The following is a 96,966-nucleotide window of genomic DNA, read 5'->3' on the forward strand; positions in this document are numbered from 1 at the left end:
GCATCCGCCCGGAGCCATGCAACAACTCTTTAACTAGCCAATAACCCGCCAGCGAGCGGGCTATTCGGCATGCTTGACATACTCCACGTGTTCATCACGCTCGCCAGCAAAGACGAAACCGTTGACCTCCGCGACGTGGCGCGAGGCAGCATTGTCTGGCAGCGCACGAATAATCAGCAGGGGAGCCCCCTCGGCGAAAGCGTGATCGGTCACCAGGCGCACGGCACGAGTCATCAGGCCACGCCCGCGCGCCCACGGGGCAGTGTTGTAACCAAAATCGGCACCACCGGAATCGTCGAGGCGCAGCTCGATGCTGCCGCAGTACCGGTCATCGACGACAAGCGCCCACCGTGCACACCCGTCACCTGAGTCGCCGAGGAACGCCTCGGCCATCTCGACGGTGTACGGCGATGGCACCGTGGTCCACTCAACCATCCGTGGGTCAACCGACGCGGCGAACAGGTCGTCGTGCACGCCCGGAACGGTTTTCACGCGCGACCACGGCAGGAGCGTCAACTCGCCGTCGGTGAGAGTGTCGTTGGCGGGTGGGAACCAGGGGTTAGTTGGCATGGAGGGCTTCGTTGAGTTCGATGCCCTTTGCGGGGACGGCTTCGACGGAGCCGGTGACGGAGTTGCGACGGAATTGCAGGCCGTTGGCACCGGAGAGTTCGAGGGCCTTCACCTCGGTGCCGGCGTCCTTGCCCAGGGCTTCGGCGACGGGTGCGGTGAGGACGACCTTTGTGCCGGCGGTGACGTAGAGGCCGGCTTCGACGATGCAGTCGTCGCCAAGCGAGATGCCTACGCCGGCGTTGGCGCCGAGGAGGCAGCGTTCGCCAAGCGAGATGATTTCTTTGCCGCCGCCGGACAGGGTGCCCATGATGGAGGCGCCGCCGCCGATGTCGGTTCCGTCGCCGACGACAACACCTGCGGAGATGCGGCCTTCGACCATGGATGCGCCGAGGGTGCCGGCGTTGAAGTTCACAAAGCCTTCGTGCATCACGGTGGTGCCTTCGGCGAGGTGGGCGCCGAGGCGGATGCGGTCGGCGTCGCCGATGCGCACGCCGCTCGGCACAACGTAGTCGACCATGCGTGGGAATTTGTCCACGGAGAAAACGACGACTGGGCCGTTTTCGGCGAGGCGCGCGCGGGTCATTTGGAAGTCGGCGACGGCGCAGGGGCCGTAGTTGGTCCAGACGACGTTGGACAGGAGGCCGAAGATGCCGTCCATGTTGGCGCCGTGTGGGCGGATGAGGCGGTGGGACAGTAGGTGGAGGCGCAGGTAGACGTCGTATGCGTCGATGGCCGGTGCGCTTAAGTCGGGGATGGTGGTTTCGACTGCGACGCGTGCGACGCCGCGTGCCTCGTCGGGGCCGACGAGGTTGGTGAAGCGGGCGTCGGGCTCTTCTAATCGACGAGTGCCTGTTTCCGTCACCGCCTCGTCAACCTTGGGGGCGGGGTACCAGACGTCGAGAACGGTGCCGTCGTGGGTGATGGTCGCGATTCCGCGTGCAATTGCAGTCGTGGGGGTAGTCATGGCGACTACCTTACGACACCGCGTTTCTTGGTCAGTAGCGACAAGCCGACCAGGGCGAGGGAGAGGATGGTGACGGAGATGACTTGGGAGCGGGCGGCGTCGTCGAAAAGCATGAGCACTGTCAGGCCGACGAGGGCGACGAGCGTGACCCATGGCACCCAGGTTGCGCCGTGGACGCGGACGGCGGATTCGCGGATGCGTGGGTGGAGTTTGATGAAGCTTAAGGTGATCATGATCCAGGTGACGATGAGGCAGCCGCCGGTTGCGGACATGATGAAGTCGATCATTCCGGGCGGGTTCCACCATTGCAGGCCGACGGCGAGAAACGCGAAGACTACGGAGACGAGCACGGAGTTCATGGGCACGTTGTTGGCGTTGGTTTTTGCCATCCATTTTGGTGCGTCGCCTTCGAGCGCTTGTTGGTAGCCGAGGCGGGAGGTGCCGTAGAGCTGTGCGTTGAATGCGGAGAGTAGCGCGAGCACGATGACGACTTCCATGAAGGCTGCGGCGCCTGGGATGTTTGCCATTTCGAGCACGGCGGTGAAGGGGGAGTCGGCGGCGGAGTCGGCGCCGTCGATGGTGGCGTACGGCAGTAGCAGTGTGATGACGGCGACGGAGCCGAGGTAGAAGATCGCGATGCGCCAGATGATGGAGTTGACGGCGCGTTTGACGTTGTCGGCGGGGTCTTCGGATTCGGCGGCTGCGATGGTGACCACTTCGATGCCGCCGAATGCGAATGCCACGGCGAGGAGGCCTGCGGCGATGCCGGCGACACCGTTGGGGGCGAAGCCGGATTCGCGCACGTTGTCGAAGCCGACGAAGTCGCTGGCGGGCAGCACGCCCAGCCAGAGGAGAACGCCGATGATGAGGAAGCCGACGATGACGGCGATTTTGATCATGGCGAACCAGTACTCGAACTCGCCGAAGCCTTTGACCTGTGCGAGGTTTACGGCGGTGAGTACGACGACGACGATGAGCCCGGGCACCCATTGGGGGACGTCGAACCAGGAGGCCATCATGGCGGAGGCGCCGGTGAGTTCGGCACCACACGCCATGATCAGCAGGAAGTAATACAGCCAGCCGAGGAGGAATCCTGCCCAGTGGCCGTACGCCATGCGTCCGTAGGTTGCGAATGAGCCGGACGACGGGTGGGCGGCGGCCATTTCGCCGAGCATGCGCATCACGGCGATGACGATGAGTCCGGCGATGGCGTATGCGACCAGAATCGCGGGGCCGGCGGCACGAATGCCGACGCCGACGCCGAGGAACAGGCCTGCACCCACGGCGGTGCCGAGCCCCATGAGTGTCAGGTGGCGGGACTTCAGCCCGGTGCCGAGCTCGCTATTGCTTGTCGACGACCCCATTACCGCACCTCCTCAATCTCTGCCACGTTCTTCTTCGCCGGTTGCTTTCCTGTCGCGCGGGTCCACAAAATTCCCGCGAGGGAAACGACACCGACAACGACGGCGACGGCGAACATTTGGAATCGCCCGTCGGGGTCGGCGAGCATGAGCAGGATGACTCCGCCGGCGAGCGCGATCATGACCCAGGGAAGGACGTTGGGGGCCCACATACGTACGTCGGTGATTTCGCCGCTTGCTTCGAGCTTCGGGTGCAGGCGGACGAACGACAGGGCGACGACGATCCACAGCACGATCAGGCAGCCACCGACTGCGTTGAGGAGGAAGGCGAGCAGCCCGGGCGGGTTCCAGTACTGCAGGGCAACGGCGACGAAGCCGAAGAACACGGACACGATCACGGCACGGACGGGCACGCCGCGGGGGTCGGTTTTAGCGAAGATCTCGGGGGCGTCGCCACGCACTGCAAGGTTTTGCATGAAGCGCGACGAACCGTAGATCTGCGTGTTGCAGGCGGACAGCAGGGCGACGACGATGACGGCCTCCATGATGCCGACGGCGCCCGGGATGTTTGCCATTTCGAGCACTGCGGTGAACGGGGAGTCGGCTGCGGAGTCCGCGCCGCCGATTTCGTCGAAAGGCAACAGCAAGACGATCAGCAGCACGGAGCCGATGTAGAAGATGGAGATGCGCCAGATGATGGAGCGGATCGCGGAGTGGACGCCGGCTTCGGGGTTTTCGGATTCGGCGGCGGCGACGGTGACCAGTTCAATGCCGCCGAACGCGAAGGCGACCGCGAGCAACGCGGTGGCAACGCCAGCCCAGCCGTTGGGCATGAAGCCGACCTCGCTGATATTCGACAGGCCTACGAACCCGCCGGTGGGCAGCACACCGAGCCACAGGGCCACACCGATGCACAGGAACGCCACGATCACAACGACCTTGATCAGGGCGAACCAGAATTCGAACTCGCCGAAGTTTTTCACCGCGGCGAAATTGATCACGGTGAAAAAACCAATGGCGATCAGCGCCGGGATCCAGGGGGAAATGGCGAACCATTGGGCGACGATCGCGGACGCGCCGGTGATTTCGACGGCCATGATCATGATCATCATGAACCAGTACAGCCAGCCGATGGCGAAGCCGGCCCAGCGGCCGAAGGCTTGCTCGGCGTAGGTGGAGAACGTGCCCGACGACGGGCGCGCGGCGACCATTTCCGCGAGCATCTGCATGAAGCACACGGTGATGAAGCCTGCGACGACGTAGGCGAGGATGACGGCGGGGCCTGCGGCTGCGATGCCAACGCCGGTGCCGAGGAAGAGTCCGGCACCGATGGCTGAGCCGAGGCCCATCATGGTGAGGTGGCGCGTTTTCAGGCCGCGTGCGAGCGCGGTGGAATCGGCGACGGGGGAAACGGGGGTTGACATGTCGAACACCTTAAACCTCGACATGCAGTGAAGTGCATTCTTTTCCGGTTTATATGCGTGTGTTACGTGCGCGTGGTTTCTGCGGGGCGCAGCACGGGGGCGGTGGTGTAGGGCTCGTGTTGGATGCGCAGGTTGTTGCGGCCGGCGAGTTTTCCCGCGGGAAAATCTTCTCCGGTGGCGGGGTCGAAGATTCGGGTGTGGGGTTCGAGGGTGATGCCGGCGCCGATGTCGCAGTTGTTGCCGAGGGTGATGCCGTTGATGTTTGCGGTGGGGTGGAGGTGGCAGTTGGCGCCGATGCGCATGGGTTGGCGGGCGAGGGCGTTGTTGTTGGTGGGGGTGGCGATGAGGGCGGTGCTGCGGGCGAGGGTGGTGTTGGCGCCGACGGCGACTGCGGAGGAGATGGTGCCTTCGATGCGTGCGGGGCCGAGGGTGCCGGCGTTGTAGGAGATGTAGCCTTCGCGGACGACGGTGGTGCCTTTGGCGAGGTGGGCGCCGAGGCGGACGCGTTCGGCTTGGGTGATGGTGACGTCGGTGGGGACGACGTAGTCGACCATGCGGGGGAGTCGGTCGATGCCGTAGACGTGGATGGGGCCGCGGGCGCGGAGGTTGGTGCGTACGGTTTCGAAGTTGTTGGGGAGGCAGGGGCCTTTGTTGGTCCAGGCGACGGGGGTGAGGTGGTTGAGGGCGCCGTCGAGGTTGATGGTGAGTGGTTCGACGAGGCGGTGGGACAGCAGGTGGAGGCGAAGGTAGACGTCGTGGGCGTCGATGGGTGGGGCGTCGAGGTCGGCGATGGTGGTGCGGACGGGCACGGTTTCGACGAGGCGGTCGCGGTCGGCGCCGATGAGGCGCAGGAACTCCGGGGAGAGGTTGTGGGCGGAGGTGCGTTGGGTGGTGGTGGGGTGGTCGTCGTTAAGTGTGAGCTTGGGGTTGGGGTACCAGGTGTCGAGCACTGTGCCGTCTATGGCGATGTTGGCGATTCCGAGGCCGTGTGCTCCCAAAGACATGGCCGTCATTGTAAACGTAGGATCGCGGTGTGACTTCCTTAGATCCTTTTGCGGACCCTGTTGTTTTGTCGGCTGCGTTGGTGGATATTGAGTCGCCGTCGCACCATGAGGAGGCGATCGCGGACGCCGTTGAGGCTGCGTTGCGTGGCCTTGAGCATGCGGAGGTGCAGCGCTTCGGTAATACCGTGGTGGCGCGTACGAGTTTCGGGTTGGATTCGCGGGTCGTGTTGGCGGGCCATATTGATACGGTGCCGCTGGCTGATAACACGCCGCATCGGCTGACGAGTTCGCCGTCGGGTGAGATCCTGCATGGTTGTGGCTCGGTGGATATGAAGTCGGGTTTGGCTTGCTACCTGGGTGCCTTCGCACGCTTGGCGCAGCCGGGGAAGGCGGCGCATGATTTGACGCTGATCGCTTATGAGGGCGAGGAGGTGGCGCAGGAGTTCAATGGCTTGTACCACCTTGAGCGTGATCATCCGGAGTTGCTGCAGGGTGATATTGCGTTGTTGGGTGAGCCGTCGGGTGCGATCATTGAGGCTGGTTGTCAGGGTACGATCCGCGTGTTTGTGGATGCGCATGGCACGCGTGCGCATTCGGCGCGCTCTTGGCTTGGCCATAATGCGGCGCATGATCTTGCGGGCGTGCTCACCCGTATCGCGGCGTATGAGCCGCGCGCTGTGCGTATCGACGACTGCGAGTACCGCGAGGGTTTAAACGTCGTCGGGCTGGAGGGCTTCGTGGCGACGAATACGATCCCGGATCACGCGCGACTGATCGTGAATTTCCGCTACGCGCCGGATCGCAGCGTCGAGGACGCGAAGGCGCACTTGGAAGAGACACTCGCGCTGGAAGAGGGCCTCGAGCTCATTTACGACGACGTCGCGCCGGGGGCGTTGCCTGGCCTGGGCGACCCGGTCGCGGCCGGGTTGGTCAAGGCAGTGGGCGGGAACTTCCGCGCCAAGTTTGGGTGGACGGATGTGGCGCGCTTTTCTAGCCTGGGTGTTCCTGCGGTGAACTTTGGGCCTGGCGATCCGGGGTTTGCCCATAAGAAGGACGAGCAGTGCCCGGTCGATGAGATTCGTCAGGTGGCGGCGCAGTTGCTCGATTACCTGAGTGCTGAAAGCGAGTAAGAGATATGGCTCCGTTGAATTTCCCCCGCCCGGACCGCGACCGGAAGTTGCGTGGGCCGATGGCGCTGCGCAATGAGGCTGAGCAGGCCACGACCTATGATCAGCGTTTGTTGGAGTCCATGGGGCAGTCTGATGGGTACTGGAAGCACCAGGATCCGTGGCGTGTGATGCGGATCCAGTCGGAGTTTGTGGCTGGGTTTGATGCGTTGTCGGAGTTGCCGAAGGCTGTGACGGTGTTTGGCTCCGCACGTCTTGGCGAGGGCACGCCTGAGTACCAGTTGTCCTACGAGGTCGGCCGCGCGCTGGTGGAGGCGGGCTACGCCGTGATCACCGGCGGTGGGCCGGGTTTGATGGAGGGGCCGAACCGGGGTGCTCACAACGCGGATGGTTTGTCGGTTGGTTTGGGTATCGAGTTGCCGTTTGAGCAGGGCCTGAACGACTGGGTGGATCTGGGTCTGAATTTCCGGTACTTCTTCGCTCGCAAGACTATGTTTTTGAAGTACTCGCAGGCGTTTATTTCGCTGCCCGGCGGTTTCGGCACGATGGACGAGGTCTTCGAGGTGCTATGCATGGTGCAGACCGGCAAGGTGACCAACTTCCCGATTGTGCTCATGGGCACGGAGTTCTGGTCTGGGCTGGTTGAGTGGATCGAGCAGCAGTTGCTTGGCCGTGGTTTGATTTCGCCGGGGGATGAGAAGTTGTACCTGGTTACCGATTCCGTGGAGGAGGCCGTGGCGCACATTGTGGAGGCCCACAAGGTGATGACGGACGAGCGCCTGCGCGATGAGTGAGGTCATGGCGATCGTGAACCGCACGCCCGACTCGTTTTATGACAAGGGTGCGACGTTCGCGATTGAGAAGGCGCTTTTGCGTGTCGACGACGCCGTTTCCGCCGGGGCCAGCATCATCGACATCGGCGGCGTGAAGGCAGGCCCGGGCGACGACGTGTCCGTTGCCGAGGAGATTGACCGTGTCGTGCCGCTTATTGCCGGGGTGCGTGAGCACCACCCGGACGTGACGGTGAGCGTGGACACCTGGCGCGCCGCGGTGGCCGAGGAGGCGATCGCAGCCGGCGCGGACCTGATTAACGACACGTGGGCAGGCTTCGACCCCGAGTTGGTTGAGGTGGCAGGCGCCCACCGCGTGGGGTACGTGTGCTCGCACACCGGCGGGGTCACGCCGCGCACGCGCCCGCACCGGGTGCACTACGACGACGTGGTCGCCGACGTGATTGCGGAAACCACCGCCTTGGCCGAGCGCGCCGTCTCGCTAGGCGTGCCGGAGGAAGCGGTGTTCATCGACCCCACGCACGACTTTGGCAAGAACACCTACCACGGGCTGGAGATCCTGCGGCGTATCGACGAAATCGTCGCCACCGGCTGGCCCGTCCTCATGGCCCTGTCCAACAAGGATTTCGTGGGCGAGACCGTCGGGCGTGGCCTCAACGGTGCCGACATCACCCAGCGCGTGCCCGGCACCCTCGCAGCAACCGCGTGGGCGGCCGCGCGCGGGGTGGCGGCGTTTCGCGTCCATGAGGTCGAGGCGACGATCGACGTCATCCGCATGATCGAGGCGATCCAGGGCACCGCGGCACCGCTGGCAACCGTGCGGGGGCTCGCGTGAGTGCCGACACGCTCGCCGGCATGCGCACCGATGTACGAATCAGTGTGGTGATTCCTGCGCTGGATGAGGAGGCGACGGTGGGTGGGGTCGTCGAAAAGTGTGTGGCTTCGTCAGCGGACGAAGTCATCGTCATCGACTCAGACTCCACCGACCGCACCGCCGAGCGCGCCGCCGCAGCCGGGGCAACCGTGGTGAACTGGCGCGACGTCGACCCACGCACACCCTGGCCCGGCAAGGGCGAGGCGCTGTGGCGCGGCGTGAAGGCCGCATGCGGCGACGTGGTGGTCTTCGTCGACGCCGACGTGACCTCACTCGAACCCTGGTGGGTCGACGCGCTCGCCGAGCCATTTATCGACGACACCGTCCACCTCGTCAAAGCCTCCTACACCCGCGAAGGCGCCGGCGGTCGCGTGACCGAACTGACCGCGAAACCCCTCCTGCGCGCCCTCTTCCCGGAGATCGCCGTGGACCAGCCGCTCGCCGGCGAATACGCCATCCGACGCTCAACCGCGCTTTCGCTGCCATTCGTCGCCGGCTACGGGGTGGAAGCGGGCTTGCTCATCGACGTCGCCCGCGCCCACGACCCAAAAGCCATCCAGCAAGCGCAACTGAGCCCCCGCACCCACCGCAATAGGCCGCTGTATGAACTTGCTGGGATGGCTGATGTCGTCGCAAAGACGATTCTCGCGCGCGCGGGAAAATTCCCCGTCGAGGTCAGCGAGCGCCCCGCCTGGGCCGACAGCTAAACTAACCCGCATGCTTTCCTGGATCATCCTCATCCTGGTGCTCGCACTGCTGAGCATCATTGGCCTGAAACTGTTCGCCACCGTCTTCGGCCGCGGCGAGGCCCTGCCGCCCATGCCACCAACAGAAGAGGTGAAGGAAGCCAACCGCCGCGCCGTGGAGGAAGGTAACTTCGGCGATATTCAGCTCGAGGTTGTGCACCGCGGTTACCGCATGGATCAGGTCGATGCGCTCATCGAACAGTTGGCGGGCGGCAACCTTGCGCCGGAAACACGGGTAGAATCTCCGGAAGAACACGTTTCGGAAACAAAGCAATAAGGAGTGTTGACGATGGCAGCAATGAAGCCGCGTACCGGTAGTGGCCCGATGGAAGCGGTGGAGGAGTCGCGCAAGATCGTCATGCGTATCCCGTCTGACGGTGGCGGACGCCTCGTCATTGAACTGAGCAAGGAAGAGGCTGGCGAACTTGGCCGCTTGCTCACGGAGGCTGCTGGAGAGTAGTTCCGGCCAAACGCGGTAGTATCACCACATGCTCAACGAGATCGTGGATGTACTCGCGGACCCGGTAGACCTGACCCCGCTTCGGGGCGAGGACGATTTTGGTCGTCTCGTCTCCGAATCGGGGCATTCTTATGACGTAGCCAAGCAGGGTTATGTCACGCTCGCGTCGGGGCGCGGGCTGAATCATGAGGGCGATTCGCTGGAGATGATTAACTCTCGCGAAACGTTCCTGTCGAATGGCCATTTCGCGCCGTTTGTGGAGGCGGTGTCGGATCGTGTGGCGGATGTTGTGGAGCATGCCGCAGGCGATCATGATCCGGTAATTCTGGAGGCTGGCGCCGGAACCGGCTACTACCTTGCGCACACGCTGGACCTGATTGATGGCGCGCGTGGTGTGGGGTTGGATATTTCGGTGCCTGCTGCGAAGCATTTGGCTAAGGCGCATCCGCGTTTGGGTGCGATTGTGGCGGATGTGTGGGAGCAGCTGCCTATCCGCACGGGGGCGGTTGATGTGGTGACTGTGGTGTTCGCGCCGCGCAATCCTGCGGAGTTTGCGCGTGTGCTTAGCGACGACGGCGAGGCCGTCATCCTCGTCGCCGACCAAGGCCACCTGGACGAGCTCCGTGAGCCACTGGGTATCCTCGGCGTGGAGGACGGCAAGGTGGCGCGACTGATCGAGCAGTCGGCGCAGTGGCTGACCCCTGTGGCCGATCCGGAGTTGATTTCGTTCCCGATGACCCTGGGCCGTGACGCGATCGCCGCGCAGGTGGGTATGAGCCCGTCGGCGCGTCACCTGGATAAGGACGTGCTGCACGCGCGACTCGAGGACCTCCCGGAGCAGATGGAGGTCACCGCCCGCGCCCAGTTGATCCGCCTGCGCAAGAAGTAGCGCGCCGGCGCTTCGCTCACGACGCGCTAAAGAAACGGAGAAGGCCCGCGTGATGCGGGCCTTCTTGCTGTGCCTGGCTCATGTGCCGGCACACGCGCCGGCTGGCTTAGAAGCGGGCGGGGTATCCGCGGCGCCACTCGCCGCTGATGGATGCTTCGCCGGTGGCGCGGCTGCGGATGCCGTTGCAGCCGCCTTCGGGCCAGATGCGCGACGACATGACAACGCTGCCGCCGCCGGCGTAGACCTCGAGGGTGCAGCCGTCGACGATGACGGTGACGTTGTCTTCGTCGTCGTCGTGAAGCGGTGCGGTTGCGGGGGAGCCGTCGAGGCGGTCGAGTGTGAGCTGCTCGCCGTTATGAGTGATCACCGCAGCCGGTTCGTTGTTGCCGTCGAGCACCTCGAGGGTGACCTGGGAGCCGGCCGGGATTTCGCACAGGCCGGCCCACATGCGGGCGCGGTCGGTGGCGCTGACGGCGTCTGGCAGGCCTGGTGCGGGCACTTGGAAGAGGCGGCCACCTTGCAGGGTGGCGCGGCGCGGGAGGGTGAGGGCGTTGGCCCAGCCTTCGGCGGCCCAGTTGGGTTCGAGGGTGGGGTCACCGGCGCGGTCGGTGTTGGTCATGAACCCGAACAGGTAGGCGCGCTCGTAGCGGTTTTCCGCGGTGGTTTCGTCCAGCGGGTAGTTGGTGTTGCGTGGGCGGGTGAAGTCGTGGCCGTAGTCCAGGAGGGTGAACGGCGTGGTGATGTCGAAGACGTTGCCTCGCAACCTGCCGACGGCGTAGACGGCGGTGTCTTTGCCGTCGCGTTCCAGGGTGATGAAGAGGACGTCGCGGATTTCGCCGTCGACTTCGTCGCGCAGGCGCACGATGCGTGGGGCAACGAGGGAGGCATCGAGGGTGATGCCCGTCTCGCCATTGAACTCGAGCGGGCCTTGCAGCTCCCAGTCTCGGCCGTCGGGGGAGGTGAGGACGACCGGCTTGGGGTCGGTGACAGGCCCGGTCACGGCGAGCATAAGCCAGCCGTCGTGGCCTTGGTCGCGGTCGGCTTCCGTGTCCCAGGCGGGTACGACGCAAGGCGAGCGGAAGTTGGTGTCGCCGGCGGTGTCGTCGACTGCGGTGCCGGTGCGCTCGGCGGCATCGGAGACGTCAGTGTCGTCAGCGTCAGCGTCTTCGGCGTCGAGGTCGTCGTAAAGCCTGTCCACGTGCGCAACGTGGGCGATCTGGATGGTGTTTCCTGCCGGGGTTTCGGAGGAGAAGTACAGGTTGACGCCGTCGCCCGCGGAGGTGACGGACCCTGCACGGATGTTGGTTTCGTCGCCGGAGGGGACGATGACGTCGTTGCAGTCGAGCCAGTTGAATGCGTCGTCTTCGCTGACTTCGTGGCCCCAGCGGCTCGGGGCGTCGGGGGTTGGGCGGTACTGGTAGAACATGTGCCACAGGCGGTTCTCGCGGCTGCCGATGCGGAATACGCCAGCTGGGCCTTCGAGAATGCCGCGTTCTGCGGTGACGTGTAGTTCGGGACGGTAGACCGTCATCAGATCAACCCCTTGTAGATGTCTACGGTTTGTTTCGCGATTGTGCGCCAGGAGAAGGATTCTTTGGCTCGGGTGAGTCCGGCGCTGCCCATGGTGGCCGCGCGGTCTTTGTCGCCGGCGACGGCGTTGACCGCCTCGGCGAGGCGTTGTTCGAAGCCGGTGGTGTCGTCGGGCGTGTAGTCCACAAGCACGCCAGTTTCGCCGTCGACGACGACTTCGGGGATGCCGCCGACGCGCGAGGCCACCACCGCGGTGCCGCACGCCATGGCCTCCAGGTTCACGATGCCCAGCGGTTCGTAGACGGATGGGCAGACGAAGACGTCGGCGATGGTGTAGACCTGTCGTACTTTTTCGGCGGGCAGCATGTCTTGAACCCAGAACACGCCGTCACGCTGCGCTTGTAGCTTTTCGACGAGCCCACGCGTCTCAGTAGCAATCTCCTCGGTGTCGGGGGCGCCGGCGCAGAGGATGAGCTGGACGTCGTCGTCGAAAAGCTGTGCTGCTTTGAGCAGGTGGGCGACACCTTTTTGGCGGGTGATGCGCCCGACAAACGCGACGACCGGCCGCGAGGTGTCTACTCCGAGTTCTTCGGCGATGGTGCCGGTGTCCGGGTACCAGTTGGCGGGGTCGATGCCGTTGAGGACGACGTGGACGCGGGAGTCGTCGATACGCGGGTAGGCGCGCAAAATGGCATCTTTCATTCCGGCAGATACGGCGATGACCGCGTCGGCGTTTTCCATCGCGTTTTTCTCCGACCAGGACGACACGTTGTAGCCGCCGCCGAGCTGCTCGCGCTTCCACGGGCGGTCCGGCTCCAGCGAGTGGGCGGTGACCACGTGGGGGATCTCGTGGAGCAGCCCGGCGAGGTGGCCGCCGAGGCCCGCGTACCACGTGTGCGAGTGCACCACGTCGAGCCCGGCTGCGGCATCGGCCATGCGCAGGCCTGTGGACAGGGTTTTGATCGCGCTATTGGCCCCCTCGAGTGCGGGGTCGACGCCGTGGACGTATACACCTGCGGCGTCGCGTGGGGCGCCCATGCAGTGGACGTCGACGTCGGCGAATTCGCGCATGAACCGCGTGAGTTCTGTGACGTGCACCCCGGCGCCGCCGTAGACCTCCGGCGGGTATTCGCGCGTGAGCATTCCTACCTTCATGTCCGCCGAGCCTACTGACGTTGCGGAATCCCTGCACGAGCCTTGAATTGGCATTAGCCTTGCGGTTATGAAAAGCCAGCCTCGAGTTCTCGCCATTGTCCTGGCCGGCGGGGAAGGCAAGCGCCTGTTTCCCCTGACGGCTGACCGTGCCAAACCCGCCGTTCCGTTCGGCGGCAACTACCGTTTGATCGATTTTGTGTTGTCGAATTTGGTCAACGCCGGCTACATGCGTATTGCGGTGTTGACGCAGTACAAGTCGCACTCTCTGGACCGCCATGTGGCTACGGCGTGGAACATTTCTGGGCCAACGCAGCAGTACATTGCGTCGGTTCCGGCGCAGCAGCGTCGCGGGAAGCGTTGGTACAACGGGTCGGCGGATGCGATTGTGCAGTCGCTGAATCTCATTTACGACGACATGCCTGACTACGTCTTGGTCTTTGGCGCGGACCACGTCTACCGGATGGATCCGTCGCAGATGGTCGAAGATCACATTGCGTCGGGCAAGGCCGCCACCGTGGCAGGCATTCGCGTGCCGCGTGCGGAGGCGAGCGCGTTCGGTTGCATCCAGGCCGACGATGACGGCACGATCACCGAGTTTTTGGAAAAGCCGGCCGACCCACCGGGTACCCCGGACGATCCGGAGATGACGTTCGCATCGATGGGCAACTATTGCTTCTCTACCGAGGCGCTAATCCAGGCGCTGCTGGAGGACGAGCAGAACGAGGATTCCAGCCACGACATGGGCGGCGACATCATCCCGTACTTCGTCGCGCAGGGCGAGGCGAATGTGTACGACTTTTCCAACAACGGGGTGCCGGGCGCAACCGATCGTGACCGCGGCTACTGGCGCGATGTGGGCACGATTGATTCGTTCTACGAGGCCCACATGGATCTGATTTCCTCGCACCCGGTGTTCAACCTGTACAACAAGGCGTGGCCGATCCACGCGACTGACGACGACAACCTGCCCCCGGCAAAGTTCGTCCTCGGTGGTATTGCGCAGGAGTCCATTGTGGCGTCCGGCTCGATCATTTCCGGTGCGACGGTGCGTAACTCGGTGCTGTCCACCGACGTGCGCATCGAAGAAGGCGCGACGGTGGAGGGCTCTGTGCTCATGCCGGGTGTGCGCGTGGGCAAGGGCGCGGTGGTGCGCCACTGCATCCTGGACAAGAACGTTTACGTCTCCGATGGGGAGACGGTCGGTGTGAATACGGAGCGCGACCGCGAGCGGTTCACGGTGTCCGACGGCGGCGTTGTGGTCGTCGGTAAGAGCGAAGTTGTTTAGCCGATTTTGGTGATCAGCGTCAGGCCGCCGTCAAGCGGCAGACGCGCCACCGCGGCGCCGCGCTCGGCTGTCAGCGTATCGACGAACTCATCCGCCTCACGGGCGGCCTCTGTTTCGCGGTCGCGGCGGGTGGGGTCGGCCACGGTGCCGTCGAGAAGCGAACCTGCAAGCACCAACGTGCCGCCCGGGGCCAGCAACGGCCAGGCGGCCTCGATGAGCGGGCGCAGTTCGACGGGGGAGACGTCTGCGTAGACGATCTGGTAGGCGTCGTTAGCCAAGCGCCCCATTACTTCGAGGGGACGTGCGGTGAGGAAACGCACACGCGATGGGCTAAACCCTGCGTTGCGCACCGCTTCCTTCGCGCCGGCCTGCAGTGCGGCTTCCGGCTCGATGCAGGTCATGGTGGCCTTCTCCGGCAGGCCTGCGAGCAGGTGCAAGCCCACAACACCGGCGGCCGGGGTCACCGCAACCGCACCCTGGGATGCGTTCGGGGTTGCCGCCGCGAGCACCGTCAACAGGTCGCCGACCACCGGGCTGGGTGCCGGGGTGCCGTTTTCGGCAGCGTCCTCGCGCGCTGCGCGCAAAGCTTCCGCAACCTGGTCGGAAAGGTGGCCGCCTTCGGTGGAACGGGCGGCGAGGTACGAGTTCATCTGGGTAAATGCGGTCTCACTCACACGCCACATCATAGCCGTGTTGCGTTCACAGGATTCTGTTAACTGGTTGGCTGGCTTTGGGGCAGTGAGTCTGCGAAACTATTGCGCATGAGCACTGACGTTCCACTCACCGGTACCGCAGCGTTTGACGCAGGCCAGGCAGCAATGCCGACCTGGTCTGAACTGGTGAAAGAACATGCCGACAGTGTCTACCGCCTGGCGTTTCGCCTCTCCGGTAATCAGCACGACGCGGAAGATCTCACGCAAGAGACGTTTATGCGTGTGTTCCGCAACGTGAAGCAGTACCAGCCCGGAACGTTCGAGGGTTGGCTGCACCGCATCACCACGAACCTGTTTTTGGACATGGTGCGTCGCCGCGCGAAGATCCGCATGGAGGCCCTGCCCGAGGATTACGAGCGCGTGCCCGGCACCGACATGACCCCGGAAGATGCGTACTCCGTGACCAACCTGGACCCTGCGTTGCAGAAGGCGTTGGACGATTTGAAGGCGGAGTTCCGCGTGGCCGTGGTCCTGTGTGATGTGGTGGGGATGAGCTACGAGGAGATCGCTGAAACCCTCGGAGTGAAGATGGGTACTGTACGATCGCGTATCCACCGCGGTCGCGCGCAGATGCGTGAGTCGTTGGAGAAACAAGCCCTCCACAGCGCCGCCGCGAAGGAACTCATCCGCGCCCGGTAGTAGGGAAGGAGTCGGCGCCGTGACTAGGTTTAACTCCACCGATCATCTCAATCCGGAGGCGATTGCCGCCTATGTGGACGGCGAGTTGTCCAAGGCTGCCACCGTGCGCGCCGAGCGGCACCTGCGGTTGTGTGGGGAGTGTTGTGAGGAAGTTCAGGCGCAGCGGGGGACGTCGCAGCGTCTGCAGGTGTGTAATTCCTCCGACATGCACGCCCCGGCGTCGCTTGTGGAGCGACTGGCGATGCTTTGCGACGAAGACGTGACCGACACCCCCGAAACCCCCAAGGGGATCCGGAGCCGAGTGGAGTCTGCGATTCGCTCGCTGACGCACCGTGAGTAAGGTGAGTTAGGTGTTTTCTAGCATCGGTTGGGGCGAGATTTTCTTCATCCTGATCATCGGGTTGATCGTGATCGGGCCCGAACGCCTGCCTTCTGTCGTCGAGGATGTGCGCGCCGCGATCTATGCGGCCAAGAAAGCGATCAACAACGCCAAGGCGGAACTCAATGGTGAACTGGGGGAGTTCGAGGAGTTTAAGAAGCCGATCGATACTGTCTCGCGCTATGCGGCGATGGGGCCGAAGCGTGCGATGGCGAAGGTGTTGTTCGAAGACGACGACCCCAGCGAGCCTCCAGCGCCGAAGACACCACCACAGGCGCCGCCGCAACAACAAATGCGCCCCGAGCCGCGGGATTCGCAGCCGGAGCGCAAAGGCTTTTCCTGGGAGGACGTTATTTAACCTGCGGGTTCAGGCTCTTGCCTGCCAGTGAGTTCGGGCGCACCTTTAGCTTGTCGACGATCTCAAGCACCGCCTTGGCCGCCGGCGACTCCGGGTCGGAGATGACAACCGGGGTGCCGGTATCGCCGTGCTCGCGAAGCTTCGGGTCCAGGGGTACGGAGCCGAGCAGCTTCACATCCGAGTCGGTCAGCTGGGTCAGGCGCTCGGCGACGTGCTCGCCGCCGCCCTCGCCGAAGATGTTGAGTACCGTGCCGTCCGGCATGGTCATGCCCGACATGTTTTCGATCACGCCGGCGATCTTCTGATCAGTCTGCTGCGCGATCGTGCCGGCGCGCTCCGCGACTTCGGCTGCCGCAGCCTGAGGGGTGGTGATGATCAGCAGCTCCGCGTTTGGCACCAACTGTGCGACGGTGATCGCCACATCACCCGTTCCCGGCGGCAAATCCATAAACAGCACGTCCAGGTCGCCCCAGTACACGTCACCCAAGAACTGCTGGATCGCACGGGTGAGCATCGGACCACGCCACACGATAGGGGCGTTGCCTTCTACGAACTGTCCCACCGAGATGTGACGGACGCCGTGGGCGATAGGGGGCATGATCATTTCGTCGACAAGCGTGGGGCCCTGCTCCTCAGAACCCATCAAGCCTGGCACGGAGTGGCCGTAGATATCAGCATCCACAATGCCCACCGTCAGGCCCTGGGCTGCCATCGCGGTAGCCAGGTTGACCGTCATCGACGACTTACCCACGCCACCCTTGCCGGAAGCCACCGCGATAACGCGCGTGCGCGTATCCGGATCCGCGAACGGGATAGCCGGGCCGGTCTGCTCGCCACGAAGTTTCTGGGCAAGCGCTCGGCGCTGCTCGTCGCTCATCGTGTGCAGCGTGACGCTCACGTCGCCCACACCGTCGAGCTCCTCGACCACTGCGCGCACATTCGACTCAATGGTGTCGCGCATCGGGCAGCCCGCGATCGTGAGATAAATACCGACCGCAACATCGTTGCCGTCGATGGTGACCGATTCCACCATGTCGAGCTCCGTGATCGGTTTGCCGATCTCCGGATCCTCAACGCGCGAAAGCGCCTCGTGGACATCGCTTTCTAAAATCTGATGTTCAGTAGCCATTGCCACCGAATTATACGGCCGTTCCTGGGTGATTTTGGAATCCCGATAGACTACCCAGCATGACTGAACCTATGAACCCATCGTTGAATAAGCGTTTTGGTGTCACAGAGGTGCCCACCGGCTGGCCCGTGGGCAGCTTTTCCACCTATGCGGAGGCGCAACGCGCCGTGGACAACCTGTCCGACAGGGAGTTTCCTGTAGAGAAGCTTTCCATCGTTGGTGTGGACTTGATGCAGGTGGAAAAGATTACCGGCCGGCTTACATGGCCGAAGGTGCTGGGCACCGGCGCGCTGTCGGGTTTGTGGATGGGCCTGTTTTTCGGCCTGCTGCTTTCCCTCATCTCGGTTCCGGGTGCTGGCCTGACCATGTTCGTGTGGGCGGTTGTTATCGGTGCGATCTTCGGCACGGTGGCCTCCGCTGTGGCCTACGCGTTCACCGGCGGCAAGCGCGACTTCGCGTCTGCAACCACGATCGTGGCTGGACGCTACGACGTGCTGTGCGAGCCGGATGCTGCACCGCAGGCCCGCGACATGATCGCACAAGCAGGTGGCCGCACTCCCGCCTCTGAAAACGTCATCGGCGAGTAAACCACCATGAAGGCACACCACCACACTGCCGTAGCCGCCGTTTTGGGCTCGGCTGCGCTCGTATTGTCCGGGTGCGCGTCGGAGGACAACATCTACACTCAGGCGCGGCCGGAGAAGGCCGATATCGCCATCGCCATCGACGGCGCCTCCAACGAACAAGTCGTGCTTGGGGAGATCTACAGCCGTGTACTTAAGGGCCAAGGCCGGCCGACGAGCGTGACCTCAGTGACGGGGCTGGATGACGCGCCGACGCTTGAGGTGTTGCGTGAGCAGCCGATTGACTTCGTCGTCACGTGCACTGGGCGTCTGCTCGAAGAGTCGGACCCTAAGGCCGCCAAGGAGCTAGCGGGCGGCGATGTTACCGATGGCGCATATACTGACGAGGTCTATGGGGCCGCTGTCGCCGCCATGCCGGGGGATATGCGCACCGTCGACCCGTCACCCGCCCAAGCGTGCGGAGAGAGCGAACTGTCGCAAAACGTCATCCCGGTGTTCCATAAAGGCACCTTCGACCGCGGTGAGATCAACCGCCTGAACTTCATCACCCGCGTGCTGTCCACTGACCGTCTCGAGGAGATGGCGGAAGAAGTGGACAAGGGTGCCACGGTGGAGGATGCGATTGCGGAGTGGATGATCGAATACGCCCAAATCGACGTCCACCACGACACCCCGGCAGACCCAGAGGATGTGATCGACCCGGACTCTGCGTCCAAATAACCGAATAACAAAAACTCCGGCCCGGCTTTTCACAAGCCGGGCCGGAGTTTTTAGGTGTGCAGGTTAGTCAGCGAATGCTTCCTCAAGCAGCTGCTTTTCTTCCTGCTGGTGCACCTTGGCCACACCGGTTGCGGTGGTGGACTGTGCACGACGGGACACGCGGACCATCTCCGGCATGTCCGGGATCAGGGTGCGCAGGTGCTCGTTGTAGAACGGCCATGCGCCCTGGTTTGCCGGCTCGTCCTGGACCCAGCGGATCTCCTTGGCGTTCGGGTAGTTCTTGAACGCATCGGACAGGCGGTTGAACGGGATCGGGTGGAGCATTTCCACGCGGATGATCGCAACGTCGTCGCGGCCGTCCTTCTGACGCTTCTTATCCAGCTCCCAGTAGATCTTGCCGGAGCACAGCATGATGGTCTTCACCTTGTCGGTGTCGCCGATCTTCTTGTTGCCGCGCTCGACGAAGTTCGGGTCGTCGATGACGGACTGGAAGCGGTTGACCTCGGTGAAATCAGACGGCTGGGACACTGCAGCCTTGTTGCGCAGCATGGACTTCGGGGTGAAGACGACCAGCGGACGCTTCATCTCGCCGAGAGCCTGACGGCGCAGCAGGTGGAAGTGGTTCGCCGGGGTGGACGGCTGCGCGATGGTCATGGAGCCTTCCGCGACGAGCTGCAGGTAGCGCTCGATGCGTGCCGACGAGTGGTCCGGACCCTGACCCTCGTAGCCGTGCGGCAGCAGGGAGATCAGGGAGGACACTTCGCCCCACTTGGTCTCGGAGGAGGACAGGTACTCGTCGATAATCGTCTGGGCGCCGTTGGCAAAGTCGCCGAACTGTGCTTCCCAAGCGACAACCGCGTCCTTGTTGCCAAGGGTGTAGCCGTACTCGAAGCCCATGCCTGCGTACTCGGTCAGTGCGGAGTTGTAGACCTGGAACTGGCCGCCGTTGCCGGCTTCCTGCGCGTTGTGGTCGAGCGGGTTGAACGGCTCGGCGTTGTCCGGGTTGTACAGCACAGCGTGACGCTGGGTGAAGGTACCGCGCTGGCAGTCCTCACCGGCGAGGCGGACAAACTTGCCCTGCTCAGCCAGGGAACCGAAGGCGAGCAGTTCGCCCCAGCCCCAGTCGATGTCGCCGTCGGTGAACGAGCCGCCGCGCTTGGACAGGACGGACTTCAGACGCTTGTTCGGGGTGAAGTCCTCCGGCAGGTTGGCGTACGCGTCTGCGAGGCGCTTGAACTGCTCTTCGGAGATGTTCGTGTCCAGGCCGCGGGTGAGCTTCTGGGAATCGGTGATACCGGTCTGCTCGCTCGGCTTGCCCTTCTCGGACTTCACGTCGGTGAAGACAGCGTCGAGCTGGTCGTGGAAGTCCTGTGCGGCCTTCTCTGCGTCTTCCTGGGTGATGTCGCCACGGCCGATGAGGTCCTGGGTGTAGCGGGTACGCACCGACGGGTGGTTGTTGATGCGCTCGTACATGACCGGCTGGGTCACGGTCGGGTCATCAGCCTCGTTGTGTCCGCGTAGGCGGTAGCAGATGAGGTCGATGAAGACGTCCTTGCCAAACTCGCGGCGGTACTCGGTAGCGAGCTGAGCAACCCATGCGGCTGCCTCCGGGTCGTCGCCGTTGACGTGGAACACCGGGCAGTCGAAGCCCTTGGCCAGGTCGGTGGCGTAGTAGGAGGAACGGCCGGAATCCGGGGTGGTGGTGAAGCCGATCTGGTTGTTCACCACGATGTGGATGGTGCCGCCGACGGTGTAGCCCGGCAGGCGGGACAGGTTCAGGGTCTCCTGGACGATGCCCAGACCGGTGAACGATGCGTCGCCGTGGAGCATAAGCGGAACGACCGGGTGGTCTTCGCGGCCCTTGGTGGCCTTGATCTGGTCTTCCTTGGCGCGCGCCATACCGACGAGCACCGGGTCGACTGCCTCAAGGTGGGACGGGTTCGCAGCCAGGGAGACCTTGATCTCGCCGTCGCCGAACATCTGGATGTGCTCGCCCTCGAAGCCGAGGTGGCACTTCACGTCGCCGGAGCCACCCTGCTGGGCTGCGCGCATGTTGCCTTCGAACTCGTTGAAAATCGTTGCAACTGGCTTGCCCACGATGTTGAACAGGACGTTCAGGCGGCCACGGTGCGGCATGCCGATGACAACCTCTTCCAGGCCCTGGCCTGCAGCGGTGTCGATGATGGCGTCCATCAGCGGGATGAGGGTCTCTGCGCCCTCGAGGGAGAAGCGCTTCTGGCCGAGGTACTTCGTCTGCAGGAAGTTCTCAAAGGCCTCAGCGGCGTTGAGCTTCTGCAGGATGTACTTCTGCTCTGCACCGGTCGGCTTGGGCATGCCAGCTTCGACGCGGTCGCGCAGCCATTCGCGCTCGTCGCGGTCCAGGATGTGGGAGTACTCGGAGCCGACCTTGAGGGTGTAGGCGGAGCGCAAGCGCGACATGACCTCGCGCAGGGTCATCTGCTCCTTGCCGCCAAATCCACCGACGTGGAAGGTGCGGTCCAGATCCCACAGGGTCAGGCCGTGGGTTTCCATGAGCAGGTCACGGGAATCCGGCTTCGCCAGACCAGGCTGGTGCCAATGCAGCGGGTTGGTGTCTGCGATGAGGTGGCCGCGGGAGCGGTATGCCTCGATGAGCTGCATGACACGGGTGTCCTTGTTAATGCCCGTGTTCGGAAGATCCTGTGCCCAGCGAAGCGGGGAGTACGGGATCTGCATGGACTGGAAGATTTCGTCCCAGAACTTGTCGTCGATAAGCAGCTGCGAAATGTCGCGCAGGAACTCGCCGGACTCTGCACCCTGGATGACGCGGTGGTCGTAGGTGGAGGTCAGCGTGACCAGCTTGCCAACGCCGAGCTCAGCGAGGCGGTCCTCGGACGCGCCGGCGAACTCTGCCGGGTAGTCCATAGCGCCAACGCCGACGATGGTGCCCTGGCCCTTGGTCAGGCGCGGGATGGAGTGGCGGGTGCCGATGCCGCCTGGGTTGGTGAGCTGGATGGTGACACCGGAGAAGTCATCCATGGTCAGCTTGCCGTCGCGTGCACGAGCGACGATGTCCTCGTATGCGTCAACGAACTCGGAGAAGGACTTCTTCTCGCACTCCTTGATCGCAGCGACGACGAGGGAGCGGGAACCGTTCTTGCCCGGAAGGTCGATAGCCAGGCCGAGGTTGACGTTCTCTGGCTGGATGGCGAAGGACTTGTTGCCGTCCTCCTTGTAGTTCTTGTTCATGTCCGGGTGCAGCTTCGTCGCCAGGACGATGGCGTAGCCCAGGATGTGGGTGAAGGAGACCTTGCCGCCACGGGTGCGCTTGAGATGGTCGTTAATCAGCGCGCGGTTCTCAAACATGAGCTTGACCGGCATGTCTCGCACGGTCGTCGCCGTCGGCACCTCGAGCGACTCGTTCATGTTCTTCGCAATCGCACGGAATGCGCCCTTGAGCTGGAACTCGCCCGGCTCGACCTCGACCTGTGCGATCTTGTCCAGCGGGGAGGCCTTCGGCTTCGGCAGGGTGCGCTGCGGGCGGTTAGAGACCTTTGCTGCGGCCTCGTCGACCTTGGTCTCGCGACCATCCTGCGAAGGTGCGCCGGTGGAACGGGCAACCTTCGGGTCGGTCTTCGCCTGGCTTGCACCTGCCTGCGAAGGGGTGACGTTGGACGTGCCATTAGCGGTCTTCGGTGCACCCTTTTTCTCAAACAGTTCACGCCATTCGGCGTCGACCGAGTTCGGGTCGTCCTTGTACTGCTGGAACATCTCGTCAACCAGCCAGCTGTTCTGGCCGAACGTGTTTTCGCTGCTCACGGCAGGTTCTCGCCTTCCTTCTGTTTCGATTTCGCGGAACGTTTCTTTGACTGTAATCGTCCGCGCTGATATGGCGCGAACTTGGGTTGTTCCTGTCCACGGGGTTTCCGTCTTTCACCCCCGTTAGCGGTTGGCAGCCCACATTTGGGCATACCTACCGCCGGCGGTGAGGAGGTCCTCGTGGCAACCGTCCTCAATGATACGTCCTTCGTCGATGACGAGTATTCGGTCGGCCCTCGCAGCGGTTGCGAGGCGGTGTGCGACGACCACTGACGTGCGCCCCGAGGTTGCGCGGTCGGCGGCGTCGAGTACCGCGCGTTCGGTTGCGGGATCAAGGGTGGCGGTGGCTTCGTCGAGAAGCAGCACGGCAGGGGAGAGCATCTCCGCGCGTGCGAGCGCGATGATCTGGCGCTGCCCGGAACTCAAGCCTCGGCCGCGTTCACCGACGCGCGCGTTGAAGCCGCCGGGGATCGTATCGACGACACCAAGCGCGCCAATGCGGTTCACCGCCGCCTCGATCTCCTCTGGGGTCGCGCCCGGCGCGCCGTAGGCGATGTTGTCTGCGACGGTGCCAGGGAAGAGGTAGGACTCCTGTGGGACCTGGGCGAGTGCGCGGCGCCAGTCTGCAAGCGGGAACTCCGCGATGTTTGTGCCGGATGCGCGCACCTCACCGGAGGTGGGGTCGTAGAACCGGACGAGCAGTTTGACCACGGTGGATTTGCCTGCGCCGGTAGGGCCGACGAGTGCCACGGTGGTACCTGGCTCGATGGTCAGGTCCATGTGGTCGATCACGGGGGAGGCGTCTGTATCGGTGGAGGCGGAGTAGGAGAAGGTGGTGTCGTCGAAAAGCAATGGCCCACTTGCGGCGCTGTGAGCACCCGGGTTGGTGCCGGTATCGGGGACGGTGGTGCGTTGGGCAAGTAGAGCGCGGATGCGGTCGAAGCTGACGGTGGCTTGCTGCCAGGAGTCGAAGATTTGGCCAAGCTGCTGGATGGGGCCGTAGAGCTGGCCGAGGTACATGGTGAATGCGACGAGCACACCGACGGACAGCGATCCGTCGGCGATGCGTCCCGCACCAAAGCCGACGATGACGGCGGTCATGGTTTGGGAGATGAAGTGCATGCCTGGGAAGTACAGCGCGACCAGGGTGACGGAGCGCATGCGCAGGCGGCGGCATTCGTCGCTTAGGGCGGTGAAGTGCGCTTCGAAGTGGGGCTGCGCGCGGTGGGTTTGGGTGGTGCGGATGCCGCCGATGAGTTCCGCGAACTCGCCGTTGACCGTGGAGATCTGTTCGCGTGAGGCCTGGTAGTAGCGCTTGGAGAAGACTCTGAACGCCCAGGTAGCGGCGACAATCACCGGGACGGCGGTCAGCGCGATGAGGGTGAGTTCGCCGTCTGTGGCAACGAGCATAACGATCACGCCCACGAGAGAGCCGACGGCGACAATCGCCTGGGCAAGCCCGGTTTGTAGGAAGCTCGACAAGGTGTCGATGTCCGTGGTCATGCGCGTCATGATCTTGCCGGACAGTCGCGATTCGAAGTAACTCAACCCCAGTTGCTGCAGGTGCGCGTAGGAGCGCAGGCGCAGCCCGTAGAGGAGGCGTTCGCCGGAGCGCGACGACAAAACAGTCATGAGTGCATCCGAGGCCCAGGCGATCGCGACCACACCGAGCGCAATGAGCCCCGCGTTGATCAGGTTCTCCTGGTTACTTGGGGTAATGCCGCGGTCCACGGCGGCGCGCACGATGGTGGGGAAGGCCAAGTCCGCCAGCACGCCCACAATCAGCAGGGCGACGGTGCCAGCGATGAGCCAGCGCACGGCCTTGAACATGTCGCGGATGTGGAATTCGCTCGACGGGGTGCGCAGGCGGGTCAGTGTCTGCTCGGCCAGATCTGGCAGTTCGCGCGCTTCCGGGAGGCGCTCCACGCGTGCGAGCAGTTCCGGGGTGGCGTTGATGGTGGAGGCGCGCCCGCTCGTCGGCACGATCACGCGCTCCTGCGGTTCGGTGTCCACTTCGGGCCACAGGTCGCCAATCTCCTCGTACAGCGTCTCGGACTCGGGGTCCATGGAGGCGCGATACTCGTCGGTTGCCATGACCTCGTCGCGGGGCCCTTGCTTGACGACGACCCCATCGCGCACCACCGCTACCCGATCCGCATGATCCACTGTGGACTGGCGGTGGGCCACGGTCAGCACTGCGATGTCGCTGAGTGCTTCGCGCAGGTTGGCCAAGATGTGGGCTTCGTTGATGGAGTCGATGGCGCTGGTGGCGTCGTCAAGCACGAGCACCTTCGGTGTCGACATGAGGGCGCGGGCGAGCGCGATGCGCTGGCGCTGACCACCGGAAAGGGTGAGACCGCGCTCACCGACTTGGGTGTCGTAACCGTCGGGGAGGCGCTCGATGAACTCGTCTGCCAGGGCGAGACGTGCCGCCTCGCGCACCGCGGCATCAAGTTCGTCCGGCGACATGTTATCGGCAGCCCCCATGGCGATGTTGTCGCGCACGGAGGAAGAGAAAAGGAAGGCGTCGTCGAAAACACAGACCACATCGCCACCGGTGACCGTGCCCGTATCCGGGGCGTAGAACCCGCCAGCTAGCTGCACCGCCATGGTTTTGCCCGCGCCGGGCGGGCCGACCATTGCAACGGTCTCGCCCGGCGCGACCGAAAGGGTGAAGCCGTTTAAGACGTTGTGGCCGCCGGTGGAAAAGTGCACGTCGCTAAAGTGCAGGCCGGGTTCGGCAGGCAAGTTTTCGGTGGAATTCACGGTGGAGTTTGCGGTGGACTCTTCAGGTGCGAGTGCCAGCACATCCGCGAGCCTGTCGAAGGAGCTCATACCCATCTGCATACGGACGTACTGGTTGGTCAGCATGGAAAGGGTGGACGTCATCGTGGTCAGGTACGCGGTGAATGCGACGAACTGGCCGATGGAGATCCTTCCATGGATGGCGAGCATGCCGCCGGCGATGATGGTGACCACCAGCGCCACCTTGGGCAGTTGGGAGAGCATCGGCTGGAAGCGTGCGGTGAGTTTCGCCGCCCGCATTTTTACCGCGTAAAGGTGGCGGCCAAGGTTGTCGAGCTGGTCGATCTCTCGCTGTTCCTGCCCGAACGCCTTGACCACACGCACGCCGGAGACGGTTTGTTCGACGTGCTCTGCAAGTTCTGCGGTGGCGTGCTGGTTGACCCACGTTGCTGCGTAGAGCGTTTTGCGCGACCGGTTGGCCTCCCAAAGGAGCACAGGCAACAGTGCCAGCGACATCGCGGTCAGTGCGACGTCCATGCTCAGCATGACGATCAAGGTGGCTACCAGTTGCACGATGCGTGTGAGCATCATCGCCAGAGTGTCCAGCACCGTCTGGTACATGTTCAGATCCGAGATCGAGCGCGAGACAATCTGGCCCGTCACGATCTTGTCCTGTCCCGGCCCGTCCAGGCGGTGCAGTGTGCGCAGGATCTTGGTGCGCAACCAGTGTTGCGAGGTCGTTGCAAGGCGACCGGAGGTGGTGCGCCGGATGATGCTTAGGACGTAGGTGGCCGCTGCGACTGCCACCATCAGCCACGCCACGCGGGCAACGGAACCGTCCGCATTCCCGGTGGCAATATCAATCGCTTGGCCAGTAAGAGCGGGCTCGGCCACGCGGGTGAGCGCCGCCAAGATGGCAGCGGCGAACGCGACGGCGGCAGGCGCGCGGTTCGCCTTGAGCGATTGGGTAAGAAGTGGGCTAGTGGTCCTCATGTTCCTTGTCGTCGCTGTCCTTCCCGCTACTGTCCTTACCGTCGCGGAAGATCTTCAAAATCCACGCAGCGAATTCCTTCGGGTTGAAGCCACCTTTGATGCGACCGGTCTCGTCGGCCTTGTCTTCAGGCTCGAGCGGGGTAGCAAACTGCAGCGGCACCGGGCCGAGGGCCTGCTGAATGTTATCGATGATGTTGCCGGCCAGCTTGCGGTTCACCGTCGTACCGGCAATCGCACCCAGGCCGAGCGGCAGCATCTTGCCCAGCCAGGCGCGACGCATGGAACGACGCAGCGAACGCATAGCCATGCGCTGCAGCACGTTGTTGGTCTCATTGAGCGTCGGGCCAGAAAAGCGCGACAGGGTGGCCTTGCCAGGCAGCTTGCGGGAGTTTTCGCCGAGCAGCGTATCCACGATTGCTAGACCCTTCGTACCCATCAGCGTGGTCAGCACGATGGCGCGGCGGTGCTCGGGGTCGGAGATGTCGTCGCCACGCAAATATGCCGATGACATGGCGTAAAACGCCGCGAGATCCAGAAAGAGGGCGGACTCGCCGGCCACAGCAGCAGCACCTGTGAACAGGCCAACGCCTGGTACTGCCGCAGCGGCACCCACACCGGCACCGGTGCCCGTGACGGTGTTTTTCAGATGCTTATCCATAATCGCCTGGATCTGTGCCGGCGACTTATCCGGGTTGTCGCGGCGCAACCAATCTACATATCCGCGGATCACAGAGGTCTGCAGTCGCACGGCCTTGTCCACCGCGCCGATGAAAACACGACCGAGTTTGCCCGCGTCCTTTTCCAGCTGCGCTGAATTTTCCTGCAGCGCGACCTTGATTTCCTTGCGGAGCTCCGTCTCGTCGATCTGCGTTGATTTCTTCTTACCGAACACGTTTATCCTCCTGCCGTGAACTGGCGATGGGTAATTGGTACAGCATAGAACGACTTCATATCCCGGGAAGACCGGGCGGAAACGATCTAGGCTTGAACGCATGAATGCGCGCCGCCAACCAGTCGTACAGACAACGGTCGGAGCCGTGCGCGGTCAAGTCGACCCGCACACCGGAATGCGCACCTGGCGTGGCGTGCCATTCGGCGCCAACACCGCTGGTACTCACCGGTTCCGCGAACCGAAACCCGTCCAACCCTGGCCTGGGGTGCGCGACTGCACACGCTTCGGCCCACCCGCCATGCAAGGCACCTTCGGCATCCGTGGCACGGTGCTTGGTTCGGAGGACTGCCTCAACTTAGACATCGTCAGGCCCGACACTGATGAGGTCTTGCCTGTCGTTGTCTGTTTCCACGGCGGCACTTTTGTCACCGGCGCCAGCCACGAAAAAGTCCTCCAAGGTCATCGCCTCACCGCCGCGACGAACATTGTCTACGTCTCCTTAAACTTCCGCCTCGGCGTGCTCGGCTACCTCGATGTGCGATCGCTTGGCGACGACTGCGTGGCCAACCCCGCTATCCGCGACCAGATCCTCGCCCTGCGGTGGATCCGGGACAACATCGCAGCCTTCGGCGGCGACCCAGATGCTGTGACCATCATGGGCGAATCGGCAGGCGGTGCTGCCGTGCTGCATCTCATGTGCGCACCCGATGCCCGCGGCCTGTTCCACCGCGCAATCGCGCAGTCCCCGCCACCGGCCAGCGTCCACTCGAGGCGCCAAGCCGCCAGGTGGGTCCAAGCCCTCATCAGGAAACTCGGGCTCGCACCAGACACCACCCTTGACCAGCTGCGCGACATCCCCGCAGAAACCCTCGTGCGCGCCGGGCAATCACTGATGTTTAACAGCAAGGAAGCGCTGCAATTCAACATCAGCTTCATGCCCACCCTGGACAGTGCCAGCCTGCCCCAACACCCCATTGACACGTTCAACGCTGGCGAGCAAGCCCGCGTGCCACTGATCGTGGGAACCAACTCCGACGAAGCCAGTTTCACCAAAGCCATCTACCAAACCTCCCGCCAGCGCCAACGTGCTGCGCGCCGGGCGTTGAACGTGTTTGACCCGGACAATGCGCTGGATGTCATCGAGGCGTACGACGATGTCGGCGCACGCGGCGACTTTGCGGAGTTGATGGCAGACGCCGTGTTCTGGGCCCCGAGTGTCATCCTGGCCACCGCGCACCGCATGGTTGCGCCGACCTATATGTATCGGTTCGCCTACGCATCTGCCGCGATGCGCAAGTTGGGCCTCGGCGCGATTCATGCAGCTGACCTGGTTGCGGTCTATGGCGATCCCTTTGCCACAGTGACCTCCAAACTGGATCGCTTCGGGCCGCGGGACACGTTCCAAGAGGTCAGCCGGCTCATGCAGTACCACTGGGGCGAGTTCTTCCACACCGGCACACCTGGTACGGAGTGGCCCAGCTATGGGTTTAAGCGTGGCGACGACCCGGGGCGTGCGACTGCGGTGTTTGAGTACGGCATACGTGTGGAATACGACCCGAAAGCGGAGCAACGCACCGCGTGGGAGTCGTTTGACATGCGCGAGTGGGGAATTAGCCGGACGGATTTGTGACATCCGCGATGATAATTCCAGGCACGCGTCAGCGAACGTGGCTAGGCTGAAGCCAGTCTGAAGGTCAATGCGGAAGGAACCCACTGTCATGAGCTTTTTCGAGGACATCGCGGCCGCGTTGGACCGCGACGGTATTGAGTCGCGTGTAGGCGGGGACACGATGTTTGTCCCCATGTCTGCGGCGTTGGAATTGCAGTTTGTGGAAATTGATCCGCACCTGCCGGCAGCGAACGTATACATCGCCGCGGCTGACGTGGACGAGGACGACGAAGAGTTTGAGGCCGTCTTAGTCGCTGTGGTGTTCTCCGTGGAGGCAGCGGTGACTGCTGTTGCTGAGCACATGGCGACCGACCAGGTGGTAACAGTGCTGCGCGACCTGCTGGAAAGCACGGACGAGCGCATTGGGGATCTCGAGTTCTTCCAGGACCACGTCAACCCGCAGCAGGTGCGCGCAGAGGTTGGTGCGAACGCCGAACTGCAGGTCGTCGTCGAAGCCGTCAACGGCGTGCCGAGCGCCACAGTGACCTTCGTTGCACTCCCGGATGACTACGACGATGTCATCGAGGACGCCGAGGGCGAGTTGTGGGAGTCCGACGGCGATGCGGAACTGTCTGAGGAGGACCGCGCACGTCTGTTTGACGTCATCCATGATGAGGCAGTTGCCGACGCTGAGAAGCTCGAGCTGGGCAGCTTCGCCGACTTCGACCGTCTCTTTGACGTGCTGTCGCTCGCCGCCGACCAGGCAGAGGAATGGGAGGCGCAGCTGCTTCCAGTCGACGACGAGATTGACGAGCCGGACGTCTACGACATCTTCGGCCAAGACGACGAAGACTACGACGAGGACCTCGATGATGAGGATGATGAGGATCTCGACGACGAAGACTTCGACGAACTCGACGAGGACTAAGCCGCGCTGAGTCCTTCGAACATGGAGGAGGGCGACTCGATCGGGGTGAACGCCCCGTCGACGAGCCAGACGTAACTTGCTGCCTTCGCCCCCGGAATTTCGTGGACGGTGTGGGCAGCATCATCGGGGATGACCGCGCGCACCCAGGACTCGGCAAGCAACGTGTCCACGGGAACCCCCGCGGCATCGGTCACGCGCAGTTCGATCAAGTAGGCCGGAATGTGGCGCTGCCCGTATCCCTGAATACGAGCGCGGGCGCGCGGGCCAACACGCCGCCGCGTGACCGCCAACGACAGCGTCGGACCGTTGTCTATCCGGGGTAGCGATATCACTGGTGGCCGCCAGGTTGCAGCCGGGCGAGACAGTGAGCGCGGGTGGTGGATCATCGCGTTGATGGCGTGCAGCTTCTCGGGGAAGAGGTCTCGGATTTCGGCAGCCAAGGAATCGGCGCTGGCGTATGCATCGGCATCCACAGTGGGGGAGGTGCGGAACATGGACAGGGCATTCTTTGCGTTCAACTTCATGGCTCAAACACTAAAAGTCGCTCCGACACCACCCGGTACATATTCGAACATATGGGCGATACGGCTATTTGACGCGTTGTGTAACCTTGCTGTTTATGAGTGCGAATAAGGTGGTGAAACCGTCGATACCCCGCACCATTTGGGTGCTCACGGGCGCCGCCTTCATTGTTGCGCTCGGGTACGGGTTAATCGCTCCGGTTCTCCCGCAGTTTGCGGGAAGTTTCAACGTATCCATGGCCGCAGCAGGTGCGGTCGTGTCTGTGTTTGCTCTCGCCAGGTTGCTTGGTGCGCCCGGCGCGGGTGTGTTGGTGGACAAACTGGGCTCGCGCCCGATCTACCTCACAGGCTTGAGCATCGTGGCTGTCTCCACGTTCTTCGTGGCGTTTGCCCAGGCGTATTGGCAGATTCTTGCGTTGCGGTTCATCGCGGGTTTCGGCTCGACGATGTTTACGTTGTCGGCGCAGGCGTTGATTGTGCGGGTGACGCATCCTTCGATCCGTGGCCGCGCGAACGCGTTGTACGCCTCGGCGTTTCTTGTGGGCAATGTGTTCGGCCCAATCGTGGGCGCAGCGTTGTCGTATTTGGGTTTCCGTATCCCATTTGCCATTTACGGCGTGGCGGTCGCGTGTGCTGCGGGCATTGTTGCGTGGCTTACACAGCCGCGTCCAGGTTCGAAGGCTTTGCCGAAGGCGAAGCCAGCAATGCGGTTGCGTAGCGCCTGGAAGGTGCCTACCTACAGGGGATTGCTGGTCGCGGCGTTTACCAATGGGTTTGTGAATATGGGTGCGCGCGTGGCGGTGTTGCCGCTCTTTGCCGCCGCGGTGTTTGAGCAAGGCGGGGCAGCGGCTGGTTTCGCGCTTACGGCGTTCGCGCTCGGCATGGCGATCATGCTGCAGTTTTCCGGGCGTATGTCGGATCATTTTGGCAGGCGCCCGATGATCTTTGCGGGCATGGCAATGTCTGCAGTGTTTACGGTGGTGCTTGGCACGGCGACGAGTTTCTGGCCGCTCATGATCTGGTCGGTGCTGGCCGGCGTGGCTTCCGGCACGATGAGCCCGTCCATTCAGGCAGCGTTGGCGGACATCATTGGCAATGACCGCTCCGGCGGTAAGGTGTTATCCACATTCCAGATGACGCAGGATGCGGGCCAGATTTTCGCACCTGTGGTTGTCGGTGCGATTGCGCAGACCGCAGGCTTTACTGCCGCGTTCGGCGTATGCGGTGCAATGTGTGCGGTGGCGGCTGTGGTGTGGCTGATCATCGGTAAGGAAACGATGGTGAAGGAGCCACGATGAGAGTAATTCTGGACTGCGACCCGGGTATCGACGACACCTTAGCCCTCATCTGGCTGACCGCGGCCACGCAGGCAGGCATCCATGAGCTTGAGTGCGTGACCACGACTGCCGGCAACGTCGACGCCGACCAGTGTGCCAAGAACGCCGCATGGATCCTGTCGTTGTGTGGTTTGCCGATTATCTCTCTCGCCGCTGGAGTACCGGCGCCGCTTGAGGTGGAGCTGACTACCACGCCGGAAACCCACGGCGATACGGGGCTTGGCTATGCCACCGCGTCTGAGCGCCACGTCGAACACGACTGGGAGGCGCTGTGGATCGACGCGATTGAGCGCGGTACGGACGATCTGCACCTTATCGTCACTGGTCCCATGACCAATTTGGCGTTTTTCGCCCACGCCCACCCGCAGCACTTTGCGCGCCTGAAGCACATCACGGTGATGGGTGGTGCGGTGAACTATCCGGGCAACACCACGCCGACGGCGGAGTGGAACTTTTGGGTCGACCCGCACGCCGCGGCCGATGTGTTCGACATGACGCCGACTCCGATCACGCTGTGCTCACTTGGTGTGACGGAGAAGATGCTGCTTGAGCCTGAGCGGTTGGAGGGGGTCGTCGCAAAGCTAGGCGCGAGCCCGATTGCCCAGCACTTGGGTGACATTGTGCGGTTCTACTTCGAGTTCCACGAGGAGGTCGGGGAGGGCTACCGCGCGCAGATTCACGACTTGCTCACGGTGCTCATCGCGCTTGGTGCGGTGGACGTTGAGCATTGCTTGACGACGATCGCCGTCGAGGCCGATTCCGACCTCACCCGCGGCACCTCAGTGGCGGATCTGCGCGACATTTGGGAGCGCGAACCCAACGCGCGCCTGGTCACCGCTGCGGACATCGATGCCGCGTGGGAGTCCTTTGACTGGGCCTGCGAGATCCATGCACGCGTGGTGGCGGGTGATGCAAGTCTTATGGAACTGCGCCACCTCAAAGCGGACGACTAACTGCTACACTGCCTGATCTGGACGTTCCTGCCGAGGTGACATAGGCAGGGGCGCAATTGCTCATTTGCCCGTGAGAATTACGGAAAGATCCATGTCACACACCACTTCTCAAAACTCGCAGAAGGCGCAGTGGACCCCGCTGCGTCGCGTTCTTGTTGCCCTTGGCGCGCTGATTATCGCCGCGACCTGGCTCTACTTCGTTCTTGTCCGCCCCGCTGACTGGGATCAGGTCACAGGCTCCGGTCCTGGCATTACGTTGCTGGCGGGCTACGGCGTGGGCACCCTGCTGCTACTCGTGGCCATCGTCCCGGTGTTGCCGGCGCGCACGCTTGGGCTGATTCCGATTGCGATCATCATCAACTCCGTCATCGGCGAGATCGTCGGCTCGATTGGTCTGCCGCTGTACCTCGACTCCGTGGGTACCGTGCTGGTCGCAGCCCTGGCCGGCCCGGTTGCGGGCATGGCCACCGGCGCGCTGAACAACGTGGTGTGGGGTCTGGTCAACCCGGCTGCCTTGCCGTTTGCTGCGGGTGCGGCCTTGGTCGGCTGGCTCGCCGGTGTGTTCATCCACCGTTTCAACGCGTTCCGTAACCCTGGCACCGTGGTCGGCTTTGGCCTTGTGCTCGGCGTTGTTGGCGGCATGGTCGCAGCCCCTGTCGCTGCGTACGTCTACGGCGGCACCGCCGGCGTGGGCACCGGCGCACTGGTGAGCCTGTTCCGCGAAATGGGTGGGTCCCTGATCGCATCGGTAACCACCCAGGCGTTCATCTCTGACCCGGTGGATAAGCTCATTGTCCTGTTCATCGCCTACGCCACAGTGAAGGCGCTGCCGAAGCGCACCGTGGCTGCCTTCGCGCCACAAGAACCTGTCGCACCAGCATCGACACCTGAGGCGTAAAGCACTTCCGTGGCAGACCGTCTGAGTCCTTCAACCCGTGTGAACCCGTTGACCGCTTTGGCCATCGGGGCGTCGGGCTGGATTCTGGTGCTCGGGCTGAACCGGCCAGAAGTTTCACTCGCAGTGCTGGCCGCGGCAATGGTGCTGGGGACGTGGCGGACCCGCAACGTCGCGCTCATTGCGGCCGCCGCGTTGCTTGCCGCCCCTGTCGCAGCATCCATGGTGCTCATCCACGCGCCCTACGGTGAGCATCGCATCGCGCCGCTGCTTACTAGCGACGGACTTGCCACAGCAGGGGAGTTAGCCGCACGCTTCACCGCACTGATTGCCAGCCTGCTCGCGGCCGTCGCATGGTCGCGCACCCCGGACCTGGCCAAGGCGCTGCAGGCAGCACCGGGTGGCAACCGGATCGGATACATCGCCGGCACGACACTGCAACTCGGCCCCCAAGGTGCACACCGCGCCCGGATCGTTCGCGACGCCAACCGGCTCAAAGGCGAGCGCATCACCGTAAAAACCGTGGTCCCGAACCTGATCATGCCGGTGCTTACAGAGTTGCTCACCCAAGCCGGTGCTCGCGGCCAAGCCTTAGAGACCGCAGGCTACGACCTCACCGGCCCTCGCACCGTGCTGCACCCTGTCCACGACAGCCGCATCCAGCGTGCCGCCCGCATCCTCATCCCGCTTGCGTGTTTGGGGGTCGTGCTGTGGATCTGACATTGCTCACCCAGGCGCTCGACGAGCACCGCGCGGTGCAGGTGATCGGGAACTCCGGCGCAGGCCTGACCACCCTGGCAGCGCAAGTGCACCGCGAGTGGGACAACGCCGCCGTAGTCCAGCAGGACGCCACCGCGCACGTGTCCTACCTTCGAGATACCGTCATCGAGGAAGTTGCCCTCGGTCTCGAACAGCGCGGCGTACCCGCCGACGAGATGCGTCAGCGTTGCCAGGCAATCCTCCACGCTGCAGGGCTGAGCGATCTCGCCGAGCGCAACCCAGCGCAACTCTCCGGTGGCCAAACGCGACGCCTCGCCATCGCAGCTGTTGCGGTGCTTGAGCCGGGCACCTTGCTTCTCGACGACCCCTTCGCCGGCCTCGACCCAACCTCCTGCACCCGCATCACCGAACTGCTGGCTTCGCTGCCGTCGAAGGTGGTCATCCTGGGCACACGACATCGTGATATCGAATCGGCCGTGCTCAGACTTGTCGAAGGCGCCCTCCAGCCGGACGTCCCCCCCAACCCGAACCTGCAGCTGCCCGACCGCGTTACAGCAACCGGTGAGCCGATCGACTTCGGAGAAGTCTCCGCGGTGCGCGGCGAAACAACCCGCAAGTGGTGGCAGTTCCGCACCACGTCAGAGCCAGCGTTCACGGCCGGCCCAGTGCACCTGACCGTCCTCCCCGGTGAGGCCGTGTGGCTACGTGGCGACAACGGTGCCGGCAAGACAACGCTGCTGCGTGCGATGGCCGGCCTCGACGACAACCCGGGCCTGGAACAGACTCGCGGCGTGACCGTGTCGCTGGCGTTGCAGCGCGCCGCAGACCAGCTCGCAGAATCCACCGTGGGTCGGTTCATCGGCAACGACGATGCCGTCGCCGCACTGGGCTTGGACCCGGAGGCCCACCCGTTGGATCTTCCGTCGGCCCATTTCCGGCTCGCACAGCTCGCCCAGGTGTTTGCCCAGGGGCGTGATCTTGTGCTTCTCGACGAGCCCGACGTCGGCCTCGACATCCCCTCCCGCGAGCGTGCCCACGCACTCATCGCAGCAGGCCTGGCACGCGGTCAGGCGGTGATCTTCACCTGCCACGACACCAGCTTCGCCGCGGAGGTGGGGGAGTATGCAACGGTTCAGCATGCTTTTCAGCTGTAGGTGCCGGATTCAGTTTCAAACCGGGTCGATCCACCGTTAAAAACGGTGGACGACTACACAGCCCCAGTAATTTCGCTTCTTGATTAACAGGAGGGTAATTCGGTGAGATGCGCAGCGCTTTCGATATCGACCTTCTGCGAAGCGCAAGTAAGCATGAGGCTGCAAAAACTGTCAGAAGTTTTGTAATTCGTACTAGACTAACTCCGAATCTTTGTGCGGAAGAGAAAGGTATTCTGAGAGTGGTTCGGGCTTCAAGCATAGGGGCAATTTGGCGCAAATGGGATATGCATGTGCACGTCCCAAATACCCGAATGAATAACCAATTCGAGAAGGTAGATGGAGAAACGGATTGGGGTCGATTTTGTAAAATCTTAGAAGAATCAGATGTGGAAGTATTTGGCATTACCGATTACTTCTCCCTGGACTCTTATTTTGAGTTCAAGGATCAATTTCAAAAGCTCTATCCGGATTCAAGAAAGGTTTTCTTCGCTAACCTTGAGTTGCGGCTCGATGTCGCCGTGCATCACTCCGAGTCGAACATCAATGCTCACTTGATTTTCCCCCCGGACATAACTCCGCAAACTGTAGATTTGTTGCTTTCTCACATCCCAACTTCGTCTCAAAGCGGCGAAGGCACGCGGAGTAAAGCCTTATTAGAGCATAAGAACTCCTCAGAAAAAATATTGAACGGGTTAACAGTAAATTTCAAAGAATCGTTGCAAGCGATTCAGGCTGCCCTCGATGATGTAAAACCAGGTGAATACGATTCAAAGGTAATGATCGCCCTATCAGGTAATAAGGATGGCCTGTCGCCTGGTTACTTCAACGACCGGAAGGGGCAGCTGATTGATAATTACGACCTGCACAGTCATATCATTTTTAGCAATTCAACCAATGCGCCTCACTGGCTGGATACCTCACGTGGGGAGGGGACTGGCCGGAACTTGAAACCGCATCCAACTTTCTACGGCTCGGATGCACATTCTTTTGAAGAACTTGAAAAAATGCTGGGCAAAAGTGGCAGTGATAATGCTCGTAGTTGGGAGACTACGTGGGTCAAAGCAGAACCCACATGGGAGGGGTTTCGGCAGACGCTCGCCGAACCTGCTGACAGAGTCCGTATCCAGCCCACTATTCCGGATGCTAAGAACGACTACCTGATCATCGATTCTGTCGAATTTACCGACCAAGAACTTTTTCCTGCAAAAATAAAACTCAATCCTAACCTGAACGCCATTATCGGCAGTCGTTCTTCAGGTAAGTCATCTCTGCTCGCGCATATTGCGCACAGTGTTCGTCCCGCTGAAACGGAGGAGCAGCAGAAACTGGCCGGGATGGATAAACCAGGGCCGGCAGCAGGCTTTGTTTGGGAAACCAAGAACAGCCAGTTGTGCAAGGTTAACTGGAGGGGCGACAACAGAGGCCGGGGTAACATCGTTTACGTTCCGCAGAACTTCCTGAATAGTTTGAGCGACAATGCTGCCGAGGTGACTAATCGAATCCGTCCCGCCGTACGGTCTGCAAATGAGGAGCTAATGAGAACCTTTGACTCCCGGGTACAGGAGCGGGACACTATATCTCGGCAAATAGAGGAAATAGTTCAGCAGTGGTTCCAAAAATATCAAGAATTTGGCACACGTGAAGCGGAACTAGAGAATTTCGCAGATTCTGATGCCTTGAGTTCACAACATGAGAAACTCAAATCAGAGATGGCTGAGATGTCCGCGTTCGCCAATTTGGATGAAAAAGAGTTAGAGCGCGTGACAAAGGTGAAAGAGCTGCTCGGCGAGAAACGTAAGTCGATTGAAGATCTCGAGGCGCGTAGGGCGGCGATCCGAGGATGTCTCACCGGTGCCGATCATGTAGGAGCAGGGGTCCAAACGGATGGCTTAGTGCAAGTTAGCGTGGCAATCGAAACCATGCGTGGGGAGCTGTCGGTCGGCCATATTAAGGAGATCGAAGCTTGGAGAGCGGAAAAGCAGCGTCTGCTTAATAGCGAATTCCGAAAAAAATTGGATGCGATGTCGGAAATTACTGACTCCACGCTTGTAGGCCTAAAGGCGGACGTGGCGCGAATTCAGAGTGATAATAAAGAGCTTTTCGAAAGATTCGATAAGAATGCTGATTTAGTTAATCTCCAGAAACGAATATCCAAGATTGAACTAGACCTTAGTGGCCGGGAAAAAAGTGCTGGCAAAGTCGATGATCTTAGAAAAGAGATGGGGTACCTTGAGCAGGAAATCGATTCGAAGATTATCGAGCGTAGCGCCAAGGAATCACTTCTAGAGAAGGAGTTTAATTCGGGAGTCACGCCGTTTGTCGATGGGTTGATATTCAAGATAGAAAAAGCCTTCTCATCTGAGCAAATTGATAGGTGTTCGGCAGGCTTTAACGCACGCAGCAAATCCGATTTCATTACGGAAGACAGATGCTTAGATGTTCCCTTAGCGCAGGCGAAGGCTGCTACTTTTCTGCATGAGGTCGCTTCAGGACGTCTCAAGGCTCGAAAAGAATACGAACCCGAGATGCTCGCTCGAATGGTTCTATCGGCTAAGCCGGAAATTAGATTTGCAGCAGAAATGGATGGAGATACCATCGGAGGGTTCGGCTCCTCCACAATGACTCCAGGCAAACAGGCATTGTTCGCCCTCACTCTTATTCTGAGTGACGTGGGGGAAGACTGGCCCCTGTTAATTGATCAACCGGAAGATGATCTCGATAGTAAATCGATTTACGAATCGGTGGTTAAGTTTTTGCGTCGGCAGAAGCAACGGCGGCAAATTTTAATGGTGACTCACAATGCGAATTTGGTCGTCGGAGCGGATGCGGAGTTGGTCATTGTAGCTAACCGACACGGAGCCGATCGGCCTAATGAAGATGCGAGGGTGTTCGATTACGCTTCCGGGCCATTGGAGTCAATTGAGATTGTTGAGAATGCAGAGTTTGAGCTTGATCGACTGAGTACTCGAGATCACGTTGTGGAAATCTTGGATGGTGGCGAGGAGGCCTTTCGTAAACGCCAGCAGCGTTACCAGCTGCCCGCTGTTTAGGAAAACTTACTGTCTGATTGGTTTGTCGTCCTGGCGTTTTACGTCCTCCGTTTAACCGATGAGGTCTAGGGGTAAATCCGATATGTCTCGAAGTCGGTTACCTTCGGTCAACATGGTTAGAAGTTCTTTTGCATCTTCAGACCCCTCGGCTTGAACTGCGGCACTCAGCTCAGGCAGCGCTGCGTGGTAGACCATGTCGATATCACCGGTTCCCAAAGCCAGTGAAGAAATCCTTGAAAGCATTGGCTCAGCAGTGACTGCGATGATGTGCGGTGAACGTCCTTTGCGGTTTCGAATTAAGTTAAGTGCTTCCGCGCGTGTGTTCTGTGCTCGGTCACTTCGCATAGTCAATTTGCAGCTGATAACTGCATGAAGAATTTCAATCGGTTCGGAAGAATTTGCCGCTCGAAACGGGGAAGCGAGACCTGAGAGCGAGTCGACCATAACGTGTTGGCTATTTAGCGATTCATCATTGATTGCTGTTCGGGTGACGAGAATATCCGGGCTAATGGTGTAGGAATTGCCAAGCGCAGCAGCTAGTTCTGGCGTTTCGCGAACTGCCTGGGTTAGGTCCGCTAGATGACGATAAGGTTCATAGTTTTCTACATGTCCGCTACGTCGCGAGCTGCCAATCGCTTCAGCGCTCCAATCACCCGGACGAACTGATTGAAGAAAAGGAAACGTTCCTCTGATAAAAGAAGCGACGGCTTCTTCGAAGAGCGAACCTGAGGATTGGCCCTTCATTTTCGCTTGGGTTTTGGCGCCCAGAGTACGAGCCATGTGAAACGCGATTTTCTTACTTGCGTTGCTATTGCTGTCTGCGATGGAGGCGACTCCTGAAGGTGAAATTGACACAATTCCCTGGAGGACAAGCCGCTGATGGAACAGCTCGCGGTTAGCTGTGATTATGGACTTGTTGGCTTGGCCATTTGCGGTCATGAGGGGAACTCTAACAGAGCTAAATCTGGTCGCTCGGGTTGTGCAGTGAAATTGGAGGACGATACCGACTGCTTGTTTAGTGCGGCGGTAATAGACCGTCCGACAGCAGCGGCGACTGGCGGCGGAAAAGCATTACCTACTTGCTTCCAAGCTGCAGTTTTACCGCCTTGCCATTTCCAATCCTCAGGGAATCCCTGTAATACTCCTCCCATTTTGACCGTTAGCCGCGGCATCTCAATCGCGGGGTCGATGGGAAAGTCATGTCCCGGTGCGTCTTCTGCGATGGACGAACCTTTGATGCCGAGTTTGGCCCATGCTTCACGTGCGCGAGTTGGTCCCACATCTGGGCCACCATGCTTCTTGCTTCCTCCGACAAGCGTTGGCCCAATATCTTGGGCATTTTCTGCCCACTTCTTTGCTCCAGGCCAGCCATTGGCGGCCATCAAGTCGTAGAGAGCGTTTCCAACCGTGAAAAATCGGCCGACAGGTTCGGGCCAATCGAAAAAATCCGCATACTCAGTTTTTAGAGCTACCAATATGAAACGAGGGCGCAATTGTGGCAAACCGTAATCAGCGGACGTAATGAGTTCCCAAAATACCCTGTATCCTAATGTCTCAAATTCGCGAATCAATTCACTGCGGTAGGCAGCAAATCTTGGTTGAGACAAACCTCTGACATTTTCCAGCATTACGGCCTTGGGATGCGCGATTCGCGTCAGTTCGAGCGCACGTGGGAACAAATCACGCTCGTCATCTCTACCAAGTTGTTTGCCTGCAATGGAAAACGGCGGGCATGGGACCCCTCCGGCAAGTAGGTCTAGATCCTCGGAGTAAGGAGTGATATCGAAGTTGAGTACGTCACCCTCAATCACGTTCCAGGATGGTCGGTTTGCTCGGAGAGTCGCCGCGGCATGCGGATCAAGTTCCACCGCAGCGCGAAGGTTGAAACCTGCTTCTTCAAGTCCGAGTGCCTGACCACCTGCGCCGGCGCAAATCTCAACGGAAGAAAACGGAGTGTTCATTAAGCATCAGCCTATAGGTTGAAAGCGTATTAGAGAAACGTCATTACGTTTTGTGGGCGAAAAACACGTTAGAGAGGTTGGGGGACAAGGAAACGAATATATCGAAAATGTGTGCGATGGTGAATTTTCGGTCCCACGCAAGAAAAGGGTCCGCGGTAGCCCCGCGGACCCTCGTCCATACGCAAATGCTCTTAGATCTCTGCCTTGTCGATCACGTCGCGCAGGGTTTGGGCGGAGTGGTGGAACTTGGCGGTCTCGGTGTCGTCGAGACGGAGCTCGACGACGTTGCGCACGCCGCTGCGGTTGAGCACGGTTGGGGTGCCGATGTAGATGTCGTTGAGGCCGTACTCGCCCTCGAGAAGCGCGGAGACCGGCAGGACGACGTCCTCGTTGCGCAGGATCGCGCGCGTGATGCGGGCGAGCGCGTTGCCGACGCCGAAGGACGTGTTGCCTTTGCGTTTGATGATGTCGTAGGCGGCGTCGCGGGTTTGCACAAACATCTCGTCGATCTGTGTGTAAATATCCGGATTGCGGGTGGCTTCCGTCTCAAGCAGAGCGGGGAGGGGAACGCCACCGATGGAGCCGGAGGACAACACCGGCAGTTCGGTGTCGCCGTGCTCGCCGATGATGTGGGTGTGCACCGCAGAGGGAGCGATGTCGAAGTACTGGCCCAGGTTGTGGCGCCAGCGCGCCGTATCCAGCACGGTGCCTGCGCCGATGACCTGATTCGATGGCAGCCCGGTCTGCTTCCAGGTCACGTACGTCAACACATCGACCGGGTTGGTGGCCACGACGTAAATGCCGTTGAAGCCGGCGGCCATGACTTGTTTGTTGATTGAATCGAAAATCTTCACATTGCGCGCCACAAGATCCAGACGCGTCTCGCCATCGCGCTGCGCAACACCCGCGCAATTGACCACGAGTGCCGCATCCTTGCAGTCCTCATACGTGCCAACCGTGACATCCATGTGGTGGCCAGAAAACGGGATCGCGTGATTGAGGTCTTCTACCTCTGCCCAGGCGAGGTCCTCGTTGATGTCGATGATGGCCAGGTGGTCTGCCAGCCCTTGGTTCAAGACTGCGTAGGCGTATGCGATGCCGACAGCGCCTGCACCGATGATGACAACTTTCGAACCTTGAGTGACAAACATACGACCATTATTCCATGTGTTGATTACGGGGAGCGGGGTGGGTTGGCGGCTTCGAGGTTACTTCGTCAATCCGCTTTTTAAAGGGCGAATGCTGGATAACATCTATTGATGTCCACGACAATCAAAGGAGCATCATGCTAAACGTGACAGACCTGCGAGGACGAGAGACCTCGGTACGAGAACTGCGTGCAATTCTTCCTCGTGCAGGTACCGATGTCGGCTCCGCAGCAGAACAGGTCGCGCCGATTGTCGACGACGTCCGGCGCCGCGGTGCTGAAGCCGCACTCGAATACGGGGAGCGCTTCGACGGCGTGCGCCCAGACACGGTTCGCGTTGCTGCGGAGGCCATGCGTGCCGCGTTGGACGGGTTGGATCCGGATGTTCGTGCGGCGCTGGAGACCTCGATTGCGAGGATCCGTCAGGTGCACGCGGAGCAAAAGCCCGCCGAGCGCACCACCAAACTGGCCCCGGGCGCGGTTGTCACCGAGGTGTTCCGCCCCGTGCGCCGCGTTGGCCTATACGTGCCCGGCGGTAAGGCCGTGTACCCGTCGAGCGTGCTGATGAACGCGATTCCGGCCCAGGAAGCGGGCGTGGAGTCCATGGTGGTGTGCACCCCGCCGCAGGCAGACTTTGACGGTCAGCCGCACCCGACGATCCTCGCCGCATGTGCGCTGCTTGGTATCGACGAGGCGTGGGCCGTTGGCGGCGCGCAGGCGGTGGCCCTGATGGCCTACGGTGACGACGACCTCGAGCCGGTCGACATGATCACCGGCCCCGGCAACGTGTTCGTTGCAGCCTCGAAGCGCCTGGTCAACGGCGTAGTGGGCATCGATGCGGAAGCCGGTCCGAGCGAGATCGCGATCATTGCCGACGACACCGCCGACCCCGTCTACCTGGCCTACGATCTGATCTCCCAGGCAGAGCACGACGAGCAGGCCGCATCGATTCTGATTACGGATTCTCCGGAGCTGGCTGGTCTCGTCGATAAGGAAATTGCGAAACGCTACGGCATCACGCTCAACGCTGACCGCGTGCGCGACGCGCTGGAAGGCCCGCAGTCCGGGATTTTGATTGTGGACGATATTCAAGCCGCGGTGCGCGTGACCAATGTGTACGCGCCGGAGCACCTGGAGATCCACACCGCAAATGCGCAGGCTGTGGCGCGCGAGATCAACAACGCCGGCGCGATCTTCGTCGGTCCGTACTCGCCGGTGCCACTGGGGGATTACTCAGCAGGTTCGAACCACGTGCTGCCAACGTCCGGAACCGCGCGCTTCGCGCCGGGGCTGAGTACCCACACCTTCCTCAAACCAATGAACATCGTGAAGTACTCCGCCGACGCCTTGGAAGAGGTCGCGGATGCCGTGATCACCCTTGCAGACGAAGAAGGCCTCCCCGCGCACGGGGAGGCCATCAAGGCAAGGCGGGGCTAGCCGCCGGAGGCGAGGTTGCTACTTCGCCTCATACTCATATTCCGTCTGGGCGACAGCCTGTGGGCGACCGGTAACGAAGTACAGGATGGTCATCACGATCAGGAAGCCCACACCGACGGCGAGTGCAACGTGGTAATCAGGCAGCCACACCATGGTGCCGAAGGTGAAGAGGATGAACGCCACCGCGAACCACTGACCATAAGGCCAGAACGGAACCGGGAACTTCAACGCCTTGACCTCTTGGGCGGTCATCTCGCGGCGGGAAGCGATGTGTGCGATCAGAATCATCAACCAGACGAAGATGGTGGCAAAGGTTGCAAGTGCTGCAATGGTGCCGAAGATGTCCGGGTAACGCTGGTTCAGGTACACACCGACGATCAGGGCGACGATAAGCATGGCCACAGTCATCACCGGAACATCGCGATAGGTCTTTGCCATGGACCTCGGCGCCAGGTTTTCCTTGGCCAGGCCGGCGAGCACGCGGCCGGTGGAGAACAAGTCAGCGTTAATCGCCGACAGGGAAGCGCTGAGCACAACCACGTTCAGCAGCGCTGCGGCCCAGCTCACGCCGAGAGTGTCGAAGATCTGAACGAACGGGGAATCATCACCGTTAATCGTGCGCCACGGGTTGATCATCAGGATGACCAGGATGGACAGCACGTAGAAGATCAGGATGCGCATCGGGACAGTGTTGACGGCCTTCGGAATTGCACGATCCGGATCCTCAGCCTCAGCACCTGCGACACCGATGATCTCAGTACCACCGAAGGCGAAGAGGACGAGGATGAAGGAAGCTGCCATGCCGGAGAAGCCGTTAGCGAAGAAACCACCGTCGTTCCAGAGGTTGTCAATGCCCATTGCCTCCGGGGACTCACCAAGGTTGAAGATCAGGATTGCGGCACCGCCGACGATCATCGCGATCACGGCACCGACCTTGATCAGGGTGAGCATGAACTCGAGCTCGCCAAACAGGCGGACAGCGGCCAGGTTAGCTGCACTGATGATCAACAGTGTGACGGTGATCCAGACCCATGCGGGTGTTGTGGGGAACCAGAACTTCATATAGATCGTGATTGCCGTTAAGTCAGCCAGACACACGATCATCATCTCGAAGGCAAACATCCAACCGGTGATGTAGCCACCGAGGCCGCCCAGGTACTCGCGGCAGTAGACCGCGAAGGAGCCACGCACTGGGTGACGGACGCTCATCTCGCCGAGAGCTCGGAGGATGAAGTACATCACCGCGCCACCCAGGAGGTAGACGAGGAGCACAGAAGGACCAGCCGCCTGGATTGCGCCGGCGGAACCGTAGAACAGGCCGGTACCAATCGCTGAGCCCAGAGCGATGAAGTGGATGTGGCGGGCCGTTAGGCCCGGCATTTTCGGTTTGGGAGTGTCTTGTTGCGTAGGTGCAGTCATGGTGGACATTAACTGTGCTCTTTCAAATGACAATGTGCGAATCGAAGTGCGAATCGAATCGCTACGGGAAAATATTGGTGATGACATTGCCCATGGCTGGGCTGCGTCTTCCCGGTTTGACCTTCCGGCGGTGGCACAGTGATTGGGGGCTCGCCGCGGGGGAGGGTCTCCGGGTGCGCGGCGTGTTCCGACGAATCCTTGACGCTAACGAAAAATCCCCCGCGCTTTGCTGCGAAGGGCAGTTAGCGCAGGGGCGAAAAAGTCGGCCGACACCGCGCTACAGATGATGATGCAGGCGGGCCGGCTGGGTATTCGGCAACGCGAAAGCGACGGCCTGGTCGGCCGTGGCGGAAAATGCGTTGCGGTTCATCACGTGGAGAACCATAACACGGCTGTCTTGAGTTTGGGGCGAAAATGCGAAATTAATTTTTCAGACGGTGTGCTTCGGAGGGGTTGAGCAGGATCACGCCGCCTGAGCCCTCGAACGCTTTAGCGCCGTTCATCTGCGAATCTGTGCAGGCGGTTCTGCGGTTTTCGGGAAGGTCCTCGTCGTCGCCAAGTCGGTAACGGCCAATGCAACCCCAGCCGTTCTTCTCATTCGTCCATGCGGACACACTGCCTTGGATCTCACCGTTCTTCGCGGCTTCCTTGTATCCCTCAAGCGTCATCATTGCGACATCGCACGTGGTGTTGTCCTCCAGGGCGTACACGCCCATCTCAGTGCCAAGAATGTCGGAGGTGCCGCACTGTTCGCCCTTTGCCACCGTGTGTTCTTCGGTGATGCTCTGGGTCTTGCCCGGGCGGGAGTACACGCCGTCGTGGACCTCGAAGGTGTCGTTGCCATACTCGACGCGGACACCGCCACCGTTGAGGTTGGTGATCACGACGTCATTGATCGTGACACGCTCGCCTTCGTTGAGATGGTTCGGCTGGATGTCGTAACCCTGGGAGCCGGGAGAGACTGCGGTGATGAATCCACCGCGGTCCGGCTTGTACCAAATGACATTGGGGATTTTGGTGTTCGGATCGCCACCGGTGTGCTCTACGGGAGGAATCGGATCGACGAACGCGGCCTGGCAGAACACTGGAGTGTCATCCGGGTTCCTGCCGATCCGACACCCGAACACCCCTGAGTCGAGCCCAACAACATTGTGTTCGAACCGCGAAGGATCGACATCCGTGTAGTTGTCTTGAGTGTCCTCGGCCGACGTTTCCGGTGCGTCGGAAGCGGTCGTCGTGGATTCGGTGTCTTGTGCCGAATCCGAAACGGTTGGCTCAGGCAGGGCCTGCTCAGAGCTATCGCCGCAACCGGTCAAGGTTGCGGCGGTGACGAGTACTGCGGCGAGAATCGATGTGGTGCGGTGTGCGCGGGAAAACTGCATACCGCCTAGTTTAGGAACACCACGTGGTGCTCATAGGGAATTACGCCCCTGGTGTGAAGTGGTCGGAGGAGTATTGCCCGTCGGGGGAGATCTCAAACCAGGAGTTGTCGCGCTCGCCGCGAATTGTGCCGTCGGCCCCGTGGGTGAAGGTGTAATAGCTGATGGTCACCTGTTCACCGGGGTGAAGCACGTCGCCCACGGGTTGTGCGTCACCGCCGCCGACATCGTGGGTCGTGGCAAAGCCAATCTCTGACACCCACATCAACCGGTCAACGGGAGTGCCCTGGCTGTTGTCAATGTCTAAGGGCGGCATCTGCCCAGCCGGTGCGATTACGCACCCCAGATACCCGTCGTCATCTCCGCCGGCGGGGAAGTACGAACAGGTGGTTTTGGATTCGAACTCCACGGCGTACGCCGGGTACTCGCCGCCTTCTGTGAAGTCGGCGGGATCACGCTCGACGAGGGCAGCTTCTGTTGCTTGGGCAGCTTCTGTTGCTTGTGCGGAGGGGTCCACTGAAGATTCGTTCAGTTCCGCCTCCTGGACGTCGTCGCTGGTGGAGCATGCAGAAAGCGCCAGTGAGGCAACAAAAGCAGCGGCGAGGGCTGTTGCAGGCGTTGCGCGTTGTGTGTTCATGCACACGACCCTATTAGGCGAAGACGCCCACCGCCCAGGAACCGAGCACCAAAATCACCGAGAACACCCAGCAGATCGGGAAGGCGATGCGCAGGTACTTGCCCATCTCCGCACGCGCCAGGCCGAGCGCGAGCCACAGTGCAGGGGAGAAGGGGCTGACGAAGGTGCCGATGACGTTACCCACGATCATGGCAGACGCTGCACCCATACCGGAGACGCCGAACGCCTCTGCGGTTTGCTGCACGATCGGCAGCACGGAGAAGTAGTACGCGTCCGTCGACGTTGCCAGATCCAGCGGCACGCCGAGCAGACCGATGATCACGTGGATGTACGGACCGACAGACGCCGGCAGGATGGCGATCAGCGACAGTGCAATCTGCTCGAGCATGCCGGTGCCGTCCAAAATGCCGAGGAACATTGCGGCAGCGAGGATGACGCCGGCCATGGAGAGGGCGGTGGGGGCGTGTCGTCGCAAAGCATCGCTCTGATCGTCGAGCGACGGGAAGTTTAGCGCCATGAGCAGCGCGGTGCCGACGAGGAACGCGGATGCTGGCGATGCCAAACCAGCAACCAGCACGCCGATGAGTGCGAGTGTGATCAGGGTGTTTGCCCACGTCACCCACGTGCCGCCGCGCTGGGTGAACTCCAACTTTGCACGCTCTTCTGCTTGACGACGAGAAAAGTCTTCTGCAACCGCGTGAACATCCACCAGCGGGTGGTCGCCAGCCTGCTTGGCAGTACGACGCTGCTCGATCACACCGAAGATCGCGGCAACGACGAACACGAGGACAATGGCCACACCCTGGACCGGCAAGAGGTGGGCCCAGATCTCGTTCGGGGAAGGGCCGATGACGGAACTTGCGCGGCCAACCGGGCCACCCCACGGCAGCATGTTCATCACCGACGCCGACAGAGCGACGAGCGTGAGCAGGACGTAGCGCGACATACGCATCGCCTCGTAGAGCGGCAGCAACGCGGGGATGGTGAGCAGGAATGTTGTGGAGCCAGAGCCGTCCAAGTGCGCGACGATCGCGATGGCAGCAGTGCCGATTGTGACCAAAATCGGCTTGCCGCGAGTCGCGCGGATCAACGCCTTAATCACCGGCTCGAACAGGCCGACGTCCGAAAGAATGCCGAAGTAGATGATGGCGAAGATGAACATCACCACGACCTTCATGACTCTGTCGAGTCCGTCGAGGTAGAAGTCCGAAATCTCCGCAACGCCTGCGCCGGTGAGTATCGCACCGACGATCGGGATCAGCGTCATTGCGACGATCGGATGGGTTTTGCCTTTGAGGAGCAGGCCGACCGTCACCACGATGATGGCAAGGCCAAGCACTGTCAGTGCGAGGGGAGAAGTCATGGCTGGATACTAAATGATTGCTGAGAAAAAGCGGGTTTGATTCTTTAAAAACCGTTGAAATAGCAGATTGAGGGGGTAATGCCGTAGTGTTGGCAGGCGATGAGCATTTCCGAAAACGCCACCGGCGGCGAGAACGAGCCGGATATGAATGTGTCGGAAAATCAGGAAAACCCGCAGGATGTCGCGGCCGAGATTGTTGAGGCCGTAGTAGAGGACACCAGGGATGCGGAGATTTCTGAGGTAACCGGCGCCGCACAAGAAGAAGCGGCCATTGAAATTGAAGACAACGTGGTAAAGATCGCGGATACGGACGAAGAGTCCGACAACGGCGATAACGCTGCAGATACCGCAGAGGAAAAGGCAGAAGAGGTAAAGCCGGAGAACGGCTTTGAAACCCTCGGCCTGCCAGACAAGGTTGTAGAGGCCGTCAAGCGCGTCGGTTTCGAGCAGCCCTCGCCGATTCAGGCACAGACCATCCCGCTGCTGATGGAAGGCCGCGACGTCGTTGGTCTTGCGCAGACGGGTACCGGCAAGACCGCAGCATTCGCGCTGCCGGTGCTGTCCCAGATTGATCCCAAGAAGCGTCACCCGCAGGCACTCGTGCTTGCCCCGACGCGTGAGCTGGCACTGCAGGTGTCGGACTCCTTCCAGTCGTTTGCCGATCACCTGGGCGGCATCAACGTGCTGCCAATCTACGGCGGCCAGGCCTACGGCATTCAGCTCTCAGGGCTGCGCCGTGGCGCACAGGTGATCGTCGGTACGCCGGGTCGCGTCATCGACCACTTGGAGAAGGGCTCGCTGGACATCTCCAACCTGCGCTTCCTCGTGCTTGACGAGGCAGACGAGATGCTGAACATGGGCTTCCAGGAGGATGTCGAGCGCATCCTCGAGGACACTCCGGATGAGAAGCAGGTTGCGCTGTTCTCAGCGACGATGCCGAACGCGATCCGCAAGATTTCGCGCGACTACCTGAACAATCCGGAAGAGGTCACCGTTAAGTCGGAGACCCGCACCAACACGAACATCACCCAGCGCTACCTGTTTACGGCGCACCGCAACAAGCTCGACGCGATCACTCGCATTCTTGAGGTGACCGAGTTTGAAGCGATGATCGTGTTCGTTCGCACCAAGAACGAGACCGAGGACGTTGCAGAGAAGCTGCGCGCACGCGGTTTCTCCGCCGCTGCCATTAACGGCGATAGTCCGCAGCAGCAGCGCGAGCGCACGGTGGATCAGCTTCGCGACGGCCGCCTGGACATCCTCGTGGCCACCGACGTCGCAGCCCGCGGCCTGGACGTCGAGCGCATCTCTCACGTGCTTAACTACGACATTCCGAACGACACGGAGTCGTACGTCCACCGCATCGGCCGCACCGGCCGTGCAGGCCGTACCGGCGAGGCAATCCTGTTTGTCACTCCGCGTGAGCGCCGCATGCTGCGCTCGATTGAGCGCGTGACCAACGCGACCATCGAAGAGATGGAACTGCCGACTGTCGACGAGGTCAACGAGAGCCGCAAGACCAAGTTCATGGACTCCATCACCGAGTCGCTTGAGGCTTCTGAACTGCAGATCTTCAAGACCATGGTGCGCGAGTACTCCGCGGCCAACAACGTGCCGATGGATGACATTGCCGCAGCGCTTGCTACCCAGGCGTTGGCTGGCGACGAGTTCCTGATGAAGGAGCCGCCGCGCGACAAGCGTGACCGTCGTGATCGTCGTGACCGCGATCGTTTCGACCGCGACGACCGTCGTGGCCGTGACCGATTTGATCGTGGCGAGCGTGGTGGTCGTGGTCGTCGTGGTGACAGCGAGAACTTTGATACCTACCGTCTCGACGTGGGTAAGCGCCAGCACGTGCGCCCGGGTGCGATCGTGGGTGCCCTGGCCAACGAGGGTGGCCTGAGCTCCAAGGACTTCGGTCGCATCACCATCGGCGGTGACTTCACTCTGGTGGAACTGCCGAAGAACCTTGACCGCGCTGTACTGGACCGTCTGGAGGACACCCGCATTTCCGGTCAGCTGATCAACATCCAGCGTGACCATGGTGCACCGCCGCGTGATCGTGGCGGACGTGGCCGTGGCGGCTACCGCGGTGGGCGCGACCGTGACGATCGTGGGTACGGCGGCCGTGGCCGCGGTGACCGTGACCGCGGTGGATACCGTGGCGGGCGCGACCGTGATGACCGCGGTTACGGCGGCCGTGGCCGTGGCGACCGGGATCGCGGTGGATATCGCGACTAGTTCTTAGCGCGTCAACGACACGGGGCCATCTCGGAACCGGGTACAGTGTGGAAAGCATTTGCCCGGCCGGGGTGGCCCCGTTTTGTTTGTAAAGAGAGCACGCCTTCATGCTTCAACCGCGCCTGTTGTCCACCATCGCTGCATTCGTGATTGCGCTCGTCGCTGGGGTTGGGGTGCTTCCAGTGGAGGCGTCAGCGCAAACCCGCACTGTCACGCAGGGTGGATCTGTAGTGGTGCATGGCACCGGTGTGTGCACGGTGGGTTACAACGATCCGGCACGTCACCGCAGTTTTGTTGCGGCGCACTGCGGACGGAACGGAGCACGGGTGGAAATCGTCGACCCCGCTACCAATGCACGCAGCGGGGCAGTGGGCACCTTGTACCGTTCGCGGGCGTACGACGGCCACCTGGGTAACGACTGGGCTGCAATCCAGTGGGATCCAGGTGTGCGCCTTGACGGCAACCGCATCACAGGCGATGCCTGGGTGCACCCCAACGACATTCGAATGGGAGAGACCGTGTGCTACTTCGGTCGAACCTCGCATGCGGGTGGTGGACGCACCTGCGGTTCTTTTGGCGGGTCGGCGGATAACACGTTTCTCCTTAACGCACCTTTGACTCGCCCCGGTGATTCGGGCGGGCCGATGTGGGTGCCCGGTCGTGGTTTCGTTGGAGTGGTTTCCAGCATGTGGACCTCGCGTCAGTTGCCGCTCGTGCAAGGCAAGAACTTCGTCGTCGGGGTCGTGCCGCAGGACGGTCCGCCGGTACCAGATGCGCGCCTTGTCGGACTGTGGGCGCAGAACACGTTCCTACCGGGGCTGACTGGTCCTGTCGCTGAGGGGATCCGGGCAGTTATCGATACCATCTTGCGCCTGTTCACCGGGCTTGGCTTTCATGGTCCTGCGTCGCTGCACTACGGCTAGGTGTTTCGCCGTGCGATTGAACGTGGAATTTGCCTGCGTGATGCGGTGTGAGCAGGTAATCTAATGCGCGTCACCCGTGCCCTAGGAAAGTCATACAAATGAGAAAATTGGGATTCGCCGCCACGGTGAACACCGAGGTCCGTAGCCTCGTAGCCGCCGCTGGTGCAGCCGCGCTGGTGCTGAGCCCAGCGGTTGCAACCGCGGCAACGCCGACCGTTGTCGAGCAAGGCAAGGCCATCTACATCGAGGGCCACGGGGCCTGCACCATCGGCTATAACGATGTGGCAAACCGAAAGAGCTACACCGCTGCACACTGCGGCAGCGAGGGCGCGCGTGTGTCCCTCATGGACCGCGCGACAATGGAATTTAGCGAAGAGATGGGCACGTTCCACCCGTCGAAGAACTTCACCCGCCTGCCTTACAACGACTGGGGTTGGATCGAATGGGACGCCGGTGTGGCGATTGCCGGTAACTCGTATTCCGGCGACAAGGTGCTGATCAAGGACGACGTGAAGATCGGCGACGAGGTCTGCTCACACGGCGAAACCAGCCACATGGGCACACGCAACATCTTGTGCGGCACGTTTGCCGGATGGTCTGCGGAATCCTTTGGCGTGCAGCTCGAAGGCTGGCAGCAGGGCGATTCCGGCGGACCAGTGTGGGTACCGGGACGGGGCTTCCTCGGCGTGATGTCGGCTGCGGCACTAGGAGAGACCAAAGCACCTTCGATCGTGATTGGCGGGAAGAGGCAAACGGGCAAACCAGTGGGCTGGGCCGCGTCAATCCACGACGGCGAGACGCTGTCGGATTATCAGTTCCAGATTGACTTTGCCAAGGCAGGCGGGCTGGACACCAGCATGTTTGAGGGCAACCCCGGAACACCAGGCACTACACGCCCGCCGATTGCTGTGCCGAATCTGCCAACGAAGCCAGCCCCGGCCCCAGTGCCTGGGCAGCCGGGCACCCAAACGAGCAACCAGGCAGGCACCCAGCCGGGTGCGAAGCAGGATGCCCAGGGGGAGAAGGGGTCGTCGACAAGCAGTAGCTCGCTGTCTACCGGCGAGATCATCGGCATCATCGTCTCGATCTTGATCGCCGCCATCCCCGTTGCGATGCAGTTTCTCTAACCTGCGCACATGAAAATCGCCCCGGATCCGCGCGGTGCGGATGCGGGGCGATTGCTTGCGCTGAGGAGGTTTAGAACAGGTCCGTCGGCAGGAACATTAGGACAAGTACCAGAACCCACAGCACGTTGAACACGCCGGCACCAGCGTTCGCCTTTGCCTTGGACTTCTCAAAGTCCTCGGTGACATCAGTCGGATCGGCCTCATCGGGAGAGAGCGCACCGATCGTGCCCAGCATCTTGCGCTGCTGCGGGATCACCATAGCCAGCAGGATCGCCCATGCGATCACGGACAGGATAATGGCCGAGTGCAGCCAGTAGTTGGTGCTGTAGCTCGCCCAATCAGCGAACATGACAACACCGCCGAGCAGCGGAACAAGCGCGGAAAGCAAGCCGTAGGTCTTCGTGATGCGGTACAGCACCGACGCGCGACCCATCGCTTCTTCGCCACCGTTACGGGCTTCTTCAGCCTGGCGGGGGAACATGGAGGCGGAAACGACAACTGGGCCGAGCAGCAAAATGGCAGAGGCCACGTGCAGGAAGACAAGCAATGTATTCATATGGCGCTACTCTACCTCACAGTTGTTGATTGGCGACGAGTCCCATAACGCCGGAACATGCACGTTTGATCACTTTCACATCTTCTGCCGGTAACGGAAGGCGGTACTGGGTGGCCACCTCCACGATACGGGTGCCGTACGCGCAGCGGGCTCGGCGATTCGGCGGCATCCACTCGGAGGGCAGTTTGTCGGACTTGGCCTGGTTCGCTGCGGAAGATACGGCGATGAGGTTGAGCGGATCGTTGTAGAACGCGATGCGGGTGGCGTCGTCCCAACGGTGCGCACCGAGGTCCCACGCAGCGGAGACAGGGAGGATGTGGTCGATCTCGATGTCTTCGCGACGCATCACGTCCCCGGTAAACGGGTCGGTGCCGGTAGCGCCGGCGCCGGCACGCGCTTGGGCGACGGGCAGCATATCCGGTGAGCATTGCGTGCTGTCAAGGTCGCGGACCACGATGCGCTCGCGTGTCGTGCACCCGGTGCCATCAATGGCCCAGCCGGAACCAAACGCGGTGCGGTCGTAGCCCAGCACAGTCGCGCGCTGAGGGAGAGTCGGGATAGAAAAACGCGATCGTGCCGTGGGAAACGGCACGATCGCGAGGGTGAGAATCACCAGGATTGTCAGGTAGGTACGCATACCTCCTTAGACGGCGGTTGAGCCTGCCTGGTTCCCACGGGTTGCCTCAAGGGCCTCCTGGAAGGTCGCGTCCGGGTGTGCAAGGGCGTAGTCGGTAGCAGCGATAGCCTCATCGAACTCTTCTGCCACGCCCTCCTTCGGGCGGGTAGCCAGGGACACGCCGACCATGGCGATGGTGGCAAAGGCGACGCCCGGGACGATCTCGTAGATGATGTCGCTGAGGTAGGTACCCCACACAAACACGGTGACAGCACCGACGATCATGCCGGCCAGTGCGCCCGGCGCGGTGAGCTTGCGCCAGTACAGCGACGCCAGGATTACCGGGCCGAAGGAGGCGCCGAAGCCGGCCCAGGCGAAGCCGACGAGCCCCAGGATCGTGTCGGACGGGTTGAGCGCCATGACCATGCCGATCGCGGCAACGACGACCACCATCGTGCGCGAGAGCACGAGCAGGGTGGTGTGGTTCGGGTTCTTCTTAAAGATGCGGTAGAGGTCCTCGATCAGCGCCGAGGAGGTGACCAGCAGCTGCGAGGACATCGTGGACATAATCGCCGCCAGCACGGCGGTGAGCACGATACCTGCGATCAGCGGGTGGAACATGATGCGAGCCAGGTCGAGGAAGACCGTTTCAAAGCCGGACTGGTCGGTCACCGATGCGGACTTCTGGCCGAAGTAGGCGGTGCCCACCAGGGCGGTGATTGTTGCACCGGCGAAGCAGATGAATACCCAGATGCTGCCCGTACGGCGAGCGGTCTTTGCCTGTGCAGGGGAGCGCAGCGCCATGAAGCGGGTGACAATGTGCGGCTGGCCGAAGTAGCCAAGGCCCCACGCCAAGTTGCCGATAATCGTTGCTGCGGAGACACCAGCGACCATGTTGAAGAAGTCGGGGTTACCGTTCTCCCACGGACCGTACGGCTGGGAGGTCGGCCACGTGAGGACGTCGGACGGGCTATTGAGTGCAAACAGCGCGAGCACCGGCACAATCAGCAGAGCCAGGAACATCAGGGTGCCCTGAACAGCGTCGGTGTAGCTCACAGCCAGGAAGCCGCCGATGAAGGTGTAGAGCACGGTGACGGAGCCGATGATGAGCACACCGGTCAGGTAGTCGCCGTCGAAGGTGGACTCGAAGTAGCGGCCGCCGGCGACCATGCCGGAGGAGACGTAGAAGGTAAAGAAAATGATGATGATCACGGCGGAAGTGAAACGCAGCGCGCGAGACTGGTCGTGCGTGCGGTTTTCGAAGAAGCTCGGCAGCGTGATCGAGTCGTTGGACACTTCTGTGTACGCACGCATGCGGGGTGCGACCCACTTCCAGTTCGCCCACGTGCCAAGGAAGAGGCCGATGGCGATCCAGAGCTCACTGAGGCCGGAGACGAACAGCGCGCCGGGCAGGCCCATCAGCAGCCAGCCGGACATGTCCGAAGCACCGGCAGAAAGCGCCGCGACGAACGGGTTGAGGCCACGGTCGCCTAGTACGTAGTCGTCGTACTTCTCGGTCTGTAGCCATGAGTAGAATCCGATGGCTACCATGACACCGAAGTAGAGGACGATCGCGAGGACAAGCCAGAAACTCTCTGACATAGTTTCTCCAATCTTCTTGTAACGTTCGCCACACTTTAACGTAAGGGTGCTCTACGTTGCACATAATCCTTAAAAACTTCTAGGGGTCAATTTCGGGGTGGGTGGTATAAGGGTGGGTATGCCTAAATACGTTTTGCACGGGCTCTGGACGTCCGACGCTGGACTTGTCATTTGGGCTGAGCAGGTAGAAGGCCACAGAATTGTGACGATTGGTCAAGTTCCGGAAGGGACTTTTCCGCCAATTGTGCATTCGCTTCTCGACGATTCCCGGTTCCGTCACCGGGAAATCCTGCTCCTGCAAACTCCGAAAGGGCGCCAGGTAACGCTACGCGCTCCCGTGGCAAAGTTCGCGCCCGAGGATGCGATCAGGTTCTTGGAGAGCATCGCGCATCTCGACGGGCCATCACCGGCAGCAACCCCGTCGCAGCGCCAATCGATCGCACCAGATCTGTATTGGCTCATCCGCATGTATGCGGGGTTGACCAAGTTCATCCGAGCCGGGCGAGTGTCCATCCATGTGCCGTACCGGGAGAACCAGTGGTTTGCACAGTGGCAGTTGGGCACAGGTCTTGAGGAGAGGGGCTGGCTCGCGGAGATGATCGCCGCAGCGCCGGGCGTGCTCACGGCCAATAACCACAAGTTAAGCGAGGATTGTACGACGACATTTACGCACTGGATTGCCTCGACTCGTCTGCGTGATACGGCGACGTCAGAAGCTGGCCGTCCGTTTCCGCGCCACGACTTTGTGCTGTCGCTGATGTTCGACACCCCGCTTCGTCGCGGCGGACCGAGCCTGGCGCAGCAGATCGGTGATTGGAACGGCACGATCACCGCGGCGAATCTGCAGCTGGTCTTCATTGCCGAAGACCCGCAAGAACCGTTGATGGATCTTGACGACGACCGCGACGGCGACGTTAGTGGCAACAGTGACGCCGCTGCAGCGGAGCCGTTGTGGCCGGTGCGGATCCAGGTCCGCTCGCAGGCGGATTCACCCCGCCCGGTTCGCATGGCGGATTTTGATAGCGCGTCGGCGGATCACCTTCGTGGCCAGTTGCGCTCCGCAATCGCAGTGTCGGAGCTGCTCGATCCCTCACTGCATGGTGCCCAAGGGCGTACTGACGGTGATTGGGATGTGCTGCTCACGGCTGATCAGATCGTCGAGTTCGTCCAAAACGTTGCGCCCGCGTTGCGTGCGGAAGGCTTCGTCGTCATGCTGCCGCGAACGTGGGCGACGGCGGAGACATCGTCGCAACTGAAACTTGCCCGTCACGAGGACCCGCACGATTCCGCCACGGTCACTCGCATGGGCTTCGACACGCTGGTCAAGTACGACTGGCGCCTTTCCATCGGCGGAGTGGAATTGACTGACGATGAGATGGCGGAACTTGCGCGCTCCAAAACCGGCCTGATCAAACTGCGCGGGGAGTGGGTGCTGGCCGATACCAAGCATCTGTCTAAGTCCGCGAAGTATCTGAACAAGCTCAAGGAAAGCACGCTGAAGAACGCGCTCGCCGAGGCGGAAGCCGCCGAGATCCACGCGCGTCTTGCAGAAGCCGGTGGCAGCGAAGATGCCGAACAACTTGCAGAGATCGCACGTGCGGCTCGCGCGGAGTACGAACGGCTAAAAGAAGCGCAGGGCGAGGGCGTGGTTTCCGCTGCGGAGCTGCGTCAGCTCGCCTTGGAAACTGGCGACGATAGCCCGATCGCGTTTACCGGCTCACCCTGGTTTACCTCGCTTGTCGGCGGCACCGACCGCCCCGCGCCTGAGCGCGTAGAGGTCCCTGAGACTGTCAACGCCGAGCTGCGCGAGTACCAGCGCCGCGGTGTGGACTGGCTGTACTACATGTCCCGCAACAACCTTGGGGCTGTGCTTGCAGACGACATGGGGCTTGGCAAAACCCTCCAACTGTTGTCCCTGCTCGCGGTGGAAGAGGCGAACGGCAGGAAGACCGGACCGACGCTTGTGGTTGCGCCGACCTCAGTAGTGGGCAACTGGGCGCGCGAAGCAGCCCGCTTCGTGCCGGGTATGAAGGTGCGGGTCCACCACGGCACGGGACGGCTCAAAGGTGACGAGTTGTTCGCTGCGGCCGAAGAAGCGGACATTGTCATTTCCTCCTACGGCACGGTTGCCCGCGACGTGAAAGACCTGGCCAAGGTGCGTTGGGATCACGTGGTGCTGGATGAAGCGCAGGCGATTAAGAATTCGGGCACGCAGGCGTCGAAAAGCGTGCGCGCCCTGCCAGCACGCCACCGCATCGCGCTGACCGGCACGCCGATTGAAAACAAACTGTCGGAGCTGCGTAGCATCCTCGACTTTGTTAACCCCGGCATGCTTGGCTCCCAGTCGTTTTTCCGCAACCACTTTGCCAAGGTCATCGAGGCCCACAGCGAAGCTCCTGTCGCGCTCGAGATGAGCGAGCGGCTTCAGCGTCTCACCGCGCCGTTTATCATGCGCCGGCTGAAAACTGACACGGCGATTATCAGCGACCTGCCCGAAAAGGCCGAACATGTCATCGCCGTAGACATGACAGCCGAGCAAGCCGCACTGTACAAGGCGCTCGTGGACACGATGCAGGAAGAACTGCAGAACCGAAAAGGCATTGCGCGCAAAGGCCTGGTGCTGTCCACCATCACGCGCATCAAGCAGATTTGTAACCACCCGGCGCACTTTCTTGGCGATGGCTCCCCAGTCACCATCAAAGGCGTCCACCGCTCCGGCAAAGTACAAAAACTCATGGAACTGCTGGACAACGCTATCGAAACCGACCAGCGCGTCCTGATCTTCACCCAGTACAAGGCCTTCGGCGACATCCTCCAGCCCTACCTTTCGGAGCGCCTCGGCGGGAAGATCCCATTCCTCCACGGCGGCGTGGGCAAAACCGCGCGCGACAAGATGGTGGAAGATTTCCAAACTGATAACGGCCCGCGCGCCATGATCCTGAGCCTGAAGGCCGGCGGCACAGGACTCAACCTCACCGCGGCCTCTATGGTCATTCACCTCGACCGCTGGTGGAACCCAGCCGTAGAAAACCAGGCGACCGACCGCGCATTCCGCATCGGACAAGACAAAAACGTTACCGTGTACAAAATCATCACCCGCGGCACCATGGAAGAATCCATCCAAGACATCCTCGACGGCAAAACCCAGCTCGCAGGCACCGTCGTCGGCCAAGGCGAAGGCTGGATCACCGAGCTGGACACCGATGATCTGGCACAACTGATCAGCTACAGGGGGCAAAATGACTAAACGCCCACGCGAAGACAACGTCATCTACGCCAACTTCGGCGCACGCACACGCGTCTCCAGCCCAGCCGAAACCGGGGCGCAGACCAGCGAACCCTCGCGCGTCAACAGGCTATCCGCACCAGCGATGCGCATATTCAACGCTGCAGTGCGACAAACCGACGTCGCGCGCGCCAAACGCGGCCGCACCTACGCCGACGGCGGGCACGTCCTTGGGCTGACCGCCGTAACCAACGGAATGCACGCAGACGTTGTTGGCAGCCAAAACGAGCCCTTCCGCACCACACTCGTCCTGCCACACCGCAGCCGCGAAGACATCGAAACAGCCATCGGATCGCTTGTGCGCGAAGCAGGTTCCCTCGAGCGCCTCCGTGCCGGGGAACTCAATGACGACGTCCTTGACATCCTGCTCTGCTCCTCACCCGACGAGGTGCGGTTTTACTGCGACTGCCCGGACAACGCCCAAGTTTGCAAGCACGCTGTCGCGCTCGCGCAGTGCGCAGCCGAACTTATCGACGACGACCCGAGCCTCATCCTCTCCATGCGTGGCATCACGCTTAACGCGCTCGAAGACCGCAAACGGCGCGAATCACACAACATGGCGCTCGAGAACTCCGCGCCGGGTTCGCCGTACTTCTGGGATGGCCACGACCTGCCCGATCTGCCACGCCCGAAGATCGCGCCGATGATCGAGGACTCGGACATCCACTTGCTGCACCGTGCGATGCAATCTGTGTCGTTTACCAACATCGACCAATTGCGCGCGGTAGCAGATATCGAGGATCTTTACGACGACCTCACGCGTTCATAGTTCATATGTTCGAATATATTGTGTGCTGTGTCGTGATGGGGTGGTAGTTGTTGTGGGTATGACGCGCACGACATTCATTCACACCTCCGACCTGCAGTTGGGCATGACAAGGAAGTTCCTGTCCGCCGACGCCCAATCGCGTTTCAACGAAGCCCGGCTCCGCGCGGTAACGCGCCTCGGCGAGATCGCTGAAGAGCGCGGGGCCGAATTTATCGTGGTTGCAGGCGACGTGTTCGAACACAATTCGCTCAAGCGCGAAACGCGGGGGCGCGCACTCGAAGCATTGCGGCATCTCCCGGTGCCGGTGTATCTGTTGCCGGGAAACCACGATCCGTTGGTGGCGGATTCCATCTTTAATTTCACCTCTGACATTGATGGGGTGACGGTCTTGGGAGACTCCACGCCCGTGGAGGGCCGCGAAGGCGTGGAGATTGTCGGTGCGCCACTGCTGGCCAAGCATGCCTCCGAGGATTTGTGCGCGAAGGCGATTCGGAATCTGGAGCCGACAGAAAACGTGCGCATCTTGGTCGGCCACGGCCAGGCAGAAGACTATGGCACCGAGGAGACGGCGGCGCTTATCAACATTGCCAAACTTGATGCGGCAATCGATCGCGGCGTGATCGATTACGTGGCGTTGGGAGATACCCACTCCACGCAATCACTGTCGGACTCAGGTCGAGTGTGGTTCTCCGGCTCCCCGGAAACCACCGACTACTTCGACCGTTCACCTGGCGCGAAGGGCGGGGAAGTGGATTCCGGCAACGCGCTAGTCGTGACCGTGGAGAAGGACAGTCTGACATCCACAGTCGAGGTTGAGAAGGTTCCGGTTGGCACCTGGACGTTCGAAGCACGCTTCTGGGAGGTCAACGATGCCGACGATGTTGCCGCGGTTATCGACGATCTGAAGGCCTATCCTGCGAAGGATCGGACCGTGATCAAGTATGCGCTCTCCGGCACGCTTGGCCTGGAAGCAACCCGTACGTTGCAACGAGAGTTAGACGAGTTAGAGCCGGTCTTTGCCGCTCTCTACGAGCGGGAGCGGTTGATGAGCCTGCACCTCGAGCCAGACGAGGAAGAGCTAGAGAATTTGCCGCTGACGGGTTACGCCAAGGAGGCGATGCGCGAGCTTATAGGTGTTGCTGGCGATGAGGCTACAGCGCGCGATGCCGTGAACTTGTTGTTCCGTCTGTCTAAGGAGGTCCACTAATCATGCGTATCCATTCGCTGACCCTCGACAATGTTCGTGCGATTGAGCACCTGGAGCTGCGTGACCTGCCGGATACAGGCGTCATCGTTGTCCACGGACGCAACGAGGCCGGCAAGTCGACCATCTTGGACGCGCTTGATGCAGTACTCAACGAGCGTCACACTGGCGGCGGCAAGAAGATTCGCGCTCTTGCACCCGCAGGACGTGACGAATCACCAGAGGTAGAACTCAACGCCACGATTGGCGGCACCACGTTTACCGTGCGCAAGCGATGGCTCAAGGGAAAGAAATCAGAGCTGACGGTGCACACGCCGGTCCGCGCTAACTTCACCGGCCGCGAAGCCGACGATGAGCTTTTGCGGATCCTGGACGAGCACCTGGATACAGCGCTTACTCAGACGCTGTTTCTCCGCCAGGGGGACCTCGATCCAGCGATCGCTGCTGCCGGTATCCCGACGATCTCTCGTGCCCTTGACGCGGAAGCCGGAGAAGGCGAAACCGGTGAGGAAGATTCAGACCTCGCCCGCGCCATTGATGCCGAATACGGAAAATATTGGACCAACGCGCAGCCACCGAAGAAGAAAGCACCCTATGCGGCGTTGTTTACCGCCGTAGAGGATGCCCGCGAGAAGCTGCGAACACACGAAGCGGAAGTGCAGCAGCTGTCGCAGTACGTCGATGAGGTTGAGCGACGCAAGAGTGAGATCGACAGCATCGACAAGGAACTGCCTGATGCCGAGCAAGAGTTGCGTGAGCGCGAGCAGGCAAGCGCTGCGGCGAACCAGGTCCGCGATAAGGCAGCTACCGCCCAGGAGCGCCTCGAGCGAGCGACGATCACTCGCAAACGTGCTGAGCAGGATGTAGCAGACCGCAACGCCCTGAAGAAGCGCGTGGAGTTGGTCAAACATGAGGAAGCTCAGCTCCGTGAAGAGATTGAGCCTGCACGAAAAGCCCGTAACGAGGAAGGGGAGAAGATAGCAACCCTTCTTGCGGATGTCGAGGGCGCGAAGACACGACTTACAGACGCACGCACTGCATCCAAACATGCAGAGACCTTGCGGGATCTTGCACGGGCGAAGCGTCGCCTCAAGACCATCGACGAGCAGCTCGAACGCATTGGCACGGTAGAGCAGGCGTATAAAGAACTGCTCTCCAACGCGCCAGAGCGCGACGTCACTGACAAACACATTCGGGACCTTGAACAGGCAGAAAACGAGGTCACACTCCAGCGCCGTCTGCGCGACGCATCCTCGGCAAAACTAGAGATCACCGCAGATCATGCGACGATCACTGTCGATGGCGATGATCGCCCCATCAACGGTACGGAAACCGTCGCGGTCTTCGAGGGCTCCACGTTGCAGTTGGGTGAATTCGGCGTGGTGTTCCGCGCAGCCCAAGGCTCTGCAGATCCCCAAAGCGCCGTAGAGAAGGCAGAACGCGCATTTGCTGATGCACTTGCCGCCACCGGTTGCGACAGTGTTGATGAGGCCCGTGCCGCCCGCGACGCCACGCAGGAGTACGCCTCCGAACTCAAGGTGGCGCGCCAGCGTCTCGACGACACCCTCGCCGGTGCATCCGCCGACGAACTGCGTGCCGAGCGGACCAAACTGTCGGCACAGGCTGAAGAGCTTGCGGCAGCGCTGAAAGACACTGCTGCATCCGATGTCGTAGCGGAGGTGGACGAAGCCGACGCAGAGGAAGCGTTGCGCGAGACGCAAAAGGCGCTCGCTAACGCAGAACGTGACGTGGACGCTGCCGAAGCCGCACTGAAACCCTACGTAGACAAAACCGCAGCACACACGCTGACCGTCCTGGAGACCCGTCTGGAGGCAAAAACAGCAGAAGCCTCTGCAGCAGCCGCGGAACTGTCCCGTGCGGAGGAAACAACACGTGCCGAAGATTTGGACAAAACTCTCCAGCAAGCGTGTGAAGACGAAACCGAATCCCAACAGGTTGTTGACGCGCTAAAGGCGGAATTGGCGGAAGCGGATCCCGAATTCGCCGCATCCCTGCTGGAGGGAGCCACCACACGTCTGAGCAATCTGGAGAAGCGCAAGAACGATGCACAGAACCGAATCCGCGAGCTCACCGGATACATCGACATGGCCACCGGTACTGCCGAGCAAGCCGACCATGCTGCTGCGGAGCTCGAGATCGCCCAAGCCGCCCTTGACCGTGCAACGCGACGGGCAGAGGCGGTGAAACTCCTACGCGAGACTATGCACCGCCACCGCGACGTTGCCCGTTCGCGCTACGCGGCGCCGTTTAATGCCGCAGTGCGCGAGCGTGCCCGAATCCTGTTCGGCCCGAGCGTAGATTTCAACTATGGCGATGACCTGACGATTACGGACCGCACCGTCGATGGCGTCACGGTGCCACTCGATCAACTCTCGGGAGGCACCAAGGAGCAGTTAGCAATCCTGACCCGCTTTGCCATCGCAGACCTGGTGTCCGGAGAGGGGACAGGTGCTCCTGTGCCGGTAGTTGTTGATGACGCGTTGGGTGCGACCGACCCGGAGCGCCTCGCTCGCATGAACTCGCTATTTAGCCAGGTAGGCAAGCACTCACAGGTGCTCGTGCTCACGTGTTTCCCGCAACGATTCGACCGCGTATCGGCTGCACGGACCTACGCAGTGGATGACTTAAAGGGGATTCATAAGGGGATTGGATAACATCATCGGTTATGGCTACTCAACCGCGCTGGCTTACTGAGGACGAGCAACACCTCTGGCGACTGATCCTGGCTGCCTCGAAGAAGGTAAATAACGCCATCGATGAGCGGCTGCAGGAAACCGCAGCCATGTCTGCTCCCGAGTTCTCAATCCTGGTGGTGCTTTCCGAAGCCCCAGAACGGACAATGCGACTGCGCGAACTGTGTGCCGAGCTGCAATGGGACCGCTCGCGTGCGTCGCACCAGGTCACACGCATGGAAAAGCGCGGATTGGTGTCGAAGAAGGTGTGTCCGGGCGATGCGCGCGGCGTATTGGTGACTATCACCGATGAAGGCTTCACACGCCTGGAATCTGCAGTGCCGGATCACGTCGAAACCGTCCGCCGTCTGATCTTTGATCAACTGACAGACGAACAAAGGCACGTACTTCAAACCTGGCTGAACGATGTCATCGCAGTCGACCCACGTACCCCTGACGGTTCGTAAAAATCTCGCAACATGTTTCCAGAGCCATTGCCGGAGCGAGGGAAGCGGAGTTTGATGGAGGCATGTCTTATATGAATAGCTCCCAGAACTTTAGTAACACTCCGAAACGACTTGAACGGTCGATGACTGATAAGTACATCGCGGGCGTATGCGGTGGCATCGCGAAATACTTCGGGGTGGACTCCACCCTCGTTCGCGTGGTCTTCATCCTGCTGGTACTCGCCGGGGTAATGCCGGGCCTGTTGGCATACATCGTTGCTTGGATGATCATGCCGGCAGAGTTCTAAAACACAGAGTTTTAGAAAATAATGCAGCCCGTGATGTGGTTCGTCGCTACGAACTCCATCACGGGCTGACGCCTATGCGCGGGGCTATCCCTGGTTGAAGTACCCCGGCTGATCAACCGGTCCAAGGTTGCCGGTGCGCAGGTATTCGACAACCTGACGGTCGACAGCCTGGTTGCCGCGCCCGACGTGACCGTGGCCCGGGCCGTGAACCGTCACCACGTGCGAGCCCATCGGCTGGGCGATGCCGAAGCGTCCCGCATACATGGTTTGCGGATCACGCGTGGCGTTGATCTGCAGTGGACGAGTCTTCAGCTTCGAACCGTTGAGCGCCACCTTGCCCGTGACTGGCGCTGCGCCGTTGCAGGTCACACCAGAGCCGAACTGCAGAGCAGGGGCGGTGATGACCTCGCCGGTCTGGTTGGCCCAAAACGCTTCCGGAATAAGGCCGTAGTCCGGCGCAGCGATGTTCTCGTTGCAGGTCTGCACGGCGAGCAACTCGTTGCGGGCGATGGACTCGTCTTGGAGGAACTTCATCAACTCAGGCGCCGGCTTGGCCTGGTCTTGCTTTAGCGAGCCATTGGTGAGCCGTGCAAGCGAGTCCCAGTCCGCAGGCGAGGGCAGCACATTGCGAGTGGCCAGCAGCAGCGGTGATGACACCTGGTTCGCACCCGGGTTGAGCATGCGGGAGATAATGCCTTCGCCCTCTACACGGGCCTTGCCGGCAGCCGACATAGCGTCTGCGCCCGCTTGGCCGGCAAACGCGAGTGCAGGCGGAAGGTCGCCCACACGGGCTGGCGGTGGGGTCACGGTCGGGTTAGTGCCGGACTGTGCGACGACCACGTTCGACCAGTACTGGTACGCCTTCAGTGGGGTATTGCCCATGCGGTACTTTGCGTCGTTTGCGGCGACCCACGCGAAGTACTCGTTTAGTGCACGTTCGTAGCCGCCCTTTTGGTCCAGCAGGATCTTCGACCACTGGTCGTTCGGGTTCATCGCGGAGTCGAGGACGACCTTGTCGGTGCGGTTGGGGAACATCGACGCGTACGCCGAGCCCAAGTACGTGCCGTACGACAAGCCCATGATTGAGATGGTGTCGTATCCAAGCGCCCAGCGGACCATGTCCCAGTCACGGGCGTTGTTGTAGGTGGTGATCGTCTTGGTGTAGCCCGGACGAGGCTTCTCGCACAGTTCGCGGGTGAGTCCGCCTTGGGTGACCGTGGCGTCCCATGTCAGCTTCGCTATGTCGGCAGGGCCGTTCATTGCAGGGTCAGCGCACTTCAACTGAGTAGAACCAATCAGGCCACGCGGTTGTACCGCTACGAGATCCCACTCGTTGCGCATCTCCTGCGGCCACTTCATGCCTTCGTTCATGCCGAAGAAGCTGTAAGCATCGCCACCAGGCCCGCCTGGGTTGCCGAAGATCGCGCCACGACGTGCACCCGGATTTTGAGCCGGGATCTTGATAAAGCCAACGGAGATGTCGCCAGCCGTGGGGTTGTCGTAGTGCATGGGCACCAAAATGCGGCCGCACTGTGCGCCCTTGGCATCAACGTAGAACGGGCACGACTCCCACGTAATGACAGGGGAAGTCGGCTGCGCGTGAGCAGGGGTTGCGGTCAGTGGTGACAAGGTGAGTGCCAGCGCGCCGAGTGCTGCAGCACTTCGCTTGACGACGCGTCTCGTGACCGACTTCAACATAGCCAGGCTCCTTTTCTCCATACCTAAGGTTTCGCTTAACCGAATCTACCGGAGTTGTCAGCTATCGCCACGCTACGCGCCGATTCTTTCGCGAATTGCACGCTGCACGTGGTCTTGATCCGCCACGGCAACGAGGCAGTCATCTGCATTGCGGACACAGATGCGCACCGTGGGCCCGCCGAGGGTGAACGCGTCCGCATCGGCGTAGCGGTCCGGCTGGTCGGTCAGCATGGCAATACCGGTGAAGTGGATCAGGCTGGGTTCTTCTCCGGGGCGCACGTCCTTGATGTCCGAATATGAGATGGTTCTGGATCGGCTGCCAAGGGTGGTGGTGAGGGAGTCGTGGTCAAGAACCAGCGCCACTTTGCGGGAGAAAATCCAGAGCCCCCAAAGCACCACCACGAATCCAAACAACAGCGCACCGTAGAGTTCGCCGCTCAACGCTGCAACGACGACTGCCACAATGACGAAACCCGCGACGAATGCCGCGGGTAGACCGCCTGGATGGCGGGTAAACACTTTCCGCTCCATGGCGGCGAGTATAAGGCCTACTGCTTGATGCCGGAGCCTTCGATCTCGATGCCGACCTTCTCGCTGACCAGCATGCCGCCGGAGTTCAGCGGTGCCTGGAAGTCGATGCCGAAGTCCGTGCGGTTAATGGTGGTGCGAGCTTCGAAGCCGATGCGTGTGTTGCCGAACGGATCCTCTTCGACGCCAAACGTCTCGACGTCAAACGTGATCGGCTTGGTGGTGCCCTTGATGGTGAGGTCGCCAGTGACGGAGCCGTTTCCCGACTCATCGACGTTGAACTCGGTGGCGGTGAACGTCATTTCCGGGTGCTTGTCGACGGCGAAGAAGTCGTCGCCACGCACATGCTCATCACGATCAGCGTTGTTCGTATCGACGCTCGCGGTGCGCACAGTGCCCGTCGCGGTGCTCTCGGCCGGGTTCTCGGCGATGGTTAGTGTTGCATCGAAGTCGGTGAACTCGCCGCGGACTTTGGTCACCATCGCGTGGCGCACGGTGAAGCCGATGGTGGAGTGGGCAGGGTCGAGGTTGTAAGTACCGGTCAGGTTAGTCATTGCGTCTCCTTTATTCGATGTCGTTACGTGTGGCGCCGACTGTAACGGAGTAATGGTGACACGTCAACAATTGTTTGACCGGCAATTTGCTGGTTGAGAAGTAGCTCGCTTAATGAGCAGATACGCTCCGGCGGTCGCCGCCACGGTGGCCACTACAGAGATCGCAAGATCGCTTGACGACGACACCGCCAAGTCAACCCCGTCCACACCGAATGCGTCCGGCGCGTAGGCGAACGTGTTGCCAACGGCGTGCACCGCAGCCGCCGCTTCAATACCACCGGTTGTGTGAGTGAGGAAGGTGGCGCACAGCGCGAACACGGTAACGCTGACCATGCCTTGCCATTCGTAGTGGTGGCCTGACAAGAAAAACAGCAGCGGAATCAAGTACGCAATCACGGCGGGGGAGAACCACTGGCCGGTGATCTGCACAAGCGAGCCGCGGAAAAAGAGTTCCTCGGACAGCGACTGGAGCGGTGCCATCGCGACGATGACGGCCAGTGCAGCGACATTCATAGGAGTAAAAGTCGCCTGGGACCGGTCCGAGATAACCACCGCGTAGATGCCCTCGGCGCCGAGGAACAGCAGGGCGGGTAGCAAGGCGAGCCCGAAGTTGCGCCACCTAAAGCGCAGTTCCCTGGACCACAGCGCACGGGGGTCGCGGCCTGTCACTCGGGCAGCGATGAACCCCGCGGGGATCATCGCCACCCACCCAATAAATGTTGCAGCTGCGAGATACGGATGCTCCAAAAACGAGTATTCCGCGAACGCGCTGACCTCAGGATGGGCGATCTTCTCGTACAGGTAGAACAGGCCGATCGCCGCGCTCGTTAGCGTGACCAAAAGCACCAGAGCGATGACGAGTTCAATCAACGGACGCCACCATGCCGGCCGGGGTGGAGTGGGGTTGTCAGTGTTGGGCGGTGTGGCGGGTCGTCGATACGCGCGTCCGAGGAGGTGGTAGGCGATGGATGTCGAAGCGTTCAAGATGTCACCTTTATTGCTACTCGTCGTGTTTCTTATCCCAGCGATACCTGCGGAGGTCAAAGATTGGCAAAATGACGATGTAGTAGACCCCCAGTGTCCACGCGGCCGGTTTGAGTAAGTTGCTTAGGTTGAAATTATCCCTGTCAACAGGAAACACGATATACATGGCGGGGACGGCCAAGGGGACGATCACGAATCTCTGCCACCATGGCGGAACCCATGGCGCTCCATTCTCTTCTCTTGCGGCAAGTGCGCCGCCAAAGCCCATTTCGAACCGAGAGCCCATTCCGAAGCCTCCTGACAACAAAAAGTCTAATACCGCCCGCGTGTCAACGGGCGCGACAAAAGAGGGGGCTGTGAATTGCACTCCCGGAACGACCCCACAAACAAAAATCTCGAGACACCGAAGGAACGATGTCTCGAGATAACACAGCGTGTCCCCGACAGGATTCGAACCTGCGACCTTTGGTACCGGAAACCAATGCTCTAATCCACTGAGCTACGGAGACAATGCCGATCACACTAGCACCCCGTGTGTGGGCAGAAGAAATTGGTGCAGCGCTTCACGACGAAACCCTCAGGACACTCTCAGCCACACGCCATGGTTTCTCAACACCGGTGTTTCATAATGATTGTGCGCCGCGGGAACGGCGTGACACGGGAAACAATGACAGCGAAATGGCCGGCCCCAAAAGGGACCGGCCATTTCGTGTATCTCGCCCCGGCGAAGGCGCCGGGGAAGAGGGAGTGTTACTTCACGACCATGACGATGAGGTCACGCGGGCCGTGCACGCCCTCGACGCGCACGAGCTCGATGTCAGAAGTAGCGGACGGGCCAGAAATCATCGTGGCCGGGTGCTCCGGGTTGATACGGGCGATCATCTCTGGCACACCGTAGACCACGGAATTTGCACGCACGATGCAGATGTGGCGGTCCGGAACCAGAGACAGCGCGCGGCGGCCGCACACGTCGCCAGCCTCCAGCACGATCGAGCCGGTCTGCGCGGAGGTGACGTGGGAATCCGTCACCACGGCGTCCACATCGCCCAGCGCACGCGGATCCGACGTGACGTCATCCGGACGGGCAGTGCCGGAGAAACCGTCGAACAGGGAGGCATCCAGGCCCGGTGCGTAGACAACGTCCTTGCACTTGCGGTCTGCAAGCACCTTCAGCAGGTCGTCGCCAAGCGTCTGCTCGGTGGTTTCCACAACGTCAGCCTTGTAGTCCACAAGACGGTCGATAAGGATTTTGCGCAGCTCGTCGCCCTTGATGTCGGACGTGGTGCGGTACTCGCGGACCACCTCGACATGCTCCGGAACGTTAGAGAGCTTGTGCGCGTTGCGGATGCGCTTGAGAATCTCGCGCTTCGCAGCCTCGTTACGGGATTCGCGGGCGGGGGAGCCTGCAGCATTACCAGTAGTGGTAGTCATTTACTTCTCCTCCTCGATCGGCTTGGTGTTGACCTTCTGGCCGTTCGGAATGCCCTGCTCACGTGCCTCGGACAGCAGACGCTTCGCCTCGTCCGTCTCCCACCACTGGCGGAAGGACTTCTTCGGCGGCACCGCAACATCGCGGTAGCCAGTCCAGCCGGAGATTGGAGGCGGCATGGTCTCGATCTTGCCGTTAAAGCCGCCGAGCACACGACCAAGCGCAACCATGCGGACCAGACGGTTCCACACGTTGCTGCGGCCCCACACCTGAGCCAGCGACGCGAACGCAGCCTGCTCCATGCGGTTCGGCTCGTTCTTTGCCTTCTGGTAGCGCAGCTCCAACAGAATGTCGGTGATCGGGATCTTCACCGGGCACACCTCGTTGCAGCGACCGCACAGCGAGGACGCGTACGGCAGGGAACCGTTCGGGTCGTCCGAAGAATCGATACCTGTGAGCTGCGGGGTCAGGATTGCACCAATCGGGCCCGGGTAGGTGGAGCCGTAGGAGTGGCCGCCGGCACGCTCGTAGACCGGGCAAACGTTCAAACAAGCCGAGCAGCGGATGCACTTGAGTGCCTCGCGGCCGATCTCGTTAGACATTGCGGCGGTACGACCGTTGTCCAGCAAAACAATGTGGAAGTTCTGCGGGCCGTCGCCCTCGGTCACACCGGACCACAGGGAGGTGTACGGGTTCATGCGCTCACCGGTAGAGGAGCGCGGCAGCAGCTGCAGGAACACACCGAGGTCATCGAAGCTCGGCAGGAGCTTCTCAATGCCCATCACGGTGATAAGCGTCTCCGGCAGCGTCAGGCACATACGGCCGTTGCCCTCAGACTCGACGATGGAGACGGTGCCGGTATCGGCGCAACCGAAGTTGGCGCCGGAAATGGCAACCTTTGCCTCCATGAACTGCTGGCGCAGGTACTGACGTGCAGCCTCTGCGAGTTCGGCAGGTTCCTGGGTCAGCGTCTCGTCCGTGTTCGGCATCTTCGCGGCGAAGATGTCGCGGATCTCCGCGCGGTTGCGGTGGATCGCCGGGACGAGAATGTGGGACGGGAAGTCCTCGCCGAGCTGCACAATAAGCTCAGCCAGGTCGGTCTCCTGAGCGAAGATGCCGGCTTTTTCCAGCTCGTCGTTCAGAGCGATTTCCTGGGTTGCCATGGACTTGATCTTGACGACCTTGTCCTCACCAGTCTCCTTGATCAGGCCCTGGATGATCTCGTTGGCTTCCTTGGAGTCGCGAGCCCAGTGGACGTGGCCACCGCGCTTGGTCACGTTCTCCTCGAACTGCTCAAGCAGCTCGGGCATACGTGCCGCAACGTCGCGCTTAATGGTGGAGCCTGCTTCGCGCAGCTGCTGCCAGTCATCCAGCTCGTCGACAACGTTCTGACGCTTCACACGAATGGTCGTGGTGGCGTACTGGTAATTACGGCGCTTGGTGACGTCGTTAAGTTCGTGGTGCGCAGCCTTCTGGAACTTCTCCTTGCCGCGCAGGTGAGCCGGGCCGTTGGCAAACGGCGGCATCGTGGGCTGTCCGAGTGCAACCTTCACAGCATCTTCTCCTTCGTGTACACCGCAGACGTCGGGGTCAGCGGGTGCTCCTTGGTGGAGGCGAGGATCTCAGCCATGTGCACGGCACGAATGCCTTGGTGCTGGCGAGACAGTGCACCACCAATGTTCATCAAGCAAGAGGAGTCACCAGCGGTGACAAACTCCGCCTGGGTCTCCTTGATGTGGCGGACCTTGTCGGACACCATCGCGGAAGACACCTCAGGCATCTTCACAGAGAATGTGCCGCCGAAACCGCAGCACTCCTCGGAGTTCGGCAGATCCACAAGCTCAAGGCCTTCAACGTGGCGCAGCAGCTCGGTCGGACGGTCGCCGACCTTGAGGAAGCGCAGGGAGTGGCAAGAGGAGTGGTAGGTCACGCGGTGCGGGAAGAATGCGCCCACGTCGTAGGTGCCGGCGACATCAACGATGAATTCGGAGAGATCGTAGGTCTTCTTCGAGGCGATCTTTGCGCCGTCGACAAGCGCCTTGGAGCCGAAACGCTCCGCAAGCTCGACGTGCTGCTCGCGGACAGCTCCCGCGCAGGAGCCCGAAGGAGCCACAACGTAGTCAATCGACGAGTCTGCAAAGGCATCGACGTACGTCTCAATGATTGGGACGGCTTGTTCTTTGTAGCCAGTGTTGACGTGCATCTGGCCGCAGCAGGTTTGTTGCTCGGGGAAGACAACCTCATAGCCGAGACGGGAAAGCACAATGGCCGAGGCCTTATGCGCGTCAGGGAAGAGGGCGTCGCCGATACAAGTAGAAAACAGAGCTACTCGCATTTCGGGCTCCTATCATGGGAAATCTCAGGGAAAACGACGAAACTCCCGAGGTCACTTGGACCTCGGGAGCACCGTAAAAGGATGGCAGTTACGGAACGACCGGAGCAAGGACCTCTAGAACGTTCGACTGCAGAAAGACTATCACGCACACTGCGAGCAAGAAGCCGAAGGACCAGCCCACGACCTTCTTGAAAATCTCGGACTCCTTGCCCTCCATGCTCACCGCGGTAGCGGCAATTGCGAGGGACTGCGGGGAGATCATCTTGCCCACAACACCACCGGTGGTGTTAGCAGCCAGCATGAGGTCCGGGTTGAGGCCAAGGTTGTTCGCGGCGGTGACCTGAAGGTTGGCGAACAGGGCGTTGGCCGAGGTGTCGGAACCAGTCACAGCCACGCCGACCCAGCCAAGCATCGGAGCGAAGAACGCGAATGCCGGGCCGAGGTTGGCAAAGAACTCACCAATGGTCACGGTCTGACCCGAGTAGTTCATCACGTATGCCAGTGCGAGCACCAGCATGATGGTGACGGCGGACCAGCGCATCTTCCATGCGGTGTCCACGAACTCCTTACCAACTTGGCCCCAGGTGAGGCTGTAGCGACCGTTGTCGTTGAACACCATGTAGGCGATGGAGACGATGATGGCGGAAATGACCATCAGCGAGCCCGGGTTGTTGATGTAGGCGAATGAGTAGTCGGTGTTGACCGCCTCGCCCGCAGCATTGAGCAGCTGGCCATCGATGACTGGCCACGGGAACGAGATCTTGAACTGCTTGAGCCAGGTCGGAATCGTGGTGCCCAGGTTTGCCAGGCCGAACACGACAACGACGATTGCGTACGGCATGAGTGCCATCCAGACGCGGCTGCCGGTGAGCGCTTCAGTGTCGCCATCTTCGTCGGCGTACGGCTCGAGGCCGAGGCGCTCACGCATGGCTTCCACACCGCGCGGCTGCCAAAAACGCAGCAGCACAAACGCGGCGCCAAGTGCGACGATGCAGGCGATAACGTCAGTGAGCTGGTAGGCGAAGTGGTTGGAGGTCCACCACTGGGCGATCGCGAAAGCCAGACCGATGACACCTGCGGCCGGGGCGGTCTCCTTGACGCCACGGAAGCCGTCGATAAGCAGCGCAATGATGAACGGCACGAAGAACGCCAGAACCGGGGTCTGGTGGCCGACGATGGCGGCGATGTTCTCGGTCTGCTCCAGCGTACGACCACCCACGTCACCTGCGGTGGTAATCGGAATAGCGACGGCGCCGAATGCCACCGGAGCGGTGTTCGCAATAAGCACCACGGTGGCGGCCTTCAGTGGCGGGATGCCGAGCGCGAGAATCATCGTCGCGGTAATAGCAACCGGGGCACCGAAGCCGGCGAGGGCTTCAAGCAGGCCACCGAAGCAGAAAGCGATGAGCATCGCCTGGATGCGAACGTCACCGTTGCCCATCTTGTCGAACACAAGACGAAGGTCCTCGAAACGACCCGAAGCGACCGTGATCTGGTAGAACCAGATGGCCGTCAGGATGACGAATACGATGGGGAACAGGCCGAACAGGCCACCGCGGAACGCGGAAGAGATGGCAAACGCGGTCGGCATATGGAAGCCGAAGATGGCCACGAGAATTGCAACGATAAGTGCAACAAAACCCGAGGTGTGAGCGCGAGCTTTCACGCCGAGCAGCATGATGAAGAAGGTTAACAGCGGCAGGGTAGACACCAATGCCGACAGACCAGTGCTGCCACCGACTGCGTCGGTGAAGATTTGGAATTGGTCCATAAAACAGGGCTCTTTCGAGACAGGAACGGAAAAAGAAACGGGTGACCGTGGCCTCGGCGTGCGAGACCCGATGGGCTAAATATGCCAAACAAGGCAGCGAAGTGAAAAGATTTGCCCCTCAAGGGGGATGTGAATTAGCGCACTTTGCGTATCGACGACCATCCGTATGCGCCCGTGTCAAAGCCCTCAATTACACTGCATGCCCATGACGCCAGCAGAACTTGCCACCACCGTAAAAGCCGCCGCAGAGCGCGTGCTTGCAGACCATGATCTCGACGCCTCTGTTGTCCCCGACACCGTGACTGTGGAGCGCCCGCGAAATCCGGAGCACGGCGACTACGCCACCAACATTGCACTGCAAGTGGCGAAGAAGGCGGGCACGAACCCGCGCGAACTCGCAGGCTGGCTTGCAGAGGTCTTGGCAGAGGACCCGGCCATCGCCGCCGCTGAGATCGCAGGGCCCGGCTTTATTAACCTGCGCCTCGCCGCAGACGCCCAGGGCCAGCTGGTAGCCAAGGTGCTCGAGGAGGGTGCCGCGTTTGGCAACTCCGACATCTACGCCGGCGAGAAGGTGAACCTGGAATTCGTCTCGGCGAACCCGACCGGCCCGATTCACCTCGGCGGTACCCGCTGGGCTGCGGTGGGTGACTCGCTGGGCCGCGTGCTTGAGGCTTCGGGCGCGAAGGTGACCCGCGAGTACTACTTCAACGACCACGGTGGCCAGATCGACCGCTTCGCGCGTTCGTTGGTTGCTGCTGCCAAGGGGGATCCAACCCCGGAGGATGGTTACGGGGGCGATTATATTCGCGAGATCGCTCAGGCGGTCGTCGAAAAGCAGCCCAATGCTCTCGAAGGCACTGATGCTGAAGTGCAGGAGACCTTCCGCGCTGCTGGCGTGGAGATGATGTTCGCGCAGATTAAGCAGTCGCTGCACGATTTCGGCGTGGACTTCGACGTGTACTTCCACGAGAACTCGCTGTTCGAATCGGGTGCGGTGGATAAGGCGATTGCCACCCTGAAGGAAAACGGCAACCTGTATGAGGCTGACAACGCGTGGTGGCTGCGCTCCTCTGACTTTGGCGACGACAAGGATCGTGTGGTGATCAAGTCCGACGGCGACGCGGCATACATCGCCGGCGACATCGCCTACGTTGCGGACAAGTTCGACCGCGACCACACACTTGCCATTTATATGTTGGGTGCGGACCACCACGGCTACATCGCACGTCTGAAGGCTGCGGCGCAGGCGCTGGGCTACAACGCGGACGCCGTCGAAGTGCTCATCGGCCAGATGGTCAACCTAGTGCGCGACGGCCAGGCGGTGAAGATGTCCAAGCGTGCAGGCACCGTGATCACGCTTGAGGATCTTGTCGACGCCATTGGCGTGGATGGCGCGCGCTACTCGCTGGTGCGCTCCTCTGTGGACTCCTCGCTGGATATCGACCTAGATCTGTGGACGAAGCAGTCCTCCGACAACCCCGTCTACTACGTCCAGTACGGCCACGCGCGGCTGTGCTCGATTGAGCGCAAGGCGAAGGAAGCTGGTGTGACGCTGCCCGGCGTCGCGGACATCGACTTGGGCCTGCTGACCCACGAGAAGGAAGGCGACCTGATCCGCACGATCGGTGAGTTCCCTGCAGTCGTGCGCGCCGCCGCGGAGCTGCGCGAGCCGCACCGCATTGCCCGCTACACCGAAGAGTTGGCCAGCGCCTTCCACAAGTTCTACGACTCCTGCCAGATCCTGCCGAAGGCCGGCGAGGCGCCGGAGCCGATCCACACGGCACGTCTCGCACTTGCGATGGCGACACGCCAGGTGATTGCAAACGCGCTGGGCCTGATCGGCGTGAGCGCCCCGGAGCGGATGTAATGACTGTTTTCGTATCCACCCCGTACAGCACCGACGAGGGCGACTTCAACGAACTGCCCGCACACGTTTGGCCGCGAAACGCCAAGCGTGAAGAGGATGGGGTAGTGACCATCGCCGGTGTGCCACTGCCTGAGATCGTCGCCGAATACGGCAGCCCGGTTGTCGTCGTGGATGAGGACGATTTCCGCTCTCGCTGCCGCGACATGGCGGAAGCATTCCGTGCGCCGGAAAATGTGCACTACGCGTCGAAGGCCTTTTTGACCCGACACATTGCACGTTGGGTGGATGAGGAAGGTCTTGCCCTCGATGTGGCGAGTGAAAACGAGCTCCGCATCGCACTTGCAGCCGATTTCCCGCCGGAACGCATCACTGTTCACGGCAACAACAAGTCCGACGAGTTTCTGCGCCTATGCGTGGATTCGCGCGTGGGGCATGTGGTCATCGACTCTCACCAGGAGTTAGCGCAGCTGGAAGCTGTCGCCCGCGAGGCCGGTGTCATCCAAGATGTGTTCATCCGAGTGAAGCCCGGCGTGGATGCGCACACGCACGAGTTCATTGCGACGAGCCACGAAGACCAGAAGTTCGGCATTTCCCTGGCCACTGGCGACGCACTTGCTGCGGCCGTGGCAGCAATTGACTCAGATTCGCTGCAGTTGACCGGCCTGCACTGCCATGTTGGTTCCCAGGTCTTCGACGCTGAAGGCTTCAAGCTGGCTGCAGAGCGCGTGCTCGGTCTGTACGCAGAAGTGTGGAAGACCTGCGGTGTCGCGCTTGGCTACCTTGATCTGGGCGGCGGCTACGGCATTGCTTATATGTCAGGGGAGCAGCCGCTCGACGTCGCGGCTGTTGCGCGCGACCTGCTTGCGTCCGTGCAGGATGTCGCTGACGAGCTCGGCATCGCCGCGCCGACTGTGGTTGTGGAGCCGGGACGTGCGATTGCTGGTCCTTCTGCGGTGACGGTGTACACCGCGGGTGTGATTAAGGAAGTCGATACCTCGTTCACCACATCTCGTCGCTACATCGCGGTCGATGGTGGCATGAGCGACAACATTCGCCCTGCGCTCTACGGGGCGCTTTACGACGCCCGCGTGGTCAACCGCTTCGTCGACGGTGACAACACCGATACCCGCCTGGTTGGTTCGCACTGTGAGTCCGGCGACATTCTCGTAGAGAATGCGAAGTGGCCGAATGATATTTCCTCCGGCGATCTCATTGCGTTGGCTGCGACTGGCGCGTACTGCTACTCCATGGCTTCGAATTACAACGCGTTTGGACGTCCGGCTGTCGTGTCCGTGCGCGGCGGACAGATCACCCCGATGGTGCGCCGCGAGACTGTGGAAGACCTGTTGGCCCGCGAATATTAATTGACCTGAGTGCTTGCTTAAGCGATAGTAGACCAAGCGGTTCAAACCTGTACTTTGCAGCAACGAAAAGGAGCATCCTGACCATGACAGTTGCCAGCGCTGAAGGCATCAACGGAAACTACCCCGGCAAGGGCATCGGCACCCCGGTGGGTATTGCCGTGTTGGGTAAGGGCACCGTGGGCACGGAAGTGCTGCGCCTGCTCAGCGAATTCTCTTCGAACTTGGAAAATCGCATCGGTGGCCCGATCGAGGTCCGTGGCGTGGCTGTCTCCGACGTGGACAAGCACAAGGACGCGCCTGAAGTCCAGGGACTTTACTTGACTGCGGATGCGAGCGAACTGGTCACACGCGACGACGTAGACATTGTCGTCGAACTTATCGGTGGCATTGACTACCCGCGCCAGCTGGTCCTCGAAGCACTCAACGCTGGAAAGTCGGTGGTGACGGCAAACAAGGCGCTCGTCGCAGCGCACGGTTCCGAGTTGGCTGATGCTGCGAACGCAGCCGGCGTCGACCTGTACTACGAAGCAGCCGTCGCTGCCGCGATCCCCGTGGTCGGCATGCTGCGCCGTTCGCTCGCGGGCGACCAGGTGCAGCGCATCTCCGGCATTGTTAACGGCACCACGAACTTCATCCTGGACGCGATGGCTTCCACCGGCGCGAGCTACGAGGAGGCGCTGGCTGAGGCAACCCGTTTGGGCTACGCCGAGGCTGACCCGACTGCGGACGTCGAAGGCCACGACGCGGCCTCCAAGGCAGCGATCCTTGCGTCCATGGGCTTCCACACCCGTGTGACGTTCGACGACGTCCACTGCGAGGGCATCACCAAGATCACCGCAGACGACATTGCGGCAGCGAAGAAGTCCAACCAGACGATTAAGCTGCTGGCCATCTGTGAGCGTCTCTTGGACGAAAACGGCAACACCACCGGCATTAACGCACGTGTGCACCCGACGCTGGTGCCGAACGAGCACCCGCTGGCAACGGTGGACAAGAGCTACAACGCCATCTTCGTCGAGGCAGAAGCAGCCGGCCGCCTGATGTTCTACGGCAACGGCGCCGGCGGTGCCCCAACCGCTTCCGCCGTGTTGGGCGACCTGGTCGGTGCAGCCCGTAACAAGGTCCACGGTGGCCGTGCGCCGGCGGAGAACCCGTACGCGGACTACCCGATTGTGGCGTTTGACGATGTGACCACGCGTTACCACATCAACATGACCGTCAACGACCGCGTCGGCGTGCTCGCAGACCTCACGGCTCGCTTTGCTAAGGCAGGGGTGTCGCTTTCCGCGGTCCGTCAGGAGGAGTCTGGCGACGAGGCACACCTGATCGTCGTCACGCACGGCGCACGTGAAGCTGCCCTGAACGGCATCGTCGAAGAGCTCACCGGCCACGATGATGTGAAGGCCGTCAACTCCGTCATCCGCCTCGACGCTTAAAGGAGCACTCCGTCATGGCAACCGATCTTGAAGTAGGCCTGAAAGCACGAGTGAAGGTGCCAGGTTCGTCCGCGAACCTTGGTCCCGGCTTCGACACCCTCGGCCTGGCGCTGAGCATCTACGACACGCTCGAGGTAGAAGTCATCGAGTCTGGCCTCGAAGTGGAGATCTTCGGCGAGGGAGCCGACGATCTGCCGCGCGATAGCTCGAACCTGATCGTCAAGGCGATCAACTCTGGTCTGATTGCCGCGGATGTGCGGGTGCCGGGTCTGCGCGTGGTGTGCCACAACCAGATCCCGCAGTCGCGCGGTCTAGGCTCGTCTGCTGCCGCGGCAGCCGCAGGTGTCGTCGCTGCGAATACGCTCGCGGGCTCGCCGCTGGATGAGGACACCGTCGTGCAGCTCTCGTCCGAGTTTGAGGGCCACCCGGATAACGCGGGTGCATCCGTGCTCGGCGGGGCAGTGGTGTCCTGGACCGACATTCCGGTCGATGGGCGCTCGAAGCCTTCCTACCGTGCCGTGCGCATTCCTGTCGACGAGTCCATCAAGGCCGTAGCCCTCGTCCCGGACTTCCACGCATCCACCAATGCGGTGCGCAAGGTTCTGCCGAGCCACGTCACCCACACCGATGCGCGGTTCAACGTCTCGCGCACCGCTGTGATGACGGCTGCGCTGCAGCACCACCCGCACCTCCTGTTTGAAGGCACCCGCGACCGTCTGCACCAGCCGTACCGCGCCGACGTCCTTCCGGTGACTGCGGAGTGGGTCAACCGCCTGCGCAACCGCGGCTACGCGGCATACCTGTCTGGTGCTGGCCCGACCGCACTCGTGCTCATCACCGAGTCCATCGAGCCTGCGCTTCTCGACGACGCCCGCGCCGCCGGCCTCCGCGTCATCGAACTCGACGTCGCAGGGCCGGTGACCGCAGAACTGCTGCGCGACTAGCGCAAATGCTTTGATGCCCCGGGGTGCACATGCGTACCCCGGGGCATCGTTTTTGTGCGGCATTATGATGTCGCCTTCGGCCGGCTGCCTGGGCCGGGCAAGGCGATGATGTCGAACTCCTCGCGCTGCAGGTGCTTGCGCAGGTCCTTCTTGTCAAACTTGCCTACGGACGTTTTGTCGATTGAATCCACAAACGTCCAATACTCAGGCGCCATCCACTTCGGCAACGTGTCTGCGAGCGATTCGCGGAGTCGTGCCGCAGTCTCCTTTGTCGGCTCAATGCCCGAGAGAAGCTTGGTTACCGCCAGCGGTCGCTCACCCCACTTGGGGTCCGGGATTCCGATCACTGCGCATTCGACGACTTCCTCGGACTCCATAATGAGGTTTTCCACCTGTGCGGAGTAGATCCACTCGCCGCCGGAGCGAATGACGTCGCGGGCGCGGTCGTAGAGCGTCATAAACCCGGCGTTGGTGACGGTGCCTACGTCGCCGGTACGCAGCCAGCCGTCGGCAGTGAAGTGTGCGCGCACGTCATCAACTTCTTCGCCCCGGAAGGTGGAAGCGATCTCGCCCGGTTCTTGCGTGGGTGAGTGGTAGTAGCCTGCGGCGACCATATTGCCGCGGACCTGAATCTCACCCTGGGTCAAGTCGTTAAACGCCATGACTTGGCCATCGTTGACCACGCGGTATTCCAGTGACGGGGCAAAGCGTCCCTGGGAAATGCGGTAGGACCAGCGGGCCTCACCAGAAGCGCCCGATGGCGGACGCGCCACTGTGCCGACCGTGGTGGTTTCCGTCATGCCCCAGCAGTGGACGATGTCCACGCCGTAGCGTTCCTCCCACATCTTGATCAGCGCCGGTGGGGCAGGAGAACCGCCGACGAAGATCTCCTGCAGACTCATTCGTTCCGGGCGATTGTGCAGGTAATGCACCATCAGCTGGATCCACAAGGTGGGCACGCCGTGTGCCACGCGCGGGTGCGTGCTTGCGATAAGTTTTGCCAGTGTCGGGGCAGACACGTCCGAATCGGGCAGAACCAGGGGAGTGCCCGCGAGAAAAGCTGCGAACGGTACGCCCCAACTGAGCACGTGGTAGATCGGGATGCAGCACAAAAACGTCTCACCGTGAGTGACCGCTAGTGAGTCCGTTGCGCGAAGACCGGTCGCTTCTAGCCACAACGCGCGGTGGGAGTAGGCGACGCCCTTCGGTGCGCCGGTCGTTGCTGTTGAATAGACCAAGGCAGCGGCGGTGTTCTCCGGGAGTTCGGGCCAGTCGTACTTTGTCGAGCGGCCGTCGAGAAGCTCCTCGTAGCTGTACACAGCGACATGCTCTGGCAGATACGCCGCGGCGTCTGTAATCGGTTCGGCACCTGTAAATGCCACCGCGCGAACCTTGGGGCAAAGCTCCACAACGTTGCCTAACTTCTCCGCAAGCCGCGGATCGGCAACGATCAGTTCAGCCTCGGAGTGGTTGGCAACGTAGGCGATCTGGTCCGTCATCAACTGGATATTTAGCGGCGTAAACACAGCGCCCTTGGCAGCGACGGCGAACATCACCTCGAGGTGCTCAGAGCAGTTGTACAGCATGGTGGCGACGCGTTGATCGCTATCAATGCCGAGGTCATCATGCAGGGCGTGGGCGAAGGCCGAAGCGCGGGCGCCGATTTCGGCGAACGTCGTTTCTTCCGCGCCATCAGTGCGCCATGTGGTGCACTTCGTTGTCGCGTGCGCAGTCCTGCCGTATTCGAGAATGCGTGCGACGGAAAAGGGCACTTCCTGCATCGTTGAAAGCATGTTGGCAATGTTAGCGAAGCAATGCGACACGCCCCGGATTAAACCGCGGACGCAAATGCGCTACACTTTGCGCAGGATCGTGCGAACCGCACCCGGCAGGGGTTGTCCCAGGTGGGGATGCGATGGCGGGCACAGCGGCGATTTTTGCTCCCGCACCCCGTGAGATCCGGCAGGGCTACAAAGTTTTACTTCAGTCCAATCCCGATGAAACGCACCGCTTCCAGCATGCACCGTCGCGTGTTAACTACGCGAGAACCTGCTGGTTGAGCGACGAAAGGACACACGTGACCGACACCGGTACCGCGGCAGACTTGGCCGCTATGAAGATTCCGGAGCTGCGCAAAATTGCCGCCGAGAAAGGCCTGAAGGGCGTTTCGGGGCTGCGTAAGGGGGAGTTGATCCAGGCAATTACTACCGGCCAGGTTCCCAAGAAGGCTGCACCGCAGAAGGCGGAGGCCGATAACGCGGAGGCGCCAGCTGCTTCCGAGCGTGCAGAGCGCAAGGCCGACAATGCCGACAAGACCGACAAGCCTGCAGAAAACGCTGACAAGTCGGCCGACAATTCTCATGACGACGATTCGCGGGGAGCTTCGCGTTCCGCAGCGCGCCGTGCTCGTCGAAACCGTGCGCGTCACCAGCATGAGGACAATGCGCAGGGTGGCGACGCGAGCGACGCGAAGGACGGCAAGGACGGGCAGTCCGAGAAATCCGAGACCACGGATAACCGCGACGAGAACCGCGACAATCGCGATAACCGTGACAACCGTGACAACCGTGACAACCGTGACAATAACGACCGCGGTGGCCGTAACAACGGCAACAACCGTGGCGGCCGCAACAACCACCGCGACGATAACGATGACGACCACCAGGGTGGCGGTCGTCGTGGGCGTCGCGGTCGTCGTAACCGTAATCGCAACCGTGACAATCACGGCGGCAACAACAACCAGGGTGGCGGCAACGAGCAGCACTTCGATCCGGAGGACCTGCAGGAGGTTGCGGGTATCGCGGATGTGCAGGACAACGGCTCCGCGTTCATCCGCACCACGGGCTACCGCCAGTCCAACTCGGACGTCTACGTGCCGCAGCGCCTGGTCCGCCAGTCGGGTCTGCGCTCCGGCGACGCGGTAACCGGTCAGGTTCGCGCCAACGGGCAGTCGCACCAGCAGGGCAACGGCCGTAACCGTCGTAGCTACAACCAGGTTGTTCGCGTCGACACGATCAACGGCCAGACTCCGGAGGATGCGAAGGGACGCAAGGAGTTCCACAAGCTCACCCCGCTGTACCCGAACCGTCGTCTGCGTCTGGAAACTGAGCCGAAGATTCTGACCACGCGTGTGATCGACCTGGTCATGCCGATCGGTAAGGGGCAGCGCGCACTGATCGTGTCGCCGCCGAAGGCTGGTAAGACGACGATTCTGCAGAACATTGCCAACGCGATCGCCACGAATAACCCGGAGTGCTACCTCATGGTTGTGCTTGTCGATGAGCGCCCGGAGGAAGTTACCGACATGCAGCGCAGCGTCAACGGCGAGGTCATTGCCTCGACGTTCGACCGACCGCCGTCAGAGCACACTGCTGTCGCCGAGCTTGCTATCGAGCGTGCGAAGCGTCTGGTGGAGATGGGCCAAGACGTTGTGGTGCTGCTCGACTCGATTACTCGTCTTGGCCGTGCGTACAACAACTCCTCGCCGGCATCGGGTCGCATTCTCTCCGGTGGTGTGGACTCCAACGCCCTCTACCCGCCGAAGCGTTTCCTCGGCGCTGCCCGAAACATCGAGGAGGGTGGCTCGCTGACGATTATCGCAACGGCCATGGTAGAAACCGGTTCCGCTGGCGATACCGTCATCTTCGAGGAGTTCAAGGGCACCGGCAACGCCGAGCTCAAGCTCGACCGCAAGATCGCGGAGCGTCGCGTGTTCCCGGCTGTGGACGTCAACCCGTCCGGCACCCGCAAGGACGAGCTGCTGATGAGCCCGGAGGAGGCGCGCGTCATGCACAAGCTGCGTCGCATCCTGTCTGCGCTTGATCCGCAGCAGTCCATTGACATGCTGATCAAGCAGTTGAAGAAGACCAAGACGAACGGCGAGTTCCTCATTGGTGTGGCGAACTCGGCACCAATGGCGCAGGCCGAAACTGAGGAGGACTACTCCTAATGGCAGAAAAATCGCATGTTTCGCTTGTCGACGACTACGTCGCCGAATACGAAGGCATCCAGGCCCAAATGGGCGATCCGGAGGTTGCTGGTGACCAGGACCGCTTCCGCAAGCTCTCCAAGCGCTACGCGGAGCTGCAGCCGATCATCAACGTCAATAACGCCCTGAACCAGGCGCGCGATGACCACGAGGCGGCATCCGAAATGGCCTCCGAGGACAAGGAGTTCGCGGAGGAGGCCAAGCGCTTAGAGGACGAGATTGTGCGCCTCGAGGAGGAGTTGGCTGACCTGCTGGCGCCGCGCGACGAGCACGATGGTGATGACATCATCATGGAGCTCAAAGCAGGCGCAGGCGGTGAAGAGGCCGCGCTGTTCGCTGGCGATTTGGCTCGCATGTACCAGAAGTACTGCGAAAAGCATGGTCTGACCTGGGAGGTCCTCGACGTTGCCGAGTCTGACCTGGGTGGTGTGAAAGACATGACCGTCGCGGTGAAGGCGAAGACCCCGTCGCGTGACGGTGCGTGGTCGATGCTGAAGTTTGAAGGTGGCGTGCACCGCGTCCAGCGCGTTCCGGTGACGGAATCGCAGGGCCGCATCCAGACTTCTGCCGCAGGCGTATACGTATTCCCAGAGCCAGACGAGATCGAAAGCGTCAACATCGACGAGAAGGATCTGCGCGTCGACGTGTACCGCTCCTCCGGTAAGGGCGGCCAGGGCGTGAACACCACCGACTCAGCCGTGCGTATCACGCACCTGCCCACCGGCATTGTGGTGACCTGCCAGAACGAGCGTTCTCAGATCCAGAACCGTGCCCGCGCGATGCAGGTGCTGCAGGCTCGTCTCGACCAGATTGAGCGCGAGAAGCAGGAAGCCGAAGAGGCCGAGGGCCGCGCATCGCAGGTGCGCACGATGGACCGCTCGGAGCGCATCCGCACCTACAACTGGCCGGAGAACCGCATTTCGGATCACCGCATTAACTACAAGGCCAACAACCTTGACTCGGTGCTCGACGGCAACATGGACGATCTGATCACGGCGCTGCAGACGCACGAGCGCCAGGAGCGCCTTGAAGCCGAATAGCCTCCGCGACACCATCGCCCGCGCCACGCAGACCCTTGCTGGCGCGGGCGTTGCGTCGCCTGAAGTCGACGCACGCCTGCTCGCCGCGCACTTGATCGGGGTGCCGCCGATGCAGCTCATGTTCGCCGACGCGCCTACGGACTTCGACGAGGCCTACGCCAAACTCATTGCCCGACGCGCGGCTCGCGAGCCGTTGCAGCACATCATCGGCACAGCACCGTTTGTTGACATCGACCTCGCCGTCGGGCCCGGGGTATTCATCCCGCGGCCAGAAACGGAAGTGCTCGCTCAGTGGGCGGTGCATTTGCTTAGCGAAGACACCACCTCGCCCGAATCCCCAACCGTCGTGGACTTAGGCTCCGGCTCGGGTGCGTTGGCCATCACGATCGCCCGGGCGTGCCCGCGCGCACAGGTGATCGCGGTCGAGCGTTCGCCTCAGGCGCGGAAGTACTTGGAGCGAAATGTGGGGGACTACGCGTCGTCGATACGCATTGTCCCAGGGGATATGACCGATCCGGAGTTGCTTCGGGAACTCGACGGTGCCGTTGACCTCGTCGTCACCAACCCGCCGTACGTGCCAGAAACCGGTGACTTAGATGTGGAGGTCTACGCCGACCCTCATGAGGCGGTGTTCTCCGGCGCGGACGGGATGCATGCAATTCGGGGGCTCGTTCCGGTCGCCGCACGGCTGCTGCGTCCGGGAGGGCACCTCGGCATTGAGCATGATGATTCCACGTCGGAGGCCGTACAAGATGTGGTGCGCGACCACGGCGCATTCGGCCCGCCGAGTGTGGTCGAGGACCTGACCGGCCGAGCCCGGTTTGTCATGGCGAGTAAGCTAGCCCGGTAACTTTCAGAACATGAAGGAGCACTATGTCCGCGATTTATAACTGCCTTGATCCGCAGGTTCGCGACGACGCGGTGCGCGCGGCCGCGGACGCTGTGCGAGCCGGCCGTTGCGTCGTCCTGCCGACAGACACCGTCTACGGAATCGGCTGCGACGCTTTCAACAACGACGCCGTAGCCACGCTGTTGGCTACCAAGCGCCGTGGCCCCGACATGCCTGTGCCGGTGCTCGTGGGCAGCTGGTCGACCATCCAGGGGCTCGTGCGGGAGTTTTCCGACACCGCGAAGACACTCGTGGAGGCGTTCTGGCCGGGTGGGCTTTCCATCGTCGTGCCTGAGGCACCGAGTCTGCCGTGGAACCTTGGCGATACACGTGGCACCGTGCTGCTACGCATGCCGAACCAACCGCTCGCACTTGAACTGTTGCAAGAAACCGGACCGATGGCGGTGTCGTCTGCCAACATCTCCGGCAACCCGCCGGCACAGACCGCAGCAGAGGCCAAGGCGCAGTTTGGCGATGCGATTGGTGTGTACCTCGACGGGGGAGAGGCCGAGGTTGGCACTCCTTCGACCATCATTGATATTTCGAAGCCTCAGCCGGTGATTTTGCGCGAAGGCGCGATCCCGGTCGAGCGCATTGGTGAAGTCTTAGGGCTTGACCCAGAGTCGTTGCGTCGAAAGTAGCGGGGGAGTTTTCAGGGGATGTCCGGAGCTGGTGTGCCACTTCGCGAGCTCGCACTCGTGCTACTCGTCGCGGCTGCGATCACGTACCTGGCCACAGGTGTGGTGCGTTCAGCTCTCGTGCGCACAGGACGCGTCGCGGAGATCCGCCAGCGCGACGTTCACACGCAGCCAACACCGTCGCTCGGTGGGCTGGCCATGTTTACAGGGTTCGCTGGCGCGTTTGTTCTCGCGCAGCAACTGCCCGCACTGACCCGCGGGTTCGCTCCAGTCACTCCAGAGATGACTGCAGTGCTCGTCGGCGGTGCCGCCGTCGTTGCTGTCGGAATTGTTGATGACCTCTACGAGCTCGGCGCGTTACCCAAACTCATCGGGCAATTCGCTGCTGCGATCATCATGTCCATCTTGGGGATTGCCTTTACGGTGTTTTACGTTCCAATCGGGGAGGGCACCACCCTGATTTTGGATGAAGTCCAGGGCATGGTCTTGAGTGCACTGTTTACTGTGCTGCTGATCAACGCAGTGAATTTCGTTGACGGCATCGACGGACTCGCCGCAGGGCTGGGCATGATCGCCGGGATGGCGATCCTCGTCTATTCGCTGTCAGTTCTCCATGACCAGGGCGGGGCGGTCTCCGCGTACCCGCCGGCGATTATCTGCACGTTGCTCGTCGGTATCTGCGCCGGCTTTTTGCCCCACAACTTCGAACCGGCGCGCATCTTCATGGGGGACTCCGGTGCCATGCTCATCGGGCTGCTGCTTGCCGCAGCGTCGATCTCCGCATCGGGCAAGATCAACATGTCGCTCTACGGGGCCGCAGACCTGGTAGCACTCATTAGCCCGATCATCGTCGTGCTCGCCGCGATTGCCCTGCCGGTCCTCGACCTGATTTGGGCCGTTGTGCGACGAACAGCCCGCGGCCAAAGCCCGTTCCAGGCAGACGCAGGCCATATCCATCACCGTTTGCTCCGCCTTGGGCATACGCACCGCCGCACTGTTCTGGTGCTGTACCTGTGGGTCTCCGCCGTCGCCTTCGGCGCGGTCAGTTTTTCCGTCGTGCCGGTGCGCATCGCAGTGATCTTCACCGTTGTCGCGCTTGTTTTTTCTTTCGTGCTCACTCTGGTTCCACTTGCGGAAGGCAAGATTGGCCCGCGGCGTGGTGGGGACGGTGCGGTGGCGTCGTCGAAAAGCAACCCTGCTCAGTCTGTAGGATGACCCAGTATGGAACCGCTCGAAGTCAATGACACGTCCCAGGTCAGTGATCATCGTCAGCCGCTCATCCGCGCACTGAAGGTCGCGGGATGGGCACTCGTCGTGCTTACGGTCGTCTCGCTCATGGCATGGGGCGCGACCCGCGAATTGCCCGGCATCTGGGCCGCGCTGATGGGAGTCGCCGTCGGCGGTGCGTTCGTGCTCGCCACCACGGTGTCCGTCCTCGCAACCTCAAACTCATCCCCAAACACCACCATGGCAGTTGTCCTCGGCGGCTGGCTACTGAAGATGGGGCTGCTCGCAATCTTCCTGCTGTGGATCCGTGGATTCGACTTCTACGACCATCGAGCATTTGGCGTGACGACGATCGCAGCACTCGTCGTTGCACTCGCCGCCGAAGCCTGGGGTGTGCTCACCACACGCACCACGTACCTCAACTAACACAGAGTGTGGGGACCCTGTGACAGACCTAACAATCCGCTAGAAAGCCGTGCAAGCTGGGTGATTAGGGGTAAAAACCCTTAAAAGTCACCTTGGTGGGGGGACAATGGCACAGGTAAAACCCACATTCTCCTGATGTCCTGTTAGGATATCCGCTGGGTTTGTTCCAGGCTGGCGTTACCCCTGATGTGCAGGCGAAACCGGCCGGGGAACGACATCCCCTGCCCCGCGGAAGCAGATGTGCGACGGAGTCCGCCGCGGAGGCAGCCTGATGAAGACGTCCATCGCACCGCCCTCCGGGGAACCGGGGAGCGGCCCGAGAACGGGAGAGAACGCTGAGCGTTACAACTTTGGCCATGAAGGGTGAGTTTCACGCACCTGCGCTTGGTCCAGAATTTTTCCCGGGGCAAACGTACGGCCATATCATTGGTGAGGAATTTGCCAATGGGTGGTTCGCACTGGACCGCATCATGCTCGTCCGCCTCTTGATTGCGGCGATCCTGGTGCTCCTCTTTGTTATTGCCTTTAGGAACCCGAAGCTGGTTCCGAAGGGCCTGCAGAATTTCGCCGAGATCGGCGTCGACTTCGTCCGCATTCACATTGCGGAAGACACTCTGGGTAAGAAGGACGGCAAGCGGTTCCTGCCGCTGCTGTGCACCATCTTCTTCTCCATTTTGTTCATGAACGCGGCGACGATCATCCCGGGCCTCAACATTTCGCCTAACGCGCGTATCGGCATGCCGGTCGTGCTGGCAGTTGCGGCCTACATCGCAATGATTTACGCCGGCGTCAAGCGTTACGGCGTGGCGTACTTCAAGCACTCGACCGTGATCCCCGGCCTTCCGCCGGTGCTCCACCTTCTGGTGGTGCCGATCGAGTTCTTCTCGACGTTCATTCTGCGTCCGGTCACCCTGGCACTTCGTCTTATGGCGAACTTCCTGGCTGGCCACATCATTCTTGTCCTGCTCTACTCCGCCACGAACTTCTTCTTCTGGCAGCTGAACGCATGGACGACAGTGAGTGGCCTGACCCTGATCGCAGCACTGCTGTTCACCGCATACGAGTTGATCATCATCTTCCTGCAGGCGTACATCTTCGCCCTGCTGACTGCGGTGTACATCGAGCTGTCGCTGCACGCGGATGCGCACTAACAAAGCGCGACCACACACGGCCAACTGAATAACCCCCAACATCTGTCACACGCTTTCCCGCGGCCTAGCGGGGAGGCACCTAGAAAGGGAACGACTTTCACATGAACGACATCATTCTTGCTCAGGCAGCGGAGACCGTGAACCGCTACGAGGGTCTCGGCACCATCGGCTACGGCCTTGCAACCATCGGCCCGGGCCTCGGCATCGGCATCCTCGTCGGCAAGACCGTCGAGGGCATGGCACGTCAGCCGGAGATGGCTGGCCAGCTCCGTACCACCATGTTCCTGGGTATCGCCTTCGTTGAGGCACTTGCCCTGATCGGCCTCGTTGCCGGCTTCCTGTTCTAAAAACAAGAACGAATAACCCCGTCCATTTTTAGATCAGGAGCAACCAATGACTAACGTCACTGCATTCCTCGCAGCCGCAGAAGGCTCCGAGAAGCTGCCGTTCGAGAATGAACCATCCATTCTCTTCCCGGCCGCGTACGACGTGGTTTGGTCTCTTGTCGTTTTCATCATCATCGGCCTACTTTTCTGGAAGTACGTTATTCCGAAGTTCCAGGAAGTGCTGGCAGAGCGCGAAGACCGAATCAAGGGCGGCATCGAGCGTGCTGAAGTCGCCCAAAAGGAAGCCAAGGCTGCCCTGGAGAAGAACAACGCTGAGCTTGCGGAGGCGCGCCACGAGGCCGCTGAAATCCGTGAGGCAGCGCGTGCCCGCGGCAAGGAAATCGAGGCTGAAGCCCGTGCCCGTGCCGAGGAAGAAGCCCGCCGCATCATCGAGGCAGGCGAAAAGCAACTGCAAGCAGCTCGCGACCAGGTTGTCGCAGAACTGCGCAACGAGATGGGCCAGAACTCCATCTCGCTGGCAGAGCGTCTGCTGGGCACCGAGCTGTCGGACACGACCCGTCGCTCGAACACGATCGATGAGTTCCTCTCCGAGCTCGATCACGTCTCGACGAGAAAGTAGGCGAGATGAAGGCAGCTAGTCGCGAAGCACAGTCGCACGTCACCGGTCAGCTTGAATCGCTGATCGGCAGCGCCGACAACGCAGTCGCCACCGCAGCACAGATCGGCACCGAACTGTTCCTCATCGTGGACCAGCTCGACACCGAACGTGCCCTGCGCGTGGCAATCGCCGACACGTCGCTTGAAGCAGGCCAGCGCGCCGGCATTGTCAAGGACGTTTTCGGCGGCAAGGTGGCGGAACCCACCCTGAACATCCTCACCGCAGCAGCGGAGCAGGAGTGGTCGACCCCGCGCGAGTTCCGCGCAGGTCTGATCAACCTGGGCCGTTTCGCACTGCAGAAGGGTGCACAGGAACAGGGCCAGTTGGAGCAGGTCGAAAACGAGCTCTACCAACTGTCGGTCCTCCTTGAGGACGAAAAGGAGCTCACCCAGCTCCTGTCCGACCGCACCGCAACCGCTGCGCAGAAGCGCGGACTGCTAGCTAGCGTGATTTACGGCAAGGTGACAATGTTCACCGAGGCCCTGGCCTTGCAGGTCATCGGCCGGCCGCACCACAACCCTGTCGACGATCTCGCCGCACTGGCGGAGAACGTTGCAGAGATGCGCGGCAAGTCGGTTGCACGTGTGAAGACCGCTGAGGCGTTGAACGACACTCAGCGTGACGCACTGGCCCGCAAGCTGGAGCAGATTTACGGCCGCGAGATCGCCATCCACTCTGAGGTTGACCCCAGCCTCCTCGGCGGAATGGTGGTTCGCGTGGGCGATGAAGTCATCGACGGTTCGACGCGCGGCAAGATCGAGCGTCTCCGTACCGATATGGCAGCCCAGGCGGCTAAATAATTAACAATATGCTGGATAAAACTACCGAGAGCAGGAAGAACATGGCGGAGCTGACGATCTCCTCCGATGAGATCCGTAGCGCGATAGCGAACTACACCTCGAGCTACTCTGCGGAGGCCTCCCGTGAGGAGGTCGGCGTGGTGACTTCGGCCGCAGACGGTATTGCCCAGGTTTCTGGGCTGCCGGGCTGCATGACGAACGAGCTGCTCGAGTTCCCCAACGGCGTCATCGGCGTCGCCCAGAACCTTGAGACCGATTCCATCGGTGTCGTGGTGCTGGGTAACTTCGAGACCCTTTCCGAGGGCGACGAAGTCAAGCGGACCGGCGAGGTCCTCTCCATCCCGGTCGGCGAGAACTTCCTCGGCCGCGTGATTAACCCCCTGGGTCAGCCGATTGACGGCCTTGGCCCAATCGAATCCGACGAAGAGCGTGCACTGGAACTCCAGGCCGCAGGCGTCCTCGACCGCCAGCCGGTCGAAGAGCCACTGCAGACGGGTATGAAGGCGATTGACGCCATGACCCCGATCGGCCGCGGCCAGCGCCAGCTCGTCATTGGTGACCGCAAGACCGGTAAGACCGCGGTCTGCATCGACACCATTTTGAACCAGAAGGAGTTCTGGGAGACCGGCGATCCGTCGAAGCAGGTGCGCTGCATCTACGTCGCCGTCGGCCAGAAGGGCTCCACCATCGCTGGCGTTCGCCAGACGCTGGAGGAGGCCGGTGCGCTGGAGTACACCACGATCGTGGCTGCTCCGGCATCCGACTCCGCAGGCTTTAAGTGGCTCGCACCGTTCTCCGGTGCAGCACTGGGCCAGCACTGGATGTACCAGGGCAAGCACGTCCTGGTGATCTACGATGACCTGACCAAGCAGGCAGAGGCATACCGTGCCATTTCGCTGCTGCTTCGCCGCCCGCCGGGCCGCGAGGCATACCCGGGCGATGTGTTCTACCTGCACTCCCGCCTGCTGGAGCGTGCCGCAAAGCTTAACGACGAGCTCGGCGCAGGCTCCCTGACCGCACTGCCGATCATCGAGACCAAGGCGAACGACGTCGGTGCCTTCATTCCGACCAACGTCATCTCGATTACCGACGGCCAGGTCTTCCTCCAGTCCGACCTCTTCAACCAGGGCGTGCGCCCGGCTATCGACGTGGGTATCTCCGTGTCCCGTGTCGGTGGCGCCGCACAGACCAAGGGTATGAAGAAGGTCGCCGGTAACCTGCGTCTGGACCTCGCGGCATACCGTGACCTTGAGGCCTTCGCAGCGTTCGCTTCCGACCTCGACGCCGCTTCCAAGAAGCAGCTCGAGCGCGGCCAGCGCCTGGTCGAGCTGCTGAAGCAGTCCGAGCACGCGCCGCAGCCGGTGGAATTCCAGATCATCTCGATCTGGGCTGCCAACGAAGGCGTCTTCGACGTCGTTCCCGTTGAGGACGTCCGCCGCTACGAGACCGAGCTGCACGAGGCTATCAAGGCCAACGCACCGCAGGTCTACGACCAGATCGCTGGCGGCAAGCAGCTTGACGACGACTCGCAGGCCGCAATCCGCCGCGTCAACGAGGACCTGGCACGTAACTTCCAGGCAACCTCCGGCGAGCGCATTGTCCGCGAGGCTGAGCAGGAGCCGCTTGACTCCCGCCAGGTTGCGAAGAACCAGCTCAACGTCAGCCGCTCCTAGTGCCAGTCGGTTCTAGGACTACTACATAAAGGAAGGGAGGAAACACCATGGCAACGCTTCGCGAATTGCGTGACCGCATCAGGTCCGTCAACTCCACGAAGAAAATTACAAAGGCCCAGGAACTGATCGCCACCGCGCAGATCACCAAGGCCCAGCAGCGCGTCGAGGCGGCTAAGCCGTACGCCGACGAGCTCAAAGACGTCATGGAACGCCTCGCGTCCGCGAGCTCCCTGGCCCACCCCATGCTCCACGAGCGTGAGAACGGCCGGGTCGCGGCAATCCTCGTGGTCACCTCTGACCGCGGTATGGCCGGCGGCTACAACCACAACGTGCTGAAGAAGGCTGCGCAGCTTGAGCGCATGCTGACCGAGGCAGGTTACGAGGTGGTTCGTTACGTCACCGGTAATAAGGGCGTGACGCACTTCAAGTTCCGTGACATGGATGTCGCGGGATCATGGACCGGATTCTCGCAGCAGCCGTCTTGGGAGGACACGCACGACGTGCGCCACCAGATCATCGACGGCTACATGGCTGGCTCCGAAGCCACCGTCCCGCTTCGCCAGAACGGCGCAACGGGCGAGTCTGTCCGCGGGTTCGATGTTGTCCACGTTGTCTACACCGAGTTCGTATCCATGCTTTCCCAGGAGGCACGCGTCGATCAGCTTCTGCCGATCGAGCCGGTGCTGGAAGAGTTTAAGTACGAACAGGAAGACATGCTGACCAACTCTGGTGAAGTCAGCCCGGACATGAACTTCGAGCCGGACCCGGACACGCTCATGGATGAGCTGCTGCCGGTCTACGTTTCCAGGTTGCTCTACTCGATCTTCCTGGAAGCAGCGGCCGCCGAGTCGGCATCGCGCCGCACGGCAATGAAGAATGCGACCGATAACGCCACCGAACTGGCCAACGATTTGTCTCGCGAGGCAAACCAGGTCCGTCAGGCGAAGATCACCCAGGAAATCACCGAGATTATCGGCGGCGCTGGTGCGCTGTCCGGTAGTGGAGAAAGTGACTAAATCATGACTACTGCTCACTCTTTTGATGAGCGCAACGACGATCTGGCGGGTGCGGCGCTTCCTGAGGCCGACACCCAGACCGCAGATCGGGTCGAGAACACTCAGAACCCGCGCGGTTCTGAGAACGGCCGTGTCGTGCGCGTCATTGGTGCAGTCGTCGACGTGGAGTTCCCGCGTGGCGAGCTGCCCGCTCTGTACAACGCTCTCGAGGTCGACATTGACCTCGGCGAGATGTCCCGCACCATCGTGCTCGAGGTCGCCCAGTTCCTGGGTGACAACCTCGTCCGCACGATCGCCATGGCTCCGACGGACGGCCTCGTCCGTGGCGCCAAGGTAGCGGACTCCGGCAACCCGATCTCTGTCCCGGTCGGCGACCAGGTCAAGGGCCACGTGTTCAACGCACTTGGCCAGTGCCTGGACGACCCGTCGGTCGGCCAGACCGGTGAGCGCTGGGGCATCCACCGCGAACCGCCGGCCTTCAAGGACCTCGAAGGTAAGACCGAGATCCTCGAAACCGGTATTAAGGTCATCGACCTGCTCACCCCGTACGTCAAGGGTGGCAAGATCGGCCTGTTCGGTGGTGCAGGTGTTGGTAAGACCGTTCTGATCCAGGAGATGATTACGCGTATTGCACGCGAGTTCTCCGGTACCTCGGTCTTCGCCGGCGTCGGCGAGCGCACCCGTGAGGGCACCGACCTGTTCCTCGAGATGGAGGACATGGGCGTGCTTCCGGATACCGCGCTTGTCTTCGGCCAGATGGATGAGCCGCCAGGGGTCCGTATGCGCGTGGCCCTGTCCGGCCTGACCATGGCGGAGTACTTCCGCGATGTGCAGAACCAGGACGTGCTACTGTTCATCGACAACATCTTCCGCTTCACCCAGGCAGGTTCCGAGGTATCGACCCTTCTGGGCCGTATGCCTTCCGCCGTGGGTTACCAGCCGACTCTTGCCGACGAGATGGGTGTGCTCCAGGAGCGCATTACCTCGACCAAGGGCCGTTCGATTACGTCGCTGCAGGCTGTTTACGTGCCGGCTGACGACTACACCGACCCGGCTCCGGCAACCACCTTCGCCCACCTCGATGCGACCACCGAGCTTTCCCGTTCGATCGCGTCGAAGGGCATCTACCCGGCAGTGGATCCGCTGACCTCCACGTCGCGCATCCTTGAGCCGGGCATCGTTGGCGAGCGTCACTACAACGTCGCTCAGAAGGTGATCGGCATTCTGCAGAAGAACAAGGAACTGCAGGACATCATCGCCATCCTCGGTATGGACGAGCTCTCTGAGGAAGACAAGATCACCGTGCAGCGCGCACGTAAGATCCAGCGCTTCCTGGGCCAGAACTTCTTCGTCGCAAAGAAGTTCACTGGCGACGAGGGTTCCTACGTCCCGCTCGAAGAGACGATCGACGCATTCGACAAGCTCTGCGAGGGCGAGTTCGACCACTACCCAGAGCAGGCATTCAACGGCCTGGGTGGCTTGGACGACGTCGAGGCTGCATACAAGAAGCTGCAGGCGTAGGAGGAAACATGGCTGAACTTACCGCTCAACTGGTCTCGGTTGACCGCCTGCTCTGGAAAGGTCCGGCAAGCATCGTCACCGCTCAGACTACGGAGGGTGAGATCGGTATCCTTCCTGGGCACGAGCCGCTCTTGGGGCAGCTCAAGGACAACGGTGTGGTAACCATCCGCCCGATCGACGGCGAGCGTATCGTCGCGGCCGTACAGGGTGGGTTCCTCTCCGTTGTCGGCGACAAGGTGACAGTCCTCGCGGACTACGCCATCTTCGCCGACGAGGTTGACTCCGCCGTCGCAGAGTCCAACCTCGACAACGAGGACAGGGTCGTACAGGCTCGCTCGGAGGCGGAGCTGGCGGCCGTTCGTCGCAACGCGCACTAGTCGCTGCGCCGAGGAAGGCGTAACGCCGGCCTGACCAGGCCCCCATCCGGATACACATTCGGATGGGGGCGTTTTTCTATGCCCCCACTCGCGCAGCGTGCGCATAAATGACACAAAGGGCGTTAAGATATTGCGCATTACCCGCTGTCTGGAGGTTGAAACAATGGTGTTCGTCGTTGCCGTGGCTGTGCTTGTGGTGGCCACGTTTGCGGCGTCTGCCATTTGGCGGTTCAGCATGGTCCGCGGTAGCGGTTCCCGTGCAATGATCCGCCAGATGCCGGCCGAAGGCATCCATGGCTGGCGCCATGGTGTCTTGAGGTACGACGGGGAGCGCATGCTGTTTTACAAGCTGCGCTCTTTGTCGTTTACGCACGATATGGTCGCGGACCGACGCCTGCTGCAATTCACAGGCTTGCGGGACGTGACGGCAGATGAGCGCCAGTTTATGCCCGATATTGCGAAGATTCTGCAGGTCGATTCGCCCGATGGCGGTATCGAATTTGCTGCTGATCGTCGCACGCAGATGGGTTTTATCTCGTGGATTGAATCGGCCCCGGACGTACGCGCCGAGCGCACCGATATGCGCTCACTTGAGGAGCGCGCCCAGCGAGAGACCGAGCGTTAGAGGCGTTCGTCGCAACGGTACCCTTGGGCGCATGCGTCTAGTCATCGCCCGTTGTTCTGTTGATTATGTGGGTCGCCTCGATGCCCACCTGCCTGAAGCGCTGCGTCTCATCCTGGTGAAAGCGGACGGCTCTGTGTCCGTCCACGCCGATGACCGCGCGTATAAGCCGTTGAATTGGATGATGCCGCCGTGCACGCTGCGGGTGGAAAACGTTGTTGATATGGATGGCGAGGATACGGGCGAAGAGCTGTGGATCGTCGAGAATTCGAAGGGCGAGCAACTGCGTATCACCATCGCAGAGGTGCTTCTCGACGAATCACGTGACCTCGGCGTCGATCCCGGCCTGGTCAAGGATGGCGTCGAGGCACACCTGCAGGAGTTGCTGGCTGAGCATATTTCGACGCTCGGCGAGGGCTACGAACTTGTCCGCCGCGAGTATCCAACTGCGATCGGCCCGGTCGATATTTTGGCCCGTGACCCGCGTGGCGGAACGGTTGCGGTGGAGGTGAAACGTCGCGGTGGCATCGACGGCGTCGAGCAGCTCTCCCGTTACGTCGAGTTGCTCAACCGCGACGAGTTGCTGCGGCCTGTGCGTGGCGTGTTCGCCGCCCAGGAGATCAAGCCGCAGGCGCGCACGCTTGCCAGCGACCGCGGATTCGATTGCGTGACCCTCGACTACGACGAACTGCGCGGCATCGAATCGAACGAACTGCGATTGTTCTAAATGCCACGCAAGAATCGCCGCCAGTACCAGTCGCCGCGCTACGTCCTGCCGCGTGACGGGTCGACCTTTATCGGCACCCAGGAGATGGAGGGGCCGAAATGGACTAACGGCGAGATATTCAAGGTCCGCCAGATCGGCTCGGCAGCCGCAACGAAGTTCTACATTTGTCCAGGGTGCAACCAGAACATTCCTCCCGGTGTGTCGCATGTGGTGGCATGGCCGCGGGATTCCGGCAGGGGAGTCGATGATCGGAGGCATTGGCATAAGCATTGCTGGGGTCGTCGATAAGCGGGCGTTAGACTGGGCCGCATGATTGCAGCGTTTTCGGTCGCACCGACCTTGACGGAAAATTCCAACGCCGAAATGTCCGACATTGTGGCACGCGCCGTGAAGGTCGTCCGGGAGTCCGGGCTGCCGCACGAGACCACCGCCATGTTCACCACCATCGAGGGCGAGTGGGACGAGGTCATGGACGTGATTAAGCGTGCCACCCAGGCGGTGGAGGAGGTTTCTCCACGCGTGTCGCTCGTGGTCAAGGCCGATATTCGGCCCGGCTACACGGACATGTTGCACCAGAAGATCGAGTCGCTGAACAAGCACCTGGAGGATTAGCATGACCAACCCGCAGTTCACCGGCGGCGCTATTGACTTAGGTGCGCTGGCGCAGCAGCCTGAGCCTGGCGACTTTCAGCCGTTTGTCACCGTCAACGCCACCAACGTTGAGGCGGTTGCGTTTGAGCGGTCCAAGCAGATCCCTGTGATCCTCATGGTGGGCACGGACCGTTCTGAAGATTCTGTCGCGCTCAAGGCCACGTTCGAGCGGCTCGCGGCGGGGCAGCAGCAGTTTATGGTCGCCTACATCGACGCGGATGCTACCCCGCAGGTGGCACAGATGCTCGGCGTGCGTGTGCTGCCGACCGTGGTTGCGCTTGCCGCAGGACGCCCAGTGGCCAACTTTGAGGGCAATCAGCCGGCCGACCAGTTGAAGCAGTGGATCGGCCAGATCGTTGCCCAGCTTGGCGGCCAACTCCAGGGGCTTGGTGGCGAGGAGCCTGCGCAGGATCCGCGTCTCGACGACGCCACCGCCGCCCTCAACGCCGGCGACTTCGATCGCGCAACTGCGCTTTACGACGCCATCCTTGCCGACGACCCCACCAACTCCGATGTCAAACAAGCCAAGAACACCGTCGCCGTGCTCAAGCGGCTCAACGACCAGGACGGCGACGGCGACGCGGTGGATGAGGTGGAGCAGCAGCTGCTCGCCGCGGATGCGCAGTTTGTCGGCGGGGACCCAGAAGGCGCCTTCGATCAGTTGCTCGGCATGGTGAAGACGGAGCCGCGTGCGAAGGAGCGTCTGCTCGAACTGTTGACGTTGCTTGCTCCCGACGACCCGCGCGTGATTTCGGCGCGGACGAGGCTCGCTAGCTCGCTGTTTTAGAGTTATCCACAGGGGCGAATTCGCAAATTTCACAGGCTCGCAGAGGTGGGTTGCGGGTTTGGTCTAGCGTCTTGGGCATGAATTCGTTCGAGGTGTTAGTGCAGGCG

General features: G+C 61.4%; 86 protein-coding genes and 1 tRNA gene. 54 read left to right on the plus strand and 33 right to left on the minus strand.

Annotation, left to right across the window (positions count from 1 at the left end; translation table 11 throughout):
- Positions 1-60 precede the first annotated feature (60 nt).
- The 5 genes from HMPREF3171_RS02870 to HMPREF3171_RS02890 form a co-directional block, all read right to left on the minus strand.
- Complete coding sequence (locus HMPREF3171_RS02870; protein ID WP_083291932.1) at positions 61-570, minus strand: GNAT family N-acetyltransferase; 510 nt, start codon at positions 568-570, stop codon at positions 61-63.
- A complete protein-coding gene (dapD, locus tag HMPREF3171_RS02875; protein ID WP_070482696.1) occupies positions 560-1,534 on the minus strand; it encodes a 2,3,4,5-tetrahydropyridine-2,6-dicarboxylate N-succinyltransferase in 975 nt (324 codons plus the stop codon). The genes HMPREF3171_RS02870 and dapD overlap by 11 nt, the downstream gene beginning before the upstream one ends.
- Before the next feature lie 5 nt (positions 1,535-1,539).
- Positions 1,540-2,898: an amino acid permease gene (locus HMPREF3171_RS02880; RefSeq protein WP_070453036.1), complete on the minus strand. Its 1,359-nt coding sequence runs from the start codon at positions 2,896-2,898 to the stop codon at positions 1,540-1,542.
- On the minus strand, positions 2,898-4,319 hold the full coding sequence (locus HMPREF3171_RS02885; protein WP_070482820.1) for an amino acid permease: 1,422 nt from the start codon (positions 4,317-4,319) through the stop codon (positions 2,898-2,900). Before HMPREF3171_RS02885 ends, HMPREF3171_RS02880 begins: the two co-directional genes overlap by 1 nt.
- A 62-nt stretch (positions 4,320-4,381) precedes the next feature.
- Complete coding sequence (locus HMPREF3171_RS02890) at positions 4,382-5,323, minus strand: 2,3,4,5-tetrahydropyridine-2,6-dicarboxylate N-succinyltransferase (RefSeq protein WP_070482823.1); 942 nt, start codon at positions 5,321-5,323, stop codon at positions 4,382-4,384.
- Positions 5,324-5,352: 29 nt separating this feature from the next.
- Here HMPREF3171_RS02890 and dapE point away from each other — a divergent pair, with 29 nt between their 5' ends.
- The 7 genes from dapE to HMPREF3171_RS02925 are packed head-to-tail and all read left to right on the plus strand — an operon-like array spanning position 5,353 to position 10,210.
- Positions 5,353-6,453 carry a succinyl-diaminopimelate desuccinylase gene (gene dapE, locus HMPREF3171_RS02895; protein WP_070482697.1) on the plus strand — a complete coding sequence of 367 codons (1,101 nt, stop codon included), beginning with the start codon at positions 5,353-5,355 and terminating at the stop codon, positions 6,451-6,453.
- Between the two features lie 5 nt (positions 6,454-6,458).
- The gene (locus tag HMPREF3171_RS02900) at positions 6,459-7,244 is read left to right on the plus strand and encodes an LOG family protein (RefSeq protein WP_070482699.1); all 786 of its coding nucleotides are present in this window, start codon (positions 6,459-6,461) and stop codon (positions 7,242-7,244) included.
- Positions 7,245-7,248: 4 nt separating this feature from the next.
- Positions 7,249-8,076 carry a dihydropteroate synthase gene (gene folP, locus HMPREF3171_RS02905; protein ID WP_070482826.1) on the plus strand — a complete coding sequence of 276 codons (828 nt, stop codon included), beginning with the start codon at positions 7,249-7,251 and terminating at the stop codon, positions 8,074-8,076.
- Entirely contained in the window at positions 8,073-8,822 is a 750-nt protein-coding gene (locus HMPREF3171_RS02910) for a glucosyl-3-phosphoglycerate synthase (protein WP_256388292.1), read from the plus strand. Before folP ends, HMPREF3171_RS02910 begins: the two co-directional genes overlap by 4 nt.
- A 10-nt stretch (positions 8,823-8,832) precedes the next feature.
- A complete protein-coding gene (locus HMPREF3171_RS02915) occupies positions 8,833-9,138 on the plus strand; it encodes a hypothetical protein (RefSeq protein ID WP_070421784.1) in 306 nt (101 codons plus the stop codon).
- A gap of 12 nt (positions 9,139-9,150) precedes the next feature.
- Positions 9,151-9,321, plus strand: a complete 171-nt coding sequence (locus HMPREF3171_RS02920; protein WP_070421785.1) for a DUF3117 domain-containing protein — start codon at positions 9,151-9,153, stop codon at positions 9,319-9,321.
- A 28-nt stretch (positions 9,322-9,349) separates the two neighbouring features.
- Positions 9,350-10,210 (plus strand): methyltransferase domain-containing protein, encoded by an 861-nt coding sequence (locus tag HMPREF3171_RS02925; protein ID WP_070421786.1) that lies wholly within the window; start codon positions 9,350-9,352, stop codon positions 10,208-10,210.
- Between the two features lie 106 nt (positions 10,211-10,316).
- On the opposite strand, the gene HMPREF3171_RS02930 is transcribed toward HMPREF3171_RS02925, so the two are convergent.
- Both HMPREF3171_RS02930 and glgA read right to left on the minus strand, forming a co-directional pair.
- Positions 10,317-11,741 carry a GH32 C-terminal domain-containing protein gene (locus HMPREF3171_RS02930; RefSeq protein ID WP_070482706.1) on the minus strand — a complete coding sequence of 475 codons (1,425 nt, stop codon included), beginning with the start codon at positions 11,739-11,741 and terminating at the stop codon, positions 10,317-10,319.
- Entirely contained in the window at positions 11,741-12,895 is a 1,155-nt protein-coding gene (gene glgA, locus HMPREF3171_RS02935; protein WP_070482710.1) for a glycogen synthase, read from the minus strand. Before glgA ends, HMPREF3171_RS02930 begins: the two co-directional genes overlap by 1 nt.
- Positions 12,896-12,962: 67 nt before the next feature.
- Between glgA and glgC the strand changes: the two genes are divergently transcribed.
- Positions 12,963-14,180 carry a glucose-1-phosphate adenylyltransferase gene (glgC, locus tag HMPREF3171_RS02940; protein ID WP_070421858.1) on the plus strand — a complete coding sequence of 406 codons (1,218 nt, stop codon included), beginning with the start codon at positions 12,963-12,965 and terminating at the stop codon, positions 14,178-14,180.
- Here the strand turns inward: glgC and HMPREF3171_RS02945 are convergent.
- Positions 14,177-14,830, minus strand: coding sequence for an O-methyltransferase (locus HMPREF3171_RS02945; protein ID WP_070482832.1), 654 nt, complete (start codon positions 14,828-14,830; stop codon positions 14,177-14,179). The genes glgC and HMPREF3171_RS02945 overlap by 4 nt on opposite strands.
- A gap of 111 nt (positions 14,831-14,941) precedes the next feature.
- Here HMPREF3171_RS02945 and sigE point away from each other — a divergent pair, with 111 nt between their 5' ends.
- The 3 genes from sigE to tatB are packed head-to-tail and all read left to right on the plus strand — an operon-like array spanning position 14,942 to position 16,269.
- Positions 14,942-15,532, plus strand: a complete 591-nt coding sequence (sigE, locus tag HMPREF3171_RS02950) for an RNA polymerase sigma factor SigE (RefSeq protein ID WP_070453057.1) — start codon at positions 14,942-14,944, stop codon at positions 15,530-15,532.
- Between the two features lie 19 nt (positions 15,533-15,551).
- Positions 15,552-15,872, plus strand: coding sequence for an anti-sigma factor family protein (locus tag HMPREF3171_RS12425; protein WP_070453058.1), 321 nt, complete (start codon positions 15,552-15,554; stop codon positions 15,870-15,872).
- Positions 15,873-15,882: 10 nt separating this feature from the next.
- Complete coding sequence (gene tatB, locus HMPREF3171_RS02960; protein ID WP_070421791.1) at positions 15,883-16,269, plus strand: Sec-independent protein translocase protein TatB; 387 nt, start codon at positions 15,883-15,885, stop codon at positions 16,267-16,269.
- On the opposite strand, the gene HMPREF3171_RS02965 is transcribed toward tatB, so the two are convergent.
- Positions 16,262-17,398 (minus strand): Mrp/NBP35 family ATP-binding protein, encoded by a 1,137-nt coding sequence (locus HMPREF3171_RS02965; protein ID WP_070482714.1) that lies wholly within the window; start codon positions 17,396-17,398, stop codon positions 16,262-16,264. The two genes, tatB and HMPREF3171_RS02965, sit on opposite strands and share 8 nt — an antisense overlap.
- A 59-nt stretch (positions 17,399-17,457) precedes the next feature.
- On the opposite strand from HMPREF3171_RS02965, the gene HMPREF3171_RS02970 reads away from it, so the two are divergent.
- On the plus strand, positions 17,458-17,985 hold the full coding sequence (locus HMPREF3171_RS02970) for a YflT domain-containing protein (RefSeq protein WP_070482715.1): 528 nt from the start codon (positions 17,458-17,460) through the stop codon (positions 17,983-17,985).
- A gap of 6 nt (positions 17,986-17,991) precedes the next feature.
- Positions 17,992-18,702, plus strand: coding sequence for a type 2 periplasmic-binding domain-containing protein (locus HMPREF3171_RS02975; RefSeq protein ID WP_070453076.1), 711 nt, complete (start codon positions 17,992-17,994; stop codon positions 18,700-18,702).
- Positions 18,703-18,765: 63 nt separating this feature from the next.
- Here the strand turns inward: HMPREF3171_RS02975 and HMPREF3171_RS02980 are convergent, their stop codons facing one another.
- The 3 genes from HMPREF3171_RS02980 to HMPREF3171_RS02990 form a co-directional block, all read right to left on the minus strand.
- Positions 18,766-22,500, minus strand: a complete 3,735-nt coding sequence (locus HMPREF3171_RS02980) for a multifunctional oxoglutarate decarboxylase/oxoglutarate dehydrogenase thiamine pyrophosphate-binding subunit/dihydrolipoyllysine-residue succinyltransferase subunit (protein ID WP_070482716.1) — start codon at positions 22,498-22,500, stop codon at positions 18,766-18,768.
- Positions 22,501-22,623: 123 nt separating this feature from the next.
- Positions 22,624-26,238 (minus strand): ABC transporter ATP-binding protein, encoded by a 3,615-nt coding sequence (locus HMPREF3171_RS02985; RefSeq protein WP_070482717.1) that lies wholly within the window; start codon positions 26,236-26,238, stop codon positions 22,624-22,626.
- Entirely contained in the window at positions 26,225-27,130 is a 906-nt protein-coding gene (locus HMPREF3171_RS02990) for a hypothetical protein (protein WP_070482719.1), read from the minus strand. Before HMPREF3171_RS02990 ends, HMPREF3171_RS02985 begins: the two co-directional genes overlap by 14 nt.
- A 100-nt stretch (positions 27,131-27,230) precedes the next feature.
- Between HMPREF3171_RS02990 and HMPREF3171_RS02995 the strand changes: the two genes are divergently transcribed.
- Positions 27,231-28,760: a carboxylesterase/lipase family protein gene (locus HMPREF3171_RS02995; protein ID WP_070482720.1), complete on the plus strand. Its 1,530-nt coding sequence runs from the start codon at positions 27,231-27,233 to the stop codon at positions 28,758-28,760.
- 88 nt (positions 28,761-28,848) lie between these two features.
- Positions 28,849-29,667 carry a hypothetical protein gene (locus tag HMPREF3171_RS12035; protein WP_070482722.1) on the plus strand — a complete coding sequence of 273 codons (819 nt, stop codon included), beginning with the start codon at positions 28,849-28,851 and terminating at the stop codon, positions 29,665-29,667.
- Here the strand turns inward: HMPREF3171_RS12035 and HMPREF3171_RS12040 are convergent.
- Positions 29,664-30,191, minus strand: coding sequence for a hypothetical protein (locus HMPREF3171_RS12040; RefSeq protein WP_168161869.1), 528 nt, complete (start codon positions 30,189-30,191; stop codon positions 29,664-29,666). The two genes, HMPREF3171_RS12035 and HMPREF3171_RS12040, sit on opposite strands and share 4 nt — an antisense overlap.
- A 95-nt stretch (positions 30,192-30,286) precedes the next feature.
- Between HMPREF3171_RS12040 and HMPREF3171_RS03010 the strand changes: the two genes are divergently transcribed.
- The 6 genes from HMPREF3171_RS03010 to HMPREF3171_RS03035 all read left to right on the plus strand — a co-directional run bounded on the left by HMPREF3171_RS03010 (position 30,287) and on the right by HMPREF3171_RS03035 (position 38,297).
- Positions 30,287-31,486, plus strand: coding sequence for an MFS transporter (locus HMPREF3171_RS03010; RefSeq protein ID WP_070482723.1), 1,200 nt, complete (start codon positions 30,287-30,289; stop codon positions 31,484-31,486).
- Positions 31,483-32,478 carry a nucleoside hydrolase gene (locus tag HMPREF3171_RS03015; RefSeq protein ID WP_070482724.1) on the plus strand — a complete coding sequence of 332 codons (996 nt, stop codon included), beginning with the start codon at positions 31,483-31,485 and terminating at the stop codon, positions 32,476-32,478. The genes HMPREF3171_RS03010 and HMPREF3171_RS03015 overlap by 4 nt, the downstream gene beginning before the upstream one ends.
- Before the next feature lie 91 nt (positions 32,479-32,569).
- Complete coding sequence (locus HMPREF3171_RS03020; protein ID WP_070421802.1) at positions 32,570-33,376, plus strand: glycosyl transferase family 9; 807 nt, start codon at positions 32,570-32,572, stop codon at positions 33,374-33,376.
- Between the two features lie 9 nt (positions 33,377-33,385).
- Complete coding sequence (locus tag HMPREF3171_RS03025) at positions 33,386-34,093, plus strand: energy-coupling factor transporter transmembrane component T family protein (protein ID WP_246815309.1); 708 nt, start codon at positions 33,386-33,388, stop codon at positions 34,091-34,093.
- Positions 34,084-35,247: an ATP-binding cassette domain-containing protein gene (locus HMPREF3171_RS03030; RefSeq protein ID WP_168161870.1), complete on the plus strand. Its 1,164-nt coding sequence runs from the start codon at positions 34,084-34,086 to the stop codon at positions 35,245-35,247. The genes HMPREF3171_RS03025 and HMPREF3171_RS03030 overlap by 10 nt, the downstream gene beginning before the upstream one ends.
- A gap of 107 nt (positions 35,248-35,354) precedes the next feature.
- On the plus strand, positions 35,355-38,297 hold the full coding sequence (locus tag HMPREF3171_RS03035; protein ID WP_349018895.1) for a TrlF family AAA-like ATPase: 2,943 nt from the start codon (positions 35,355-35,357) through the stop codon (positions 38,295-38,297).
- Positions 38,298-38,348: 51 nt separating this feature from the next.
- Here HMPREF3171_RS03035 and HMPREF3171_RS03040 read toward each other — a convergent pair whose 3' ends face one another.
- From HMPREF3171_RS03040 to HMPREF3171_RS03045, 3 genes are all read right to left on the minus strand, one after another.
- Complete coding sequence (locus tag HMPREF3171_RS03040; RefSeq protein ID WP_070482727.1) at positions 38,349-39,236, minus strand: NgoMIV family type II restriction endonuclease; 888 nt, start codon at positions 39,234-39,236, stop codon at positions 38,349-38,351.
- Positions 39,233-40,258 carry a DNA cytosine methyltransferase gene (locus HMPREF3171_RS11590; protein ID WP_083284728.1) on the minus strand — a complete coding sequence of 342 codons (1,026 nt, stop codon included), beginning with the start codon at positions 40,256-40,258 and terminating at the stop codon, positions 39,233-39,235. The genes HMPREF3171_RS03040 and HMPREF3171_RS11590 overlap by 4 nt, the downstream gene beginning before the upstream one ends.
- Before the next feature lie 191 nt (positions 40,259-40,449).
- Positions 40,450-41,409 (minus strand): L-lactate dehydrogenase, encoded by a 960-nt coding sequence (locus HMPREF3171_RS03045; protein ID WP_070482729.1) that lies wholly within the window; start codon positions 41,407-41,409, stop codon positions 40,450-40,452.
- A gap of 134 nt (positions 41,410-41,543) precedes the next feature.
- Between HMPREF3171_RS03045 and hisD the strand changes: the two genes are divergently transcribed.
- A complete protein-coding gene (gene hisD, locus HMPREF3171_RS03050) occupies positions 41,544-42,842 on the plus strand; it encodes a histidinol dehydrogenase (protein WP_070482731.1) in 1,299 nt (432 codons plus the stop codon).
- Positions 42,843-42,860: 18 nt separating this feature from the next.
- Here the strand turns inward: hisD and HMPREF3171_RS03055 are convergent, their stop codons facing one another.
- From HMPREF3171_RS03055 to HMPREF3171_RS03070, 4 genes are all read right to left on the minus strand, one after another.
- Positions 42,861-44,270 carry an amino acid permease gene (locus HMPREF3171_RS03055; protein ID WP_070482733.1) on the minus strand — a complete coding sequence of 470 codons (1,410 nt, stop codon included), beginning with the start codon at positions 44,268-44,270 and terminating at the stop codon, positions 42,861-42,863.
- A 413-nt stretch (positions 44,271-44,683) separates the two neighbouring features.
- A complete protein-coding gene (locus HMPREF3171_RS03060; protein WP_070450190.1) occupies positions 44,684-45,643 on the minus strand; it encodes a hypothetical protein in 960 nt (319 codons plus the stop codon).
- A 40-nt stretch (positions 45,644-45,683) separates the two neighbouring features.
- Positions 45,684-46,277: a hypothetical protein gene (locus tag HMPREF3171_RS03065; protein WP_070482736.1), complete on the minus strand. Its 594-nt coding sequence runs from the start codon at positions 46,275-46,277 to the stop codon at positions 45,684-45,686.
- Positions 46,278-46,290: 13 nt separating this feature from the next.
- Positions 46,291-47,640 (minus strand): CitMHS family transporter, encoded by a 1,350-nt coding sequence (locus tag HMPREF3171_RS03070; protein ID WP_070482738.1) that lies wholly within the window; start codon positions 47,638-47,640, stop codon positions 46,291-46,293.
- 99 nt (positions 47,641-47,739) lie between these two features.
- On the opposite strand from HMPREF3171_RS03070, the gene HMPREF3171_RS03075 reads away from it, so the two are divergent.
- The 3 genes from HMPREF3171_RS03075 to HMPREF3171_RS03085 all read left to right on the plus strand — a co-directional run bounded on the left by HMPREF3171_RS03075 (position 47,740) and on the right by HMPREF3171_RS03085 (position 51,931).
- The gene (locus HMPREF3171_RS03075) at positions 47,740-49,881 is read left to right on the plus strand and encodes a DEAD/DEAH box helicase (protein ID WP_070482740.1); all 2,142 of its coding nucleotides are present in this window, start codon (positions 47,740-47,742) and stop codon (positions 49,879-49,881) included.
- 107 nt (positions 49,882-49,988) lie between these two features.
- Positions 49,989-50,804, plus strand: coding sequence for a chymotrypsin family serine protease (locus HMPREF3171_RS03080; RefSeq protein ID WP_070482741.1), 816 nt, complete (start codon positions 49,989-49,991; stop codon positions 50,802-50,804).
- A gap of 98 nt (positions 50,805-50,902) precedes the next feature.
- Positions 50,903-51,931 (plus strand): chymotrypsin family serine protease, encoded by a 1,029-nt coding sequence (locus HMPREF3171_RS03085; protein ID WP_141743322.1) that lies wholly within the window; start codon positions 50,903-50,905, stop codon positions 51,929-51,931.
- 70 nt (positions 51,932-52,001) lie between these two features.
- Here HMPREF3171_RS03085 and HMPREF3171_RS03090 read toward each other — a convergent pair whose 3' ends face one another.
- From HMPREF3171_RS03090 to putP, 3 genes are read right to left on the minus strand one after another with little or no spacing between them, the layout of a single operon-like run.
- The gene (locus HMPREF3171_RS03090) at positions 52,002-52,487 is read right to left on the minus strand and encodes a DUF2269 family protein (RefSeq protein WP_070421817.1); all 486 of its coding nucleotides are present in this window, start codon (positions 52,485-52,487) and stop codon (positions 52,002-52,004) included.
- Between the two features lie 16 nt (positions 52,488-52,503).
- Positions 52,504-53,124, minus strand: coding sequence for an HNH endonuclease family protein (locus HMPREF3171_RS03095; protein ID WP_070482743.1), 621 nt, complete (start codon positions 53,122-53,124; stop codon positions 52,504-52,506).
- A gap of 6 nt (positions 53,125-53,130) precedes the next feature.
- The gene (gene putP / locus HMPREF3171_RS03100; RefSeq protein ID WP_070482745.1) at positions 53,131-54,705 is read right to left on the minus strand and encodes a sodium/proline symporter PutP; all 1,575 of its coding nucleotides are present in this window, start codon (positions 54,703-54,705) and stop codon (positions 53,131-53,133) included.
- Positions 54,706-54,823: 118 nt separating this feature from the next.
- Between putP and HMPREF3171_RS03105 the strand changes: the two genes are divergently transcribed.
- The 6 genes from HMPREF3171_RS03105 to HMPREF3171_RS03130 all read left to right on the plus strand — a co-directional run bounded on the left by HMPREF3171_RS03105 (position 54,824) and on the right by HMPREF3171_RS03130 (position 63,411).
- Positions 54,824-57,952, plus strand: coding sequence for a DEAD/DEAH box helicase (locus HMPREF3171_RS03105; protein ID WP_070482747.1), 3,129 nt, complete (start codon positions 54,824-54,826; stop codon positions 57,950-57,952).
- Positions 57,945-58,760: an SWIM zinc finger family protein gene (locus HMPREF3171_RS03110; protein WP_070482749.1), complete on the plus strand. Its 816-nt coding sequence runs from the start codon at positions 57,945-57,947 to the stop codon at positions 58,758-58,760. Before HMPREF3171_RS03105 ends, HMPREF3171_RS03110 begins: the two co-directional genes overlap by 8 nt.
- A 58-nt stretch (positions 58,761-58,818) precedes the next feature.
- Positions 58,819-59,967: a metallophosphoesterase family protein gene (locus HMPREF3171_RS03115; RefSeq protein WP_070482751.1), complete on the plus strand. Its 1,149-nt coding sequence runs from the start codon at positions 58,819-58,821 to the stop codon at positions 59,965-59,967.
- Between the two features lie 2 nt (positions 59,968-59,969).
- Positions 59,970-62,639 (plus strand): AAA family ATPase, encoded by a 2,670-nt coding sequence (locus tag HMPREF3171_RS03120; protein WP_070482754.1) that lies wholly within the window; start codon positions 59,970-59,972, stop codon positions 62,637-62,639.
- An 11-nt stretch (positions 62,640-62,650) separates the two neighbouring features.
- Complete coding sequence (locus HMPREF3171_RS03125; RefSeq protein WP_070421824.1) at positions 62,651-63,124, plus strand: MarR family winged helix-turn-helix transcriptional regulator; 474 nt, start codon at positions 62,651-62,653, stop codon at positions 63,122-63,124.
- A 71-nt stretch (positions 63,125-63,195) separates the two neighbouring features.
- Positions 63,196-63,411 (plus strand): PspC domain-containing protein, encoded by a 216-nt coding sequence (locus HMPREF3171_RS03130; protein ID WP_070421825.1) that lies wholly within the window; start codon positions 63,196-63,198, stop codon positions 63,409-63,411.
- 84 nt (positions 63,412-63,495) lie between these two features.
- Here HMPREF3171_RS03130 and HMPREF3171_RS03135 read toward each other — a convergent pair whose 3' ends face one another.
- The 9 genes from HMPREF3171_RS03135 to HMPREF3171_RS03180 form a co-directional block, all read right to left on the minus strand.
- The gene (locus HMPREF3171_RS03135) at positions 63,496-65,109 is read right to left on the minus strand and encodes an alpha/beta fold hydrolase (protein WP_070421826.1); all 1,614 of its coding nucleotides are present in this window, start codon (positions 65,107-65,109) and stop codon (positions 63,496-63,498) included.
- A 72-nt stretch (positions 65,110-65,181) separates the two neighbouring features.
- The gene (locus tag HMPREF3171_RS03140) at positions 65,182-65,640 is read right to left on the minus strand and encodes a hypothetical protein (protein ID WP_070450152.1); all 459 of its coding nucleotides are present in this window, start codon (positions 65,638-65,640) and stop codon (positions 65,182-65,184) included.
- A gap of 17 nt (positions 65,641-65,657) precedes the next feature.
- The gene (locus tag HMPREF3171_RS03145; protein ID WP_070482758.1) at positions 65,658-66,191 is read right to left on the minus strand and encodes a YceI family protein; all 534 of its coding nucleotides are present in this window, start codon (positions 66,189-66,191) and stop codon (positions 65,658-65,660) included.
- Positions 66,192-66,254: 63 nt separating this feature from the next.
- A complete protein-coding gene (locus HMPREF3171_RS03150; RefSeq protein WP_141743323.1) occupies positions 66,255-67,175 on the minus strand; it encodes a CPBP family intramembrane glutamic endopeptidase in 921 nt (306 codons plus the stop codon).
- A 435-nt stretch (positions 67,176-67,610) separates the two neighbouring features.
- A tRNA-Arg gene (locus tag HMPREF3171_RS03160) sits at positions 67,611-67,684 on the minus strand.
- A 241-nt stretch (positions 67,685-67,925) separates the two neighbouring features.
- Entirely contained in the window at positions 67,926-68,606 is a 681-nt protein-coding gene (locus HMPREF3171_RS03165; protein ID WP_070482769.1) for a LutC/YkgG family protein, read from the minus strand.
- Positions 68,607-70,130, minus strand: coding sequence for a LutB/LldF family L-lactate oxidation iron-sulfur protein (locus tag HMPREF3171_RS03170; protein ID WP_070421863.1), 1,524 nt, complete (start codon positions 70,128-70,130; stop codon positions 68,607-68,609). It lies immediately after the preceding gene.
- 23 nt (positions 70,131-70,153) lie between these two features.
- Positions 70,154-70,939: a (Fe-S)-binding protein gene (locus HMPREF3171_RS03175; protein WP_070421832.1), complete on the minus strand. Its 786-nt coding sequence runs from the start codon at positions 70,937-70,939 to the stop codon at positions 70,154-70,156.
- Positions 70,940-71,027: 88 nt separating this feature from the next.
- Positions 71,028-72,710, minus strand: a complete 1,683-nt coding sequence (locus HMPREF3171_RS03180; RefSeq protein WP_070482780.1) for an L-lactate permease — start codon at positions 72,708-72,710, stop codon at positions 71,028-71,030.
- Between the two features lie 205 nt (positions 72,711-72,915).
- On the opposite strand from HMPREF3171_RS03180, the gene argS reads away from it, so the two are divergent.
- The 4 genes from argS to thrB all read left to right on the plus strand — a co-directional run bounded on the left by argS (position 72,916) and on the right by thrB (position 78,321).
- The gene (gene argS / locus HMPREF3171_RS03185) at positions 72,916-74,577 is read left to right on the plus strand and encodes an arginine--tRNA ligase (RefSeq protein ID WP_070482783.1); all 1,662 of its coding nucleotides are present in this window, start codon (positions 72,916-72,918) and stop codon (positions 74,575-74,577) included.
- Positions 74,577-75,941 carry a diaminopimelate decarboxylase gene (gene lysA, locus HMPREF3171_RS03190; RefSeq protein ID WP_070482786.1) on the plus strand — a complete coding sequence of 455 codons (1,365 nt, stop codon included), beginning with the start codon at positions 74,577-74,579 and terminating at the stop codon, positions 75,939-75,941. Before argS ends, lysA begins: the two co-directional genes overlap by 1 nt.
- An 83-nt stretch (positions 75,942-76,024) precedes the next feature.
- Entirely contained in the window at positions 76,025-77,377 is a 1,353-nt protein-coding gene (locus tag HMPREF3171_RS03195; protein ID WP_070482789.1) for a homoserine dehydrogenase, read from the plus strand.
- 14 nt (positions 77,378-77,391) lie between these two features.
- The gene (gene thrB / locus HMPREF3171_RS03200) at positions 77,392-78,321 is read left to right on the plus strand and encodes a homoserine kinase (RefSeq protein WP_070482794.1); all 930 of its coding nucleotides are present in this window, start codon (positions 77,392-77,394) and stop codon (positions 78,319-78,321) included.
- Between the two features lie 62 nt (positions 78,322-78,383).
- Here the strand turns inward: thrB and HMPREF3171_RS03205 are convergent, their stop codons facing one another.
- Entirely contained in the window at positions 78,384-80,114 is a 1,731-nt protein-coding gene (locus HMPREF3171_RS03205) for a long-chain fatty-acid--CoA ligase (protein ID WP_070452359.1), read from the minus strand.
- Between the two features lie 284 nt (positions 80,115-80,398).
- On the opposite strand from HMPREF3171_RS03205, the gene rho reads away from it, so the two are divergent.
- The 19 genes from rho (at position 80,399) to HMPREF3171_RS03295 (ending at position 96,859) form a co-directional block, all read left to right on the plus strand.
- Positions 80,399-82,270, plus strand: coding sequence for a transcription termination factor Rho (gene rho, locus HMPREF3171_RS03210; RefSeq protein ID WP_246815310.1), 1,872 nt, complete (start codon positions 80,399-80,401; stop codon positions 82,268-82,270).
- A complete protein-coding gene (gene prfA, locus HMPREF3171_RS03215; protein WP_070482797.1) occupies positions 82,270-83,349 on the plus strand; it encodes a peptide chain release factor 1 in 1,080 nt (359 codons plus the stop codon). The genes rho and prfA overlap by 1 nt, the downstream gene beginning before the upstream one ends.
- On the plus strand, positions 83,336-84,199 hold the full coding sequence (prmC, locus tag HMPREF3171_RS03220; RefSeq protein ID WP_070482800.1) for a peptide chain release factor N(5)-glutamine methyltransferase: 864 nt from the start codon (positions 83,336-83,338) through the stop codon (positions 84,197-84,199). Before prfA ends, prmC begins: the two co-directional genes overlap by 14 nt.
- Before the next feature lie 23 nt (positions 84,200-84,222).
- The gene (locus tag HMPREF3171_RS03225; RefSeq protein ID WP_070421840.1) at positions 84,223-84,879 is read left to right on the plus strand and encodes an L-threonylcarbamoyladenylate synthase; all 657 of its coding nucleotides are present in this window, start codon (positions 84,223-84,225) and stop codon (positions 84,877-84,879) included.
- An 18-nt stretch (positions 84,880-84,897) separates the two neighbouring features.
- Positions 84,898-86,091 carry an MraY family glycosyltransferase gene (locus tag HMPREF3171_RS03230; protein WP_070421841.1) on the plus strand — a complete coding sequence of 398 codons (1,194 nt, stop codon included), beginning with the start codon at positions 84,898-84,900 and terminating at the stop codon, positions 86,089-86,091.
- A 6-nt stretch (positions 86,092-86,097) separates the two neighbouring features.
- On the plus strand, positions 86,098-86,529 hold the full coding sequence (locus HMPREF3171_RS03235; RefSeq protein ID WP_070421842.1) for a Cg1360 family ATP-synthase-associated protein: 432 nt from the start codon (positions 86,098-86,100) through the stop codon (positions 86,527-86,529).
- 356 nt (positions 86,530-86,885) lie between these two features.
- Positions 86,886-87,680 (plus strand): F0F1 ATP synthase subunit A, encoded by a 795-nt coding sequence (gene atpB, locus HMPREF3171_RS03240; RefSeq protein ID WP_070482803.1) that lies wholly within the window; start codon positions 86,886-86,888, stop codon positions 87,678-87,680.
- Between the two features lie 101 nt (positions 87,681-87,781).
- A complete protein-coding gene (locus HMPREF3171_RS03245) occupies positions 87,782-88,027 on the plus strand; it encodes an ATP synthase F0 subunit C (RefSeq protein WP_042406503.1) in 246 nt (81 codons plus the stop codon).
- Between the two features lie 46 nt (positions 88,028-88,073).
- Positions 88,074-88,646 carry a F0F1 ATP synthase subunit B gene (locus HMPREF3171_RS03250; protein WP_070421844.1) on the plus strand — a complete coding sequence of 191 codons (573 nt, stop codon included), beginning with the start codon at positions 88,074-88,076 and terminating at the stop codon, positions 88,644-88,646.
- A gap of 5 nt (positions 88,647-88,651) precedes the next feature.
- Positions 88,652-89,485 (plus strand): F0F1 ATP synthase subunit delta, encoded by an 834-nt coding sequence (locus tag HMPREF3171_RS03255; RefSeq protein ID WP_070452223.1) that lies wholly within the window; start codon positions 88,652-88,654, stop codon positions 89,483-89,485.
- Between the two features lie 8 nt (positions 89,486-89,493).
- Positions 89,494-91,158: a F0F1 ATP synthase subunit alpha gene (gene atpA, locus HMPREF3171_RS03260; protein ID WP_070482805.1), complete on the plus strand. Its 1,665-nt coding sequence runs from the start codon at positions 89,494-89,496 to the stop codon at positions 91,156-91,158.
- Between the two features lie 47 nt (positions 91,159-91,205).
- Complete coding sequence (locus HMPREF3171_RS03265) at positions 91,206-92,174, plus strand: F0F1 ATP synthase subunit gamma (RefSeq protein WP_070482808.1); 969 nt, start codon at positions 91,206-91,208, stop codon at positions 92,172-92,174.
- 3 nt (positions 92,175-92,177) lie between these two features.
- Positions 92,178-93,695 (plus strand): F0F1 ATP synthase subunit beta, encoded by a 1,518-nt coding sequence (gene atpD / locus HMPREF3171_RS03270; protein ID WP_245167978.1) that lies wholly within the window; start codon positions 92,178-92,180, stop codon positions 93,693-93,695.
- A gap of 8 nt (positions 93,696-93,703) precedes the next feature.
- Entirely contained in the window at positions 93,704-94,072 is a 369-nt protein-coding gene (locus HMPREF3171_RS03275; RefSeq protein ID WP_070421848.1) for a F0F1 ATP synthase subunit epsilon, read from the plus strand.
- 163 nt (positions 94,073-94,235) lie between these two features.
- The gene (locus HMPREF3171_RS03280; protein WP_083279365.1) at positions 94,236-94,697 is read left to right on the plus strand and encodes a DUF2550 domain-containing protein; all 462 of its coding nucleotides are present in this window, start codon (positions 94,236-94,238) and stop codon (positions 94,695-94,697) included.
- A 31-nt stretch (positions 94,698-94,728) separates the two neighbouring features.
- Positions 94,729-95,421 carry an endonuclease NucS gene (gene nucS / locus HMPREF3171_RS03285; protein WP_070482811.1) on the plus strand — a complete coding sequence of 231 codons (693 nt, stop codon included), beginning with the start codon at positions 94,729-94,731 and terminating at the stop codon, positions 95,419-95,421.
- Positions 95,422-95,709: a hypothetical protein gene (locus HMPREF3171_RS11595; RefSeq protein WP_070421850.1), complete on the plus strand. Its 288-nt coding sequence runs from the start codon at positions 95,422-95,424 to the stop codon at positions 95,707-95,709.
- A gap of 21 nt (positions 95,710-95,730) precedes the next feature.
- A complete protein-coding gene (locus tag HMPREF3171_RS03290) occupies positions 95,731-96,033 on the plus strand; it encodes an MTH1187 family thiamine-binding protein (RefSeq protein ID WP_070452229.1) in 303 nt (100 codons plus the stop codon).
- Between the two features lies 1 nt (position 96,034).
- Entirely contained in the window at positions 96,035-96,859 is an 825-nt protein-coding gene (locus tag HMPREF3171_RS03295; protein WP_070482814.1) for a tetratricopeptide repeat protein, read from the plus strand.
- The last annotated feature ends 107 nt before the right edge of the window (positions 96,860-96,966 follow it).

The organism is Corynebacterium sp. HMSC08F01 (assembly GCF_001807545.1).
GTDB classification, from domain to species: domain Bacteria; phylum Actinomycetota; class Actinomycetes; order Mycobacteriales; family Mycobacteriaceae; genus Corynebacterium; species Corynebacterium coyleae.

What these genes read in the sequence shown, in the direction of transcription:
- HMPREF3171_RS03290 (WP_070452229.1), top strand. Translation starts at nt 95,731, where the DNA reads ATGATTGCAGCGTTTTCGGTCGCACCGACCTTGACGGAAAATTCCAAC.
- atpB (WP_070482803.1), top strand. Translation starts at nt 86,886, where the DNA reads ATGAAGGGTGAGTTTCACGCACCTGCGCTTGGTCCAGAATTTTTCCCG.
- HMPREF3171_RS02995 (WP_070482720.1), top strand. Translation starts at nt 27,231, where the DNA reads ATGAATGCGCGCCGCCAACCAGTCGTACAGACAACGGTCGGAGCCGTG.
- glgA (WP_070482710.1), bottom strand. Translation starts at nt 12,895, where the DNA reads ATGAAGGTAGGAATGCTCACGCGCGAATACCCGCCGGAGGTCTACGGC.
- HMPREF3171_RS03280 (WP_083279365.1), top strand. Translation starts at nt 94,236, where the DNA reads ATGGTGTTCGTCGTTGCCGTGGCTGTGCTTGTGGTGGCCACGTTTGCG.
- nucS (WP_070482811.1), top strand. Translation starts at nt 94,729, where the DNA reads ATGCGTCTAGTCATCGCCCGTTGTTCTGTTGATTATGTGGGTCGCCTC.
- HMPREF3171_RS03250 (WP_070421844.1), top strand. Translation starts at nt 88,074, where the DNA reads ATGACTAACGTCACTGCATTCCTCGCAGCCGCAGAAGGCTCCGAGAAG.
- HMPREF3171_RS03065 (WP_070482736.1), bottom strand. Translation starts at nt 46,277, where the DNA reads ATGAACACACAACGCGCAACGCCTGCAACAGCCCTCGCCGCTGCTTTT.
- HMPREF3171_RS03085 (WP_141743322.1), top strand. Translation starts at nt 50,903, where the DNA reads ATGAGAAAATTGGGATTCGCCGCCACGGTGAACACCGAGGTCCGTAGC.
- atpA (WP_070482805.1), top strand. Translation starts at nt 89,494, where the DNA reads ATGCTGGATAAAACTACCGAGAGCAGGAAGAACATGGCGGAGCTGACG.
- hisD (WP_070482731.1), top strand. Translation starts at nt 41,544, where the DNA reads ATGCTAAACGTGACAGACCTGCGAGGACGAGAGACCTCGGTACGAGAA.
- HMPREF3171_RS03090 (WP_070421817.1), bottom strand. Translation starts at nt 52,487, where the DNA reads ATGAATACATTGCTTGTCTTCCTGCACGTGGCCTCTGCCATTTTGCTG.
- prfA (WP_070482797.1), top strand. Translation starts at nt 82,270, where the DNA reads ATGGCAGAAAAATCGCATGTTTCGCTTGTCGACGACTACGTCGCCGAA.
- HMPREF3171_RS03120 (WP_070482754.1), top strand. Translation starts at nt 59,970, where the DNA reads ATGCGTATCCATTCGCTGACCCTCGACAATGTTCGTGCGATTGAGCAC.
- HMPREF3171_RS02945 (WP_070482832.1), bottom strand. Translation starts at nt 14,830, where the DNA reads ATGAACTCGTACCTCGCCGCCCGTTCCACCGAAGGCGGCCACCTTTCC.
- atpD (WP_245167978.1), top strand. Translation starts at nt 92,178, where the DNA reads ATGACTACTGCTCACTCTTTTGATGAGCGCAACGACGATCTGGCGGGT.
- HMPREF3171_RS02900 (WP_070482699.1), top strand. Translation starts at nt 6,459, where the DNA reads ATGGCTCCGTTGAATTTCCCCCGCCCGGACCGCGACCGGAAGTTGCGT.
- HMPREF3171_RS03010 (WP_070482723.1), top strand. Translation starts at nt 30,287, where the DNA reads ATGAGTGCGAATAAGGTGGTGAAACCGTCGATACCCCGCACCATTTGG.
- HMPREF3171_RS03055 (WP_070482733.1), bottom strand. Translation starts at nt 44,270, where the DNA reads ATGTCCACCATGACTGCACCTACGCAACAAGACACTCCCAAACCGAAA.
- HMPREF3171_RS03145 (WP_070482758.1), bottom strand. Translation starts at nt 66,191, where the DNA reads ATGACTAACCTGACCGGTACTTACAACCTCGACCCTGCCCACTCCACC.
- HMPREF3171_RS02870 (WP_083291932.1), bottom strand. Translation starts at nt 570, where the DNA reads ATGCCAACTAACCCCTGGTTCCCACCCGCCAACGACACTCTCACCGAC.
- HMPREF3171_RS11595 (WP_070421850.1), top strand. Translation starts at nt 95,422, where the DNA reads ATGCCACGCAAGAATCGCCGCCAGTACCAGTCGCCGCGCTACGTCCTG.
- HMPREF3171_RS03235 (WP_070421842.1), top strand. Translation starts at nt 86,098, where the DNA reads ATGGAACCGCTCGAAGTCAATGACACGTCCCAGGTCAGTGATCATCGT.
- HMPREF3171_RS12040 (WP_168161869.1), bottom strand. Translation starts at nt 30,191, where the DNA reads ATGAAGTTGAACGCAAAGAATGCCCTGTCCATGTTCCGCACCTCCCCC.
- putP (WP_070482745.1), bottom strand. Translation starts at nt 54,705, where the DNA reads ATGTCAGAGAGTTTCTGGCTTGTCCTCGCGATCGTCCTCTACTTCGGT.
- HMPREF3171_RS02915 (WP_070421784.1), top strand. Translation starts at nt 8,833, where the DNA reads ATGCTTTCCTGGATCATCCTCATCCTGGTGCTCGCACTGCTGAGCATC.
- HMPREF3171_RS03110 (WP_070482749.1), top strand. Translation starts at nt 57,945, where the DNA reads ATGACTAAACGCCCACGCGAAGACAACGTCATCTACGCCAACTTCGGC.
- HMPREF3171_RS03070 (WP_070482738.1), bottom strand. Translation starts at nt 47,640, where the DNA reads ATGACTTCTCCCCTCGCACTGACAGTGCTTGGCCTTGCCATCATCGTG.
- HMPREF3171_RS03035 (WP_349018895.1), top strand. Translation starts at nt 35,355, where the DNA reads ATGCGCAGCGCTTTCGATATCGACCTTCTGCGAAGCGCAAGTAAGCAT.
- HMPREF3171_RS03230 (WP_070421841.1), top strand. Translation starts at nt 84,898, where the DNA reads ATGTCCGGAGCTGGTGTGCCACTTCGCGAGCTCGCACTCGTGCTACTC.
- HMPREF3171_RS02985 (WP_070482717.1), bottom strand. Translation starts at nt 26,238, where the DNA reads ATGAGGACCACTAGCCCACTTCTTACCCAATCGCTCAAGGCGAACCGC.
- HMPREF3171_RS02925 (WP_070421786.1), top strand. Translation starts at nt 9,350, where the DNA reads ATGCTCAACGAGATCGTGGATGTACTCGCGGACCCGGTAGACCTGACC.
- HMPREF3171_RS03135 (WP_070421826.1), bottom strand. Translation starts at nt 65,109, where the DNA reads ATGTTGAAGTCGGTCACGAGACGCGTCGTCAAGCGAAGTGCTGCAGCA.
- HMPREF3171_RS03020 (WP_070421802.1), top strand. Translation starts at nt 32,570, where the DNA reads ATGTCACACACCACTTCTCAAAACTCGCAGAAGGCGCAGTGGACCCCG.
- HMPREF3171_RS03040 (WP_070482727.1), bottom strand. Translation starts at nt 39,236, where the DNA reads ATGACCGCAAATGGCCAAGCCAACAAGTCCATAATCACAGCTAACCGC.
- HMPREF3171_RS03140 (WP_070450152.1), bottom strand. Translation starts at nt 65,640, where the DNA reads ATGGAGCGGAAAGTGTTTACCCGCCATCCAGGCGGTCTACCCGCGGCA.
- HMPREF3171_RS03125 (WP_070421824.1), top strand. Translation starts at nt 62,651, where the DNA reads ATGGCTACTCAACCGCGCTGGCTTACTGAGGACGAGCAACACCTCTGG.
- HMPREF3171_RS02970 (WP_070482715.1), top strand. Translation starts at nt 17,458, where the DNA reads ATGACTGAACCTATGAACCCATCGTTGAATAAGCGTTTTGGTGTCACA.
- HMPREF3171_RS03255 (WP_070452223.1), top strand. Translation starts at nt 88,652, where the DNA reads ATGAAGGCAGCTAGTCGCGAAGCACAGTCGCACGTCACCGGTCAGCTT.
- HMPREF3171_RS12035 (WP_070482722.1), top strand. Translation starts at nt 28,849, where the DNA reads ATGAGCTTTTTCGAGGACATCGCGGCCGCGTTGGACCGCGACGGTATT.
- lysA (WP_070482786.1), top strand. Translation starts at nt 74,577, where the DNA reads ATGACTGTTTTCGTATCCACCCCGTACAGCACCGACGAGGGCGACTTC.
- HMPREF3171_RS03195 (WP_070482789.1), top strand. Translation starts at nt 76,025, where the DNA reads ATGACAGTTGCCAGCGCTGAAGGCATCAACGGAAACTACCCCGGCAAG.
- HMPREF3171_RS02975 (WP_070453076.1), top strand. Translation starts at nt 17,992, where the DNA reads ATGAAGGCACACCACCACACTGCCGTAGCCGCCGTTTTGGGCTCGGCT.
- HMPREF3171_RS11590 (WP_083284728.1), bottom strand. Translation starts at nt 40,258, where the DNA reads ATGAACACTCCGTTTTCTTCCGTTGAGATTTGCGCCGGCGCAGGTGGT.
- HMPREF3171_RS03060 (WP_070450190.1), bottom strand. Translation starts at nt 45,643, where the DNA reads ATGCAGTTTTCCCGCGCACACCGCACCACATCGATTCTCGCCGCAGTA.
- HMPREF3171_RS03265 (WP_070482808.1), top strand. Translation starts at nt 91,206, where the DNA reads ATGGCAACGCTTCGCGAATTGCGTGACCGCATCAGGTCCGTCAACTCC.
- HMPREF3171_RS02880 (WP_070453036.1), bottom strand. Translation starts at nt 2,898, where the DNA reads ATGGGGTCGTCGACAAGCAATAGCGAGCTCGGCACCGGGCTGAAGTCC.
- HMPREF3171_RS03245 (WP_042406503.1), top strand. Translation starts at nt 87,782, where the DNA reads ATGAACGACATCATTCTTGCTCAGGCAGCGGAGACCGTGAACCGCTAC.
- HMPREF3171_RS03015 (WP_070482724.1), top strand. Translation starts at nt 31,483, where the DNA reads ATGAGAGTAATTCTGGACTGCGACCCGGGTATCGACGACACCTTAGCC.
- HMPREF3171_RS02885 (WP_070482820.1), bottom strand. Translation starts at nt 4,319, where the DNA reads ATGTCAACCCCCGTTTCCCCCGTCGCCGATTCCACCGCGCTCGCACGC.
- HMPREF3171_RS03205 (WP_070452359.1), bottom strand. Translation starts at nt 80,114, where the DNA reads ATGCTTTCAACGATGCAGGAAGTGCCCTTTTCCGTCGCACGCATTCTC.
- HMPREF3171_RS03180 (WP_070482780.1), bottom strand. Translation starts at nt 72,710, where the DNA reads ATGGACCAATTCCAAATCTTCACCGACGCAGTCGGTGGCAGCACTGGT.
- HMPREF3171_RS03295 (WP_070482814.1), top strand. Translation starts at nt 96,035, where the DNA reads ATGACCAACCCGCAGTTCACCGGCGGCGCTATTGACTTAGGTGCGCTG.
- HMPREF3171_RS03170 (WP_070421863.1), bottom strand. Translation starts at nt 70,130, where the DNA reads ATGCCGCCGTTTGCCAACGGCCCGGCTCACCTGCGCGGCAAGGAGAAG.
- glgC (WP_070421858.1), top strand. Translation starts at nt 12,963, where the DNA reads ATGAAAAGCCAGCCTCGAGTTCTCGCCATTGTCCTGGCCGGCGGGGAA.
- HMPREF3171_RS03165 (WP_070482769.1), bottom strand. Translation starts at nt 68,606, where the DNA reads ATGACTACCACTACTGGTAATGCTGCAGGCTCCCCCGCCCGCGAATCC.
- dapD (WP_070482696.1), bottom strand. Translation starts at nt 1,534, where the DNA reads ATGACTACCCCCACGACTGCAATTGCACGCGGAATCGCGACCATCACC.
- HMPREF3171_RS03105 (WP_070482747.1), top strand. Translation starts at nt 54,824, where the DNA reads ATGCCTAAATACGTTTTGCACGGGCTCTGGACGTCCGACGCTGGACTT.
- HMPREF3171_RS03095 (WP_070482743.1), bottom strand. Translation starts at nt 53,124, where the DNA reads ATGCGTACCTACCTGACAATCCTGGTGATTCTCACCCTCGCGATCGTG.
- HMPREF3171_RS02965 (WP_070482714.1), bottom strand. Translation starts at nt 17,398, where the DNA reads ATGGCTACTGAACATCAGATTTTAGAAAGCGATGTCCACGAGGCGCTT.
- HMPREF3171_RS03080 (WP_070482741.1), top strand. Translation starts at nt 49,989, where the DNA reads ATGCTTCAACCGCGCCTGTTGTCCACCATCGCTGCATTCGTGATTGCG.
- thrB (WP_070482794.1), top strand. Translation starts at nt 77,392, where the DNA reads ATGGCAACCGATCTTGAAGTAGGCCTGAAAGCACGAGTGAAGGTGCCA.
- HMPREF3171_RS02890 (WP_070482823.1), bottom strand. Translation starts at nt 5,323, where the DNA reads ATGTCTTTGGGAGCACACGGCCTCGGAATCGCCAACATCGCCATAGAC.
- HMPREF3171_RS03175 (WP_070421832.1), bottom strand. Translation starts at nt 70,939, where the DNA reads ATGCGAGTAGCTCTGTTTTCTACTTGTATCGGCGACGCCCTCTTCCCT.
- HMPREF3171_RS03130 (WP_070421825.1), top strand. Translation starts at nt 63,196, where the DNA reads ATGAATAGCTCCCAGAACTTTAGTAACACTCCGAAACGACTTGAACGG.
- argS (WP_070482783.1), top strand. Translation starts at nt 72,916, where the DNA reads ATGACGCCAGCAGAACTTGCCACCACCGTAAAAGCCGCCGCAGAGCGC.
- HMPREF3171_RS03045 (WP_070482729.1), bottom strand. Translation starts at nt 41,409, where the DNA reads ATGTTTGTCACTCAAGGTTCGAAAGTTGTCATCATCGGTGCAGGCGCT.
- HMPREF3171_RS02920 (WP_070421785.1), top strand. Translation starts at nt 9,151, where the DNA reads ATGGCAGCAATGAAGCCGCGTACCGGTAGTGGCCCGATGGAAGCGGTG.
- HMPREF3171_RS03075 (WP_070482740.1), top strand. Translation starts at nt 47,740, where the DNA reads ATGAGCATTTCCGAAAACGCCACCGGCGGCGAGAACGAGCCGGATATG.
- HMPREF3171_RS03225 (WP_070421840.1), top strand. Translation starts at nt 84,223, where the DNA reads ATGTCCGCGATTTATAACTGCCTTGATCCGCAGGTTCGCGACGACGCG.
- folP (WP_070482826.1), top strand. Translation starts at nt 7,249, where the DNA reads ATGGCGATCGTGAACCGCACGCCCGACTCGTTTTATGACAAGGGTGCG.
- HMPREF3171_RS03115 (WP_070482751.1), top strand. Translation starts at nt 58,819, where the DNA reads ATGACGCGCACGACATTCATTCACACCTCCGACCTGCAGTTGGGCATG.
- sigE (WP_070453057.1), top strand. Translation starts at nt 14,942, where the DNA reads ATGAGCACTGACGTTCCACTCACCGGTACCGCAGCGTTTGACGCAGGC.
- HMPREF3171_RS02930 (WP_070482706.1), bottom strand. Translation starts at nt 11,741, where the DNA reads ATGACGGTCTACCGTCCCGAACTACACGTCACCGCAGAACGCGGCATT.
- HMPREF3171_RS03275 (WP_070421848.1), top strand. Translation starts at nt 93,704, where the DNA reads ATGGCTGAACTTACCGCTCAACTGGTCTCGGTTGACCGCCTGCTCTGG.